At 66.6% G+C, this 115,343-nt stretch carries 80 protein-coding genes and 1 tRNA gene (2 of these 81 only partly in view); 47 read left to right on the top strand and 34 right to left on the bottom strand.

Translation table 11 applies throughout. From position 1 onward, the window contains the following. A protein-coding gene (locus tag IHV25_RS08725) for a M48 family metallopeptidase (protein ID WP_192534730.1) crosses the window boundary here: on the bottom strand, window positions 1-160 show its 5' end (the start). The gene continues 638 nt to the left of window position 1, outside the view; only the first 160 of its 798 coding nucleotides appear in the window; the start codon lies at window positions 158-160; its stop codon lies beyond the left edge, outside the window. Window positions 161-319: 159 nt separating this feature from the next. Beyond that, window positions 320-2,836, bottom strand: a complete 2,517-nt coding sequence (locus IHV25_RS08720) for a hybrid sensor histidine kinase/response regulator (protein ID WP_192534729.1) — start codon at window positions 2,834-2,836, stop codon at window positions 320-322. Window positions 2,837-3,487: 651 nt separating this feature from the next. On the opposite strand from IHV25_RS08720, the gene IHV25_RS08715 reads away from it, so the two are divergent. From IHV25_RS08715 to lpdA, 3 genes are read left to right on the top strand one after another with little or no spacing between them, the layout of a single operon-like run. Continuing rightward, on the top strand, window positions 3,488-6,493 hold the full coding sequence (locus tag IHV25_RS08715) for a 2-oxoglutarate dehydrogenase E1 component (RefSeq protein WP_192534728.1): 3,006 nt from the start codon (window positions 3,488-3,490) through the stop codon (window positions 6,491-6,493). Window positions 6,494-6,551: 58 nt separating this feature from the next. After that, window positions 6,552-7,802 (top strand): 2-oxoglutarate dehydrogenase complex dihydrolipoyllysine-residue succinyltransferase, encoded by a 1,251-nt coding sequence (gene odhB, locus IHV25_RS08710; protein ID WP_192534727.1) that lies wholly within the window; start codon window positions 6,552-6,554, stop codon window positions 7,800-7,802. A gap of 2 nt (window positions 7,803-7,804) precedes the next feature. Next, window positions 7,805-9,214, top strand: a complete 1,410-nt coding sequence (gene lpdA, locus IHV25_RS08705; RefSeq protein ID WP_192534726.1) for a dihydrolipoyl dehydrogenase — start codon at window positions 7,805-7,807, stop codon at window positions 9,212-9,214. A 376-nt stretch (window positions 9,215-9,590) separates the two neighbouring features. Here the strand turns inward: lpdA and IHV25_RS08700 are convergent, their stop codons facing one another. Beyond that, the gene (locus IHV25_RS08700; protein WP_192534725.1) at window positions 9,591-13,016 is read right to left on the bottom strand and encodes a DUF2339 domain-containing protein; all 3,426 of its coding nucleotides are present in this window, start codon (window positions 13,014-13,016) and stop codon (window positions 9,591-9,593) included. Window positions 13,017-13,137: 121 nt separating this feature from the next. Next, window positions 13,138-14,118 carry an arsenic resistance protein gene (locus IHV25_RS08695; protein ID WP_192534724.1) on the bottom strand — a complete coding sequence of 327 codons (981 nt, stop codon included), beginning with the start codon at window positions 14,116-14,118 and terminating at the stop codon, window positions 13,138-13,140. A 713-nt stretch (window positions 14,119-14,831) separates the two neighbouring features. On the opposite strand from IHV25_RS08695, the gene IHV25_RS08690 reads away from it, so the two are divergent. Beyond that, window positions 14,832-15,305 carry a hypothetical protein gene (locus tag IHV25_RS08690; RefSeq protein WP_192534723.1) on the top strand — a complete coding sequence of 158 codons (474 nt, stop codon included), beginning with the start codon at window positions 14,832-14,834 and terminating at the stop codon, window positions 15,303-15,305. Between the two features lie 382 nt (window positions 15,306-15,687). Here the strand turns inward: IHV25_RS08690 and IHV25_RS08685 are convergent, their stop codons facing one another. The 4 genes from IHV25_RS08685 to IHV25_RS08670 all read right to left on the bottom strand — a co-directional run bounded on the left by IHV25_RS08685 (window position 15,688) and on the right by IHV25_RS08670 (window position 19,815). After that, entirely contained in the window at window positions 15,688-16,407 is a 720-nt protein-coding gene (locus IHV25_RS08685; RefSeq protein WP_192534722.1) for a WG repeat-containing protein, read from the bottom strand. Between the two features lie 417 nt (window positions 16,408-16,824). After that, entirely contained in the window at window positions 16,825-17,832 is a 1,008-nt protein-coding gene (locus tag IHV25_RS08680) for a glycosyltransferase family 9 protein (protein ID WP_192534721.1), read from the bottom strand. Between the two features lie 48 nt (window positions 17,833-17,880). Continuing rightward, the gene (gene cutA / locus IHV25_RS08675; protein WP_338048617.1) at window positions 17,881-18,204 is read right to left on the bottom strand and encodes a divalent-cation tolerance protein CutA; all 324 of its coding nucleotides are present in this window, start codon (window positions 18,202-18,204) and stop codon (window positions 17,881-17,883) included. Window positions 18,205-18,648: 444 nt separating this feature from the next. Beyond that, window positions 18,649-19,815: a bifunctional 2-C-methyl-D-erythritol 4-phosphate cytidylyltransferase/2-C-methyl-D-erythritol 2,4-cyclodiphosphate synthase gene (locus IHV25_RS08670; RefSeq protein ID WP_192534719.1), complete on the bottom strand. Its 1,167-nt coding sequence runs from the start codon at window positions 19,813-19,815 to the stop codon at window positions 18,649-18,651. Window positions 19,816-20,285: 470 nt separating this feature from the next. Between IHV25_RS08670 and dusB the strand changes: the two genes are divergently transcribed. The 15 genes from dusB (at window position 20,286) to IHV25_RS08595 (ending at window position 40,613) form a co-directional block, all read left to right on the top strand. After that, window positions 20,286-21,290 carry a tRNA dihydrouridine synthase DusB gene (dusB, locus tag IHV25_RS08665; protein ID WP_192534718.1) on the top strand — a complete coding sequence of 335 codons (1,005 nt, stop codon included), beginning with the start codon at window positions 20,286-20,288 and terminating at the stop codon, window positions 21,288-21,290. Window positions 21,291-21,668: 378 nt separating this feature from the next. After that, window positions 21,669-23,960: a sensor histidine kinase NtrY-like gene (locus IHV25_RS08660; RefSeq protein WP_192534717.1), complete on the top strand. Its 2,292-nt coding sequence runs from the start codon at window positions 21,669-21,671 to the stop codon at window positions 23,958-23,960. 68 nt (window positions 23,961-24,028) lie between these two features. Next, window positions 24,029-25,426 carry a nitrogen assimilation response regulator NtrX gene (gene ntrX, locus IHV25_RS08655; RefSeq protein WP_192534716.1) on the top strand — a complete coding sequence of 466 codons (1,398 nt, stop codon included), beginning with the start codon at window positions 24,029-24,031 and terminating at the stop codon, window positions 25,424-25,426. Next, window positions 25,423-26,802, top strand: coding sequence for a Trk system potassium transporter TrkA (trkA, locus tag IHV25_RS08650; protein WP_192534715.1), 1,380 nt, complete (start codon window positions 25,423-25,425; stop codon window positions 26,800-26,802). Before ntrX ends, trkA begins: the two co-directional genes overlap by 4 nt. Before the next feature lie 22 nt (window positions 26,803-26,824). Then, window positions 26,825-27,703, top strand: coding sequence for a D-amino-acid transaminase (locus tag IHV25_RS08645; RefSeq protein ID WP_338048616.1), 879 nt, complete (start codon window positions 26,825-26,827; stop codon window positions 27,701-27,703). Window position 27,704: 1 nt separating this feature from the next. Next, window positions 27,705-28,373 (top strand): HAD family hydrolase, encoded by a 669-nt coding sequence (locus tag IHV25_RS08640; RefSeq protein WP_192534714.1) that lies wholly within the window; start codon window positions 27,705-27,707, stop codon window positions 28,371-28,373. A gap of 146 nt (window positions 28,374-28,519) precedes the next feature. After that, window positions 28,520-28,777, top strand: coding sequence for an RNA chaperone Hfq (gene hfq, locus IHV25_RS08635; protein ID WP_192534713.1), 258 nt, complete (start codon window positions 28,520-28,522; stop codon window positions 28,775-28,777). 6 nt (window positions 28,778-28,783) lie between these two features. Continuing rightward, on the top strand, window positions 28,784-30,091 hold the full coding sequence (gene hflX, locus IHV25_RS08630; RefSeq protein ID WP_338048615.1) for a GTPase HflX: 1,308 nt from the start codon (window positions 28,784-28,786) through the stop codon (window positions 30,089-30,091). Between the two features lie 221 nt (window positions 30,092-30,312). Beyond that, complete coding sequence (locus tag IHV25_RS08625; RefSeq protein WP_192534712.1) at window positions 30,313-30,795, top strand: rhodanese-like domain-containing protein; 483 nt, start codon at window positions 30,313-30,315, stop codon at window positions 30,793-30,795. A 253-nt stretch (window positions 30,796-31,048) separates the two neighbouring features. Further along, window positions 31,049-31,732, top strand: a complete 684-nt coding sequence (hisG, locus tag IHV25_RS08620) for an ATP phosphoribosyltransferase (protein WP_192534711.1) — start codon at window positions 31,049-31,051, stop codon at window positions 31,730-31,732. Continuing rightward, window positions 31,716-33,020 carry a histidinol dehydrogenase gene (gene hisD / locus IHV25_RS08615; protein WP_192534710.1) on the top strand — a complete coding sequence of 435 codons (1,305 nt, stop codon included), beginning with the start codon at window positions 31,716-31,718 and terminating at the stop codon, window positions 33,018-33,020. The genes hisG and hisD overlap by 17 nt, the downstream gene beginning before the upstream one ends. 519 nt (window positions 33,021-33,539) lie before the next feature. Beyond that, window positions 33,540-35,774, top strand: a complete 2,235-nt coding sequence (parC, locus tag IHV25_RS08610; protein WP_192534709.1) for a DNA topoisomerase IV subunit A — start codon at window positions 33,540-33,542, stop codon at window positions 35,772-35,774. 705 nt (window positions 35,775-36,479) lie between these two features. Further along, entirely contained in the window at window positions 36,480-38,123 is a 1,644-nt protein-coding gene (gene pgi, locus IHV25_RS08605) for a glucose-6-phosphate isomerase (protein ID WP_192534708.1), read from the top strand. Between the two features lie 4 nt (window positions 38,124-38,127). After that, the gene (mutL, locus tag IHV25_RS08600) at window positions 38,128-40,041 is read left to right on the top strand and encodes a DNA mismatch repair endonuclease MutL (RefSeq protein ID WP_192534707.1); all 1,914 of its coding nucleotides are present in this window, start codon (window positions 38,128-38,130) and stop codon (window positions 40,039-40,041) included. 83 nt (window positions 40,042-40,124) lie between these two features. After that, entirely contained in the window at window positions 40,125-40,613 is a 489-nt protein-coding gene (locus tag IHV25_RS08595; RefSeq protein ID WP_192534706.1) for a hypothetical protein, read from the top strand. Between the two features lie 768 nt (window positions 40,614-41,381). Here IHV25_RS08595 and IHV25_RS10480 read toward each other — a convergent pair. Then, window positions 41,382-41,876: a MarR family winged helix-turn-helix transcriptional regulator gene (locus tag IHV25_RS10480; RefSeq protein WP_242018888.1), complete on the bottom strand. Its 495-nt coding sequence runs from the start codon at window positions 41,874-41,876 to the stop codon at window positions 41,382-41,384. 377 nt (window positions 41,877-42,253) lie between these two features. On the opposite strand from IHV25_RS10480, the gene IHV25_RS08585 reads away from it, so the two are divergent. Beyond that, window positions 42,254-42,931 carry a LuxR C-terminal-related transcriptional regulator gene (locus tag IHV25_RS08585; RefSeq protein WP_192534704.1) on the top strand — a complete coding sequence of 226 codons (678 nt, stop codon included), beginning with the start codon at window positions 42,254-42,256 and terminating at the stop codon, window positions 42,929-42,931. 626 nt (window positions 42,932-43,557) lie between these two features. Here IHV25_RS08585 and cobU read toward each other — a convergent pair. From cobU to IHV25_RS08570, 3 genes are read right to left on the bottom strand one after another with little or no spacing between them, the layout of a single operon-like run. Next, complete coding sequence (cobU, locus tag IHV25_RS08580; protein ID WP_338048614.1) at window positions 43,558-44,196, bottom strand: bifunctional adenosylcobinamide kinase/adenosylcobinamide-phosphate guanylyltransferase; 639 nt, start codon at window positions 44,194-44,196, stop codon at window positions 43,558-43,560. After that, window positions 44,193-44,972: a histidine phosphatase family protein gene (locus IHV25_RS08575; protein WP_242018887.1), complete on the bottom strand. Its 780-nt coding sequence runs from the start codon at window positions 44,970-44,972 to the stop codon at window positions 44,193-44,195. Before IHV25_RS08575 ends, cobU begins: the two co-directional genes overlap by 4 nt. A gap of 13 nt (window positions 44,973-44,985) precedes the next feature. Further along, window positions 44,986-45,816 carry an adenosylcobinamide-GDP ribazoletransferase gene (locus tag IHV25_RS08570; RefSeq protein ID WP_197975010.1) on the bottom strand — a complete coding sequence of 277 codons (831 nt, stop codon included), beginning with the start codon at window positions 45,814-45,816 and terminating at the stop codon, window positions 44,986-44,988. A gap of 230 nt (window positions 45,817-46,046) precedes the next feature. Between IHV25_RS08570 and cobT the strand changes: the two genes are divergently transcribed. Continuing rightward, a complete protein-coding gene (gene cobT, locus IHV25_RS08565) occupies window positions 46,047-47,111 on the top strand; it encodes a nicotinate-nucleotide--dimethylbenzimidazole phosphoribosyltransferase (protein WP_192534703.1) in 1,065 nt (354 codons plus the stop codon). Between the two features lie 729 nt (window positions 47,112-47,840). After that, entirely contained in the window at window positions 47,841-51,380 is a 3,540-nt protein-coding gene (locus IHV25_RS08560; RefSeq protein WP_192534702.1) for a pyridine nucleotide-disulfide oxidoreductase, read from the top strand. Window positions 51,381-51,758: 378 nt separating this feature from the next. Here IHV25_RS08560 and IHV25_RS08555 read toward each other — a convergent pair whose 3' ends face one another. The 4 genes from IHV25_RS08555 to hisN form a co-directional block, all read right to left on the bottom strand. Then, on the bottom strand, window positions 51,759-52,487 hold the full coding sequence (locus IHV25_RS08555) for a VPLPA-CTERM sorting domain-containing protein (RefSeq protein ID WP_192534701.1): 729 nt from the start codon (window positions 52,485-52,487) through the stop codon (window positions 51,759-51,761). 484 nt (window positions 52,488-52,971) lie between these two features. Beyond that, window positions 52,972-53,046, bottom strand: a tRNA-Val gene (locus tag IHV25_RS08550). A gap of 120 nt (window positions 53,047-53,166) precedes the next feature. Then, on the bottom strand, window positions 53,167-55,005 hold the full coding sequence (locus tag IHV25_RS08545; RefSeq protein WP_192534700.1) for an extracellular solute-binding protein: 1,839 nt from the start codon (window positions 55,003-55,005) through the stop codon (window positions 53,167-53,169). Window positions 55,006-55,247: 242 nt separating this feature from the next. Further along, the gene (gene hisN, locus IHV25_RS08540) at window positions 55,248-56,069 is read right to left on the bottom strand and encodes a histidinol-phosphatase (RefSeq protein ID WP_192534699.1); all 822 of its coding nucleotides are present in this window, start codon (window positions 56,067-56,069) and stop codon (window positions 55,248-55,250) included. A 428-nt stretch (window positions 56,070-56,497) separates the two neighbouring features. Here hisN and IHV25_RS08535 point away from each other — a divergent pair, with 428 nt between their 5' ends. The 4 genes from IHV25_RS08535 to IHV25_RS08520 all read left to right on the top strand — a co-directional run bounded on the left by IHV25_RS08535 (window position 56,498) and on the right by IHV25_RS08520 (window position 60,073). Next, window positions 56,498-57,148 (top strand): TetR/AcrR family transcriptional regulator, encoded by a 651-nt coding sequence (locus IHV25_RS08535; protein WP_192534698.1) that lies wholly within the window; start codon window positions 56,498-56,500, stop codon window positions 57,146-57,148. Between the two features lie 213 nt (window positions 57,149-57,361). Continuing rightward, a complete protein-coding gene (purB, locus tag IHV25_RS08530) occupies window positions 57,362-58,672 on the top strand; it encodes an adenylosuccinate lyase (RefSeq protein ID WP_192534697.1) in 1,311 nt (436 codons plus the stop codon). 11 nt (window positions 58,673-58,683) lie between these two features. After that, entirely contained in the window at window positions 58,684-59,289 is a 606-nt protein-coding gene (locus IHV25_RS08525) for an RNA methyltransferase (protein ID WP_192534696.1), read from the top strand. Window positions 59,290-59,542: 253 nt separating this feature from the next. Beyond that, window positions 59,543-60,073, top strand: a complete 531-nt coding sequence (locus IHV25_RS08520) for an invasion associated locus B family protein (RefSeq protein ID WP_192534695.1) — start codon at window positions 59,543-59,545, stop codon at window positions 60,071-60,073. A 143-nt stretch (window positions 60,074-60,216) separates the two neighbouring features. On the opposite strand, the gene IHV25_RS08515 is transcribed toward IHV25_RS08520, so the two are convergent. The 7 genes from IHV25_RS08515 to sufB form a co-directional block, all read right to left on the bottom strand. Further along, a complete protein-coding gene (locus IHV25_RS08515) occupies window positions 60,217-61,221 on the bottom strand; it encodes a mitochondrial fission ELM1 family protein (protein ID WP_192534694.1) in 1,005 nt (334 codons plus the stop codon). 248 nt (window positions 61,222-61,469) lie between these two features. Further along, window positions 61,470-62,390, bottom strand: a complete 921-nt coding sequence (locus tag IHV25_RS08510) for a sugar phosphate isomerase/epimerase family protein (RefSeq protein ID WP_192534693.1) — start codon at window positions 62,388-62,390, stop codon at window positions 61,470-61,472. A gap of 256 nt (window positions 62,391-62,646) precedes the next feature. Further along, complete coding sequence (locus IHV25_RS08505; RefSeq protein ID WP_192534692.1) at window positions 62,647-63,048, bottom strand: DUF59 domain-containing protein; 402 nt, start codon at window positions 63,046-63,048, stop codon at window positions 62,647-62,649. A gap of 149 nt (window positions 63,049-63,197) precedes the next feature. Further along, the gene (locus IHV25_RS08500) at window positions 63,198-64,430 is read right to left on the bottom strand and encodes an aminotransferase class V-fold PLP-dependent enzyme (RefSeq protein ID WP_192534691.1); all 1,233 of its coding nucleotides are present in this window, start codon (window positions 64,428-64,430) and stop codon (window positions 63,198-63,200) included. Beyond that, entirely contained in the window at window positions 64,427-65,764 is a 1,338-nt protein-coding gene (sufD, locus tag IHV25_RS08495) for a Fe-S cluster assembly protein SufD (RefSeq protein ID WP_192534690.1), read from the bottom strand. Before sufD ends, IHV25_RS08500 begins: the two co-directional genes overlap by 4 nt. 7 nt (window positions 65,765-65,771) lie before the next feature. Next, window positions 65,772-66,533, bottom strand: coding sequence for a Fe-S cluster assembly ATPase SufC (gene sufC / locus IHV25_RS08490; RefSeq protein ID WP_192534689.1), 762 nt, complete (start codon window positions 66,531-66,533; stop codon window positions 65,772-65,774). A gap of 81 nt (window positions 66,534-66,614) precedes the next feature. Further along, window positions 66,615-68,063, bottom strand: coding sequence for a Fe-S cluster assembly protein SufB (gene sufB / locus IHV25_RS08485; protein ID WP_192534688.1), 1,449 nt, complete (start codon window positions 68,061-68,063; stop codon window positions 66,615-66,617). A gap of 331 nt (window positions 68,064-68,394) precedes the next feature. Between sufB and IHV25_RS08480 the strand changes: the two genes are divergently transcribed. Continuing rightward, window positions 68,395-68,760, top strand: coding sequence for a DUF2934 domain-containing protein (locus tag IHV25_RS08480; protein WP_192534687.1), 366 nt, complete (start codon window positions 68,395-68,397; stop codon window positions 68,758-68,760). 104 nt (window positions 68,761-68,864) lie between these two features. Then, complete coding sequence (gene glgB / locus IHV25_RS08475; protein ID WP_192534686.1) at window positions 68,865-71,102, top strand: 1,4-alpha-glucan branching protein GlgB; 2,238 nt, start codon at window positions 68,865-68,867, stop codon at window positions 71,100-71,102. 301 nt (window positions 71,103-71,403) lie between these two features. On the opposite strand, the gene IHV25_RS08470 is transcribed toward glgB, so the two are convergent. The 3 genes from IHV25_RS08470 to IHV25_RS08460 form a co-directional block, all read right to left on the bottom strand. Then, window positions 71,404-72,786 (bottom strand): ankyrin repeat domain-containing protein, encoded by a 1,383-nt coding sequence (locus IHV25_RS08470; protein ID WP_192534685.1) that lies wholly within the window; start codon window positions 72,784-72,786, stop codon window positions 71,404-71,406. A gap of 248 nt (window positions 72,787-73,034) precedes the next feature. After that, window positions 73,035-73,622 carry a YcxB family protein gene (locus IHV25_RS08465; protein ID WP_192534684.1) on the bottom strand — a complete coding sequence of 196 codons (588 nt, stop codon included), beginning with the start codon at window positions 73,620-73,622 and terminating at the stop codon, window positions 73,035-73,037. A gap of 223 nt (window positions 73,623-73,845) precedes the next feature. After that, complete coding sequence (locus IHV25_RS08460) at window positions 73,846-77,364, bottom strand: YhdP family protein (RefSeq protein WP_192534683.1); 3,519 nt, start codon at window positions 77,362-77,364, stop codon at window positions 73,846-73,848. A gap of 572 nt (window positions 77,365-77,936) precedes the next feature. On the opposite strand from IHV25_RS08460, the gene IHV25_RS08455 reads away from it, so the two are divergent. The 3 genes from IHV25_RS08455 to IHV25_RS08445 all read left to right on the top strand — a co-directional run bounded on the left by IHV25_RS08455 (window position 77,937) and on the right by IHV25_RS08445 (window position 83,672). Beyond that, window positions 77,937-80,906 carry a bifunctional [glutamine synthetase] adenylyltransferase/[glutamine synthetase]-adenylyl-L-tyrosine phosphorylase gene (locus tag IHV25_RS08455; RefSeq protein ID WP_338048613.1) on the top strand — a complete coding sequence of 990 codons (2,970 nt, stop codon included), beginning with the start codon at window positions 77,937-77,939 and terminating at the stop codon, window positions 80,904-80,906. A 3-nt stretch (window positions 80,907-80,909) separates the two neighbouring features. Beyond that, the gene (gene rfaD, locus IHV25_RS08450; protein ID WP_192534682.1) at window positions 80,910-81,935 is read left to right on the top strand and encodes an ADP-glyceromanno-heptose 6-epimerase; all 1,026 of its coding nucleotides are present in this window, start codon (window positions 80,910-80,912) and stop codon (window positions 81,933-81,935) included. A 708-nt stretch (window positions 81,936-82,643) separates the two neighbouring features. Next, the gene (locus tag IHV25_RS08445; RefSeq protein ID WP_192534681.1) at window positions 82,644-83,672 is read left to right on the top strand and encodes an MBL fold metallo-hydrolase; all 1,029 of its coding nucleotides are present in this window, start codon (window positions 82,644-82,646) and stop codon (window positions 83,670-83,672) included. Window positions 83,673-83,772: 100 nt separating this feature from the next. On the opposite strand, the gene IHV25_RS08440 is transcribed toward IHV25_RS08445, so the two are convergent. The 3 genes from IHV25_RS08440 to IHV25_RS08430 form a co-directional block, all read right to left on the bottom strand. After that, window positions 83,773-84,186: an Rrf2 family transcriptional regulator gene (locus IHV25_RS08440; RefSeq protein ID WP_192534680.1), complete on the bottom strand. Its 414-nt coding sequence runs from the start codon at window positions 84,184-84,186 to the stop codon at window positions 83,773-83,775. Beyond that, window positions 84,183-84,641 carry a GNAT family N-acetyltransferase gene (locus IHV25_RS08435; RefSeq protein WP_192534679.1) on the bottom strand — a complete coding sequence of 153 codons (459 nt, stop codon included), beginning with the start codon at window positions 84,639-84,641 and terminating at the stop codon, window positions 84,183-84,185. Before IHV25_RS08435 ends, IHV25_RS08440 begins: the two co-directional genes overlap by 4 nt. Window positions 84,642-85,132: 491 nt before the next feature. Continuing rightward, entirely contained in the window at window positions 85,133-85,960 is an 828-nt protein-coding gene (locus IHV25_RS08430) for a helix-turn-helix transcriptional regulator (RefSeq protein ID WP_192534678.1), read from the bottom strand. Window positions 85,961-87,093: 1,133 nt separating this feature from the next. Here IHV25_RS08430 and IHV25_RS08425 point away from each other — a divergent pair. Continuing rightward, on the top strand, window positions 87,094-89,175 hold the full coding sequence (locus IHV25_RS08425) for an autotransporter family protein (protein WP_192534677.1): 2,082 nt from the start codon (window positions 87,094-87,096) through the stop codon (window positions 89,173-89,175). Here the strand turns inward: IHV25_RS08425 and IHV25_RS08420 are convergent, their stop codons facing one another. After that, window positions 89,176-90,219 carry an RluA family pseudouridine synthase gene (locus IHV25_RS08420; RefSeq protein WP_192534676.1) on the bottom strand — a complete coding sequence of 348 codons (1,044 nt, stop codon included), beginning with the start codon at window positions 90,217-90,219 and terminating at the stop codon, window positions 89,176-89,178. A gap of 177 nt (window positions 90,220-90,396) precedes the next feature. Here IHV25_RS08420 and IHV25_RS08415 point away from each other — a divergent pair, with 177 nt between their 5' ends. The 3 genes from IHV25_RS08415 to IHV25_RS08405 all read left to right on the top strand — a co-directional run bounded on the left by IHV25_RS08415 (window position 90,397) and on the right by IHV25_RS08405 (window position 94,865). Beyond that, window positions 90,397-90,789 (top strand): hypothetical protein, encoded by a 393-nt coding sequence (locus tag IHV25_RS08415; RefSeq protein ID WP_192534675.1) that lies wholly within the window; start codon window positions 90,397-90,399, stop codon window positions 90,787-90,789. Between the two features lie 354 nt (window positions 90,790-91,143). After that, the gene (locus IHV25_RS08410) at window positions 91,144-92,190 is read left to right on the top strand and encodes an MORN repeat-containing protein (RefSeq protein WP_192534674.1); all 1,047 of its coding nucleotides are present in this window, start codon (window positions 91,144-91,146) and stop codon (window positions 92,188-92,190) included. Between the two features lie 290 nt (window positions 92,191-92,480). Beyond that, complete coding sequence (locus IHV25_RS08405; RefSeq protein ID WP_192534673.1) at window positions 92,481-94,865, top strand: DEAD/DEAH box helicase; 2,385 nt, start codon at window positions 92,481-92,483, stop codon at window positions 94,863-94,865. A gap of 496 nt (window positions 94,866-95,361) precedes the next feature. Here the strand turns inward: IHV25_RS08405 and IHV25_RS08400 are convergent, their stop codons facing one another. Next, window positions 95,362-96,021, bottom strand: a complete 660-nt coding sequence (locus IHV25_RS08400) for a protein-L-isoaspartate(D-aspartate) O-methyltransferase (RefSeq protein ID WP_420825422.1) — start codon at window positions 96,019-96,021, stop codon at window positions 95,362-95,364. A gap of 315 nt (window positions 96,022-96,336) precedes the next feature. Here IHV25_RS08400 and IHV25_RS08395 point away from each other — a divergent pair, with 315 nt between their 5' ends. Together IHV25_RS08395 and serA are read left to right on the top strand one after the other, a co-directional pair. Next, window positions 96,337-97,506, top strand: coding sequence for a phosphoserine transaminase (locus tag IHV25_RS08395; protein WP_192534672.1), 1,170 nt, complete (start codon window positions 96,337-96,339; stop codon window positions 97,504-97,506). A gap of 86 nt (window positions 97,507-97,592) precedes the next feature. Further along, window positions 97,593-99,170 (top strand): phosphoglycerate dehydrogenase, encoded by a 1,578-nt coding sequence (serA, locus tag IHV25_RS08390; protein WP_192534671.1) that lies wholly within the window; start codon window positions 97,593-97,595, stop codon window positions 99,168-99,170. A 167-nt stretch (window positions 99,171-99,337) separates the two neighbouring features. On the opposite strand, the gene IHV25_RS08385 is transcribed toward serA, so the two are convergent. Further along, the gene (locus IHV25_RS08385) at window positions 99,338-101,482 is read right to left on the bottom strand and encodes a tetratricopeptide repeat-containing sulfotransferase family protein (protein WP_192534670.1); all 2,145 of its coding nucleotides are present in this window, start codon (window positions 101,480-101,482) and stop codon (window positions 99,338-99,340) included. Window positions 101,483-101,614: 132 nt separating this feature from the next. Here IHV25_RS08385 and IHV25_RS08380 point away from each other — a divergent pair, with 132 nt between their 5' ends. The 9 genes from IHV25_RS08380 (at window position 101,615) to IHV25_RS08340 (ending at window position 111,250) form a co-directional block, all read left to right on the top strand. After that, on the top strand, window positions 101,615-102,367 hold the full coding sequence (locus IHV25_RS08380) for a hypothetical protein (RefSeq protein ID WP_192534669.1): 753 nt from the start codon (window positions 101,615-101,617) through the stop codon (window positions 102,365-102,367). A 267-nt stretch (window positions 102,368-102,634) separates the two neighbouring features. Then, the gene (locus IHV25_RS08375; protein ID WP_192534668.1) at window positions 102,635-103,897 is read left to right on the top strand and encodes a lytic murein transglycosylase; all 1,263 of its coding nucleotides are present in this window, start codon (window positions 102,635-102,637) and stop codon (window positions 103,895-103,897) included. Next, window positions 103,894-104,811, top strand: coding sequence for a septal ring lytic transglycosylase RlpA family protein (locus IHV25_RS08370; protein ID WP_192534667.1), 918 nt, complete (start codon window positions 103,894-103,896; stop codon window positions 104,809-104,811). The genes IHV25_RS08375 and IHV25_RS08370 overlap by 4 nt, the downstream gene beginning before the upstream one ends. A gap of 44 nt (window positions 104,812-104,855) precedes the next feature. Beyond that, on the top strand, window positions 104,856-106,088 hold the full coding sequence (locus IHV25_RS08365; protein WP_338048612.1) for a D-alanyl-D-alanine carboxypeptidase family protein: 1,233 nt from the start codon (window positions 104,856-104,858) through the stop codon (window positions 106,086-106,088). Window positions 106,089-106,128: 40 nt separating this feature from the next. Then, window positions 106,129-106,872 carry a dTMP kinase gene (gene tmk, locus IHV25_RS08360; RefSeq protein ID WP_242018885.1) on the top strand — a complete coding sequence of 248 codons (744 nt, stop codon included), beginning with the start codon at window positions 106,129-106,131 and terminating at the stop codon, window positions 106,870-106,872. Then, a complete protein-coding gene (locus IHV25_RS08355; protein ID WP_192534665.1) occupies window positions 106,869-107,954 on the top strand; it encodes a DNA polymerase III subunit delta' in 1,086 nt (361 codons plus the stop codon). The genes tmk and IHV25_RS08355 overlap by 4 nt, the downstream gene beginning before the upstream one ends. Window positions 107,955-108,020: 66 nt before the next feature. Further along, a complete protein-coding gene (gene metG / locus IHV25_RS08350) occupies window positions 108,021-109,583 on the top strand; it encodes a methionine--tRNA ligase (protein ID WP_192534664.1) in 1,563 nt (520 codons plus the stop codon). Between the two features lie 24 nt (window positions 109,584-109,607). Then, complete coding sequence (locus IHV25_RS08345) at window positions 109,608-110,402, top strand: TatD family hydrolase (RefSeq protein WP_192534663.1); 795 nt, start codon at window positions 109,608-109,610, stop codon at window positions 110,400-110,402. Between the two features lie 26 nt (window positions 110,403-110,428). Continuing rightward, window positions 110,429-111,250 (top strand): MBL fold metallo-hydrolase, encoded by an 822-nt coding sequence (locus tag IHV25_RS08340; protein WP_192534662.1) that lies wholly within the window; start codon window positions 110,429-110,431, stop codon window positions 111,248-111,250. 420 nt (window positions 111,251-111,670) lie between these two features. On the opposite strand, the gene IHV25_RS08335 is transcribed toward IHV25_RS08340, so the two are convergent. Next, window positions 111,671-112,483 carry a ZIP family metal transporter gene (locus IHV25_RS08335; RefSeq protein WP_192534661.1) on the bottom strand — a complete coding sequence of 271 codons (813 nt, stop codon included), beginning with the start codon at window positions 112,481-112,483 and terminating at the stop codon, window positions 111,671-111,673. A 1,013-nt stretch (window positions 112,484-113,496) separates the two neighbouring features. On the opposite strand from IHV25_RS08335, the gene IHV25_RS08330 reads away from it, so the two are divergent. Next, window positions 113,497-114,204: a hypothetical protein gene (locus IHV25_RS08330; RefSeq protein ID WP_197975008.1), complete on the top strand. Its 708-nt coding sequence runs from the start codon at window positions 113,497-113,499 to the stop codon at window positions 114,202-114,204. 143 nt (window positions 114,205-114,347) lie between these two features. Here the strand turns inward: IHV25_RS08330 and IHV25_RS08325 are convergent, their stop codons facing one another. Further along, on the bottom strand, window positions 114,348-115,343 hold the 3' portion of the coding sequence (locus IHV25_RS08325; protein ID WP_192534660.1) for a type III PLP-dependent enzyme. Its footprint extends 270 nt past the window's final position; 996 of the gene's 1,266 nt are visible here — the last part of the coding sequence; its start codon lies beyond the right edge, outside the window — the gene reads right to left on this strand; its stop codon occupies window positions 114,348-114,350.

The following is a 115,343-nucleotide window of genomic DNA, read 5'->3' as shown; positions in this document are numbered from 1 at the left end:
CGAGGGCCACGTCATTGGCCTCGCTTGTGAACACCATTTGGCTGCGCCCCGTGTACGGGGTGGTCTGGCAGGCGGCCAGGAAGACTCCCAGCGCGACAACCGGCACAAGCTTCAGGAGACGTGAGTACCCGGTCCCTGTCTGACAAACGTGAGAATGCATGGTCTCTCTCTTCCTTTTCAGAATCATCTGGCATCGCTGCGCAGATATTCCACCGCGAGAAAGACAAGTCTTGCATGTTTCCCGTGTGCGTCAAGACAAAAGTTAAATCTTTCTTAACAGCATCCTTTTGTGTTGAATTGAAAGCGCTTCCTGTTTTTGTCAGGCCAGCCACTTCTTAATGCAGGCGTAGAAGGCCTCCGCCTCGACGGGCTTGCTCATGTGGTCGTTCATTCCTGCGGCCAGGCTTTTCAGCCGGTCCTCGGCAGAGCCATGGGCCGTGAGGGCGACGATGGGCAAAGTGGCGTACTTCGGATCCTCCCGGATACAGCGCGTCGCGGTCAGGCCGTCCATCTCCGGCATCTGGATGTCCATCAGAACCAGATTGAAGTTCTGCTCCGAGAGCATCTGAAGCGCCTCGACCCCGTTGTTCGCCACCGACACCTCCACGCTGATCTGCTCGAGGAGGTTTGCGGTCACAAGCTGGTTCAGGGGGTTGTCCTCGACAACCAGAACCCGCTTCCCGCGGTAGCGGTCCGCGTCGTCCGATGTGGCGGCGGGGGGTGTGCACCGGGTGGCGGCGTCCGGCCCCTCAGGGGTCCGGTCCGACGATACCGCAGCGCGGGGTGCGCAGACACCCGGACACTCCGGCACGGGGACATCGGTCGTGTCCGGGGTGCTTCCCCCGGCGTCCTCCCGGGCACTCTCGCAGGTGTTTCCGCTGGCGGCCTCGGGTGCGCTCGAGCCGGTGCTGTCGCCGGTGGTGTCCGCCTCCGCTTCCGGCAGGCGGGCAGGCCGGGGCTCTGGCCGGGGGGCGAACACGAACGGCAGCACCACGTGGAAGGTGGACCCGGTCCCGGGCTCGCTTTCCGCCCACAGGCGCCCGCCCATGAGGGTTACGTACTTCTGCCCCAGGGCCAGGCCCAGGCCCGTGCCGCCGAAGCGACGGGTTGCGGAGCTGTCCGCCTGGACGAAGGGCGAGAACAGGGTCTTCATGAGATCATCATCAATCCCGATGCCGGTGTCCGTGACGCAGAAGTGCACGAGAACGTGGCGGTCCCCGGTGTTCTCCGGCGCCACGTCCAGGGTGATGGAGCCGCTGCGGGTGAATTTGACCGCGTTCGACAGGATGTTGACCAGAACCCGCTCCAGCTTCCGGCTGTCCCCAACCAGAAGGTCGGGCAGGGCCTCCCGGACTGTCCAGGTGTACTCCAGGTTCTTGGCGGCCGCGTCGTTGGCGCACCGTCCGGCGGCGGTTTTCACCACCTCGCGCAGGCTGAAGACGTGCTCATAGAGCCGGGCGTTGCCCGCTTCGGCCTTCGAGAAATCCAGCAGGTCGTTGATCAGGGTCAGAAGGGTCTTGGCGGAGGAGGCGATTTTCTCGGCGTAGCCTTTCTGGACCGAATCAAGGCACGAGTTCCGCAGGGCGTGGTTCAGCCCGATGACCGCGTTGAGCGGGGTGAACAGCTCGTGGCTCATATTGGCAAGAAACTCGCCCTTGGCGCGGTCGGCGGCCTCGGCCGCGTCCACCCGGTCCTGGAGCGTGATGATCATCGAGCGCAGGGCAGAGGACAGGCGCACGGTCTCGGGCGAGCCCTGAACCGCGAGCTTCTTGCGCAGGGCGTCGCGCATCTCGCGGGAGGTCTCGTAGCGGCCGTCCGAGATGATGGCGGAGGCATCCACCAGATCCTCCATGGGGCGGGTGATGGACCGCGCCAGCGCGATGGCAATGCTCAGGGTGAACAGGAAGACGGCAAGGGTGCTCCAGAGCATGATCCGAAGCAGGTCTCGGGAGGCCTTCAGGAGCTCATCCTGGTTGAACACCACCGCCAGCTTCCAGTCCAGGTCCGGGATGGTGCGCGTCACGATATATTTCATGACCCCCTTTGTGTTGGGGCCGGTGTACTCCCCGTCCGGACCGGTGAGAACCTGACGCCACAGGACCGAGTAGCTGGACACCGGGCGCGGGACCGCATCGGGCCGCTGGCCGTCCACCAGCACCTGCCCCCGGCGGTCCAGAATGACGAGATAGCCTGTGTCCATGATCCTGCGCGCGCCCAGGTCCGCGGTCAGGCTCTCCAGGCTGAAGTCGACGCCCACCATGCCCAGGGGCTTCCCCTCCATGTCGTTCACCCGGGTGATGATGGAGCAGACCAGCGCCCCACCGATATTCACGTAGGGCGCGCTGACGACCGTGCTTCCGGGAGGGGCTTCCATGGCGTCCCGGTACCAGGGGCGGTCCCTCGGATCGTAGCCGGGAGGGATCACGTTGCTGTCCGGTACGCGGACGAACTGCCCGTCCTCGTTGGACATGAAAACCACGCCGAAGTTTCCGTTGGACCGGTGCATGCGCAGGAGCTCGTCGTAGATCTGCCGCTCCTGGGAGCTGCCCATCCCCTTGCGCCGGGTCGTGGGGCGGGGGGCGTCCAGGTAGCTGGAGAGCTTGCCCCGGGAGTCCCGAAGCGCCGGAAGCTCCGCCAGGTAGCGGGTGCCCATCCAGCCCGGCTCCATAAAGGCTGTGATCCGCTCCTCCACCCCCTCCAGGTGGCTCATGGCCAGAGCCCGGAAGTTCCGCTCATCGACGTCGCGCACATAAAAAAAGACGATCGTGCTCGTCAGGCAGCACGCAAGGAGCAGGCACAGGGAAAACGCGAGGAGAAGGCGCAGACGGATTGTCATGTCGAGCAAAGCGCAAGGGAGCGGAAAAACAGTCGAAACCCGAGTCCATAAACTCAGGTCGGACAATACCATAAGCAGGTGTGAAATGATACGCGAGATGTGGGTTCCCAACATTACCGCTTCAGCATTTCTGCGGTTTTAATTTTTCAGGGGCCTCCGTCAGGCGTGCGGAAGGCCCCCGGAGTTCTTTGTTTGTCGGGGGCTTCCGTGGGGTCTCAGTGCAGGGGACCGGTCGCGCCGGCTGTCCGGTTTGGAGGGAACCGGGTTGGGGGCGCCCCTCCTGCCCCGGTTTCCTTTCTCATTGTAATCAACCAAGTCATGTGCGCTGGGGTTTTTCGCGCGTTTTGATTCTCGGGCGGACAGGGGGCCTGTTTCTCCTGCCGGAAATGGGTTTCCCGTGGTTTTCGCAGGTGCGTTTTCGCGTCCTTGCATGGCGCGCGTTTACCCTCGGTTATAGCTCGATCCGGGTGTTGTTGGGGCGGGCTTCCAGTGCCGGTTTTATTGCCATTTTTCCGGCTTTCAGCCTTTTTGACGCCTTCCAAAACCAATCCGGACATACTAGGTTATACCAGCCCCTTTCAGTCGGTCTTTTCGGGAAAACTCGCCGGGGACGCTCTCTGTGCGGATGCGTGTTCCCGTAAACTACATGGGATGTGGAACGTGGAGTCCTCTTTTCTGAGCGGCGCAAACGCCGTTTATATCGCCGAGATTTATGGACGCTATCTGGAAAACCCCGACGCGGTGGATCCGTCCTGGAAAGCCTTTTTCCGGGAGCTGACCAGCGGCGCGGTTGAAACCACACGGGATCTGGAGGCAGATCTCAAGGGGCCGGGCTGGAAGCCCAGAGGGAATCGGGTGATCGGCGCGCCGGACCCGGACCAGCAGAGCCCCAAAAAGGGTGCGCCCGCAAAGGGTGGTCCGGCCCCGGCTTCGGCCGCACCGGCGTCCGCAGCCCCGTCCGGCGATCCGTGCGAGTGCGCGGACGGACCCCGCCAGGAGACCCTCGATTCCATTCGGGCCCTGATGCTCATCCGGGCCTACCGGGCCACCGGGCATCTGAAGGCCCGCACGGATCCCCTGAACCTGTCGCGCCCGGAAGATCATCCCGAGCTTCTGTATACGACCTACGGGTTTACGGATGCGGATCTTGATCGCGAGATTTTCATCGACAACGTCCTTGGGCTCGAGCACGCGCCCCTGCGCCAGATCATCGACGTTCTGGAGGACACTTACTGCAATACGGTCGGCGTGGAGTTCCTGCACATCCAGGACCCGGCCCAGAAAAGCTGGATCCAGCGCCGTATTGAGGGCGAGCGCAATCACACCCTGTTCACCGCCGAGGGCAAGACCGCCATTCTGGAGCGTCTGACCCACGCCGAGGGCTTCGAGAAGTTCCTGCAGGTCAAGTACACGGGCACCAAGCGTTTCGGCCTGGAGGGAGGCGAGTCCCTGATCCCGGCCCTCGAGCAGATCCTCAAGCGCGGATCCCAGCTGGGTGTTCGGGACTTCAACGTCGGCATGGCGCACCGGGGACGCCTGAACGTCCTCACGACCATCATGCACAAGCCGTACCGGGCCATCTTCTCGGAGTTCCAGGGCAACAGCGCGACCCCGGACGAGATGCAGGGCTCGGGCGACGTGAAGTACCACCTGGGCACGTCCGCCATCCGCGAGTTCGATGGCATTTCGGTGGCCATGTCGCTCCAGTCCAACCCCTCCCACCTTGAGGCCGCGGACCCGGTGGTCCTGGGCAAGGTCCGGGCCAAGCAGACCCAGATCAGCGACACCGAGCGCCGCAAGGTCGTGGGCGTCCTGATCCATGGCGACGCGGCCTTTGCCGGCCAGGGTATCGTGGCCGAGTGTTTCGCCCTGTCGCGCCTGAAGGGCTACCGCACGGGCGGCACGGTTCACTTTGTGATCAACAACCAGATCGGCTTCACCACCAGCCCCCAGTACTCCCGTTCGGGCCAGTACTGTACGGACATCGCCAAGATGATCCAGGCGCCGATCTTCCATGTGAACGGGGATGACCCGGAGGCGGTTGTCCACGTCTCCCGCATTGCGATCGAGTTCCAGCAGGAGTTCGGCGTGGACGTGGTGGTGGACATGGTCTGCTACCGCCGTCAGGGCCACAACGAGTCGGACGAGCCGGCCTTCACCCAGCCCCTGATGTACAAGGCCATCCGCGAGCACGAGACCACCCGCACCCTTTACGCCAGCCAGCTTGTCCGCGAGGGGGTGATCACGCCCCTGGATGCGGACGCCATGGAGAAGGCCTTCTCCGACCATCTGGAGGAGGAGTTCAAGGCTTCCCAGACCTACCGTCCCAACAAGGCGGACTGGCTGATGGGGCGCTGGGAGGGGCTCGAGGCCCTGACCGGCGAGGAGGAGTTCCGCCAGGATCCCACCCGTGTGGGGGCCGATGTCCTGCGCACGGTCGGGCGCGCCATCTCCACGCCGCCGAAGGACTTTGACGTCAACCCCAAGATCCTCCGCCAGCTGAAGGCCAAGGGCCAGATGATGACGACCGGTGAGGGCATCGACTGGGCCACCGCCGAGGCGCTTGCCTTCGGCACCCTTCTGGTGGAGGGCACGCCGGTTCGCCTGTCCGGTCAGGACAGCGGGCGGGGGACGTTCTCCCAGCGTCACGCCGTCCTGGTGGACCAGACCAACGAGAACCGCTACATCCCGCTCGAGCACATCTCCGAGGGCCAGGCCCGGTTCGAGGTCATCGACAGCCCCCTGTCCGAGTTCTCGGTCCTGGGATTCGAGTACGGCTACTCGCTCGCCGAGCCCCGGGGGCTCGTCATGTGGGAGGCCCAGTTCGGCGACTTCGCCAACGGCGCCCAGGTGATCTTCGACCAGTTCGTCTCGTCGGCCGAGAGCAAGTGGCTGCGCATGTCGGGTCTCGTCATGCTCCTGCCCCACGGGTTCGAGGGCCAGGGCCCCGAGCACTCCTCCGCCCGGCCCGAGCGCTTCTTGCAGCTGTGTGCCGAGAACAACATGCAGGTCTGCAACATCACCACGCCGGCGAACTACTTCCACGCCCTGCGGCGCCAGATCCGGCGGAACTTCCGCAAGCCGCTGGTCGTGTTCTCGCCCAAGTCTTTGCTGCGCCACAAGCTGGCGGTCAGCCCCCTGAGCGAGTTCACCGAGTCCGGCTTCCACCGGGTGATCGGCGAGACCGATCCGGCGATTGCGGACAACGCGGACGCCCGTCGGGTGGTCCTGTGTTCCGGCAAGATCTATTACGATCTTCTGGCCGCCCGCGAGGAGCAGGGCATCAAGGACGTGGTGCTCATCCGCGTCGAGCAGCTCTATCCGTGGCCTAAGGACACCCTGATGACCCAGCTTCGCCGCTATCCGAAGGCGGAGATCGTCTGGGCCCAGGAGGAACCCGGAAACATGGGTGCCTGGCCGTTTGCGGTGCGTCGCATCGAGTACCTTCTCGACGAGCTGGGCTGCCGCCACCAGCGGCGTGCGCTGTACGCCGGGCGTGTTCCGGCTGCGTCTCCGGCGACGGGTCTGTTCAAGAAGCACCTTGTGGAGCAGGCCCAGGTCATTGACCAGGCTCTGAACTGGAACCGTGACCTTCTGCCCCAGCCGTTCCGTCGCCCGCCCACGAACCCCGGTCCCCAGACCGGCATTCCCCTTTGAACCTGCAACGTTCCAAAATGCGCTCTCGCCAAGAGCGGTCCTGACCGGGAGAGTTTTCATGGCCATAGAATTAACCGTTCCCCAGCTGGGTGAATCCGTGAGCGAAGCCACCGTTGCCAAATGGCTCAAGGCGGCGGGTGAGGCTGTCGTTGCTGACGAACCCCTCGTGGAACTGGAAACCGACAAGGTGACGGTGGAGGTTCCGTGCCCCGTCTCCGGTGTGCTTTCGGAAATTGTGGCGGCCGAGGGGGCCGAGGTCGAGGTCGGCGCGGTCCTCGCGCTGATCGAGGAGGGGGCGACGGCCACCGCCGCTCCGGCCGCGGCGAAGTCCGGCAAGGCGGCTTCGGGTGCGGCTGCGGCTGCGGGCAAGGCAGGCGCCGCCAAGGCTCCGGCTCCGGCGGCCGCGTCCGGGGACTCGTTCCCCGTTCCTCCGGGAGCCCGCAAGCTGATCGAGGAAAACCGCCTGGATCCGGCGAAGATCCCCGCCACCGGCAAGGACGGACGCCTGACCCGTGAGGATGTGGTCAACAGCATGGACGCCGCCGCTCGCGCGCCGGCAGCCGCGTCGGCCCCGTCTGCCACGGCAGCCCGTCCCGCGGGCGATCGCGAGGAGCGGGTGAAGATGACCCGCCTGCGCCGGGCCATTGCCCAGCGTCTGAAGGGGGCCCAGGACACGGCTGCGATCCTGACCACCTTCAACGAGGTGGACATGACGGCCATCCTCGAGACCCGCAAGCGCTACAAGGACGTCTTCGAGAAAAAGCACGGCGTGAAGCTCGGCTTCATGTCCTTCTTCGTGAAGGCGTGCGTCTCGGCGCTCAAGGACATCCCGGCCATCAACGCCGAGATCGACGGGGACGAGATCGTCTACAAGAACCACTACGATATCGGTATCGCGGTGGGCGGACCGACCGGGCTTGTGGTTCCCGTTGTACGGGACTGCGACCAACTGTCCTTCGCCGGGATCGAGGCCAAGATCATCGAGTACGGCAACCGGGCCCGGGACGGCAAGCTGACGCTCGAGGAAATGAGCGGCGGCACCTTCACCGTCTCCAACGGTGGCGTGTACGGCTCCTTGCTGTCGACCCCGATCCTGAACCCGCCCCAGTCCGGCATCCTGGGCATGCACAAGACCCAGATGCGTCCGGTGGTCCTGCCGGACGGCTCCATCGCCGCGCGTCCCATGATGTACCTTGCCCTGTCCTATGATCACCGCATCGTGGACGGCAAGGAGGCCGTGACCTTCCTTGTCCACGTGAAGGATTGCCTCGAGGATCCGGTGCGCCTCCTTCTTGAGGAGGGCATCTGACCATGGGGGCTCCGTCCTATGACGTGATTGTGATCGGTGGCGGTCCCGGCGGCTACGTCGGGGCGATCCGCGCCGCCCAGCTCGGCATGAGGGTCGCCTGCGTGGAGAAGCGGGACACTCTTGGCGGAACCTGCCTGAACGTGGGCTGCATTCCCTCGAAGGCTCTGCTCCAGTCGTCCCACCACTTCGATGACGCGAAAAATCACTTTGCGGACCACGGGATCCAGACCGGCACCCTGAAGGTCGACGTGGCAAAGATGATGGCCCGCAAGAACGAGGTCATTGCCTCCAATACGAAGGGGATCGATTTTCTCTTCAAGAAGAACAAGGTGGACCGGATCCACGGCCATGCGCGCCTTCTTGGCGGCGGCAAGGTGCACGTGGATCTGGCGGCCGGGGGCGAGCGGACCCTCGAGGCTCCGGCCATCGTGCTGGCGACCGGCTCGTTCTCGGCGCCGCTGGCCGGGCTCGAGGTGGACGAGAAGACCGTCCTGTCCTCCACCGGCGCGCTGGAGCTGGACCGCATTCCCGAGACCATGATTGTGATCGGAGCCGGGGTGATCGGTCTGGAGCTGGGGTCCGTGTGGAGCCGTCTGGGCACCCGGGTGCAGGTCATCGAGTATCTCGACCACGTTCTGCCGCCGCTGGACGGCGAGATCCGTACCGCCATGCAAAAGAGCCTGGCCGCGCAGGGGATCGAGTTCCACCTTGGCCGCTCGGTGGTGCGCTCGGAGCGGACCGCCAAGGGCGTGCGCGTGTTCGCCACCCCGTCTGCGGGCGGCGAGGAACAGGCGTTCGAGGCGCAGACCGTTCTGGTGGCGATCGGGCGCCGTCCCGTCACGGCGGACCTGGGGCTTGAGGCTGCCGGCGTGGCTCTGAACGCGCGCGGGTTCGTCCAGGTGGACGAGACCCTGGCGACCACGGCCAAGGGTGTCTACGCCATCGGTGACGTGATCGGCGGCATGATGCTCGCCCACAAGGCCGAGGAGGAGGGCGTCGCCCTGATGGAGCGTCTTGCCGGACAGGCCGGTCATGTGGACTACGCCACCATTCCCTCGGTGGTGTACACCACCCCCGAGGCCGCAAGCGTGGGCCAGACGGAAGAGCAGCTGAAGGCCGACGGCGTCGACTATCTTGTGGGCAAGTTCCCCTTCGCTGCCAACGGTCGCGCGAAAGCGAACGGCTTCACGGACGGCTTTGTGAAGGTTCTCGCGAACCGGCGCACCGGCCGGGTTCTGGGCTGCCACATCATTGGTCCCCAGGCCGGGGATCTGATCATGGAGGCGGTTACGGCCATGGTTTACGGTGGCTCGATCCAGGACATTGCCTATACCTGCCATCCCCACCCCCAGCTTGCCGAGGCGGTGAAGGAGGCGGCTCTGGCGGCAGAGAAGCGGGCCCTTCACATCTGACACGTACAGCGGTGTGCCGCGGCCACCCGGCTGCGGCAGCCCAGGCCTTCCCGGGATGCGGACCACGCTCCGGGGAAGGCTTTTTTTATGTCCGGTTCTGTCGGGTGAGGCTGCGCAGCAGGAGCACCGCTGTGGAGAGGAGCACGACCGGGTTCAGGATCAGGAGCGCCTGCAAGACGCCAGGCCCCGGTCCGTGGGGACTGCGGGCTCTATTGCGGGGGGATGCATGCGCCCGTCGGACGCCGCTCACCGCCGTCCCCCATAAAGGCGGGGACCGGGTGCTGTAACCCCGGGATCAGGGTGGACAGGAGCGGGCCCGCATCAGGCCCAGGTCAGGCCCACGTCAGGCCCACAGGGGCTGCAAGCCGGTGACGTGTCATGGAGCCTCCGTGGGAGGCTGTGGCATGGCCTCCGTGGGAGGCGGGGGCTGGGCCGCTGAAGGGTCTGCGTCCGGGGACCGGGGGCCGTCGTCTCCGTCGCTTTCTGCCGACGTGCGCGGCGGAAGGGGCGCGAAATACCCGACCACAAGCATCATGACCCCAACTCCCAGGAACGAGACAATCCGCTCCAGGCTGTTGGTGCCTCCCAGGTCCACCAGGAACAGCTTGGCAATGACCAGCCCCAGAAGCCCGGCACCCGCGATCCAGGCAGGCCGCCGGGCGCCCAGGTGGCCACCGATCATCAGCCCCAGGGCCACCAGGGTCCAGACGATGGACAGGGCCGCCTGGGTGGTCATGGATCCCGCCAGGGCCGCGAGCTCGAAGGGGATACCGCTCAGGTGATGCACCGCCCGGAAGACGGCGCACGATACGAACACCAGGGCCGCTCCCCCGGTCGTCCGAACAAGAGCGACCCGGTTGCGTTCGGCGAAGTCGACGCCAAATGTGGGCCCAAGATGAACCAGCCAGTAGAGAAGGGTCGTGGCGGCCAGGGCTGCAGCGATCTCCAGCGGGTTCAGCAGGGGAATGTAGGGAAGCGGGGCTGCCGCGCCATCGCTGAACAGCACGGCCAGCCCGAACCACAGGGCCAGGGCCCCGGCGACCGGCACGGCGGCCGTAACCCCCCAGGCCCTCGGGTTCAGGGAAAACGGAGGCAACCGGGTTCCAAACCGGGCCACAGCCGCCAGGTAGAGGGTGGGCGCCAGCCCCCACCCCAGCCACCGCCACGCGCTGGCGTCATCCGGAAGGTCCATCAGGAGTTCCCGAAGCCCGAACGCCGGAACAAGAACAAGCAGCCACGCGCCCAGGACATGGCCCCCGGTCACCAGACCGGCCGGAAGATGCGCACGAAAGCGCACGAGCAGCACGAGGTTGAGGGCAAACACCGCCGGCCACGCGACCCAGCCCCCGAAGGCGAACGGCTGGTAGACCTGGGGGGCAAGCGCCTCAGGTCTGGGAACCGGAATAAGGAACACCGCATCCAGGCCAAGCACGCACAGGAAAAGCACAAAGGCCACCGGCAGGGCAGACAGGCTGACGGCTCCCAGTTCGTTCCACCGGGCGCGAGCCGCCAGAAGGGCCAGCCCGCCCATGACAAGAGCGTACCCCAGGACAATTCCGTGGATGCGCCAGCCGGGAGGAAGCAGGCCGTTGGCCTCCACCACCAGCGCAAGAAACGCCCACAGCAGCCCCCAGCCAAGGAACGCAAGGCCCTTGGGAGACAGGGTGTCCTCCGATGCGGGGGACGGGGCGCCTCCGGTGGCGTGCCCGCTCCCGGGTGCGGTGTGCGTTCCCCGTGCGAACCAGGCAATGGCGAGAGCGGCGGCGAAGAGCGCGGCGCACGGCATCACGCCCGGAGCGGGAAAGGCAGAGGGTCCGGTGAACGGCGCGGGCAGCACATCCAGCCACAGCAGGCACACCAGGCCTGCCAGCCCCTGGAGGGCGAGCGCTCCATACAGCAGGGGTTTCGAGGGCAGGGACCGGGCCGCCAGGGCGGCAAGGACACCCGTCCCCGCCCAGGAGACGATGGTTGCTCCCACGCCCCACAGCATGAGGGGCGCAAGGGCCGCCAGGGCAAGAGCCAGAATCGCCGCCCCGGAAACACCCCGGGTCTCGACGGGCATCAGGCGCACACCCCGGCTGTTCCGGAGGTTCCACGAGGTGAGCGCGAAGGCGCCCGCCAGAAGCACGGCTCCGAAGGCATTGCCCTCAAGAACCGGGACAGCCCCCGGAACCATCCTCAGTGATGCGAGGTGAGAGACCAGCGCTCCGGCCAGCAAAAGCAGGGCGAAGGCCCTCGCAACCGGGCGGTGCTGACGCAGGCCCACCCAGTAGACTCCGGCAGCCTCCACCCCCCAGAGGGCCGATGTCCAGGTGGCGCCCAGGGCAAGGGGCACCGCAAGGGAGGCAAACACCACCCCAAGCGCCGCGCAGATCTCCAGGAGCATGGCGGGAACCGGGCGCCACACCCGCGGGACCGCCACGGCAAGGAGGCCGTACAGGGCTCCCAGGGCGATTGCCGAGGCCGCGGGCCCATACTCGAACGGCTGCACCAGGGTCCACTGGAGGGCAAAACCGGCCAGGGGCGGCCCGAAAAGCAGGGCGCCGTCCACCGGGTCACCTCCCGCGGCGCCGCGCCTCAGGTGCTCCAGAAAGCTTGCCCCGGGGGGCAGGGGGGGCAGGGGCTGTTCGTTCAGTCGCCTGCGGGCGTAAAGAAAACCGATCGTCAGGTATTGCAGGAAGAACAGGACCAGAAAGAACTCGGCGGTCGCAAACAGCTCCGGTGTGTAGGATGTCAGGCCCCAGAGGGTGCCGATGCCGAAGGTCGCCCCGAACCCGGCGAGGTTCAAAGACCGCCAGGCGCGGAACCAGGACACGGCAAACACGCCGGCGTTCAAGATCGCATAGTAGCTGAAAAGCGCGAGGACACTGCCCTCTCCGCTTGAGGTCAGAACCGGGGCGGCAAAGCCTCCCAGGGTGGCCGCCAGGGCGACCGCGCGCGAGTTCTGGAGGACCGCCAGCATGGCGGAGGCCACTGTCAGAAGCACCAGAACCACAAACGCGGTGTCGGCGGGCACCAGTTCATGCAGCCGGAGGGCCGCAAAGGTGGACAGGTACAAAACCGCAATCCCCAGCCCCTGAACCCCGAGGGCATAGGCCGGGCGCCGGGTTCTCAGGAACCAGCCGAAGACCGCGAGCCCAAGGCCCAGGGCCATGACCCCGGCATAGCGGACCCAGACGGGGGTCTGAACGTACTGGGCTGCATAGCTCAGGAAGAAGGCGAGCCCCAGGAACAGGACCAGCATCCCCAGGCGCAGAAGCGTGTTGCCCCCCAGAAGCCAGCGGCGGGCCGCCGCAAGCAGCCGGGCGGCCAGACCACCCGGCGGCGGGAAAGAGGAATCCGCCAAAGGCTGTTCCGTCATTGCCTCTGGTCGCGCGCTCTGACGGAGTGTGATCGGATCTTCAGGAGGGGCGGCGAGATCCTCGGAAGCAACGGCTGCAGGCGTGCGGTTGCGAAGGTCGTCGGGCGGGGGGGCGGACGCAGCCAGGGTTTGAGGCAGCCGTGGCCCCGGGCCCCGCGTTCCGGTGGCGGGGTTCCCGGTCACCATGGGGGAAGGCGGGCGATCGTCGCCACGGTTCCCGGACTGGGATGCCATCAGGTGGTCGAGCCGGTCCTGAAGGGCCGCAAGGCGGCTCATAAGCTCGTTCTGGGCGCGGGTCATGCGGATCAGGGAGAGGACGACATCAACGGCCAGCCCCGAAAACGCGATCACCACGGGGATCGCGTACTCCCATTCACCAATTCCGAAAGCGAGTGTGTAAAGGGCGACAAGTCCGAGAGCGAGTGTGAACGTCCATTGCATGGCAGCCTCCGGCGCCATTATGCCCCCGCGATCGGGCAGATCAACCCTGGATCCGTACGTGGCGGCAGAAATGCGCCGTCCGGAGCCGAAATCTCACGCCCCGGAACGCGCCAAGGTTGTTTCAGGGCGATCCAGCCCGGCCCGGAAAGGGCGGGTTTCCCAGCCGGGGAAGAACCCGGATATAGACCAGCTCGGACAGAAGCTCGACAAGGGTCTGGGTGACAATCACGGCCGGAACCACGGGGAGGGCTCCCGGAATGGCCAGCGCCAGGGGCAGAACCACCAGCGAGTTCCGGGTCGCCGCACTGAAAGCGACAGCGCGCGTGGCCCGGTCCCCAAGCCGGAAAGCCCGGCCCACGCCCCATCCCGCCAGCGGGGCCACGCAGGCAAACGCCGCGTAGAAGGGAACCACCGCCAGCGCTGCCTCCCGCGCCCGGTCCACATCAGGCATGACAGACGCGACAACAACAAACAGGACCGCCGCCGTGGCCGGGACGGGTAGCAGGCCCAGGCCCGCCATCACCCGTTCCCCCGCCGCGCGCCGGACCCGACCGGTCTGACAGGCGCCCGCGGCCAGAAGCGGGATCCCGATCAGCCAGACAAGGGCGTGAAGGAAGGGGGCCGGATCCAGAAGCCCCCGGGCCCCCACGCCGGGCATCACCTCGAGAAAGGGCCCGAGAAGAAGCATCTGGACCAGCAGAAGGACCGGCGTTGCCGCAAGGATCCGCCGGGAGTCCGCCTGCCCCAGATGGGCGAAGGCCACGACATAGTCGATACAGGGCGACAGAAGGACAAGGGCCACGCCAAGGCGGATCAGCGGGTCTTCGGGAAGAAGCCAGAAGCCCGACAGCACCACAAGCGGGATGACCACAAAGTTGGCTGCCAGAAGGGCGCCCAGGAAGCGGATATCCCGGAATGCCTCTCCGAGCTCGGTCATCGGAACCTGAAGGAATGTCGCAAAGAGCATGACCGCAATGGCCGGACTGACCGCAGACTGGAGCGCGCCGGTTCCGGACAGGCCCAGCCCGGTGGCGGCACCGAGTGCAATTGCGAGAACATAAACGGCGGCCTGGTTCTTTTCGAGACGTGCGGCGAGGCTCATGGGGAAGGGTTATCCTGATAGTGATACGCATTCGTGTCCGGTATCATAGGGAGCTTCCCGGTTCAGCGTTAGGAAAAACGAACCGCGCCGCGCGTTTTTTCCTGTCCCTGCTCCTGTTCTTCTTCCGGTCTCCGGCGGTCCGGTACCGCGGACTGTCTGGCCTTAATGTCCGGGGCCGAGGAGAACAGGGGGCGACCCCGTCCCGTGTCAGGCCATTGGCGATTGGAGAACAGGTCGGCGCGTAAGGGGGGGGCGGTATCCGCATCTCGGGACGCTACCGGGTGCCATGACGTCATTTGCGTGTTTTATTGATTAAAATCGCGCAATGGGCGTCGTGGCGGGTTGACGCCGCTCCCGCGGACAGGCACCCTGAACCCAATGTATTTTATGGGGATTTCCGCCGGGCTGGACCGCGTTCGGTCCTGTGGACAGCCGGGCCTGGCCGGAGTGTGGGGGTGCTGCAACCGGAAACGGTTCCCGGTCCGCGCTGGCGAGGCCGGCGTGCCGCCGTTGCGGCAGGCCCGGGGCACAGGTGTGCCATCCCGCATGGGAACCGGGAGCCCCTCCTGTCAGGGCGCAGGGTGCGGGTCAAACAGAACCACAAACAGGGGGTGTGCTTCATGCTCAGGAAAACAGGTCTTCGGTCTCTCCTGTGTGCTTGCGCGGTCTTTTCTTTCATTCCATCATCTTACGCGCTTTCCTTCACACGGGATGTGACGCCCGAGGACATCAACCGGGCCTGTCTGACCCGAAGTTCCGCCCAGGTGATGGAGGCGCTGGACCCGGACCGGGAGGGGTTCTGGGATCTGGTGATTGCGCGGATCGCATCGGGTAGCGAGCCCTGGCTTCAGACGGTGCCGTGCCTGCGCCTGGGTGCCGTGATGAGCGACAACCCTGAGTATGTCCGGGACATGGACCGGGCTCTGGCGGCCGCCCTGCCTGTGAATCCGGTGGGGGTTCTGGCTCTGGCCGGGCGTGGTGTGTCACTGAAAGCCGCCTGTTCGTATCCGTTTCCCGATATGGATGTGGCCCTTGCCCGGGCCCGGATCGGGGATGCGCGGACCGCGCTGGAACGGGTGCAGGAGGAGCGCTACCGGACAGACCGGCAGGTATGCGAGTTGCGCCTCGGGAAAGTGGCCGAGGGCTTCCGGTCCCCCGCCGATGGGACCGCCGGGACGCCGCGCTGAGCATGCCCCCGTTCCGCGCGCGCGGTCCCATCCCCTGGTCCGGCGTGCAGTGCTGTCGTACGGTCCCGCACTCTGCTCCAGCATGCCGTGCCTGTGCGCGTGAGGTTCCGGCGTTCGAGCTTGCCGGGGGGCGCTTCGACTGCGTGGGGCAGGCGTCCGTCTGCCCGCGCAGCGCAACGGATCCGGGATACCGGCACTCTCCGGTGAGGAAGCCCGCAGGCGGGTCGTGTGTTTGGTGGGGCCGTGACCCGGGCGCCGGTCCGAAACTGCGCACAGGGGGAGGTCGGGGTGATGCTGTCCCCCGATACGCGGGATGAAGCCGGGCTTCATTCCCGGGGGTCCGGCGCTGGCGCGTCCTGGTGCCGGGAGGGTGGCGCGGTGCTCAGCCCGGATCGGGGCGAAGGACGGGCCGCCAGTCCGGGCGGGCGCTGTCCTGGCGTCCTGCAGGTGCTCCGGGTCCCAGGTTCCGGTCCAGAACAGTCTCGCCTTTCCGGTTGATGTAGAAGGGTTTTCCGTCACAGTTCTCCACCAGGGCGAGCCCGTTGGGGTGAAACGGGGTGGCCAGGCAGAAGGTCGGTGCGAGAAGCCGTGTGCCGTCGGGATTGCGAAATCCGTAGAGCCGGCCGGCCCGCACGGGTGTGGCGGCGTTCTCGGGAGGGCACGTCTGCGGCGACGGTTCGACCGGGGTTCCGGTGCGGTCGACAAGGATGCTCTGCCCGTCCTCCAGGGTGACGCGCGCGCGGCCGGTGCAGTCGAAGCCCGAGGCCTCCAGGAACACGGGATTGATCAGGAAGCTGCCGTCCGGGGCGATGTAGCCCCACCGGCCCCGATAGCGGACAAGGGCGTAGCCCTCGCTGTCAAAAAAGCCTGCCTCGGCGAAAACCGGTGCGATGACCAGAGTCCCGTCCACGCGGGCGTAGCCGATGCCCCGGCTGTCCAGAAGATAGGCGCTGATGGGATCCTGGGTTGAAACCGGGAAGAGCACCGCTGAAAACACAGCTTTCGGGTCCGGCCGGGCAACCCGCAGACCGGCGTACACAAGCCCCGAGACAACCGCAAGCGTCGCGCTCAGGACAGCGAGGGTGACGACCATGCGGCTCATGTTTTTCTGTCTCCGTTGAATGGAGTCCAGTATAGCCCGTTTTGGTCCGAAGCTCCATCCGCAATGATGACCCCAGGGTGTGGATCGCGCTTTTGTTGCAAGGTGCCGCCCGGGAGCACCTCCGGGGTTCTCCTGTGACTGCGGCGCGCGCTGCCGTGGCGGGGCACACCTGTGCGCTGCCGTGGCGGGGCGCAGCTGTGCGGTGCCCCAGCGCGGTGCCGGGTGTCAGTGTCTTTCCGGAGCTTGAGGGAGACAAGCCACAGGGGCCCCGGTGCGGCATCCTGTGCCGTACACTGTGCGGGTTATGGTGCGTGGCGCGTGTCGGCGCATGGCAAGCGGGGGGCGATCTGCTTTTCACCCTGTTCCGGGGTTCCCCGAGAGGGCGAGCGCCGGCGGATGGCGGGCGGCGCAGGCCGGCTAGCAGGCCCGCAGGGGCCGCAGCAGGGAGTCCAGGGCCGCGTTGACGTTCTCCAGCCCCACGTCCGTCATGTCCCGTCCGCCGAAATCCTCGGGCGCCAGGGCGATCAGCGTGATGGAGGCCGGGGCATAGCGGTCCCGCACCTCGGCCCGGTCGAAAATCCAGATCATGGGAGCGCCCCCGGCGGCCAGAAGATGGGCGCCGCCGCTGTCATTCGCTACGGCGGCCCTCAGGTGCCGGGCGAGGGCGATGGTCAGGAACGGATCGCCGGCGGCTGAGGTCTGCAGGGGAAACCGGGCGTCGGGCAGAACGGCACGCAGGGGCTCGTACAGGTTCAGTTCGTCCGGTCCCAGAAAGATGACCGGGACATCTCCCATGGCGCTGCGCACGCCGATCAGCTCGACAAAGCGGTCCAGGGGCCAGCGCTTTTTCGGGTCTGCCGACCCCACCGCGTAGCCGATATAGTCCCGCCCCGGCGGCAGAAGGGCGCCGGCCTGATCGATGCTTTTCTGCGGAATCACAAGGGGGGGCGGGGACAGGGGCGCGCCGGCTGCAAGGGCGCCCAGAGCCAGAAGGCGGTCCAGGATCCGGCTGGAGCGGGAGGACCGCAGTGGCGAGAGCCGCCCGGAGAACAGCCCGGAAAACGCGCTGCAGAAAAAGCGCCGGTGGGGCAGGGCCCGTCGCAGCCACAACGAGGTGCGAAACCGGGTCTGGGTGTCGATGACCAGATCGGGTGGCTGGTCCACCAGCAGCTTTCGGGGAAACAGAACCGGGGTCACCCCGGCCGGAGCCTCGGGGATCTGCACAAACCGGTCGATCACGCCTGTGGTCAGGGGCCGCAAAAGCGTCCGGTAGGATGTGTCTCCGGCGGTGATCCAGACGATGTCCGTATCCGGAAACGCAGTCCTCAGTCCTGCCACAAAGGGCAGCTTGGCCATGCCCTCGCCTGTCGCCTCGCCATTGGAATAGACGGCAACAGTTCCGGGAGGTGCGGGAGATGCGGGCATGGCAGACGTTTTGTGTTCCATGGGGCTCGACGTGCCCTCAGACAGGGGTCAGGGGGACGTCACGGTTTCCGTGATCCAGTCCAGAAACGGGGGAGACCCCGCGCTGATGGGGAGAGCAACGATACAGGGATTTTCGTAACTGTGAAGGGCCTTTGCCCGCTCAAGCAGCGCGGGCAGGGTTGCCTCTGTTGTCTTTGCAATCAGGGCCACCTCAGGGTCGTCGTGGACCGCATCCTTCCAGAGGTAGAGCGAGCGGACCGGGCCCAGGATGTTGACACACGCGCAGAGCTTCTCGTTCACAAGAGCGCGGCCCATAAGCAGGGCCTCGTCGTTGTCCCGGACAGTCATGTAGACAAGACAGCACCGATTCACGCGTGGCTCCTGGGGTGTGTGTGCGGGCCCACAGTAAAAGGTCATCCTCCGGCAGTACCGGGGAGCATTCCACCATTTTGCCCTCGTGTTTTTGTAGTTTTGTCACCCGCGGCCCGGTTGTCAAGGGCCGCTCTCCCGGTGGCGGTTGTCCCCGGGCGGTCGGGCGGGTGGCCGAGGGGGTGCAAAACGCGGGCGACACAGGGGCACCTGCGGCGCTAGGCGCGCGGGAGATGGACGCGCGGCGTGGAGCCGTCTGATGATGGGGAGACGGGCCGTCAGGGCGGGAACATACATCGATGTCCGGGGAGGGTATTGCTGGAGGCAGCGGCCCGAGGTCTCACGGGGGGGGCGCCCCTCCCGGGCCTCGGGGAGGGAGGACGCGCGGCACAGCGTGCGCCGCTCCCCTGGCCCGGTCGTTGTGGTGGGCGGCGTGTGGTGGGGGCGTCAGGCCGGGGGCATCAGAACCAGAGCCGTCGCCTGGGCTGCAATGCCCTCCTCGCGTCCGACGAAGCCGATGGTCTCGCTGGTGGTGGCCTTGACCGAGACCCGCGAGGCCGGGATATCCAGGATCTCCGCAAGGCGCGCGGACATTCGGGCCCGGTGGGGGCCGATCTTCGGACGCTCGGCCATGATGGTCACATCGATGTTCATGATGCGCCCGCCCAGGGCCCGGATCAGCTGGCCCGCGTGGGCAAGGAAGATGGAGGAGTCCGCTCCCTTCCAGCGCATGTCCGAGGGCGGAAAATGGCGGCCGATGTCTCCGGCGTTGATGCAGCCCAAAAGGGCGTCGGTCAGGGCGTGCATGGGCACGTCCGCGTCCGAGTGTCCGGCAAGGGTGTGGTCGTGGGGGATCTCCAGCCCGCACAGGATCACCGACGATCCGGGACACAGGCGGTGTACGTCGAAGCCCGATCCGATCCGGGGCTCCATGGGCGCCTGGAAGCGTGCCCGGGCCCGGTCCAGGTCCGTGCGGGAGGTGATCTTGAAGTTGTCCTCGTCCCCCTCGACCAGGGTGACCGCGTCTGGCCGGTTTTCCAGCAGGGCGGCGTCATCGGTGAACACCTGTCCGGAGGCAGCGGCGCGGTGGGCCTCGAGAAGCTCGGTGTAGCGGAAGCCCTGGGGCGTCTGGGCGCGCCACAGGTGGCTGCGGTCAACGGTCTGGGAAATGGTTCCCCTTTCGGGCGAGCGTTTCAGCGTGTCCGCCACGGCCACCGCCGGAATGGCGCCGGTGTGGCTGTCCAGGGCGGCGATGACCCGGTCAATCTGGGCGCTGTCGATAAACGGCCGGGCGCTGTCATGGATCAGGACGCAGTCCGGAGCGTACTCCTGGAGGCTTTCCAGTCCCAGGCGCACGGAATCCTGACGCTCAGCGCCTCCGAAAACCGGCGGCAGAAGGGTGGAGAGCCCCTCGGCACAGGCCTCGTAGAGCTCCTGGTCGTCCGGATGGATGACCGCGCGCACGAGAGGGATGTCCGGATGGGCGCAAAACCGCGCGAGAACGTGACGCAGGATGGGGCGTCCCCCCAAGTCGTGGTACTGTTTGGGGAGAGCTTCTCCGAAGCGCCTTCCTCTGCCGGCGGCCACGATCAGGGCCGCAACTTTCCTGGACATCGTTCACCTCTGTTGCCGTTTTGTCTCCGGCCCGCGAGCCCGGGCGGGTCCGGGGAACTTAGCAGCGAATGGACGCTGATGCGACCCCTTCTTGCATGGAGGCGGGCGCGCTGCCGGCGTGAGGGGTTCGGCCTGTGACAGGGGAGGTTCCGTGATGCCCCGCTCCCTGCTATGCTGCGTTCCCCGTCGGCGGGGAGTCCCGGTGATGTGCCTCTGGCCCGGACCGGAGTGGATCTCTGTCCGCCCAGCCCGGGGGGCTGGCCCCGGAGGATTGCACTTGGGATCCGTTGCCCCGTCAGTCCGTTGCCCCGGCACTTCGGGGATTTATTGGTAAGGGAATTCGCGGGTGATCGGGGATGATCCGCGGCCGGCGCCAGACTTCGCGTCGCGGGTTCGCGCCCCGTGGGGTGTGGCAGGAGCAGGCTTCAGGACAGGATGACGGGGTTTGGGGATGGGGATGGACAGGACCGGTGACAGCGGTGTTTGACAATCAGGGCGGTTTCCCCCGGCTGATGCTCGCGCCCATGGCCGGTGTCACGGACAGCCCCTTCCGGCGGCTTGCCCTGCGCTATGGCTGTCCGCTTGTCTTTTGCGAGATGGTTCTTGTGAAGAACCTGCCGGGCGCCGCCGATCCCCCGTTTTTTGTCCCGGGTGCCGATGATCCGGCCCGCACGGGAGTGCAGCTTCTGGGAAACGATCCGCATCAGATGGCCGAGGCCGCGCGGCGGTTCGAGGGCCTGGGCATTCCGGTCATCGATATCAACATGGGCTGCCCGGCCCGCAAGGTGGTCTGTGCCGGAACCGGTGCCGCTCTGATGCGTGACGAGCGTCTTGCCGCCCGGATCATTGCTGCGGTGGTCGGTGCGGTCTCCACGCCGGTGAGCGTGAAGATGCGCCTGGGCTGGGACCGGGACAGCCTGAACGCGCCCGCGCTGGCCCGGATTGCGGAAGGCGAGGGTGCCGCCTTTGTCACGGTTCACGCCCGCACCCGCGAGCAGGCGTTCGAGGGTGTGGCGGACTGGGACCGGGTGGGGGAGACCTGCGCGGCCGTGTCCGTGCCTGTCATCATCAACGGCGATATTGTGGATGCCCCGAGCCTCGGCGAGGCCCTGAGGCGCAGCGGCGCGGCCGGAGCCATGGTGGGCCGGGCAGCCCTCGGGGCGCCTTGGGTTCCCGGGCAACTGGCCCGCGCCCTGCCGGGAGCGCAGCCGCCGGGCGCCTCCGGTGCGCCTTCCCTGAGCGAGCGCCTCTCCGTGATGCAAGAACACCTCGAGGGGCTGGTGGCCCTTTACGGTGAGGACACGGGGGTGCGGGTCTCGCGCAAGCACATGCTCTGGTATGCGCGCACCCTGCCCGCAGATCCGGACTGGGCGCGTCGCTATCTGGAGGCGCGCAGCCTGGGCGGGGCCCTGGAGGTTCTGGACCGTCTCGCCCGCGCCTGCGGGTGCCCGGGGGCGCTCGGTCTGGCCTCCTGACGCCGGCTGCTTTCCGCCAGGGGGAGCGTCGGGGGAGACTAGAGAACGGGGCAGGCGGGGTCGGACGGGAAATACGGCAGCCGCGGCGGGCTGAGGGAAGGGGCGGATGCCGCGGGCGGTGCGCAAGGAAGGGTTTGAAAACCGTGCCCGTTCCTCGTACAGCTTTTTCTGGGGTCGCGCCGGCGTGGTCGGCAAAACGCAAGCCGCTCTGTCCGCATCCGGTTGCGCTGGCCGGTCTCTGCTCCCCGGGCTGGCGTCCGCGGGGTCGGGGAGTGCTCCGGCCCCCGCCAGGCGCGGACCTTCGCAAGACGTCATGGCGGTGCGTTGCGGGATCTCGCATCCTGGGGACTTTCGGCTCAAGAGGAACGGCAGGCCACAATGAACACAGGCGATCAAAACGGCCCGACGGAAACGTTCGCGCGGGAAACCGGGGCAGTCCCGTCCTGGCACCGCAAGATCCTGCGTCTCGGGGTCTGGGGGCGCCGGGTGCATTTTTTTCGCTGGCTGGCCTACGTGATGGTGGTCAGCGCGGTGTTCGCCGCCGCCGCGACGTTCTATGTCCTGTCCAGTCCCGAGCTTCTGAACTCCCGCGCGTTCTGGCTTCTTCTGAACCTGGACCTGCTGATCATCCTTGTCCTGGGCGGTCTGGTGGCCCGGGCCGTTGTGCGCAACGTGTTCCGGCGCGGCGAGCGGCGCGCCAGTTCCCGGCTGCATCTGCGGCTCACGGTGCTGTTTGGCGTGATTGCCATTGCGCCCTCGATTGTCCTTGCGGTTTTTCTGGCGCTGTCCTTCTTTTTCGGCTTCGAGAGCTGGTTCGACCAGAAAGTGTCCACCGCCATCGAGGAATCCCAGGAGGTCGCCGAGGCCTATCTGAAAACCCACAAGAGCGCCATTGCCGGCGAGGCCGCCCTTCTGGCAAACGACCTGAACCGGGCGTTCTACCGCCTGCCCGACGAGGTGACCCGCACCGAATACCTGAGGGTCCAGCAGATCCGCAGGGGCCTGTCCCAGATCGTCCTTTTCCGGGCCAGCGAGGGTTATGGCGGCAAGGCCCGCGCCGAGATTCTGGCCCGGGTCGGCTGGGGCTTCTCGCCCGGCGAGACGGACCTGATCCCCGCCGACGTCTTCGAGTACGCCCGCGAGGGCGGCGTTGGCGTGCTTCCGGGGCAGGCAAACGACCAGGTGAGGGCCCTGGTGGAACTGGCGATCAACGGTGTGTTTCTCTATGTCGCCCGGCCGGTGGACCCCATGGTCAGCGACCACATCCGCAAGTCGGGGATCGCGGCCCGGGAGTACATGGCCTTCAAGGCCCACAGCGGGCAGCTTCAGCTGTTCTATTTCCTGACCTACGCCATCGTGTCCCTACTGATGCTGGTGGTGTCGGTCTGGGTGGGGCTGACCATCGCAAGCCGCCTGGTCAACCCCATCGTCCAGCTGATTGACGCGGCCGAGAAGGTGGGCGAGGGCAATCTGGCGGTTCGCGTCCCCGAGCTTGCGGCCGGGGACGAGGTGGCTCTTCTGGGGCGGGCCTTCAACCGCATGACGGCGCGGATCGACAGCCAGCACCGACGCCTGTCCGAGGCCAACCTGGAGCTCGACGAGCGGCGCCGCTTCACCGAGACCGTGCTCTCGGGGGTGTCGGCCGGCGTGATCGGTGTGGACGCGCTGGGCTGCATTCACCTGCCCAATCCGTCGGCGGAGAAGCTCCTGGACGTGGACATGGCCGCCTGGATCGGCCATCCCATCGGGCAGCTGGTTCCTGACTTCGAGACCCTTCTGAAGGAGGCCATGAGCCGCCCCATGGGCATTGCCGAGCGCGAGGTCGAGGTGACCACCCAAACCGGACGCCGGGTCAATCTCATGACCCGTGTCAGCGCCGAGTCCGGCCGCGACGGAAAGATCACGGGCTATGTGTTCACCTTCGATGACATGACCGAGCTCCAGGCCGCCCAGCGCACCGCCGCCTGGGCCGATGTGGCGCGCCGGATTGCCCACGAGATCAAGAACCCCCTGACCCCCATCCAGCTGTCTGCCGAGCGCCTGAAGCGCAAGTATCTGTCCCAGATCACGGATTCTCCTGAAGTTTTCGAGCGTTGCACGAACATCATCATCCGTCATGTGAGCGATATCGGCCAGATGGTGGACGAGTTCAGCGCCTTTGCCCGCATGCCGTCCCCGAAGATCGAGAAGGCCGATCTTGCGGACATCGTCTCCCAGGCGGTGTTCCTTCAGCAGACGGCCTACGGGGCCATCTCCTTCGGGCTCCACCTGCCGGACGGACCGGTGGTTCTTCCCCTGGATGCGGGGCAGATCACCCAGGCCCTGACCAACATGCTGAAGAACTCCATCGAGTCCATCGAGGGGCGTGACCGGCCCGGCGAGGGGGATCCTCCCCTTGAGCCCGGGCGCGTCGACGTCAGCCTGTCCCGGGAGGAGGACGGGATTGTCCTTCGGATTCAGGACAATGGCCGCGGTCTGCCCGAGGACACCGATGTGGCGCGGCTGACCGAGCCCTACGTGACCACCCGCTCGAAAGGCACGGGTCTTGGTCTTGCTATCGTGAAGAAAATCCTGGAAGATCACGGGGCCTCCCTGGACATGAGGACCGCCGGCCCCGCCGGTCCCTCGAGGGGCGTTCTTGTGACGGTGGTTTTGCCCCTTCCGGCGTAATATACTAATACTGACTTGCGAACCCAGTGCCGCCCCTCCGGGGGCCCAGGAGTCATTTCCACTCTGCCATGGCCCACGATATTCTGATCGTAGACGACGAGGAAGACATCCGCATGATGCTGGCCGGCCTTCTGGAAGATGAAGGCTACCAGACGCGCGAGGCCCATGATTCCGACAGCTGTTTCCAGGCCGTGACCGAGCGCATGCCCTCGGTCGTGGTTCTGGACATCTGGATGCAGGGATCGCGGCTGGACGGGCTCGAGGTTCTCGAGGCGCTGCACCGGGACTACCCCTTCCTGCCCGTGGTGATGATTTCCGGACACGGGACCATCGAGACCGCCGTACGCGCCATCCAGCACGGGGCCTATGACTTTATCGAGAAACCCTTCAAGGCGGACCGGCTTTTGCTGATCGTCCAAAGGGCGATCGAGAACGCCCGCCTCAAGCGCGAGAACGCCGAGCTGCGGCTCAGGGCCGGGCGGGAAACCCGGCTGGTGGGGGACTCCCCGGCCATCCAGCAGATCCTGCAGATGGTGGACAAGGTCGCCCCCACGGGCTCGCGTGTTCTGGTGTCAGGCGGTCCGGGCACGGGCAAGGAGATCGTGGCCCGCCTGGTGCACGAGCGCTCGCCCAGGGCGGTGGCGCCGTTCGTGGTGGTGAGCTGCGCCACCATGCATCCGGACCGCATGGAGCACGAGCTTCTGGGGGTCGAGGGCGGTGAGGGTTCCGGCGAGGCCCGCAAGATCGGACTTTTCGAGATGGCGGACGGCGGCACGCTCTTCCTGGACGAGGTCGCGGACATGCCCCTCGAGACCCAGGGCAAGATCGTTCGCGTTCTCCAGGACCAGGCCTTCGAGCGGGTGGGGGGCTCGACCCTGATCCGGGTGGACGTCCGCGTGGTGGCCGCCACCAGCCGGGTCCTGACCACCGAAATCGCCGAGGGCCGCTTCCGTGAGGATCTTTACTACCGCCTGAACGTGGTTCCGATCCGCGTGCCTCCGTTGCGGGAGCGCCGGGAGGATGTGGGCCCCCTGGTCCGCCACTTCATGGAGACCGCGGCCCGGTCTTCGGGGCTTATCCCGCGCGAGATCGGCGAGGATGCTCTTGCCGCGCTCCAGGCCTATGACTGGCCGGGGAACGTGCGCCAGCTCCGCAACGTGGTTGACTGGCTTCTGATCATGGCCCCGGGTGGACCCCAGGACGTGATCCGTACCGACATGCTGCCGGGCGAGATCGTGGGGCTTGCCCCGGACTCCCTGCGGCTTGACCGCTCCGGCGAGATCATGACCCTGCCCCTGCGGGAGGCGAGGGAAATGTTCGAGCGCGACTACCTGATTGCTCAGGTGACCCGCTTCGGCGGGAACGTTTCCAAAACTGCGGAGTTCGTCGGAATGGAGCGTTCGGCCCTTCACCGCAAGCTGAAGAGCCTCGGCGTTCTGTCCGTGCCGGAAAGATTGATTCGATGAAAGTGATAATTTGTGGTGCCGGTCAGGTCGGTGTCTCCATTGCGCGTTACCTTGCAACGGAGGACAACGAGGTGACCATCGTGGACCACCGCCCCGAGCCTATCCGGGCCGTGGTGGACACCCTGGACGTCCAGGCGGTGGTGGGGCATGCCTCCCTGCCGGGTGTGCTGGAACAGGCGGGGGCCGCCGATGCGGAGATTGTGATCGCCGCGACCCGGTCAGACGAGACCAACATGGTCGCCTGCCAGATCGCGCACGCCCTGTTCAACGTGCCGACCAAGATCGCCCGCATCCGGAACCAGGACTATCTGGCCCCGCACTGGGCGGACCTGTTCTCCCGCGAGAACATGCCCATTGACGTGACCATCAGCCCGGAAATCGAGGTGGCCGAGGCCATCGCCCGGCGCCTCAAGGTGCCCGGGGCCCTTGACGTGATCGAGCTGGCGGACGGTCTGGTGCGCCTGGTGGGCGTGCGCCTGACCGAGAGCACGCCGGTGGTCTTCACGCCGCTGCGCCAGCTGACCCAGCTGTTCCCGGACCTGTCCATCATTGTGGTTGCCATCGTGCGCAACGGCCGCGCCATGGTCCCGAGCGCGGACGACCAGATGCTGCCCGGGGACGAGGCGTACTTTGTTCTCGCCTCCTCTCACACCCGCCGGGCCCTGGCCCTGTTCGGTCACGAGGAACCCCAGGCGCGCCGCCTTCTCATTCTGGGCGCGGGCAACGTGGGGATGTTCCTCACCAAGTCCCTTGCCCGGGACTTTCCCCGTCTCAGCTGGAAGATGGTCGAGGTCAGCCCCGAGCGGGCGAAGATGGTCGCCCGGGAGCTTCACAACGCCTCGCCGCTGCTGGTGGGCGACGTTCTCGATCCCGACATCCTCCGGGAAGCGGGGGTGGAGCAGGCGGAAACCGTCATCGCCGTCACCAATGACGACGAGACCAACGTGCTCAGTTCCCTGCTGGCCAAGCACTGCGGCGCGACCCGGGCCATCACCCTTCTGAACAAGAGCACCTACAACGCCCTTGTGGGCTCCCTGAATGTGGACGTGGTGGTGAACCCCCGCTCCATCACGGTGTCCCGGATCCTCCAGCACGTGCGGCGCGGGCGGGTCCACTCGGTTCACCCCATCTACGACGGCTTCGGGGAGTTGATCGAGGCGGACGCCCTCGAAACATCGCCTCTTGTGGGAAAACCCCTTCGTGACATAAATCTTCCCGCGGGCGTCATCCTGGGCGCCCTTGTGCGCGAGGGCGAGACCATCACACCGTGCGGCACAACCGTGATTCAGCCGGGCGACCGGATCATCCTCTTTGCCAGTGCGGCGTCCATCCGCAAGGTGGAGAGGTTCTTCTCGGTCGGCGTGGATTTTTTCTAGTTCTTTCCGGAGTCATCTCAGCATGCTGCCGCGTCTTGCCTACGTTAACGGTCGCTACGTTCCGTATCGGAACGCCATGGTCCACTGCGAGGACCGGGGCTACCAGTTCGCCGATGCCGTTTACGAGGTTCTGGGGCTTTACCGGGGCTACCCTGTGGACCTCGAGGGCCACTGGGCGCGCCTGTTCCGCTCCTTGCGGGCCATCGGGATCGAGGCGCCCTTTTCCGCCGCGACCCTGAGCTTCATCGCGCGCGAGGTGGTGCGGCGCAACCGGATCTCCACCGGCACGCTTTACATCCAGGTGTCCCGCGGCGTGGCCCCGCGCAACCACCCCTTCCCCGATCCCGACACCCCGCCGGGGATCGTGATCGTGGCCCGTCCCGGGCTCGGGCCGACCGCCGATGTTGCCGCACGCGGTGTGTCCCTGCTGACCCAGCCGGACCTGCGCTGGAAGCGCTGCGACATCAAGAGCACCGGTCTCCTGGCCAACGTGCTGGCCAAGCAGGCCGCCCGGGAGCAGGGCGCCTACGAGGCCCTGCTGGTGGACAGCGAGGGCATGGTGACCGAGTGCAGTTCCTCGAACGTCTGGATCGTTGACGAGGCCGGAGCCTTCATCACCCGCCCCCTTGGCGACGCGATCCTTCCCGGGGTGACCCGGCAGGTGCTGGCCGGCCTGATCCGCGAGAACGGCCAGACCGTGGTGGAGCGGCCCTTCTCGCTCACGGAGGCGCTGGCGGCCCGGGAGGTCTTTGTGTCCTCCACCGGATCCTTCGCCCTTCCGGTGGTGAGCATCGACGGGCGCCCCGTGGGTGACGGAAAACCCGGTCCGATGGTGGCGGACCTGAGAGCCCGCTACGTTCGCCGTCTGGAGTCGCTCGACGGCGACCGCTGGGGGGTGTGACATGGTGATTGGCGAGGCGCTGCGGCCACCGAGGGGCGTCATTTTCGACTGGGACAACACCCTGGTTGATTCCTGGTCCACCATTCACAAGGCCATCAACGCCACCTTTCTGGCCATGGGCAAGCCCCTGTGGACCCTGGAGCAGACCCAGGAGCAGGTGGCCCTGTCCATGCGCGACACCTTCCCGGCCATGTTCGGCGACCGCTGGGAGGAGGCGCGGGAAGTGTTCTATTCCTCGTTCCGCTCGATCCATCTGGAGAACCTGCGGGAGATGCCCGGCGCCGGCGGTCTTCTCGAGAGCCTGTCGGCCTCGGGCGTGCGCCTGATGATCGTGTCCAACAAGTCCGGCCCGGACCTGCGCAAGGAGGCCGGGCATATCGGCTGGGCCCCCCGGTTTGACGCCATTATCGGCGCCGGTGACGCGGAGGCGGACAAGCCCGCACTCGCCCCCGGTGTACTGGCTCTGGAGGCGGCGGGGCTCGAGCCCGGCCCGGATATCTGGTTTGTCGGCGACGCGGCGGTGGACATGCAACTGGGCCGCGGCCTGGGGACCGGGTGTGTCCTGCTGCGGCCCTCGTCCTTCCAGCCGGACGCCTTCGCGCACGCCATGCCGGACGCCGTATTCCGGGACTGCCGGGCCCTGGAGCTTTTCTGGCGCGATCTCACCTGATTTTTTCCTGAAAACCGCTCGTTTTCCCGGAGACGTCTGTTTTCAAATCGCTCGAACGGTGGTACCAAGAGGGACTCAGAGGCGAGCCGCTCCGGGCCGTCTTTTCCCCCGCGGGACAAAAACGAGAACGTGAAAGGGCGCTCATTATGAACGCAGACAAAAATCAGAACGTGCAGGACGTTTTTCTTAACCATATTCGGAAAAACAAGGCACCGGTTACAATATTTCTCGTCAACGGTGTAAAGCTTCAGGGAATCGTCACCTGGTTTGACAACTTTTCGTTGCCTCTCCGCCGGGACGGCCACAGCCAGCTTGTCTACAAGCATGCCATCTCCACCATCATGCCGTCGGTGCCGGTGCAGCTGTTCGAGGGCAACGGCCAACCCCCGGAAAAGGCGCAGTAAGGTCCAGTGAGCCAATCCTTCGAGTACGAGGGCGTTCCGCAAACCCGGGCCCTGGTGATCCATCCGGCGCTGAAGCGCGCGCCGACCGGAAGCCGGGAGCCGGGGGACCGCCTCGAGGAGGCCACGGGACTCGCCCTGGCCATCAACCTGACCATCGTTTCCGCCGAAATCATCCCCGTTACAAAAGTGGTTCCCGCGACGTACATCTCGGGCGGCGCCGTGGCGCGGCTGACCGAGATCGTGGGCGAGGAGCGGATCGATCTTGTGGTGGTGGACACGCGGCTCTCGCCGATCCAGCAGCGCAACCTGGAGCGGGCCTTCCACTGCAAGGTCATTGACCGCACGGGCCTGATCCTGGAAATCTTCGGCGAGCGGGCCCGCACCGCCGAAGGCAAGCTTCAGGTCGAGCTGGCGCACCTGACCTACCAGCGCTCGCGGCTTGTGCGGTCCTGGACCCACCTGGAGCGCCAGAGGGGCGGTACCGCCTTTGTGGGCGGCCCGGGTGAAACCCAGATCGAGCTTGACCGGCGCATGATCGACGACCGGATTGTTCTTCTGAAGCGCCAGCTTGAGGAGGTGCGCCGCACCCGCGGCCTTCACCGCGCGGCTCGGGCCCGGGTTCCCTATCCCGTTGTGGCCCTGGTGGGCTACACGAACGCCGGCAAGTCTTCCCTGTTCAACCGGATGACCGCGGGCGGTGTGCTCGCAAAGGACATGCTGTTCGCCACGCTGGATCCCACCATGCGGGCCCTGGACCTGCCGGGCGGGCGGAAGGTTATCCTTTCGGACACGGTCGGTTTTGTCTCGGACCTGCCCCACGAGCTTGTGGCTGCCTTCCGGGCGACCCTCGAGGAGGTGCAGGGCGCGGACCTTCTGGTCCATGTGCGCGACATTGCCCGTCACGACACCGATGCGCAGAAGGCCGACGTCGAGGGGGTTCTTGCCTCCATGGAGGGCGGTCAGGCCCTTCTCGAGAAAGGCATGATCGAGGCCCTGAACAAGACCGACCTTCTGGAGCCGGAGGCTCTCGAGCAGGTGCGCGAGGGGGCGTCGGTGCGTCCGGATGTGGTTGTGGTCTCGGCCCTGACCGGGGACGGGGTCCGGGAACTGATGGACCGCATCGAGGAGCGTCTGGCCCGGGACCGTCTGGAGATGGTTCTGGAGATCCCCAACGAGGACGGGGGCACCCTGGCCTGGCTCTACCGGAAGGGTGACATTCTCGAGCGCCACGACGGCGATCACGTCGTGCGTGTGCGCGTTCGTCTTGACCCGGCGGATGCGGGCCGGATAAACGCAAAGTACCCGCCTCTCTGATCCCGGGATGCCCCGGGCCTGCGGTGGCGGGCAGGGCCTGTCCGCCCGTGTTCGGAACGGCGGCTGCCGGGCCCAGCCGGGCGCCGTGCCCGAACGGCGGCAATGGCCCTCATTCCGGCGGGCGGTACGCCCGTGATGCGACGGGGCGGGGATTGGGGCGGGACCGTCTGTGGTCCGCCCCGGCGTCCGTCCGGATGTTTGTGTATTCAGGAGACACGTCAATGGATTCCCTTACCCAGTTCTTTAACAACTACAGCTTTTCCTGGTCCCAGGCACTCATTGTGGGGGCCGTCATTGTTGGCGTTCTGCTGATCCGCGCCCTTCCCAAGGCCATGGCTGCGGGGGTTCCCTTCATCTCGGCCGAGTCCATCGCAAAGCGCCTTGCGAACGGGGAGGAGATCGTCATCATCGACGTGAACTCGCCCGCCAGCTTCGCCCAGGGGCACATCCCGGGCGCCATCAATATTCCCCTGGACCAGGTTCCGGGACGGCTGGGCAGCCTTCCGGCAGAGGAATTCGATGCCCTGTCCGACACCCAGGTGGTGCTGACCTGCGACTCCGGCTCCCGGGGCATGGCGGCGGCCCGGTTCTTCAAGGGCAAGGGCTTCCTGCGCACCTGCACCGTTGCGGGCGGGAACCGCATCTGGAGAAAAGCCGGCCTCCCCTGGGAGGGAACGGACACCGGGACGCAGGCGCAGGGCTGAGGCTCCGGCACCGTCGCCCGGCTCCGGCCTGCGGGCGCTCGTGGGGCCCCGGTCTCCGGGTGCCCTGCCGCCCGGGCTTTTCCGGGGAATACCCGCTTCCGCTTTGTTCGGAAACGCACTAGATTGACCGGAGTTTCCGGACGGGCCGGGGTTTTCGCCTCCCGCATCCGGGCTCAAGGACACTCGCTCCCGCTTTCCGGCGTCCGGCAGGACCGTACCGGGCGGGGTGACATCAGGAAGGGACAGACAGTCCATGGTTTCCAGTTCCGCACCCACAGCGGACAAGCTGATACTTGCCCTGCCCAAGGGCCGGATCCTCGAGGAGGCAATGCCTCTTGTGAACCGGGTCGGGATTGTCCCCGAACCCGCGTTCGATGATCCCCATTCCCGGCAGTTGCGCTTTGCCACGAACAATCCCGGCGTGGATGTGATCCGCGTGCGCTCCTTCGACGTGGCCACGTTCGTGGCCTTCGGGGCGGCCCATCTGGGCATTGCGGGCAACGACGTGTTGATGGAATTCGGCTACTCCGAGCTTCTGGCGCCCCTGGATCTGGGGATCGGGGCCTGTCGCCTGTCGGTGGCGGAACCCGCAGCCCTTCGGGCCGAGGAGGATCCGGCGTCCTGGTCTCACATCCGCGTGGCGACCAAGTACCCCGAGATCACCCGCCGACATTTTGCCGCCCGTGGGGTCCAGGCGGAGTGCATCAAGCTGAACGGGGCAATGGAGCTGGCTCCGGCTCTCGGGCTGTGCCGGCGCATCGTGGACCTGGTGTCCTCCGGCTCGACCCTCAAGGCCAACGGGCTTGTGGAGGTCGAGACCATTGCTCCGATCACCTCGCGCCTTGTGGCCAACCGCACGGCGATGAAGGTGCGCGCCCGCGAGATGAACGCGTGGATCGAGAAGTTTCAGGAGGTCTGCAATGGTTCTTCGGCTTGACACCCGCTCCGGTGATTTCGAGGCTGCCTTCCGTGAGTTTCTGGGCGGAAAGCGCGAGGCCTCCGCCGACGTGGGCGAGACCGTCTCCGCCATCCTCGAGGACGTGCGCAGCCGCGGTGACGAGGCGGTTATCGAGTACACACGGCGCTTCGACCGTCTTGAGCTGACGCCGGACACCCTGCGCGTCTCCGCAGCCGAGATCGACGAGGCCGTCTCGAAAATCGACCGCGACCTGTACGATGCCCTCGCTGTGGCTGCCGACCGGATCGGAGCCTTCCACGGCCGCCAGCTTCCCGAGGGGTTCTGCTACACGGACAACGCCGGGGTGCGCCTGGGCCAGCGCTGGACCCCGGTGTCCGCTGCCGGGCTCTATGTGCCGGGGGGTACTGCGTCCTATCCCTCGTCGGTCCTGATGAATGCCATTCCCGCCCGTGTGGCCGGGGTCGGCCGCGTGGTCATGGTGGTTCCGTCGCCGGACGGGGTCATCAATCCGCTGGTTCTCCTGGCGGCGCGCATGGCCGGCGTGGACGAGGTCTACCGCATTGGCGGGGCCCAGGCCGTCGGCGCGCTCGCCTACGGCACGCAGACCATCGCACCGGTGGACAAGATTGTCGGCCCCGGAAATGCCTGGGTCGCGGCGGCCAAGCGCCAGGTCTTCGGCACGGTGGGCATCGACATGATTGCCGGTCCCTCGGAAATCCTGATCGTGGCGGACCGCCTGAACAATCCGGACTGGATCGCCATTGACCTTCTGTCCCAGGCCGAGCATGACGAGGCGGCCCAGTCCATCCTGATCACCGATGATGCGGCCTTTGCCGCCGAGGTGGAAAAGGCTCTGGAGGCCCGTCTCGGACTTCTGACCCGTGGTGACATGGCCCGGCGTTCCTGGGAGCGTCATGGGGCGATCATCCTGGTGGAGGATCTGCTGCGGGACGCGCCGTCTCTGGTGGACCGGGTTGCCCCGGAGCATCTGGAGCTTGCGGTTGCCGAGCCGGATGCCCTGCTTGAGCGGGTTCACCACGCCGGTGCCATTTTCCTGGGCCGCTACACGCCCGAGGCCATCGGCGACTACATCGCCGGTCCGAACCACGTGCTGCCCACGTCGCGCACTGCCCGGTTCTCCTCCGGGCTCGGGGTGCTGGACTTCATGAAGCGGACCACCATTGTCGGCTGCTCGGCCGATGCCCTGAAGTGCATTGCCGCTCCGGCGGCGCGTCTTGCCCACGCCGAGGGGCTCCAGGCCCACGGCCTGTCCATCGAGACCCGTCTGGACGACAGCGCGCGCTGAACCTCCCGGGCACGCCTCGCACCCGGTTTTGGGCTGTCGGCGCGCCCGATTTTGTGCGGCGTCTGTTTTCGGGTGGCCCGGGAAGGCTGTCCGGCCCCGGATGCGGGTATGGTCGGCGTCACAGGCTGTTGGGGAGCTCCCTGCTGGTTGGGCGCTCGCCTGTGGAGCCGCTGCGCCGCAGTGCTGTCTGCTGGCCCCCCCGCACACGCCACGCCGTCAGCGGGCTGCGGACCGCGGGGAGCCATCGGCGGGAGCCCGGTTCCGGGTCGTGCGGGGCCCCACGGCGGTGATAATCCGCCGCCGGCATAGACTACATTGGGTACCTCCCGGCCCTGATGGGCCGCTTGGGACTTGCCGGGTGCCCGGGGGCTGAAACGGTTTTGACCGTTCCGTCCTGGGGCCGGGTCGCGGGCACCAGGCCGGGGCCCTGCTTGGGTCCATTCGGGACAACGCACCGCATCACTGTGGCTTTCGCGCCGGACTCGTGCCGGCTGTCTGAGATTTTGGGAAGGTAGGAACATGGCTAAAAACGCGGTTCAGGTTCGGACGGACGAGGTGCGGGATGTCACGCTGGGCAGCGCCCTGTCCGAACGCTATCTGGCCTATGCCCTGTCCACCATTGTCTCGCGCTCCCTTCCCGACGTGCGCGATGGCCTGAAGCCGGTCCACCGGCGCCTTTTGTGGGCCATGCGCCTTCTGAAGCTGGACCCGGGGGCGGGCTTCAAGAAGTGTGCCCGTGTTGTGGGTGACGTGATCGGCAAGTATCACCCCCACGGCGACACGGCGGTCTACGATGCCATGGTTCGTCTGGCCCAGGAGTTCTCGGTCCGCTATCCCCTTGTGGAGGGGCAGGGCAACTTCGGCAACATCGACGGCGACAACGCGGCCGCCATGCGTTACACCGAGGCCCGCCTGACCGAGGTCGCCCGCCTTCTGATGGACGGCCTGGACGAGGACGCGGTGGATTTCCGTGCCACCTATGACGGCGAGGAGGAGGAGCCCGTCGTCATGCCCGGGGCCTTCCCCAACCTTCTGGCCAACGGCTCCACGGGCATTGCGGTGGGTATGGCCACCAACATTCCCTCCCACAACGTGGCCGAGGTCTGCGATGCGGCCTTGCATCTGCTGGCCCATCCGGACGCGGACACCGACGCCCTGATGGCCTTCGTCCAGGGGCCGGACTTCCCCACCGGCGGCCTTCTTGCGGAGGATCCGGAAACCATCCGCGAGGTCTACCGCAAGGGCCGGGGCTCCATGCGTGTGCGGGCCCGCTGGCAGAAGGAAAACCTCTCCCACGGCCTCTACCAGATTGTGATCACTGAAATTCCCTACCAGGTGCAGAAGACCCGCCTGGTGGAGCGGATCGCCGAGATCATCAACACCCGGCGCCTTCCGATCCTTGCCGACGTGCGCGACGAGTCCACCGACGAGATCCGCCTTGTGCTGGAGCCCCGCTCCCGCTCGGTGGATGCGGAAACCCTGATGGAGCAGATCTACAAGCTCTCGGATCTTGAGGTGCGCTTCAATCTGAACATGAACCTGCTGGACGGGGACGGGGTGCCCAAGGTGCTCTCCCTGAAGGAGGTTCTGGCCGCCTACCTGTCCCACCGCATGGTGGTTCTGGAGCGCCGCTCCCGCCACCGGCTGGAGAAGATTGCCCGGCGGCTCGAGATCCTCGCGGGCCAGATGATCGTCTACCTCAACCTGGATGAGGTCATCCGCATCATCCGGGAGGAGGACGAGGCCAAGGCCGTGCTGATTTCCACCTTCGACCTGACGGATGTCCAGGCCGAGGCCATCTTGAACACCCGCCTGCGCTCGCTGCGCAAGCTCGAGGAGATGGAGCTCCGGCGCGAGGAGGCGGAACTGCAGAAGGAGCAGGGCCACCTCCAGTCGCTTCTGGCCGACGAGAAACTTCGCAACAAGGAACTCGCCCGGGAAATCCGCGAGGTGCGCAAGGTGTTCGGCCCCGAGACCCCCATGGGCCGGCGCCGCACCGAGCTGGTTGCCGCGCCCTCGGCGGTGGTGGTCCCCATCGAGGCCCTGATCGAGCGCGAGCCCATCACGGTCTATCTCTCGAAAATGGGCTGGCTGCGGGCGGTCAAGGGCCATCAGGATCCCAGGGAGGACGTGAAGGTCAAGGAGGGGGACGAGCCCCTGTACGCCCTGCAGGCCCAGACCACGGACAAGCTGATTGTCATGGACAGCGGCGGGCGCTTCTACACCATCGCGGCCGACAAGGTGTCCCGGGGACGGGGCTTCGGCGAGCCGATCCGCCTGAGCGTCGATATTCCCGCCGATGCGGACATCGTGGCCTTCATGGTTCACGAGCCGGCCCGGCGGCTTCTGGTGGCCGGGACGTCGGGCCGCGGCTTTGTGGTCGAGGAGAAGGACGTGCTCGCCCAGACCCGGAACGGCCGCCAGGTGCTGGCCGTCGGCGACGGGGAGCGCGCAATTGTGGCCCGGGGCGTGGACGGTGACCATGTGGCCTGTGCGGGCACGAACCGGAAAGTCCTGGTCTTCCCCGTGACCCAGGTTCCGGTCATGTCCCGGGGCAAGGGGGTCTTCCTGATGCGCTTCAAGGACGGCACCCTGACCGACGTGACCACGTTCACCCTGGAAAAGGGCCTGAGCTGGCCGTCCGGTGGACGGACCCGCACGGAAACGGACCTGTCCCCCTGGCGGGGAGACCGGGCCGGCCGGGGCCGGATGGCGCCCCAGGGCTTCCCGCGGAGCAACCGCTTCGACGGCTGAGCCGCCGTCGGGCCGGGCCCGGGATCGGACCGTCACCCGTTTTTGGGACGGTGCCCTGTCCGGCCTCGGGGGCTCCGGCTGTGATCCTTAATCGTGGCCTGTTCGCCCCCGCCGCACCGGAGCCGCGAGGTGGGGGTGGCCTTGGTCTGAACGGGGGTGCTTTCCGACAGCGGGAGCCCGGAACACCCCGGCCCCTCCCGGTGACATGGGGCATGGCCCGGAAGAGCAACACTCCGCCTTCCGGATCCGCACCCGGATCTTCCCCGAGTCCGTTCCCTTTACCGCGGTGCATGCTCGCGCCGGTATCGTGCGGGCGGTTTCTTTCGACCCGTGCCGGGCGCGCGTCGGCCTCGCGCGGGCTCTGCCCCTCTTCGGAGGCCGGGCCTGCGGGTCGGCACGGTGTTTCGCTTCGAAACAATTCACATTCGCTTTGGATATGATCTAGAATCGTGCGAGTTTTCATGCTCGGCGGTTGGGCCTCCCGGCGCCGGCGCGTTCCGGTGACCGCGACGGGGGCTGCCGCGCCCGCCTGCGCCCCGGTTTTTGGCGCGGGCCCGGGGGCGGTCGCACCGTCTCCCTGGGTCGCCTCCCGGGTGCTGCCGGTCCGAACCCGGCAAGCGGACCCGCACCGCAGGGCATGAAAACACCGCATCGGCCCTGCTCCCGTCGGAGCCCGGGGTCTGTCAGGCAATGAGAGGGTTTCGAATGACAACGTTGAGGACATTGAAGGCGTGGCGCACTTTGGAAACTCTTGCGGGGGACTTGCGGGGCGTCACCATGCGGGATCTGTTTCGCAGTGACCCCCGGCGGTTCGAGCGGATGCACGAGCGACTTGGGGATTTCGTGTTCGACTACTCCAAGAACCTGGTGACGCCCGCGGTTCTGGAAGCTCTCATGAGCCTGGCCCGGGAAGCGGGGGTGGAGAAGCGGCGCGACGCCATGTTCCGGGGCGAGAAGATCAACACCACGGAAAACCGGGCCGTTTTGCACACGGCCCTTCGCGATCCGACCCCGGATCCGGTCCTGGTGGATGGAAAGGATGTGAAACCCGAGATCCGCGAGGTCCAGGCGCGCATGGCCGGCTTTGTGGAGGCGGTGCATTCCGGCGACTGGCTCGGGGCCTCCGGCGGACGCATCACCGATGTGGTCAACATCGGGATCGGCGGCTCGGACCTGGGCCCCCGCATGGTGGTGGACGCCCTCGAGCCCTACCGGGTCCGGGATCTGCGGGTCCATTTTGTCTCGAACGTGGACGGCACAGACATTTCCCGGGTTCTGGCCCAGCTGACCCCGGACAACACCCTGTTTCTTGTGGCCTCCAAGACCTTCACGACCCAGGAGACCCTGGCCAACGCCCACACCGCCCGGGACTGGCTGGTGAAGGCTCTGGGGCGCCGGGCCGTCTCCAACCACTTCGTAGCTCTGTCCACCAACCTGGAGGCCGTGACCGAGTTTGGCATTGATCCCGAGGTCATGTTTGAGTTCTGGGACTGGGTGGGGGGGCGCTACTCCCTGTGGTCCGCGATTGGCCTGTCCATTGCGCTGGCGGTGGGCTGGGACACCTTCACCCGCCTTCTGGCGGGCGCCCACGAGATGGACGTCCACTTCCGCACCGCTCCCCTGGAGCAGAACATTCCGGTTCTGGCCGGTCTGATCGGCTTTTGGAACATCCAGTTCCTTGGGGCGCGGGCCACGGCGGTCCTGCCCTATGACCAGAGCCTTGCACGCCTTCCCGCCTATCTCCAGCAGGCGGACATGGAGAGCACGGGCAAGCGCACAACCCTGTCCGGCGAGACGGTGGACTACCCCACCGGTGCCGTTCTGTTCGGCGAGCCCGGGACCAACGGACAGCACTCGTTCTACCAGATGATCCACCAGGGCACGCACCTGATCCCCTGCGATTTTCTGGCGCCGGTCCGCTCCCACTATCCGGTCGGGCGTCATCAGGCGATCTTGCTTGCCAACATGTTCGCCCAGTCCGAGGCGCTCATGACCGGTCGCACCGAGGACGAGGCCTGGGCCGGTCTTGCGGACAGCGGCCTGAAAGGCGAGGCCCTGGACACTCTGCTGCCCCATGTGGTCTTCCCAGGGAACCGTCCGTCGAATACCATGCTGTTTCGTGTTCTGGACCCCGAGACTCTGGGCCGCATCATTGCCCTTTACGAGCACCGGATTCATGTCCAGGCTACCTTGTGGAACCTGAATGCCTATGATCAGTTCGGGGTGGAGCTGGGCAAGCGCCTGGCGGCCGTCGTCCTGCCCGAGCTGGAGAAGAAGCGGGGCGCCCTGGCGCACGACGCGTCCACCAACGGCCTGATCGAGTTCTTCCGTCTCTGGAGTGAGGACTAGCCCTGTGAGCATCCGCCGCCTTCCCTCAACCCTGGTCAACCGCATCGCTGCGGGCGAGGTCGTCGAGCGTCCTGCCTCCGTTCTCAAGGAACTGGTGGAAAACGCCATCGATGCCGGCGCCACCTCGATCGAGATCATGCTGGGGGAGGGCGGACGGGCGCGCCTGGTGGTGGTCGACGACGGCTGCGGCATGTCTCCCGACGACATGCTGCTCGCCGTGGAGCGCCATGCGACCTCCAAGCTGCCGGAGGATGACCTTGTCGATATCCGGACCCTGGGCTTCCGGGGGGAGGCTCTGCCCTCCATCGGCTCCGTGGCCCGGCTGACCCTGACCAGCCGGCCCCGGGGCTCGGACAGCGCCTGGTCTTTGAGCGTGGACGGCGGACACCGGGGCGAGCCGGAGCCCGCCAGCCATCCGGCCGGAACCCGGGTGGATGTCCGGGACCTGTTTTTCGCCACTCCCGCCCGGCTCAAGTTTCTGAAATCCATCCGGACCGAGCAGGGCCACGCGGTGGACGTGCTCCAGCGGCTGGCTCTGGCCCATCCGGGAATTTCGTTTCGCCTCTCGGACTCGGGGCGCGAGATTTTCCGGGTTCTTGCTGCGTCGTCGGATGATCTCCTGGATCCGGCCGAGCTGTCCCGCCAGCGGGTCGGGGCTGTCCTGGGGCGGGACGTGGCCGAGAATTCGGTCACCCTCGATGTGGAGCGCGAGGGCTATCACCTGTCCGGCATTGCCGGGCTCCCCACCTGCAACCGCGCCACCAGTGCCGCGCAGTACCTGTTTGTGAACGGACGTCCCGTGCGCGACCGGCTTCTGTACGGGGCCGTGCGGGCGGCCTACAGCGATGTTCTGGCCCACGACCGTCACGCGGTGGTGGTCCTGTATCTTCGCCTGCCCCCGGAAGAGGTGGACGTCAATGTGCACCCGGCCAAAACCGAGGTGCGGTTCCGGGATTCCGCCCGGGTCCGCTCGCTTATTGTCTCCGCACTGCGTCATGCGCTCGCGGAGGCGCGGGAGCGGGCCAGCTCCACCGTGACCACCGGCTATCTCGGCTCTGGTGGCGGGGACGCCGGGCCGGACGTTCGCGCTCCGGGAGGCAGCGGCGTCCCCGGTCAGCCGGGGGGGCTGCCCTGGCGGCCCGGCTCGCGGCCCCATTCGTTTCAACTCCCGCCCACCCAGGAGCGATTGCGCTTTGCCTACGAGACCGGATCCTTCGGAGTGTCGGAGGGCTGGAATGCTCCGGCCCCGGGCGAGTCTCCGTTCTCACGGGCGCCGGGCGCCCCTGCCGATCCCTTTGAGGCCGCGTCCACGGCTGCGCAGGGGGTACCCGACGAGGATCATCCCCTGGGCTACGCGGTCGGGCAGGTCCACAACACCTACATCCTTGCCCAGAGTTCGGGCGGGCTTGTGGTCGTTGACCAGCACGCCGCCCACGAGCGCATCGTCATGGAGCGCATGAAGGACCAGCGGGCCGCCGGTGCCGTTGCCCGCCAGGGCCTGCTTCTGCCCGAGGTCGTGGAACTGGGCCTGCGTGAGAAGGATGCCCTTCTGAACGCCGCCGCGGAGCTGGAAACCCTGGGCCTTGTGCTCGAGGGGTTTGGCCCCGGGGCCGTTGTGGTCCGGGAAATCCCCGCCCTTCTGGGGGACACGGACGTGCGCGGGCTGGTGCGGGACCTGGCCGAGTCTCTTCTGGAGTGGGGGACGGCGACGGTTCTGGAGGACCGCATCGGCCATATCTTTGCGACCATGGCCTGCCACGGGTCGGTTCGGGCCGGCCGGCGCCTGCGTCTCGAGGAAATGAATGCCCTCCTGCGCCAGATGGAGCAGACCCCCCGGGCCGGGCAATGTAACCATGGCAGACCCACCCATATTACGCTAAAGTTGGCCGATATCGAGCGCCTGTTCGGCCGCCGCTAGAACCCCCAAGATCCGGGGAGACAGGGGCAGCTGGCAGGCTTTTCAACGTTATCTCCGGGACTTTGATGGTGGAGGCTCATTTGATGCTTCGCGCTTTTGTGGTGGTCATTGCGCTCGCGTGCGCCCAGCCTGTGGCAAGCGCGGCCGCGTGGGCGGCCGAGCCTCCGTCGGCCGAGGCGTTCGCCCTGCTTGATTCTGTTCCGGATCGTCTGGAAGCCTGCAACACCGCCGGGATTCTGGATGAGGCCGGGGACCAGGCTGCCGTGCTGAAGGCCCTTCAGAAGGATATCGCCTGCCTTGTCGGCCTGGCCGGCGAGATTTCCCAGACGTTCTATCCGTCGGATGCCTTTGGCCGGGGGCGGGGCGGGTCCCTGTCCGCGGCCCTCGAGCGGGTCAACGCCGAGCTGCTTCCGGTCTATGTCGGAGTCCAGACGAAGCCTTTGGCCTGCGCTCCGAACTGTGATGCGTTCTATCTGCGGCAGGCGTACGACATGAACGTGCGGTTCCTCAACGTGTTCATTCTCGACATGATCGAGCGCCTGAAGGACGACAGTCCCATCCATACGGAATAGGCCCCGCCCGGATGATTGCCGAAGCCCTGCGCGCCCTGCTCATGCCCGCGGACCCGGTCGCCCGGAAGCTTGGGCTGGTGCGGGAAATGGTGGCGTTCGAGAGCCGGGCGCGCCGTTTGCGCCGGGCCTGGGCCCCCCACCGGGAGGCCGCGCACACGGCCATCCTTTCGGCCCTGTCCCACGTACCCGGGCGCGGTTCTATGGCCGTTCTGGGCTCGGGCCTGCTTCTGGAGATTCCCCTGGAAACGCTGGCCCGCGCCTTCGGCACCATCATCCTGGTGGATGCCGTGTTCCCCCGCGCGGTTCGGAAGCGTGCCCGGGCGGCCGGGTCTGTCCGCCTTGTGGAGGCGGACCTCACGGGCGTTCTGAGGGCGATTGCCGCTGCCCCCGGGGCTATTCCCCCGGTTCCCTGTCCTGCGCCCCTGCCGCCCGAGGCCCTGGCCGCAGACCTCGTGATTTCCGCCAACGTCCTGTCCCAGCTTCCGGTCCTGCCCCGCCTCCATCTGGAGCGGGCGGGACACGCCGATGCAAAGATCGGAGTCTTCTGCGAACGCCTGGTGGCCGCGCACCTGCACGCTCTGGAGGGCGCCAGAGGGGATGTGTTCTTTCTGGGAGATGTGGAAAGGGAGGAGACCCGGACGGGAGGGGCGTGCGAACGCTATGATCTGGTCTACGGAGTCTGTCCCGAACTGGAGGCCTGCAAAACCTGGTGGTGGGATCTGGCCCCGCCGGGAGAGGAGGGACGGGGACTGCGGGTGCGTCACAAGGTCAGGGCCGGATTTCTCCGGCGTGCGGGTCTGTCGGATGGGGCGGGGAAAACCGGGGATCGGGAAGATCCGGGGCCGGGCGGGTGTACAGGTAGAGGATCAGTTTCTCCAGAGCCTCTGTAAGGACCGACCGCTGCTCCGCCACAAGGGTGTCGATCCCTCCGATCAGCCCCTGGATCGGGTCGTCCGCGATCAGGGCCAGTCCGGCTTCCGTCAGCAGAAGGACATGGGAGCTTTTCTTGGACTTGCTGGGCGCCCGGGTGAGGTACCCCTTGCGGACCAGTGCGGAGATGGACTGGGAGGCCGTGCCCCGGGATGTGCCGTAGTGGTCGGCGAACTTCATGACCGTGGCAACGTTCTCGTTCGCCTGCGAAAAGTACCGCAAGGCCATCCATTGGGCCGGGTTGAGGCCGCCGGTGAAGCCCCGGCTGTGCGTCAGCCGACCTATCTGGGTCAGCAGTTCGGCTATGGCCTCGGAAGATGCGTTTCGCGTCATTGTGTCCCACCTGAGCGGCGCCCGGGCAAGGTTCCTCAAGGGAGGCGGAACCTCAAAACGGATATAGAATTCCCTAAAGGATGCCTTAACTGAAGGCGTTTAGCAAGAACGGACGGGGGCGGGAACCCCTCTTCTCCCTTCCGCGCCGGACGCTCCCGTGGCATGGGGTCCGGGATGCACGGAGAAGGATATCTTCCCAGGATCGCCGCTTCCTCTATGCTTAAGAATATGCTAGTCTGATTGCTACCCGGTAGAGAGGTTACCTCTTTTGGGATGGTTTCTGCAGGTGTCTCAGAAGTCGAGCAGCAAGCAGCGTTCGCGGCCGGGTTTCGGGCCGCGCGCTTTCTCGGAAAAACTGCGGCAGAGGTTTACCGACCATGCGTCTTCTTATTGTTGATGATCATGAACTCTTCCGGAACGGGTTGCGCTTCCAGATCAGCGCCATCGACCCCACAATCGAGATCGTGGAGGCCAGCACGTTCAGCCGGGCCCTGCGCATGGTCGAGGGGGGGAGCGAGTTTGATGTGGTGTTTCTGGATATCATGATCCCCGACTCGGTGGACTGGAAAGAGGCTCTCGTCACGCTGCGCAGTCAGGACAACCCACCGGATGCGGTGGTCATGTCCGGCCGCGAGGAGCCCCGGATCATCAGTTCCGCCATCGAGCTCGGGGCCGTGGCCTTCATCCCCAAAAGTCTTGAGGGGGACGTTCTGGAAAGTGCCCTTCGCCTTGTTCTTGTAGGCGGATTCACCATTGCGCCGCGGTCCTTGCAGCGCTCGCTGGCCGCGGCGACCCAGGAGGGCGCGCGGGTCGCCCGCCGGTTCGAGTACGAGGATGGGGACGGGGACGTCGAGGAGGATCCCTTCTCCCTCACACCCCGCCAGAGGGAGGTGCTCGAGCATATCAACTCCGGTCTGTCGAACCGGCGCATCGCCGAGGAGATGAACCTGTCGGAGGCCACCATCAAGATGCATATCGGGCGCCTCTTCAAGGTTCTCGGAGCCCAGAGCCGGACCGACGCCCTCGCCCTGGCCCGTCGCAAGAGAATTCTCTAGTTTCCGTGCGTTCGCCCGCGGCCTTCACCTGCTGTGTGAGGGCCGGCCGCACGGGGTTCTCACAATCAGCCGTGTTTCCAGACCCCGTCCCGCCTTTTCGCGGTGCGGGTTTTTTTGTCCGTGCGCCCTGTCAGCGCGGCCTGTCCATGCGCCGCACAAAGGAGCCGGGGATCCCTGTTCGGGGCCCGAATGCGGGGGGGCGGTGCCCGTCGGGGACGTCCCGACCTGTCCGGGCCGGGGCCGCTCATGATCCCCCGGGCGCGACCGCGGGCGGAGGGCAGCCTTGGCCTGGCGTGTGAGGCACCCTCACCGGGATCCCGGCTGATCATCTTAAGGGGCCGCTGACCCTCCCCGGCGCGTGGTCCAGAAGCACCGGCTTCCCCGCCAGCAGCTGTTTTTTGCAGGTCATCGGCGTTCCCGCTCCCGTGCCCGGGGGCGCTTCGGCCCGACTTCGGAGCAGGAGCTGGCGCTGGTGTGCTTTGCGGAGGGAAAAGGTGGGCCCGCCGAAACGTCCCGTCCCGTCGCCCGGAACGCTCAGGCGTTTCCGTGTGAGGAGTCCGCCCTGCCTGCCGCCCCGCCTGCGGCCCCGGTGGCGGCCGACGCTACAGTAGCCGTTTCTGGGGGCGTCAGGGGACGTCCTTCAGGACAACAGGAATTCCTGCCACGGTCAGCAAAACCCGGTCCGCTCGTGCGGCAAGGGCCTGGTTCATGCGTCCAAGAACATCCTGGAACGCCCGGCCCAGGGGTGTGGGCGGAACCACCCCCAAGCCCACCTCGCCCGAGACCAGGAACACCGGCGCCCGGGCCTGATCAAGGGCCGCAACCAACGCCTCCCGGGCGGAGGCCTCGATGGCGGTTGACTGGCGGGCCTTCTCGAACTCGTCACCGGGCGCATTCATGAACGCATCCATCATCAGGGTTCCCAGCCAGAGCACCACGCAGTCCACCAGGACCGGGCGCTCGGGGTTTGTGGCGTGCTCCAGCAGGGCGTCCGGCAGCGCGCGCCCGGCCTCGACGGTCTCCCAGTTCCCGGCGGCGCGCTGTTCCCGGTGGGCCGCGATGCGGGCTGTCATCTCGCTGTCGCTTCCGGCCTCGGGAAGGGGGGCGGTGGCGAGATAGAGCGGGCTCCCGCCGAGGGCACGGCACAGGCGTTCCGCAAGGGCGCTTTTGCCCGAACGGGCCCCTCCCAGGACCAGGGTCAGGCGTGCGTTTCCGGCTTCCAGAGCCTCCGGGGATGCGCCCATGGGGCCGGTGAAACGACTCACGGCGGAACCTCGTTCATGCTCTGGACGCTCCATCCGGCGCCCGCGTGGTGCTGGAGACAGGTGAGGGACAGGGGTGCCACCTCCAGTCTCAGGGCGACGGCAGGATCCAGGTCAAGGGCAACGGCCATCGCCGCGCGGATGGATCCCGCATGGGCGACGGCAACGATGTCTCCGGTTCCCACGATGTCGGTCCAGTGGCGGATGCCCGTGTCCACCCGCCGGACCAGGGTCTCGAAGCTCTCGCCCCCCGGAGGAATGCCGGTGGCCGGGTCTTTCCAGAAAAATGCGCCTTCCGTGTCGTCCGGGTGGTCGCCGGCGGTCAGGTCGTTCCAGGTCCGCCCCTCCCAGGTGCCGAAATTCTGCTCGAGGAGGGCGGGTTCCTCGTGGGCATTATGGAACACCGCGCCGGCGTTCTCGAGGGCCTGAAGGGTCTGGCGCGCCCGAAGAAGGGGGCTGAGAAGAACCGTGGGGGCGACCGGAAGCCGTTCGGCCAGGAGGATCATCATGTCGAGATCCGAGGTGTCGCACGGCAGGTCCATCTGCCCCAGGATCAGCCCCGGGGTGGCCGGAACGGGTGCATGGCGGATCCACCACCAGCGGACGGTCCCCGGGCTGAGAACCCGGTCACGGGACATGGATGTGCTGCGGCTGTCGTTGTGGGCGTGGCGCCCCTCGGCCGGCGTCTGTCCCACGCCCGGTGCCGGATGGAACGGAAAGGCCGGGAGGCTGCTTTTCCGTGCGGCATTGGCCACATATTTCAAACGTCCAGGTGTCATGGGACGCCTCCATTCAGAGCAGGGCGGCGAACGCAAGCAGCGCGGTGGTCTCACAGAGAACCGAGGCGGCTCCGACGATGTCCCCCGTCTGTCCGCCCAGACGCCGCCGGGCGCTGCGGATCAGCCAGAGAACCGGCACAAGCCCCGCCAGGATCCCGCACAGGGCAACCCCGACCGGCAGGAACACAAAGGCAAGCGCGGCGGAAAAACCGAACGCAACGGCCAGAGCGGCCGGTCCCGGACGTCCGCACTGGGCGCCCAGGCCATCCTTGCGTGCCGGATCCAGGGACGCCAGAACCAGCCCGCAGGACGCACGGCCCAGAGCGGCGGCCGCCACCAGGGCCCCGGCGATCGCAATCAGCCGGCCGGCTTCGGGCGCGCCGGACACACTGACAATGCCGGAGATGGCAGAGGCCCGCAGACCCGTCATCACAATCAGGGTCAGCGCCCCGTAGGTTCCGATCCGGGAGTCCCGCATGATCTCAAGGGCGCGCTCCCGGGTAAAGGCGCCCATTCCGTCGGCGGTGTCGGACAGGCCGTCCTCGTGCAGGGCGCCGGTTGCGATGATCATGCTTCCGACCGCAAGAAAACCCGTAGCAAGCGCGGGAAGGCCCAGAAGCACGCCCGCAAGGGCGACCAGCGCGCCAATCCCCCCCACCAGAGCCCCGGCGACGGGAAACGCCCAGACGCATCGGGCCAGGGGCGGGTGGCCAGCCCTCAGCGCCGGGGGAAGGCGGGTCAGGAACCCGATGGCGCAGGCCAGTTCGCTGAGGCGCGATGCCTTCTCAGAGGACTGTGATCTGCCGCTGGTGTCTGTGGTTTCGGCTTGCTTCTGTTCGTTCAACACACGGTGCCCCATCATTCCGGCCGAGCGTTCTTCCTCGAAACCCAACCCGTAACGGATTTCTGCCCGCTGTCAAGAACTCTCTCCCGGCGGGCGAATTTTTCTTGTGTCGGGCGGGCAGAGGCCTTAGCTCTGGGCAGGGCCGCCTGACGGGCGTGCCGCGCGCCCCAGCGCCTTTCTCCGGCAACGGGGCCCTGTCCAATGCCTCAACCTCCGGAGACAATCCTCCCATGTCGCCCAGCCTTGCATCTGCCCGACGTTCCGTGGCCTCAGTCGCCGAATTCGAGGCCCTTCTTCACTCCCTTCCCGGCCCCGACGAGGCGGCGCGGGCGGCGGCATCCGAGCGGGAGCCCTGCCTGATAAAGCCCCGTGGCTCCATGGGTGTCCTGGAACCCCTGGTAGCCACTCTCGCCGCGTGGCAGCACAGACACCCCCCCAAGGTCGAGACGGTGTTCGTGGACGTCTTTATAGGGGCCCACGGGATCGCGGAGTATGGGGTCTCGGCCTATCCGCCCGAGGTCACCGCCCAGATGGCCGCAAGCTACGAGATGGAGGGCGCGGCCATAAACCAGCTGGCCCGGTCCTGCGGGGCCCGGCTTCGGGTCACTCCCATCGAGCTGGACACGCCGACCCGCCCGTTCCACCGGGAACCGGCCATGAGCCCGGAGGAGTTCGTCCGGGCCCTGAATGTGGGCCTGTCCGTCGATCTGGAGGGGGCCGACCTTCTGTGTATCGGGGAAACGGGTATCGGCAACACAACCTGTGCCGCGGCCCTGGCGCTGGCCCTTTTCGGGGGCGAGGCAACGGACTGGACCGGTCCGGGCAGCGGCGTGCGCGGCGAGGCCCTGGCCAACAAGGCGCGCCTGGTGAGTGAGGCGGTGGCCCTTCACCGTCCGTCGATGGCCAGCGGTCTCGACATCCTTCGCTGTCTGGGCGGGCGGGAACTGGCCGCCATGGCGGGCGCGACGGTGGCAGCCCGTCTTGCCGGCGTTCCGGTGGTTCTGGACGGGTTTACCACCTGTGCGGCGGTCGCGTGCCTTCAGGCGGTGGAGCCGGGGGCTCTGGACCATTGCGTCCTCGGACACCTGTCACGGGAACCCGGGCACGGGGCTCTGGCCGCCGCCATGGGGTTCGAGCCCCTCTTGCGTCTGGGAATGGCCCTGGGCGAGGCCACCGGGGCCGTCATGGCCGTGCCCCTGCTGCGAGCCGCGTGCTTCTGTCACGCCAACATGGCCACCTTCGAGGAGGCTGGCGTGTCCGGGGAGGTGGAGGGCGCCCCGGCTCCGAAGGCGTGATCCGTCGCTCTGCCTGAGCGTAATCGTATTGGGGAAGGGCGGGCTGCGGTCGCGCCGTTCCTCCGGGCCCCGGGAGAGCACATCCCGGGGCTTTTTTGTGGCCGCCCGGTGCGGCCCCCGGCCCGGTTGGGGCCGCGTCCCCCAGCGGAGCATGTGACCCGCCACGACAGGTGTTGTGACCGGTCGGGGCCCGGACCGGTGCCTCCGGAAAAGGAGGGCTGCCGCCCGCCAAAACGGCCACTGTCTTCGGAACAGGGGCCCGGTCTGCGGAAAGGGCGGATCTGCGGGCTGGCTGCTGTACTTTATTTCTGGAATATGAGTCTTAACGGGCGGGTGTTGCGTTCGGGAGCGCAGACGTGGACGCGCGGCCCCTGACGGGCGGGCGCAGGACGCGGCGGCTGTCCCCGCGCCCGTCCCCCTGTTGTCCGTGGCTGTCGTGCCCGGTCCGGTGGTATATTCAATCAAACAATACTAAATCCACCTAATCGGATAACACATTGTATTAAAGATTAAATATTTTCCGGTTTTTCCCTTCCTGACTCGAGTTTTCGGCCGGGACCGGCTATCCTGACTCCCGCGTCCGAACGGGACGCCGCGCGACCGGACCGCAGGCCCCGGGAAAACGTCCCTTCCACAGCAGGGGGCGGGCCCGCCGCGCAGACAGGCGCTGACCTGCCGGCCTGAAACCCGGGACCGGCGGCGCACGCAGTGAGACCGTGAGGAGGCCCCATGACGTCCGAAAACAATCCGGTGCCCGGCGCTGATGCCGTGCCGCTTGGCCTTGGGTTTACTTTTGCCGACCTCTATTGTGATGAAGGGCTTGCCCGGCTTGATGCCGCGTTCTGCGACCACCTGTCGCGGCAGGATCGGGACCTGGGCCTCCACTATCGGGCGGTGCGGGCCAATCCGGCCTCCCTCGAGCCCCGCAAGCTGTCGGACCTGATGCTCGAGGCCGGTCCCCACCTCGAGAGCTTCCTGGCCGCACTCTTCGGGATCGAGAGGGAGGTGGGTCGCTCCCTCAGGGCGCATCAGGATCTTGATGCTCTCTACACGTGCAAGCGGAAGTTCGTCCAGAGGATCGCCGTAAAGAAGATTCGCGAGGCGGAAGCCCAGTTGGAAGATCCGGAGGCTCTGGAAATTGCGCTCTCGCCCCTGATCGGTGCGGATCTGGACGACGAGATGGCCTTCGCCCGGGCGGTTGTCCGGTGGATGGAGGATGAGGCCAGCCACGCCGAGGCTCTGGAGCTTGCCACCCACTTTGCCGCCTGGGCCGCCGAGACCCCGGCCGGTCAGGCCCGTTTCGGGCATGGCGTCCTGTTCCGCCTGCCGGAGAAGCTGGACTACGACAACCTGGTTGAGACCGTCCGCGAGACCGATGACGGCGTGGTGCACACGGGCTGTCCCCCGACCCACCTGCGCGAGCGGGACGGCTTCGACCTGACCGACAGCGGTTTCGACCTTCCCCACGCGCTTGACGCGGCCAACATGTGCATTTTCTGTTATCGCACGGGGGCGGATTCCTGCAAGAAGGGTCTGCAGGACCGCAAGACTGGCGAGATCCGGGTCAATCCTCTGGGCCGCGAGATGCTGGGCTGTCCCCTTGAGGAGCACATCTCCGAGATGAACGAGCTCAAGAGCCGGGGCATGTCCATTGCGGCTCTGGCGGCGGCCACCGTGGCCAACCCCATGGTGGCGGGGACCGGGCACCGGATCTGCAATGACTGCATGGTCTCGTGCATCTACCAGAACCAGTCCCGCGAGCCCGTCAACATCCCCCAGATCGAGACCCGCACGCTGAAGGATGTTCTTGACCTTCCCTGGGGCTTCGAGATCTACAGCCTCCTGACCCGCTGGAACCCCCTGAACGTCAGCCGTCCGCTGCCGCGCCCGGATACGGGGCGGGCGGTCCTGGTGGCGGGTCTCGGCCCGGCCGGGTACACCCTGGCCCACCATCTTCTGAACGAGGGGCACACGGTCGTGGGGATCGACGGCCTGAAGATCGAGCCCCTGGACCCGGCCCTGTCCGGTGTGAAAGCGGACGGTACCCGCGTTCCGTTCTCCCCCATCCGGGACTGGCGCGACCTCTACGAGCCCCTGGGAAGCCGGGTCATGGGCGGTTTCGGCGGCGTGGCCGAATACGGCATCACGGTGCGCTGGGACAAGAACTACCTGACCGTCATCCGCCTTCTGCTGGAGCGCCGGGCGCGCTTTTCCATGCTGGGTGGCGTTCGTATGGGCGGCACCCTCACCCTGGACGAGGCCTTCTCCATGGGCTTCGACCATGTGGCCCTGTGCCTGGGCGCGGGGCGTCCGACCATCGTGCCCATGGAAAACGGTCTGGCCCGGGGCGTCCGGCAGGCCAGCGACTTCCTGATGGGCCTGCAACTGACCGGGGCCTCCCGCAGCGATTCCATCGCCAACCTTCAGGTTCGCCTGCCGGTGGCCGTGATCGGCGGCGGGCTCACCGCCATTGATGCCTGCACCGAGGCCCTGGCCTACTACCCGGTCCAGGTGGAGAAGTTCCTCTCGCGTTATGAACAGCTTGTGAGCGAGCGGGGCGAGGCCGCCGTCCGGGCGGGCTGGAGCGCCGAGGAGCGCGAGGTCGCCGAGGAGTTCCTGGTCCATGGTCGCGCGATCCGCCGCGAGCGTGCCATTGCGCGCCGGCAGGGGCGGGCGCCGCGCCTGCGCGAGATGCTCAAGGCCTGGGGCGGGGCCGCCATCTTCTATCGCCGCCGTCTGGTGGACTCGCCCGCCTACCGCAACAACTACGAGGAGGTGATCAAGGCCTTCGAGGAGGGGATCACGTTCTGTGAGACCCTGTCCCCGGCCAAGATCGAGCTCGACGAATTTGGCCACGCGGCCGCCCTTCACCTGACCCAGAACAAGGCGGTGCAGGGCCGTCCGGAAAAGTGTCTGGTGGTGCCGGTGCGCACCGTGATTATCGCCGCCGGCACGGTGCCCAACACGGTTCTGGGCCGGGAGGACGAGACGGCCCGCATCCCCCTGGACGGGAAGTACTTCCAGGCCGTCGACATGGATGGCAACCCGGTGTCCCCCGAACACTCCACGAAGCCGGACCGAGCGGACGTCCTTTTGCGGGTGAATGCCGACGGCACGGCTGTGAGCTTTTTCGGTGACCAGCACCCGTCGTTCGCGGGGAACGTGGTCTCGGCCATGTCCTCGGCCCAGCGCGGCTATCCGGTGATCAGCAGAATGCTGGAAAAACTTCCGGAACCAAAGGGCAGGGGGGGCGATCTCATCCGGATTGTGAACGAGGAGTTCCGCGCCCGGGTGCACGAGGTCCGGCGGTTTACGGACAACATTGTCCAGTTGACCGTCCATGCCCCCGCCCAGGCCCGCCGCTTCGAGCCGGGACAGTTCTTCCGCCTTCAGAACTTCGAGCGCTTCTCCACGAGTGTGGACAACACCACCCTGGCCATGGAGGGGGTGGCGCTCACCGGTGCCTCCGTAGACCGGGAGCGGGGGCTTCTGTCCATGATCGTCCTGGAGATGGGAGGCTCCTCCGATCTGGTGGCCCACCTGAAGCCCGGAGATCCGGTGGTGGTGATGGGGCCGACGGGGGCGCCGACCTTCCTGCCCTCGGAGGAGACTGTCCTTCTGGTGGGCGGCGGACTGGGGAACGCGGTGCTGTTCTCCATCGGCCGGGCCCTGCGGGACCGGGGCAACAAGGTGCTCTATTTCGCGGGCTACAAGGGCCTGAACGACCGCTACCGGGTGGACGATATCCACGCAGCCGCTGACGTGGTCGTGTGGTGCTGTGACGAGGCCCCGGGCTTCACGCCCTCCCGCCCCCGGGACCTGTCGTTTGTGGGCAACATCGTCGAGGCCCTGAGGGCCTACGGTGCCGGGGAAATCGGGGAGGCCTCCCTTCCCCTTCCCTCGGTGGACCGGATGCTGGTCATCGGCTCGGACCGGATGATGTCCGCCGTCGGGGCGGCGCGTCACAGCATCCTCAAGCCCTATCTGAAGGCCAGCCATCATGCCCTTGGCTCGATCAACTCACCCATGCAGTGCATGATGAAGGAAATCTGCGGGCAGTGTCTCCAGCCGCAGCGCGATCCGGCCACGGGCGAGGTGCGCATCGTCTTCACCTGCTTCAACCAGGACCAGCCGCTGGATGCGGTGGATTTCACGGCTCTGGCGGAGCGGCTCGGACAAAACAGCCTGCCCGAGAAGCTCACCCGGCAGTGGCTTGACCGCTGTCTGGTCAAGCTCGGGAAACGGGAGACGCCGCGAACGGTGCGCTGAGGTCCCGGGACGGCGCGCCTGTGCGGCCGACGAGGGCACAGGCGCAGGCGCGGCGGTGCGGCTGCGATGATCATCCGGGGGGTGCCTGAGGGCGCCCCCCCCTTTTTTGTGCGCCCGGGTGTGGCCGGGTGGGATGCCGTTTCCGGTGTGGGATCCGGTCGGGGTCTTTTGCCGGCCGGGGCGGTCTTTCTGATTGGGGAGAGGCTCCACCCCGGTGCTGCCCCGCGCATTCAACACCGGGCACTCTGGCGCTGCCGTGGGGACACGGGATGGCGCTGCCGTGGGGACACGTGATCGCGTCCGTGGTGGTGCCACAAAAAAAGCCCGGCTTTCACCGGGCTTCGTCTGTCTTTTGGGGGTGAGCCCGCTTCCGTGCCGTCAGGCGGCCCGGGCAGCCGTGGCTTTTCTGCGCCCGTAGACGCCGGCGCCGGCCAGCGCGGTTCCAAGAAGAACCAGGGCAGCAGGCAGCGGGACATCGCCGGGCTGGGCCTCGCCCGCAAGGAAGGTGGCGCTGTATCCCTGGATGAAGCTCTCCGCTCCGCGGCCGTCCGCACCGTATTTGCCGGAAATGGACAGCGTGTAGTCCCCCGCCTCCAGGTTGCCCCAGATCTTCTCCCAGCTTGCCCCGGTGATGGTTCCATTCCAAGTGTAGCCGGTCTTGCTGGAAAGCGAGATGGCGAGCGGCCCCTCAAACGCAGCGATCACTGCGGTGTCGATCCCCAGACCAATGTTCAGGGCAAAGGAGGACGCCTTGTCGAGGGCGAAGGTATAGTTGTTCTGGAACAGGTTTGCGTTCGAGTAGCTGTAGCGTTCCGGGCTTTTGCGGGTGTAGTTCATGTAACCGGCCTGACCGAGGCCCGACGCGTTGAGAACTCCGATCTCGTTGTTCTTGAACACGAATGAGGCCCCGAAGGATCCTCCGGCTTTCGGATCCCATTTGTTGAACGTCGAGGAGGTCGCCGAGATGGTGCCCATGTTGAAGGTGTTGGTCCACGGGGCGTCGGCGGCGCTGGCGTGTGAGGGGAACATCAGCGTTGCGGCATAGAGCGCAACAGCTCCAAGTCCGGCCACAACGGGCCGGCTGAGGGTTTTCAGGATCGTGTTCATGGTCGCCTCACTCTCTTCGACGGCCCCCGTGCGGGGCCGCGTGTCCATCCACTGTTTTTGCCTGATGCATTTCACACCGAATATATGGATATATACTAGCACATCAAGAGTGGCGTCGCGCGAAAAATGCAGTTACGGCGTGCCTAAGGGGCTGGTGTACGCCATTTTTTTCGCGTGGGGGTGATGCGGGGAAATTTTATGTCCGAAGTCAGGTTGTGTTTTAGGCTTCGTTCACGCCTTGCGGTCCTGGGGCCAGACGCGAATGCCTCCGATCCGGGAGACTCGGCCGGTGTACCCGGCGGGAGCGAGAGCGCAGGGGGCCCGGGACGACCCGGGCGGGATACCGCAGGGCGGGCGAGGTCCGCATTTGCCTGGGGGGAGGGCCGGTGCCAGCCGCATGAAAATCCTCTTCCGGGGATCGTCCGGACGTGCCGGACCGCCAACGAAAAACGGGAGCCCGAGGCTCCCGTTTCCGTGTGCAAACTGGTGGGCGCGACAGGGATTGAACCTGTGACCCCTGCCGTGTGAAGGCAGTGCTCTCCCGCTGAGCTACGCGCCCGTCCGGACCCGGTGTGAGACGTTTCGTCGTCCGGGCCGTCCGTGTGTGGAGAGGGTTCTATGCCACATGGCGGGGGTCTGTCAAGCGGTGTTTCCCACGTCTGCCGACGATTTTTCATCCTTATTTTTCAGAGCCCCGCCGGCCGAGTGCCGCTGCCTTTGCGGGGTCGATCCACCAGGTGAAAAACTGCACGCCGTCCTCGGGCGTGATCTCCGGTCGGCCGAAGATATTCCAGTAGGCGACGCGGTCTGCGGGGACGTAGTACTGGGGAATCACCAGAAACGACCACTGCAGAACCCGGTCCAGGGCCCGGGTGCGGGCAACCAGATCCTCGCGGGTGGAGGCCCCGATCAGGCCCTCGATCAGGGTGTCCACCGCCGGCGAGCACAGGCCGGCCTCATTGCTGCTGCCCGGTGTGCTGGCCGCCTGGCAGGACCAGTAGTTCCGCTGCTCGTTGCCGGGGCTGTTGGACTGGCCCCAGCTGGTCACCATCATGTCGTAGTCGAACTTCTGGACCCGCTCCACGTACTGGGCCGAGTCCACCACCCGGATGGTGGCCTTGATTCCCAGGCGCTCCATGTTGCGGGTCATGGGGACCACGATCCGGTCGAACTCGGGCTGGACCAGGAGGATCTCGAACGTGAAGGGAGTGCCCTCCGAATTGCGCAGGGCGCCGTCACGCACGGTCCATCCCGCCGACTTCAGGAGCTCCATGGCCTTCCCGAGGTTTGCCCGCATGCCTCCGGCCTCGGGGTCAACCGAGGGCGGCTGGTAGCTCTCGGTGAACACGCGCTCGGGAATCTGTGTGCGAAGGGGGGCGAGAACCTCCATCTCCGCCGGGGAGGGCAGGCCGGTGGCCGCAAGCTCCGAGTTGTCAAAGTAGCTGCGCAGGCGCTTGTACTCGTTGAAGAAAAGGGTCTTGTTCGTCCACTCGAAATCGAAGGTGTAGGCCAGCGCCTCGCGCACGGCCGGATCCTTGAACAAAGGATTGCGCAGGTTGAACACGAAGCCCTGCATGCCGGACACCCGGTGGTTCGGGATGCGCTCGAGAATGATGCGCCCCTCGTTCAGGGCGGGGCTCTGGTAGCCGGTGGCCCACTGCCGGGCCACGTACTCCAGCCGGAAGTCGAAGGCTCCGGCCTTGAAGGCCTCCAGCATCACGGTGGCATCCCGGTAGGAGGTGAACTCGATGCGCTCGAAATTGTAGCGGCCCCGCATCACCGGCAGGCCGTTGCCCCAGTAGTCCGCACGGCGGCGGTAGGTGATGGAGCGCCCGGGCTCGAAGGTCTCGATGGCGTAGGGCCCGGAGTGGACGGGGATCTCCAGGGTCACGGCCTCGAAGTCCCGGCTTTCCCAGTAGTGTTTGGGGAGAATCGGCATCTGTCCGATAATCAGGGGCAGTTCCCGGTTGTTGCTGTGGCGAAAGACAAACCGCACCGTCCTGGGGCCCAGAACCTCCACTGAGGCCACATCGCCGTAGTAGGCGTTGTAGAACGGCAGGCCCTTTGTGCGCAGGGTCTCCAGCGAGAACGCCACGTCCTCGGCGCTCACGGGGGTGCCGTCGGACCAGGTGGCCTCGGGGCGGAGCGTGAACGTCACCTCCGATCGGTCCTCCGGAAGCTGGATGCTCTCGGCCAGCAGGCCGTAGCCCGTGAACGGCTCGTCTGCGGATTTCTCCAGAAGCGTGTCATAGGTCAGGGCCAGGGAGGCCGCTGCCAGTCCGCGAATGGTGTAGGGGTTCAGGGTGTCGAAGGCCCCGTTGGTTCCCAGGCGCACGGTGCCGCCTTGGGGAGCATCCGGATTGACGTAGTCAAAGCTGGTGAACCCGGGGGGATATTTGGGCGCGCCGTGCATGGAGATCGCATGGACCGGAGCCGGGCTGCCGGTGGCCGCAAGGCCGGGCGCCGCCGGAAGGAGAAGGAGAAGGACAAGCAGGCGGGACAGAAACGGAATGCGCATGGGACTGTCTTTCTGAGGATGTCTTCCGGTGGGCCGGGTGGAAAAGGGGGAACGGTGCAAGATGCGCGCGGGCACAGGGGCCCGGGAACAGGTCCGGGGGAGCAGGGCGATACCTGCCCCGGGTCACAGCGGGAAAACCGGGAGGAGCGAGCTCCCGGGTGTAACGGATGGAGGGCAGACGGACAGCAGGCCCGGCCCGGGGATGGGCCGGCAAGGCCCGCCTGGGCCCCGGGTCGTGCGGGTCACGATGGCGTGGCGCCTTTCGTCCCGGTCAGGATCTCCAGGGCTTCCCGATGGAGGGGCTCCCCGGTGCTGGCCAGAACCCGCCCGTCCGACGACAGGTCAAGGGGCCGGTTGTCCCAGCCGGTCATCCGCCCCCCGGCGCCGGTGATCACCGGAACCAGGGCCGTGAAATCGTGGACCTTCAGCCCGGTCTCGCACACCAGGTCGCACCAGCCCAGGGCCAGCAGACCATAGGCATAGCAGTCGCACCCGAACCGGCGCAGGCGTGTTTTTCCGGCCAGCCGCTCGAAGGCGCTCCGGTCGGAGTCGCTGGCAAAACAGTCGAGGGCCGTGGTGAAGATCGTGGCCTGGTCGAGGGAGCGCACAGCCCGGACCTTCGCCCGCTCGCCGTTGAACAGGGTCTGCTCCCCGGTCAGTCCGATCCAGCGCTCGTCGGAGATGGGCTGGTTGATGAGGCCAAGAACCGGCGTGCCCCGGTGGCACAGGCCGATCAGGGTTCCGAAGGTGGGCAGCCCCGAGACCAGCGCGCCGGTGCCGTCCACCGGATCCAGAACCCAGACGAATTCCGCATCCGGATTTTCGGCGGGGAACTCCTCGCCGATGACGCCGTGATCCGGAAAGACCTCCCGGATGCGCTCGCGCATGGCGGCCTCGGAATCCCGGTCTGCGGCGGTGACGGGGGTCAGGTCGGCCTTGTCGTCCACGTTCAGTGCGGGACTGCGAAAGAGGGGGCGGATAATGCCCGCCGAGATCTCGGCCAGTTCGTGGGCCAGCGCCACACACATCGAGAGATCGGGAAAAGCGGTTGACCGCAGGATCATGCAGGGCCTCCGGGGTGTTGGACAGAACAGTCGGGAGAGCGTAACCCGTCTGCGGCCGGCGCGACAAGCACGCCGCAGTGCGGACGACGGGTTGGGGACGGGGGCGACCGGTGCGCGGGCCCCGGTCCGGTCGGTGAGCACCTCACTTTGACACGCGCACAGGGTGTTTACTACGAAAATAAGTCGCAAAACGCTCCGGATCCCGGGCGTCTCCTGTCGCCAAAGGCGGTTTCCTGCCGGGCCCGGGCCGGTCCAGTCCGGAGCTCCGATGGCGCCCCCAGTGCCGGGGCCGAGGCCCCGGACAACCCGTGTGCCGCGCATTTTGGCGCGTGCGCCCTTTTTTTGCCAGATTTTCCGCGCTATATCTAAACCGAGAATCACCTTGAAGGGCGCGGGCCGATCGCGCCCAGTGTACGGGACGAACGACAATGGCTCATAAAGCTCACAGCAAAGAAACGACGGGAGATCACGTGATTTTGGAGGCGGCCCTGCGTGTTGCCGCCCTGTCCGGATGGAGACGGCTGACGTTTTCCGCCGTGGCCGAGGAGGCCGGCGTGTCTCTTGCATCGGTTCTGCGGCACTATCCGGCCCGGGCGAAGCTGATCACCACGTGGATGCGTCTGGTGGACAACGCCATGCTCACGGACGACATTGTCCTGGACCCCCGGGAGACCATCCGTGACCGCCTGTTTGATCTTCTGATGCGGCGCTTTGATGCCTTGGCCCCCAACAAGGAGGCCCTGAGGGCTCTCGTGCCGTCCTTTGGACGGGACCTGTCCCTGGCGGGGGCCTTTGGCCGCTCGCTGATGCGCTCCATGAACGTGACCCTGGAGGCCGCGGGCGTGGACGTGGTGGGTGCGCGCGGCCTGCTGCGCATCAAGGCGCTTGAGGCCGCCTACCTGCACGTGATGCGGATCTGGCTCAAGGACGACACACCCGACATGGCCACCACCATGGCGGCCCTGGACAAGACGCTCGACCGGCTGGATTCCATGGCCAGGGGGATGCCCTCCAAGGGCTTCGGTCCCTGCTCCCGGGAGAACGCCTGCGACACGGCGACCGGGGGCGCCGGTCTCTGATCCGGGCCCCGCTCGGGTTTTCAGTCCAAAAATGGCTCTCCGGCCCCGCGCCGGAGGGCCTTTTTCCTCTGGCGCCTTGCCTTTTTCGTCCCGGACGGTAAAGATGCAGCCGTATGGTCGGTCCGGTGCCCCCGGATGACGGCCCCTTGTGCCGTTCCGGCACCGGTTTTGTTTGTTCGTCCGCTTTTGTGACAGTCTGGAGTCTCCCCCACAATGATCCCCCGCTACTCCCGAGAGAAGATGGCCTCCATCTGGTCGCCCGAGAACCGCTTTCGCATCTGGTTCGAGATCGAGGCGCACGCCTGCGACGCCCAGGCGGAGCTTGGCGTCATTCCGGCGTCGGCGGCGCGGACCATCCGCGAGCGGGGCAACATTCCCTACACGGCGGAGCGGATCGCCCGCATCGACGAGATCGAGGCCGTGGTCAAGCACGACGTGATCGCGTTCCTGACCGAACTGGCCGAGCACATCGGCGAGGATGCCCGCTTCGTCCACCAGGGCATGACCAGCTCGGACGTCCTGGACACCTGCCTTGCCGTGCAGATGGTCCAGGCGGCGGATATCCTCCTCGAGGATCTGGATGCCCTGCTCGAGGCCCTGAAGGAGCGCGCGTTCGAGCACCGCATGACCGTTACGGTCGGTCGCTCCCACGGCATTCACGCGGAGCCCGTGACCCTGGGCCTGAAGTTTGCCGGCTTCTATGCGGAGTTCCGCCGGGCGCGCGAGCGTCTTCTGGCCGCCCGCCAGGACATCGGCACCTGCGCCATTTCCGGGGCGGTGGGCACCTTTGCCAACATTGATCCCTTCGTCGAGGCCTGGGTTGCCGACAAGATGGGCCTGCGGGTGGAGCCCCTCTCCACCCAGGTCATTCCCCGCGACCGGCATGCGTACTACTTCGCGGTTCTGGGTGTGATTGCCAGCTCCATCGAGCGGGCCGCCACCGAGGTCCGCCACATGCAGCGCACCGAGGTCGGCGAGGCGGAGGAAGCCTTCTCCAAGGGGCAGAAGGGCTCGTCGGCCATGCCGCACAAGCGCAACCCGGTGCTGACGGAAAACCTGACCGGCCTTGCGCGCATGGTCCGCGCCTACGCCTTCCCGGCCATGGAGAACGTGGCCCTGTGGCACGAGCGCGACATCTCCCACTCGTCGGTCGAGCGCATGATCGGCCCCGACGCCACCGTCACCCTGGACTTCGCGCTGGCCCGCCTGACCACGGTCATGAAAAACCTGGCGGTCAACACGAAGAACGTGGAGCGGAACCTGAACATGACCGGCGGCATGGTCTTCTCCCAGCGGGTGCTTCTGGCCCTGACCCAGGCCGGCGTGTCCCGCGAGGACGCCTACCGCCTTGTCCAGCGCAACGCCATGGAGGTGTTCGAGAACGGCGGCACCCTGCTTGAGCGCCTGAAGGGTGACGCGGAGGTCCGCGCGTTCCTGGATGATGCGGCTCTGGAATCCCTGTTCGACCTGAATGTCCACACCCGCAACGTCGACGTGATCTTCGAGCGCGTCTTTGCGGAGTGACGGGGACCGGGATGATATCGCGCGGCTACTTCGGCATTGGCATTGAGGGGGTCTCCAAGCCCTACAACATGGGGAACGTGTTCCGCACGGCGCACGCGTTCGGGGCCTCCTTTGTCTTCGCCATCCGCACCAGCTACGCCCGCGAGGAGGGAGGCAAGGTCGACACGTCGGACGCCATTGCCTCTCTTCCCTTCTACCGGTTTCCCGAGGTCAGCGACCTCGTGCTGCCGAAGGGCTGCCGGGTGGTGGGCATCGAGCTGACCGAGGACGCCATCGACCTTCCGTCCTTCCGCCATCCCCTCCAGGCGGCCTATGTCCTGGGGGCGGAGCGGGTGGGGCTCTCGGAGCCCATGCTGGAGCGCTGTGACTACGTGATCCGCATTCCGGTACGGTTTTCTCTCAATCTGGGAATGGCCGGGGCTCTGGTTCTGTATGACCGTCTTCTGACGCTGGGCCGCTTTGCCGACCGTCCGGTTCGCGAGGGCGGCCCCACGGAAGCCCTGAAGCCGCACGTCCACGGAAAGGCTGCATTCCGCACCACCGAGGCCCAGAGAATGGCCCAGTTCACTGCGCCGGCTCCTCTGGACGAGGTGGCGGAGGCCCGCTCCCGGGACTGAGCCGGACCCGGTCCACCCCCCGCCCGGGGGTACGGGTCTTCAGGGTCGTATCGGGGCGGCCCGGATCCGTGTCAGGGGACGCGCCGGACCGGAACTCGGCTGTCCGGGAGCTCCCGGGCCCCGGCCGGTCCTGTCCGGATTACCGGTTGCAAATAATTTTCTTTCGGAGGATTGACGAAACAGCCCCAACCCTGTTTCCTGACACTCTTCCGCAACGCCGACCATCCGCGAACTGAATGGAGATGCGATCATCATGAGGAGTCTGAAAACGGCCGCCTGTGTTCTGGCGGGTGTCCTGGCCGGAGGCGCGGGGCTGGCGCCGCACGAGGCGGGAGCCCAGCAGATTTCCACGCTGGGAGTCTACAACAACTGGACGGCCTTCCTGATGATGGAGAACAATCAGAAGGTCTGCTATATCGCCTCCTCTCCCACGAAGGACGAGGGCAACTACACCCGTCGCGGCGACATCTACGCCCTGGTGACCCACCGACCGGCGGACAAGCAGTACTACGTGGTCACGATCTACGCGGGCTATGCGTACCGGCCCGGCTCGCCGGTTCAGCTTTCGGTCGACCAGACCGGTTTCGAGCTGTTTACCGAGGGCGAGAGCGCCTGGGCGCCCAACGACATGGACAAGCGGATTGTCCAGGCCATGCGCAAGGGCAACGCCATGGTGGTGCGCGGAACGTCGTCCCGGGGCACGGCCACCAAGGACACCTACTCCCTGCGCGGGGTCTCGGCGGCGCTCTCGAAGATCAACGAGGCCTGCGGCGTCAGCAACTGACGCCCTGACGGTCCCTGATCCCGGCTGCGGGATCCCCGGGGTGTTCCGGGAATTCCGCCCTGCCGGAGCCGCCACGCTGTGGGGCCGGGACCGGTTTGGCCTCACACGACAGACACGACAGGTCGGGCGCTGCGGCGCCCGGATCAGCCGGGGGCAGTGTTGCCCCCGATCCCCAGCTTCTCCCGGATGACGCCGGCCAGACGCTGTGCCTCGTCCAGAGGCTTCGGCGGGGCCCAGAGCTTGAGGGCGCCCCGGAACGGGCGGGTATAGCCCTCCTCCTCCATGCGGGCGTGGAAGCGCGTGAAGCGGACCGAGCCCCCATTGAGGCCCAGGGTGTAGACGGGCTTTCCGGTGAAGCAGGCCTCGGAAATCATCGACACGCTTTCCTCGGTCACCATGACCGCGTCCGCAAGGCCCAGCATGCCCATATACGGGTTGGGGCCATCCCCTTTCCAGAACCAGACATTCGGCAGGTGACGCAGAGCCTTTTCCATGAGGTTGCGCTGGTCCTCCCCGGTCCTGCGGGACGTGGTCACCACCAGGCCCACGGTTCCGTCCCGGGCCACGTCCTCCAGCTGAAGGGCGACCCTGCGGGCGTCCTGGATGCCAAACCGGTACGCACCGCTCGTGCCCCCGATCAGGACCGCCACAAGGGGGCGGGGCAGGGCGGAGAAGGGCTCGCGGAATGCGGCGGCTCCCTCCTCAAGCGTGGCCCGGGTCAGGCGGTGCATGGCGCCAAGGGAGGTCAGCACGTTCGGGCCGCGGAGATTGTCGTGATCGGGCGCCAGAACAAGATCGAAGTTCGCCGGGCTGACCCCGGGGTTCAGGATCTGGACCAGGTACGGCGCGGCGCTACCGGTTCGCGTGGCCTCGCGGCGGATGGCAAGGGACAGCATGGCCGCGCGGCGACCGCAGGCAATGACCACATCCGGCCAGGGGGGCTCGAACGCATCGCTCCCCGGCGCGAGCAGCCGGGAGAGACCCGCCCTCCCGGCGATGCTGGCGGGCAGCCAGGACCAGGGGCGGGCGACGGTCCCGGTCCGGGACTGGAAGGGGATCCCCAACGCGTTGGCAAGGCCCAGGGCCTGGGAGATGTTTCCGGCTTCGCCGGTGGTGACAACCCAGAGGGTTTTCTTCGGATCGCTCATGACTGCAACGCCCTTGGTCTGAGGTGGGGGACCGGAACACGGACGAAAGCACAGGCCATGCATCCGGATCAAGGAAAGACCGGCGGCCGGGTGCTGTTTTCCGGAAAATGGGGTGCGTCCGGGTCCGGGCGGGTGTGGGGGGGACTGGTCCTGCACCATTCGCGGGCCGCGCAGGGGGGCGTTCGGCCGCCGCTTCCCGCCTCAACGGGGGGCACGGCGGATATGCCGCCCGTTCCGTTCACCGGTGGCTAGCGTGCGATGCGGGCCTGCTGCAGATATGCGCGGGCCCGGGACAGGGAGTCCCGCATGGCGCTGTCCTCGTGCCATCCCATGCCGATCTCGAGGGTCGCGCTCGGGGCCCCGGAAAAGGTCAGGCTTCCCATCACCGTCTCGAAGGGCAGATCCCCCCAGCCCAGGGGCAGGTGCAGGTCTCCCTCTCCGAAGATCACGTCATCGCCGGGAAAGAGGTTCTCCCAGTGGGTGGGAGGCCGCCCGAAGCTGTCATGAAGGTGAAGGTGGCGGGCGAGCGGCGCCAGGACGGACACGCGCTCCGCCAGATCCCAGCCGAAGTGGCGCGAGGCAAGGTAGGCGTGGGAGAAGTCAATCACCGCCCTGAGGTTCGGATGGTTCACTGCCTCGACCTGGGCTGCGACCGCGACCGGATCCAGGCCATAGGTGGTGATGTCCCCGGCGGTCACCTCCCGGGTCACCGGCATGTTCTCGAGGCACACCGTGACACCGCGGCTGGCGGCCTGACGGGCCAGCCACTCGAGGCCGTCGCGCTCGATAGCCATCAGGTCGCTGCGTTCCCTCTCGAAGCGGGCGGTGCTGATCCAGCCCGGGTGCACGACCAGGAGCTTTGCCCCCAGGGTGGCGCAGACGTCCAGGCAGGACAGGGCGGCGATGGACTGGGCCTCGATATGGTCGGGATCCATCATGGACAGGGACAGGGGGGCGTGCAGGGTCAACATCCCGGGAAACCCGCTGACAACCGGCACAAGGCTTTTCAGGCGCGGGGTGTTGACCCGCCCACCGATCACGGTGTTGAGCGGCGCCATGGAGAGTTCGGCCAGATCGGCACCAAACCCGGCGATTGTCTCGAGCCGGGCGGCAAGGGCGCTGTCCTGGCCCTCGTAGAGGGTGAAGCCGATTTTCAGCGGGCAGGACATTCTGAATTCCTTGGTTGTCTGTGGGAGCGGCCGGTGGCGCAAACGCCGTGCATCTTGTCGCCGTGCATCTTAACGCACCCGGTGTCGATGCGACACTCCCGACAGGCGGCCATCCCGGATCATCACGGGACGGGAATGCCGGCGCCAGCCGCGTGGTTTCCAGTTGATAGCCGTCTCCGTTTCCGGAGACGGGTGAAACGTCAGGGCAGCGGTCCGACCGGAAAAGCCGGGCCGGGCCGGTGGTGGTGTCCGGGCCTCAGAAGAAATCCAGGGCCGCGCGGGCGACGTCGCTCATGCGCTCCGGCGTCCAGGGCGGATCCCAGGTGAGGGTCACCACCACCTCGCCGATACCCTCCACCGAGGCGGCTCTCTGGGCGACCTCGTTGGGAAGGATTTCGGCCACGGGGCAGCCGGGAGCGGTGAGGGTCATGACAATGGCGCACGATCCGTGGTCGTCGATATCCACGCTGTAGATCAGGCCGAGGTCGTAGACGTTCACCGGGATTTCCGGGTCATAGACGTTGTGCAGGGCCTCGGCGACGGCGTCCACGCTGGCGGGCGTCTGTCCGTCCTCGAGGGGCTTCCCCGCCCGGGCGACCTCGGCGTCTTCGTGAGGCCCGGTAAGGGACATGGTCATGGAGGGATACGGCGGCATCATGGTCGGGAACTTCCCTTCAGACAGGAGAAATCGTTGCACGCGGGGGTGAGGGCGTGAGGTCGCCCCGGACCCGAGGGAGAGGGGCGGCCCCGAAGTGGGGCAGCAGGACCGGAGGTGGACCGGTGCCGTGAGCGGCGTCCGTCCGGATCCTAGAGCAGAAGCGACCGGGCCTTTTTCAGCGCCACAACAAGGGCGTCGATGTCGGCGGTGTTCGTGTAGCAGCCGAGGGACGCCCGGGTGGTGGCTGTCACGCCCAGACGCTTGAGAAGGGGCATGGCGCAGTGGTGTCCCACGCGGACACACACTCCGCTCTCGCCCAGCAGCATGCCCAGATCGTGGGCATGAATGCCGTCGATGGTGAAGGACAGCACCGCCGACTTCTCCGGGGCCCGGCCATACAGCACAAGCCCCTCGATCTCGCCCAGGGCCTCGGTGGCGTAGGCCAGAAGGGCGCTCTCGTGGGCCCGGATCGCGTCCGGTCCCAGGGCGTTGATGTACTCGATGGCGGCGGTCAGCCCGGCGGCCTCGACAATGGCCGGCGTTCCGGCCTCGAAGCGGGCAGGGGGGCGGGCCCAGGTGGTGTGCTCGAAGGTCACGGTCTCGATCATGTCGCCACCGCCCCGCCAGGGAGGCATGGCCTCCAGCAGCTCGGACTTGCCAAAGAGCACGCCGAGTCCCGTGGGGCCGTACAGCTTGTGGGCCGAGAACACGTAGAAATCCACGTCCAGAGCCTGGAGATCAACCGGGCCGTGGACAATGCCCTGGCACCCGTCCAGAAGAACCCGGGCACCGGCCTCGTGGGCCAGGCGGACGATCTCGGCCGCCGGGGTGACGGTTCCCAGCACATTCGAGGTCTGGGTGATGGCCACCAGGGCCACCGGGTTGTCCTGAAGCAGTCGGGCATAGGCCTCCATGTCGAGGCTGCCGTCGTCCAGGATCGGGCAGACCAGAAGGCGGGCCCCGGTCGCGTCCCGGAGCATCTGCCAGGGCACAATGTTGGCGTGATGCTCCATCTCGCTGATGAGGATCGCCCTGTCCGGACCCACGTTGGTGCGCCCCCAGGTGTTGGCCACCAGGTTGATGGCGTCGGTCCCGTTCAGGGTGAACACGATCTCGTCGCTGGAAGCCGCGTTCAGGAAGCGCGCGACCGTGTCCCGCGCCCCCTCGTAGACCGCGGTGGAACGCTCGGACAGCCAGTAGGAACCCCGGTGGACGTTGGCGTAGTCGTTTTCCATCATCCGGGTCATGGCATCAATGACGGCCCTCGGCTTCTGGGCCGAGGCGCCCGTATCCAGGAACACCAGGGGCCGGCCGTTCCAGCTTTGGGACAGGATGGGGAAGTCTGCGCGGACCGCGTCCACGTCATAGGCTGTCGGGCTCATGATGGGTGTTCCGCAGAAAGGACGTCCTGTTTCCAGGTGTTGATGGAGGACTCCAGGGCCTCCCGCAGGGGGGCGTGGGACACGACCTCGAGCATGTCCGAGAGGAACGCCTCCACCAGAAGGGAGCGCGCGACCTCGCGGGTCAGGCCCCGGCTCTGGAGGTAGAAGAGGGCATCCTCGTCCAGCTCGCCGACCGTGGCGCCGTGGGAGCAGGCCACATCGTCATTGTAGATGTAGAGCTCGGGCTTGATGTCCACCTCGGCCCCCCGGGACAGGAGCATGGCCTTGTGCAGCTGCTGCCCGTCGGTACCGGAGGCCCCCCGGCCCACGTTGATCCGTCCCTGGAAGACGGCCCGGCCCGTGCCCCCCAGAACCCCCTTGAACAGCTGTCCGGAGGTCGCTTGCGGGGCCACGTGATCGACAAAAATGGTGTTGTCCACATGCTCGCCGGTCCGGGCGCCGTAGATGCCGCGCACCTCGGCGTGGGCTCCCGCGCCGTTCAGCGTGGCGTAGACCTCGTTGCGGACCAGGCGTCCGCCGAACACCAGGGTCAGGTTGTCATAGCGGGCGTCCGGGCCCAGGTCCGCCAGGGTGGTCTCGATCCGGCTGCTGTCCGGACGCTCCCGCACAAGGCGGGTCGTGGACAGGTGCGCACCCTCGTCCAGAAGTACGCTGGTTACCGAGTTGGCGAAGGTGGGCTCGGCGCCCAGGCTTCCCAGGCTCTCCACCAGGGACAGGGAGGCGCCCTTCTGGAGATGGACCACAATGCGGGGCACGCTGAAGTGCGGGCCGTGGCTGCTGAGCGCGAGGGATACCACATGGATCGGGGTCCGGATGGCCACACCCGGCTCCACGGTGATGACAAGGCCGCTCTGGAACAGGGCGGTGTTGAGGGCCGCCATGGGGAACGTGTCCAGAGCCCGGGACAGGGATCCCCGTTCCAGGGCGGAGCGCACAGAGTCCGGCGGGCTGGCATCGAACCCCTGGATGCTGATGCCCAGCTCCAGAGCGCTCAGGTTCGACAGGTGCTCGCAGAAGTGCCCGTTCACAAGAACGATGCGCGGCGCGCTGAAGGACAGGATCTCCGCGCTCTCGAGGCCGTTCCGGTCCAGGGTCACGGAGGGCGAGGGCGTGAACGGGGTTTCGGCGAGGAAGGACAGGTCCGTGTAGCGCCAGGCCTCGTGACGGCGGGTGGGCAGGCCGTGCGCGTGGTAAATGTCAAAGGCACGGGCCCGCAGATCCTTCAGCCAGTCCGGCTCGGTATCGGCCGGAAGGGGATAGAGGAACGGTGGCAGCGCCTCGGCGGAACGGGAGGAATGAGCGGGACTGGTCATATCGGATTTACTGCCCTGCCTGAGCGGGAATGAAGTCCCCATAGCCCCTCTCCTCGAGCTCGAGGGCCAGGGAGGGATCACCGGTGCGCTGGATCCGGCCGTCGACAAGGATGTGGACCACGTCGGGCACGATCAGGTCCAGAAGGCGCTGGTAGTGGGTGATGCAGAGGAACCCGCGCTCGGGGGAGCGCAGGCGGTTCACACCCTCGGCCGCAATGCGCAGGGCGTCGATGTCCAGGCCGCTGTCGAGCTCGTCCAGGATCATCAGGGTCGGCTCGAGCACGGTCATCTGGAGAACCTCGGCGCGCTTCTTCTCGCCCCCCGAGAACCCGGTGTTGAGGGCGCGCTTGAGCATGGCATCGGGGATTTCCAGATCCCGGGCGGCCTGCTTGATCTTCTTCAGAAACTCGGTGATCTCGATCTCGCCCTCGCCGCGGGCCTTCCGCTGGGCGTTGATGGCGCTCTTCAGGAACGTGGTGAAGGCCACGCCGGGAATTTCCACCGGGTGCTGGAACGACAGGAAAATGCCGGCCTGGGCGCGCTTCTCCGGATCCATGCCGGTGATGTCCTCGCCCCGGTAGCGAATGGTCCCTTCCGTGATCCGGTACCCCGGGCGACCGGCGATCACCGCCGAGAGCGTGCTTTTTCCCGATCCGTTCGGCCCCATGATCGCGTGAACCTTTCCGGCCTCAACGGCAAGGGTCAGCCCCTTGAGAATGGGTTTGTCGTCAATGCTGGCGTGAAGGTTTTCGATTTCCAGAAGAGCCATGGTCGGTATCAATCCCTGTGTTTCGGTCCGGGCGCCTGCGCTGCCGGTGATTTCGTGTCGAGGCCGTCCGCCTCAATGGTGTCAGCCTACGGAACCCTCGAGGCTTACGCTGACGAGCTTCTGGGCCTCCACGGCAAATTCCATCGGCAGCGTCTGGAGGACTTCCTTGCAAAAGCCGTTGACGATCAGCGCGATGGCCTCCTCGGTCCCCAGGCCCCGCTGCAGACAGTAGAAGAGCTGGTCGTCGCTGATGCGGCTCGTGGTCGCCTCGTGCTCGATGGAGGCGGCCGGGTTCCGGTTCTCGATATAGGGCACCGTGTGCGCGCCGCACCGGTCGCCGATAAGAAGGCTGTCACACTGGGTGTAGTTGCGCGCACCGTCCGCTCCCGGAAGCATCTTGACCAGGCCCCGGTAGGTCTGGTTGGACTTGCCTGCGGAAATGCCTTTGGAAACAATGCGTGAGGTCGTGTTCTTGCCGATATGGATCATCTTCGTGCCCGTGTCGGCCTGCTGGGCGTTGTTGGTGATGGCCACCGAGTAGAATTCGCCCGAGGAGCCGTCCCCCTGGAGCACGCAGCTGGGGTACTTCCAGGTGATGGCCGATCCGGTCTCGACCTGGGACCAGGAGATGTGGGCGTTTTCCTTGCAGATCCCGCGCTTGGTGACAAAGTTGTAGATACCGCCCACGCCGTTCTCGTCGCCCGGGTACCAGTTCTGCACGGTGGAGTACTTGATGCGCGAGCCCTTGAGGGCCACCAGTTCCACCACCGCGGCGTGAAGCTGGTTCTCGTCGCGCTGGGGTGCGGTGCAGCCCTCGAGGTAGGACACCTCGGCGCCCTCGTCCGCGATGATCAGGGTACGCTCGAACTGGCCGGTGTTGCGCTCGTTGATGCGGAAGTAGGTGGACAGCTCCATCGGGCACTTCAGTCCCTTGGGGATGTACACGAACGAGCCGTCGGTGAAGACCGCACAGTTCAGGGCCGCGAAAAAGTTGTCCGTGTAGGGAACAACGGTGCCCAGGTACTTCTGGACCAGCTCCGGATGATTGCGGATGGCCTCCGAGATCGGACAGAAGATGATGCCCAGCTCGCCAAGCTGCTTCTTGTAGGTCGTGGCGACCGAGACGCTGTCGAACACCGCGTCAATGGCCACACCTGCGAGAATTTCCTGCTCTTTCAGGGGGATGCCAAGCTTGTTGTAGGTCTCGATCAGCTGGGGATCGACCTCGTCCAGGCTTTTGGGGCCGTCTGCCGGGTTTTTCGGCGCCGCATAATAATAGGAGTCCTGATAGTCAATGGGCGCGTGGGAAATGTTCGCCCACGTGGGCTCCGTCTGGCCCAGCCAGTAGCGGTAGGCCTTCAGGCGCCACGCCAGCATCCACTCCGGTTCCTCCTTTTTGGCGGAGATGAAGCGGATGGTGTCCTCGTTCAGTCCCTTGGGGGCCATGTCGGATTCAATGTCGGTGACAAATCCGTACTTGTACGCCTCCGTGGCCTCGCGAACGGTTTCGATGGTTTCCTGTTTGACCATTGGCTTCTTCTTTTTTCTCTGCCGAAGAGGGAAAACAAACCGGCTCTCGGGAGAGAGCCGGCGAACGTTCGGCGGCTGGGGATGTCTCTTACATTTCTTTCATAGGGTCAACCCCGGCCGTTGGCAAGCCGTGGGCCTGTCGAAATTCGTCGTTCAGCCGTAAAAAAACGTTCACGCCTGCGGGGTTTGGCCCCCGTTCGGATTTCGTGGAATTAGATTAAGTTCGCATGCGAAATTTTTTTTGTGCTATAGTCCCGTGGCTTCGAACACAGTGGCACGCGAGACGGTTTCGGGCTCCCGAAGTGCCCTTGCAGAAAGGAGTTTGATCCAGATGAAGGAAGAGCTTCGGAAAAGAATCGAGGTGTGCGCCTATCTTATGGCCGAGGCGGAAGGGTTCCCTCCGGGACGCGAGAACGACTTCTGGGTCATGGCCGAGGCCAAGGTCATGAGCGAGCTCGCCGCCGAGGCGAAAAAGGCCACGCGCTCCGCCCCCCGCGTGAAGGGGACCGAGCCCGCGTGCGCGGCTCCCGCCGATGCGCCGAAACCCAGGCGCACACTGAGGGCGAAAGTGGCGACGGCGGACGGCGGCAGCTCTGCGGCCGGCACCCCCGCGACCGCGACCACGACGAAAGCCCCGGCCGGCGGACGGGGAAGCCGTTCGACCAAACGCACGCCCTCCCGGGGATCCTCGACCTGAGACCCCGCACCCGGTCCCGGCATGTGCGGGGCCCTTTTCCCCAGTTGTTTTGATACGGCTGCGCCTCCCGATTGATCCAGCCATCCGTTTTTTTGGAAAATGTCATGAACCGTCAGTCCTATGAAGAGGCGGCCACGTCGCTTCTCGCTGCGACCAATAATAACCCGTTTGCTTTTCTCGGTCCTCATGAGGGCCCCGCCGAGGGGGGCGGAGCCGGCCGGCAGGACGCGTCCTCCCGTTGCATCCGTGTGTTTCGCCCCGGCGCCGAGACGGTCAGTGTGATCGACGTGCGAACCGGCACGGATCTGGGGGCCATGCGCCGGCTTCATGACGACGGCCTGTTCGGGTTTGATGTGCCGCGTGGACACGGAACATTGCACTACCGGCTTCGGGTGCGCGAGGACGGCCGGGTCTTCGATGTGGAGGACACCTACCGCTTCGGCTCCATCCTGTCCGATGTGGACCGCTACCTTTTGGGGGAGGGAACCCACCTCGAGATCTATCGCAAGCTGGGGGCCCACCCCATGGTGGTGGACGGCGTGTCCGGGACGGCCTTTGCGGTCTGGGCGCCCAACGCGCGCCGTGTGTCGGTTGTGGGCGACTTCAACCGCTGGGATGGGCGGGTCAACCCCATGCGCTTTCACCCGGGCTCCGGGGTGTGGGACATCTTCATTCCCGACGTCCAGCGCGGTGCCCGCTACAAGTACGAGATTTGCGCCAGCGACGGGACTCTCCTGCCCGAGAAATTCGACCCCTATGCCTTCTACAGCGAGGTTCCCCCCCTGTCCGCGTCGGTGGTCTGGGGTCTTGGCGACTACGCCTGGAACGACGACGCCTGGATGAGGCGGCGCGAGGACACGGCGGGCCGAGACCAGCCCATTTCGATTTACGAGGTCCACCTGGGATCCTGGATGCGCGGCGATGGCAACCGCCTTCTGACCTACGCCGAGCTGGCCGAGCGCCTTGTCCCCTACGTGAAGGAGATGGGCTTCACCCATATCGAGCTGCTTCCGGTCAGCGAGTTCCCCTTCGACGGCTCCTGGGGCTACCAGCCCATCGGGCTTTACGCGCCCACCAGCCGGTACGGCACCCCGGATGATTTCCGGGCCTTTGTGGACACGGTTCACCAGGCGGGCATCGGCGTGATCCTGGACTGGGTCGTGGGGCACTTCCCCGAGGACGCCCATGGCCTCGGCTGGTTTGACGGCACCCATCTCTACGAGCATGCGGATCCGCGCCAGGGACGCCACATGGACTGGGGCACCCTGATTTTCAACTACGGCCGCAACGAGGTCCGGAATTTCCTGATCGCCAACGCGCTCTACTGGCTCGAGCAGTTCCATATCGACGGCCTGCGCGTGGATGCGGTCGCCTCCATGCTGTACCTGGACTACTCGCGCAAGGAGGGGGAGTGGATCCCCAACCGCTATGGCGGGCGCGAGAACCTCGAGGCCATCAGCCTTCTGCAGCAGGTGAACACCCTCGTCTATGACCGGTTCCCGGGAGCGGTCACCATGGCCGAGGAAAGCACGGCCTGGCCCATGGTGTCCCGTCCGGTGCATCTGGGGGGGCTGGGCTTCGGCTACAAGTGGAACATGGGCTGGATGAACGACACCCTGCGCTACATCAGCCTGGAGCCGGTTCACCGTCGCTATCACCAGAACGAGCTCACGTTCGGCCTGCTGTACGCCTTCACCGAGAATTTCGTCCTGCCCCTGTCCCACGACGAGGTGGTCCACGGCAAGGGCTCGATCCTCGGGCGCATGCCGGGCGACGCCTGGCAGAAGTTTGCCAACCTCCGCGCCTACTACGCGTACATGTGGGCGCACCCGGGCAAGAAGCTCCTGTTCATGGGCTCGGAGTTCGGGCAGGGCCGGGAGTGGAACTATCAGGAAAGCCTGGACTGGCACCTGCTGGACTACGAGTGGCACCGGGGCGTGTCCACCCTTGTGAAGGATCTGAACCGCGCATACCGGGAGATCCCCGCCTTCCACGAGTGCGATGCGGAGGGCGACGGCTTCTCCTGGATCGACTGCACGGATGCGGAACAGTCGGTGATCGCCTTCCTGCGCTTCGGAAAGCGGAGCGAGGGGCAGGAGCCGTCCGTTGCCCTCGTGGTCTGCAACTTCACCCCTGTGCCCAGGACCGGCTACCGGCTGGGGGTTCCCAGGGCGGGCACGTGGCGCGAGGTTCTGAACTCGGACAGCGCCTACTACTGCGGCTCGAACCAGGGCAACGACCGGATCGAAACCCGGCCCGTGCCCTCCCACGGCCATATGCAGTCCCTGGAACTGACCCTTCCGCCCCTGTCCACCGTGTATCTGGTGCCGGACGGTCCCTGACCCGCGCAGGGCAGGGCTGCCCGCGTCCCGGCTCCGTGCCTGACTGCGTCGGGCGGGAGCGGGGCGGCCTGACAACGGCAGAACCGGAGCAGCGGCCGGGCCTGCGCCACAGAAGCCATGGAAAAAGCCGGAGCCGCCCTTCCAGTGGGCCGGGCTCCGGCTTTTGTGTTTACGGCCGCTGGTCCGGGACGGGGGAGCGGCGCTCCGACAATCCGGGCACGCACGCCCCGAAAACCGGGGCTACATGTGGGAAGCCCATGCTGCTGTAGCCCGGCGGTCCGGATACCCCGGTGGCGTGACCCTAGGGCGTCTCCTCCTTCCGGGGAACCGCCTCCATCAGGGCCTGGATCTCCGCGACCTTTCCGTTCTCCGCCATGCGCCGGGATGTATAGCCGGCCTCATCCCCCTGGTCGGGGCTCACACCGGCCTTCAGAAGCAGGCGCACGTTGGTCACGGCAGCGGCCCGGGCGCGGTTCAGGTCGGCCTGGGCGGCGTCGTGCAGCTTGCGGGCGGCCTCCACGTTGCCGCCCCGCTCGCGGGCCTCGGTGAAGCGCTCTTCCGCGAGCCGGGCGGTCTGGGTCGGGTTGTAGAGGGACCGCAACGCCATGTGCAGGCCGTTCACCCCGTTGCGGGCCGCCCGGGTGATATCGAACCCCTTGTCATGGAGGGCTTTCAGAAGCTCCGTGTTGCCCTGTCCGGCCGCCTCGGTGTGCTCGAAAATGTCCTGGTAGTTCCAGTCCCGGTCCACGGGCTTTGTCCCCGCGTCCAGAAGAAGAACGGCGCTGTCATAAATCCGCCCCGGCGCCTTTTTGTAGGGCTCCCGGTCCTCGGCGAGAACCCACAGGGCCGTGCGCTCGCCCTCGTCTTTTGCGTTGGGGTCCAGACCCGCTTTCAGCAGCCAGTCAATGGCCTCCACGTGGGCATGCTGCGCCGCGAGATGGAGGAACGTGCTGCCATTCCGGGTTCGCTCATCCAATGAGCCCACCCGCTTGTACAGCGCGAGGATCTCGCTTTCGGTCTTGTTCTCGTTGTAGGCTTTCCAGATGTCATCCCAGGTCCGGGGGCGGTTTTCCTCCGCGATGCGCTTTTGTTCCTGCTCGTCGAGATACGCCTGGTCCCGGCGGGCGATGGCATCCCGGTAGGCCGCGATGTGCTTGCGGAACTCATCCGAGGCAAAGATTTTCGCCTCTTTCAGGGACAGGGGCAGCGCGGACACTTTCCAGCCGTCGTCGGTTTTGAACAGCACGAGCCAGCTTCGGATGTCCTCCTCGCTGTCCACGGCGATGTAGGCGCTGTTCTCCTCGGTTTTGGTTATTTTCCCCGCCTCAAGGCCCTTGGGATACCAGGGGCAGCCCGAGGCCCGGGCGTCCTTGCAGAGGGCGGCCCGGGTTCCGGACGCGATGCTGTCCAGGAATTCCTCGCGGACCTCGGGATAGGCCCGGTTCTTGAGGACGCCGTTCTCCGTGCCGTCATAGTACGCGGCCCGTGAGGCATCCAGGACCGAGTCCAGATCCACAACCTTGAGAAAGGCGTCCGGATCCTTGTCCCGAAGGGATTCGACAAGAGCATGCACGGCGTCCTCGGGGGTGTCGAAGGCGAGGGCCGCGCCCGGCGTGCCGATGCACAGGGCGACAAGAACGGGGACGACAAGACTGGAAAAAAATCCGCAGACACGAAAACGCATGCGCTCACTCCGCAGTTTGGACCGGCCCGGGTTCCGGGGCGTCGGGCTCGGGACCGTCTGTCGCCGCGTCTGCGACGAACAGGAGCCGGGGGGGATCGGTCGGACGACCTCCCGTTATACGGGTCCATGGACTTCGGTGCAAGCTCAGGGGGGCGGGCGGGGCCCGCACTGCGGCAGCGTTGGGCCGCGCGCATGGGGCGGACGCCCGGGGTCATGGGCCTGCCGGGGAAGCCGGTCCGGCGCTGCGGTCAGGTTTCCGTGGCTGCCTTGCGGGGCTTCATCAGACGGGCCCGGCGGGCCGGTACGGCCGCCGCCACAAGCCCGCGGATCCTGTCCACCTCGGCCTCCGACCAGGGGCGCTTGGGCAGGAGGAAGTAGCGCGCGCCGTCATGGAGATAGAACGCGGTTTTTGTCTCCCGCGCGAAGGTGAAGAGCCTCCAGGAGACCCGCGCATCCGAAAGGGGCGAGCGGACATAGAGAAACTCATCCGTAAAGCCGTAGTACAGGACGCCCTTCATATACGAGGGGCCCGACGTGGCCTTGCTGGACGAATAGAAAACAAGGGCTACGATCACCAGGAAAACCGCCGTGATCTGGAGGACACTGGGCCCCCAGTCCCGGATGTATTCCTCTTGCATCAGAATGGAAAACGGCACCTTGCGAGAAAGGGAGACCGCAAGAAGGGTGAGGACCGCCAGATAGACCGATCCGGAAAACAGGAAGAACCCCCTGAGGCTCTCGAGGGTGTAATCGCGCATGTCACGTTTTGTGAACGTGATCTCGCGGGAGTTTTCCGGATAGTGGAATGTGAACGTCCGGATTGAAGTGTCGGCCATGTCTCTGTCTCCTGCCCCCGTATCCCGTATCCCGTATCCGGTGTCCCGTGACCGGTATCCCGTGTCCCCGTTCCGGGAGCCCCCTTCCGGGCTCCGGTCCGGCTCACCGTCCCTTCCGGGGGAAGCGCCCCGTGCGCGCTGAAAGGTCAGCAGGGTCCGGCCCGCTGCCACCGTGTGTTCGGCCGCGCCCGGATCCCGTCTTTGTCAGGCAGATGTGCCCCGCCTAGTTGTCGTTTGAGAATATATTGAATATACCTCGCAGGAAGCCCGGCGCAAGAACGGAAAGTGGATTGACCGACACCTTGGGGTCATCCAGGGATCCGCTCAGCGAATAGTTGGCGGCGAAAAGTCCCTCGTCCTTCCCCCCCTGGAGAAGGTCTCCGACCAGGGGGATGTAGCCCAGAAGGGAATTGACCGCATAGGCCGGCACAATGGCGCCGTGGATGGACAGGGTCCGGGCGGAGCGGTCAACCGTCCCGGAGGCGGTCAGCCCGATGGAGGATCCCTTTGCACTGGCGTCCTCAAGGGTCAGAACTCCGGCCTTGTAGCGGAACGGGGCGCGGGCGTTCGAGAAGCCCAGGCCCGGCCCCTTGAAGGCGTCAAGGATCCCCGTAAGCCCGGCCACCGAGACCAGCTTCGCAAGAACGGGAGCATTGGTGACCCGGAAATCCTTCATGCGGGCCAGCCCCTCAACCGTGTGATCCGCGCTGATGGTGCCCGACACACGGAACGTGCCCCCCTTGATGGTGTCCAGGGCGCCCAGGGCTTTCAGCAGGAGCCCCGCATCCTCCGCATCGAAGGTGAAGGGCTGGGGGCCGCCGGGCGCCTGCGGTGGCTTGACGGCAAGCTGGAAAGATCCTCCATCCCGGATCCGTCCTCTGGCCTCGGCCCGGAGCCATTCGGTGCCGCTGTGGGAGCCCTCCAGGGTGACCTGGTCCAGATACAGGGTCTCGTCCATGCGCACCGAGCTCAGGGATGCCGAGAGGGAAAACGGCGTTCCCGCCTTTTCGGGTGCGGCCCCGGGTTTGGTGTCGGGCCCCGGGGGCGAGGCAGGCTGGGAACCCGGTCCGCTCGTCTCGAACAGGGCGCGTGCGTCGATATGGCCGTCGGTCACAACGATGGCCGCAGAGCCATCAGAGCTCCAGGACACCTCCGCGGCCACCTGGCTGTCCAGAACCTGAAGCGTGCGGATCCGGAACTGTCGCGGGCGGACCTCGGGCTGGGTGGCAAGGCCCAGTGTGCCATCAAGGCGCGCTTCGGTGCCGGCCCTGGCCTTGATGGTCAGCTGGCCGGTCTTCGGACCCAGGCGCCCGGACAGGGTCAGGTTCGCCGTCTGTCCCGGGCTCTTTTTCCATCCCAGGGCGGGAACGGCCAGCTCGGTCTGCGCCAGATTGAGCTTGATGTCGAGGTCGGTTGTGGTCTTGTCAGGGCGGACAACAACAGCCTCCAGGTTCATGGGGCCCCGGGCGGAGAGGGGGCCGTCGTCCGGCAGCTCGAAGCCCATTGCCGCGCGACCCGCCTCGTCAACCACTCCTGTGATCTCGTAGCGCGAGCGGAAGGGGGCGTCGGAGGTGAAGTTCTCACGCCACTGAAGCGTGGTGCCGACCGGGCCCACAGAGGCGGTCCCTTTCACGTCCATGCCGTCTTCCGTCAGGTCGAGGGTCAGGACACCGCCGGTCAGGTCCTGGCCCCACAGCACGTCCGGAAGCCCGACGTCGGTCAGATCCGCTCTGGCCTCCACATGGATCTGGTCGAACTCCAGGTCCGCGAGCATGGGGAAGCGGAACACCAGACGCCCGGTGGCGTGGCCTTTCATGTCATCGGGCCGGATGCCCAGCTCGGTGGCGTAGCCGAACGGCTCCATATCCAGAACCGTGAGGGCCGAAACCAGGCCGCCCTCCACATCCACCTCGATGTCCGCGTCCTGGTCCTCCTCGTCGATTCCGCTGAACGTGAAGGCGCCGCCCCGGATGAGAAGGTCGTCAAAGCCCCGGACGCCCCCGGAGGAGACCCGGCCCGAGATGGTGTCGGTGCGAAATTCAAGAACGCCCTGTACCCGTTCCAGAGGGGGCAGCGGCTTGCGACACCACAGGGACGCATCCGTAACCCGGGCCTGACCCTCCATGTGAACCAGGTCCAGATCGCCCGCACCGTCGGCTGCCAGGTCGAGAGCGATGTGCCCGTCGTCCAGGTCTCCGCCGATCAGGTTTTCCTGGAGCCACAGGCGCGCGTTCTCTGCCGCTCCCACCGGCCAGAGCGCCACGATGTCCAGCGCTTTCACCGACTGGAAGCCCGTATCCAGATGAATCCTGGGCTCTGTCGCGAGATCCCGGATGTCTCCGCTCACGCTCACAGTCCCGCCGCCGGGCACCTGAAGCCGCAGGGAGCGCACGGAAATCTCCCGGGCGCCGGCGGTCACGAAGATCTGGGCACCCAGATCCCGCACGGTGAGCGGTGCCGGGAAGAGGGGCAGGGCCACGCTGACAGCCGGGCTCTCCAGACGCAGGGACGCCCCGCGCAGGCCGTTGCGAAGGCGTTCCGACAGTTCCAAGGGCTCCGCGAGGGGGGGCTGGTCCGGGCCCGGGGGCGGCTCGTTTTGCGCGGTCCCACGGGAACCGGTCGCGGGGCGCCCGAGAAGGGCCGGCACATCGACCTGAAGCAGCATGGACAGGTTGAGGCGGCCCCTGACGGCCTCGCTCCACCCGGTCAGATCCTTTGGCATGGGCCCGGGGGCGAGGTCCGGAGCGGGCAGGGATTCATCCCGGGTATCCGGGCCGCCGGAGGAGGTGTCGTCGGCCATGGGCTCCGGCCCTGCAGCCTCCGTGTGCCCGGTCCCGGGTGCGGCCGGGGCGGGGTCGCCCGGCCGGGCAGGGGGCATGCTGGCGCTCCCCGTGCCGGGGGACGGGGGCGTCTCTCCGGAGACGGTTGCAGCAATGCGAGCCACCTCCTCGAGGGAGAGGCTCTCCACATCCAGGCGCACCGATGCAAGGCCCGAGTGCCCGCGCATCAGGTTGACGGACAGACCCAGGCCGGTTCCCCGCGGTTCGGCCCCCCCGAGCGCGTCGCCTGTCGCGTCCCGGGGAACGGAGGGCGCGGGCAGCGCTCCGTGAACCTTCAGGCCGATGGTGGCCGGGCGCACGTCCACGGTCACGTTGATGTCCTGGATCTGGAAATCGGCGCCATTCTGCCTGTTTTCAAAGATAAAGACACCCTCGCGAAGGGACAGCAGGAGCGAGCGCAGGGGCGCAAGCTGGTCCAGGGCCGCCAGCAGGGCACCGGTGTCATCGCCGTCGCCACCGGACAGCCAGGTGCTCAGGTCACCGGAGGAGTCCGGGCTCCCGCTGTCCGGAGTGTCCTGCGCCCCCGAGTGATCCATGAGGTTCATGCGCATCCCGATGGAGCCATCAGCGCGGCGGACCAGATAAAGAACCGGCCGGCTGATCTCAAGGGACCGCACGGGGAGCTCACCACGCACCAGTTTCCCCGGCGAGAGGCGGAGTTTCACCTCGGGCACCATGCCCAGCGGGCGTCCGCCGGTTCCCAGGATGCTCAGATCCCGCAGGGTGACCGAGGGGGCCTCGCGCCAGGACGGCCAGTGGAACCGGGCGCCTCCCAGCGTCAGGTGAATGTCGGTGCCGGACAGGTAGTCCCGGGCCTGGGCCTCCAGAAAGCCAATGAACGGCTCCAGGGAGACCGGACCCTGGGACAGCCGCCAGAGAAACACGCTGGAGACAAGGAACACAAACAGGGCGCAGGCCAGGGAGAACCTTACCAGCCACAGGGCTCCGGCAAGGGCCCTCCGGCCGGTTCCGCGGGGTCCACCCCCGCCGCCCCGGGCCGCCGTCCGCGGCGCCGCAGGTGTGTGAGGGGGTGAACCCGGCTCCGCATCCGGCCCCCGGTTCCCGGACGCCAGCGTTGCCTCCGTTTCGATCCCCGGCTCCGCCTGCGTTTTGATCCCCGGCTCCGCCTCCATACCGAACCCCGGCTCTGCGTTCAGGCCGGACACGTGCGGCCCCTGGCCCGGACCGTCCCCGGCTTCGGGGCGGGCGGCGCCTTTGAGCGGCAGGGGGTCGCGGGTTGGGTCGTGCCTCCGGGTCACAAAACCTTCCTTTGCGGCAGTCAGCAGGGGCCTGAACACAGAAAGGCCCGCGGGCGCTCCCGCTCACGGGCCGCCTGCGGGTCAGGGGTATCCTTTCATATAAAGCCATGGCGAGCCTTTGCGAAGCCACGATCTTTTGCCCGGGTGAAATTGGCTTCTTCTTGACGCCGGATCCGGGGGCGCTCCATTCTTCCGGAAATGAAGAGGAGGCCTCAGTGCAGACATTCACGTTTCCGGCAACTCCGGCCGGCTTTCCCCGTCCTTTTGACCCCAAGCGCCTGGAAATAGGCCTGGGAAACTGGGAGGCGCTGGCCCGCAACGCCCCCGAGGACAGGGCCGCGTTTGTCCCGGCGTTTGCCCGTGATCCGGCCGGCCGGGCCCTGCTGGAGGCGGTCTTCGGAAACAGCCCGTACCTGACCCGCGTTCTTCTCATGGAGCCCGATTTCATGGCCCGCCTTGCCCACAGCGAGCCGGGGGAGGTCTTCGCGGCTCTGAGGGCGGAGCTGGCCGCAGCTCCGGAGGACTGCGACCGGGCGGAGATCATGCGGCGGCTTCGGGTGTTCAAGCGCCGGGGCGCCCTGCTCATTGCCCTGGCCGACCTCGCGGAGACCTGGACCATCGAGCAGGTCACCCGGGAGATCACCGTCCTGGCCGAGGATTGCCTGCGCCACGCCCTGCGCTGGCTGCTGCGCGACGCCCACAGGCGGGGCGAGCTTGTCCTGCCCCATCCCGAGGATCCGGAAAAGGACTGCGCCCTCTTCATTCTGGCCATGGGAAAAATGGGCGGCGGGGAACTGAACTACTCCTCCGATATCGACCTGATCGTCTTCTACGACCGGGACAAGGCGGACTACCGGGGAAAGAAGTCTCCGGGCGAGTGCTTTGTGGCCCTGACCCGGACCCTCGTCCAGCTGTTCGAGGACCGCACGGCGGACGGCTACGTGTTTCGCGTTGATCTTCGTCTCCGGCCCGACCCGGGGGCAACCCCTGTGGCCCTGTCCACGGAAAGTGCGGAAATCTACTATGAGACCCAGGGGCAGAACTGGGAGCGCGCGGCCATGATCAAGGCCCGCCCGGTGGCCGGGGACCAGGACGCCGCGTGCGCCTTTCTGGCCCACCTTCGCCCCTTCATCTGGCGGAAGTATCTGGACTTCAACGCGCTTCAGGACATCCACTCCATCAAGCGCCAGATCCACGCGGTGCGCGGCGGTGCCGCCATCGCCGTGGCCGGACACAACATCAAGCTGGGGCGCGGCGGCATCCGGGAGGTGGAGTTCTTCGCCCAGACCCAGCAACTGATCTGGGGCGGACGCGATCCGTCCTTGCGGCAGCGCTCCACCCGGGATGCCATGGCGGCTCTTGTGGCGGCAGGACTGGTGACCGAGGGGGAGGCGGATGCCCTGATGACCTCCTACTGGCGCCTGCGCCGGCTGGAGCACCGGCTCCAGATGCTCGACGACGAGCAGACCCAGACCCTGCCTGCCGATCCGCTCCGGCTGGAGCAGGTCGCCGTGTTCGACGGCTTCGACACCCTGGCGGCGTTCGAGACCCACGTCCGGGAGACTCTGGGAACGGTCGAAAGCCACTACGCGGGCCTGTTCGAGCATGCTCCCTCGCTTTCGGCCGGGGAGGGCAATCTGGTCTTCACGGGCCACGACGAGGATCCCGGCACCCTGGAGACCCTCCAGAACATGGGCTACAGGAACCCGCGGGCGGTTGCGGACATGGTTCGCGAGTGGCACCACGGGCGCTGTGCGGCCACCCGCTCGCCCAGGGCCCGGGAGTACCTGACGGAACTGGTCCCGGCCCTGCTGAGGGCCTTCTGCGAGACCGCCCAGCCCGACACGGCCCTTGTGCGGTTTGGCGAGTTTCTCACAAAGCTTCCGGCCGGGGTCCAGATCTTCAGCCTTCTCGAGCATAACCGGAGCCTCCTTACCCTTGTGGCGGAGATCATGGGCGATGCCCCCCGGCTGGCGGGGTATCTGGCCCGGAACCCGGACCTTCTGGACGCCATCCTCGCCCCCCACAACCCGGACCGCAAGGAACTGGCCCGGCTTCTGGACCTGCGGCTGAGGGAGACGGACAGCTACGAGGAGGTGCTGATCCTTCTGCGGCGCTGGGCCAACGACGCCCGTTTCCGGGTTGGCCTGATGACCCTTCAGGGCAACCTGGATGCGGACGCCGCCGGACGCAGCCTGTCGGACATCGCCGACGTGGCCCTGAGTGCGCTCCTGCCCCGGGTGAAGGCCGAGTTCGCCCGGGCGCACGGACGGGTTCCGGGGGGCGAGGTGGCCCTTCTGGCCTTCGGCAAGCTGGGCTCCCGGGAGATGACCGCCGGATCCGATCTGGACCTGATCGTGATCTACGACGTGCCCCCGGATAGCGAGGGCTCGGACGGGGAGCGGCCCCTGGATCCGGCCCGCTACTACACGCGCCTGACCCAGCGCCTGGTGAACGCGATAACGGCCATGACCGGAGACGGCCCCCTTTACGAGGTGGACCTGCGCCTGCGGCCCTCGGGCAACAAGGGGCCACTTGCCACCAGCCTGGACGCCTTCGTGCGCTACCAGTCCGAGGGCGCCTGGACCTGGGAGAACCTGGCCCTGACCCGCGCTCGGGTGGTCTGCGGGGCGCCGCGGCTGAAAAAGGATATCGAGGCGGCGATCCGCGCGACCCTGACCCGGGAGCGCGACCCCGTGGTTCTGGCCCGCGACGTGCTGGACATGCGGGCCCTGATGGACCGGGAGAAGCCGCCCGCCAGCCTGTGGGACGTCAAGCTGGCTCCCGGCGGGCTTGTGGATATCGAGTTCGTGGCCCAGTTCGTCCAGTTGCGCTTTGGTGCCGCCCATCCCGGGATCATGACCCCGGAGACCCGGGAGACCCTGGCACGCTGCGGCCGCCTGGGGCTGATCCCGCCGGCCGCCGCCGAGCGGCTTGTGACCCACTACGGGCGCTGCCTTGCGATCCAGTCGACCCTGCGCCACAGCCTGTCCGGCCCTCCGGGGGAGGACGACCTCTCGCCGGGCCTGAAGGCCAAGCTGTGCCGGGCGACGGGGGAACCCTCGTTTGCCACCCTCACCCATACCATGGAGCAGGACAGCCACGCGGTGCGGGAACTTTTTTATGGAATTGTCAGGGAAACTCCGGAATACTCCGCCCCCCGGACCCTGGATGGAAAAGGTTGAACCATGTTTATCATCACCGGTGCCGCCGGCATGATCGGCAGTGCGCTTCTCTGGGAACTGAACAACCGCGGGATCGACGAGATCATTGTCGTCGACCAGCTGGGAACCTCGGACCAGTGGAAGAATCTCGTCAAGCGCCAGTTTCTGGGATTTGTGGACAAGGACGTTTTTCTGGAACACGTGAACAGAAACGCGGTGGAGGATCTCATCATCGGAGAGTTCGGCCGCGGCGCTGTCCGGGCCCGGCTGGAGGGGATCGCCCACCTTGGGGCCTGTTCCAGCACCACCGAGCGGGACGCCGACTACCTGATCCGAAACAACCTGAACTACTCCAAGGCCCTTGCGACCTACGCGATGAAAAAGGGCGTCCGCTTTGTGAACGCCAGCTCCGCCGCCACCTACGGGGACGGGGAGGCGGGCTTCGACGACGACCGGGACCGGCTGGATGAACTCCGCCCCCTGAACATGTACGGCTACTCCAAGCATCTGTTCGATGTCTGGGCCCAGCGGACCGGGGCCTTTGCCCACCTTGCCTCGATCAAGTTCTTCAACGTCTTCGGGCCGAACGAGTACCACAAGGAGGACATGCGCTCCCTGGTCAACAAGGCGGTTCCCCAGATCCTGGAGGGCGGGCGCCTGAAGCTGTTCCGCTCCTACCGGGAGGATTTCCCCGACGGCGGGCAGAAGCGTGACTTCGTCTACGTCAAGGACTGCGCGCGGGTTCTGGCCGACCTGCTGCTCGAGGCCCGGGGGGTCAACGGTCTGTTCAACCTGGGTTCGGGTCAGGCCCGGTCCTGGAACGACCTTGCCGCCGCCGTGTTTGCGGCCATGGATCGCCCGGTGGCCATCGACTACATCGAGATGCCCGAGATCCTGCGCGGGAAGTACCAGTATTTCACCGAGGCCCCCATGGACCGGCTCCGCTCGGCCCTGGAGCGCTGCGGGAGCTCCTTCCAGCCCACCTCCCTTGAGGATGCGGTGTCGGACTATGTGCGCTCCCATCTCCTCCAGGACGACCCGTATCTCTAGGGGCGTCTGAGGGGGAGCGGGTGCGGCGGGTTGTCCTGCCGCACGTTGCGGCCCGCCGCGCAGGCGGGACGGCGGGCGTGTTCCGGACGCTTCCGGAACGGCCCCGGCCCCTGGGCCGCCTGATGCGGGGACGTCGTGTCCGGACGGGGCAGGCCGCTCGCCGGCTCCGGTCCCCACCGTCCTGGTCCCCACCGTCCGCCCGGGCCCTGCCCGAACGCCGGACACCCGCGAGACCGGGCGTGTTCCGGACGGATTTCGGCCTCCCCCGGTTCTGGCGTCGGACGGTTCCGGCTGACCCGGGTATCCGCGTCGGAGCGTGTGGTTTTCCCCCGCCTTTTCCTTGACGCTCCCCAATAGCCGCATTACGGTACATCTATACCGGCCCAGAGAGGCCGGATCAGAGGGCCGGTTGCCATGGGCGCCGCCCCAACAGGGAGAGCCGCGCATGCGACCCGTATGTCCCCCGCTGTGTCGGGAGTGTCCTCCTTTTGTCCTGCGCAGGGACGCAGCCGGAGGGGACGCAGGCTTCCCTGTTCCCGGGACAGGTCTTCAGCCGTCCGGCCCTGCCGGGCCCTCCTCGCCCGCCGGGCTCTCCGATCCCGAACGATTTTTCCCGTGCGTCCACTCCGCCCGGTCTGTTTTGCCGTGTCGATGCGAGGCTCCCCGAGCCGCGCGCACGGTGCCCTGATTCTACCGATGGAGACATCCATGACCCATGTGCCGTCAACACCGGACTACGGCGTTCTGAGCGAGGTTGCTCCCGGGATTTTCTGGCTCCGGCTTCCTCTGCCCTTTGCCCTCAACCACATCAACGTGTGGGTTCTGAGAAACGGGGACACCTGGTCCCTGGTGGATACGGGCGTCTGGGATGAGGCCACACTGGCCCTGTGGGAAGCCCTTCTGGACGGCCCCCTGGCCGGCCTCCCGCTGGACCGCCTCGTGTGCACCCACTATCACCCCGACCACATGGGGCTGGCGGGCTGGCTGTCGCGGCGGTTCGGGGTTCCGGTCACCACACCGTTCGGCGAGTGGGACATGGGGACGCGCTCCTGGGGCGAGGAGCGACACGACGACTACTACGCCGGTCTTCGGGGGCACTACCTGCGCTGCGGGTGCCCACAGGACATGGCCGACGGGGCCGAGCGCGGCAAAAGTGCCTACAGTCCGCTTGTGCATCCCCTGTCCGGCTCCTGGTCCCCCATTGCCGATGGAGACACCCTTGCGCTGGGGGGGAGGCTCTGGACCGTGATGACCTTCAGCGGTCACACACCGGAGCACGCCTGCCTGTGGTGCAAGGAGGACGGCGTTCTCATCAGTGGCGACCAGATCCTGCCCCGTATCAGCCCCACGGTGGGCGCCTGGTATCGGAACGCGGATGACGATCCCCTGGACGACTTCCTGGCCTCGCTCTCCCGGCTGGGTGAGCTTCCGGCGGACACACTGGTTCTTCCCTCCCATGACCGCCCGTTCTCCACCCTGCGCGCCCGGTGCCGGGAGCTGGAGGCCCATCACGGGGCGCGGCTCCAGGACGCCCTTGCCCTGTGCCAGTCACCCGCCAGCGTCTTCCAGGTCAGTCAGGGATTGTTTAACCGGCGCCTTGACGGCCACCAGCAGGCGTTCGCCATTGCCGAGACCCTTGCCCACCTGAACCATCTGGTGGCGAGGGGGCAGATGGCCAGAACCGTCGGAGAGTCGGGGGAATGGCTGTTCCAGGCGACCGGGAAGGCGGCGGCCTGACGGCCCCGTCCCGCGAACCGCTGTTGGGCCGGCGGCCTGACACGCCCGCAAAAGGCGCCCGGGGCCCGTGCCCCCTGTTGGCGCCCTTGGCGCGTGGGCGCTAGGGAGCGTCCATCCGCCCGGCGAGCTTGAGCATGGTCTCCACCGTGATCGAGGACAGGGTGGAGCGGGCAGTGTCCTCGATTTCCGTCATGACGAGACGCAGGGCCTGGCCCTGGGGCGTCCGGGCTCCGGGGGCGGTGCTGTGGTCCGGAGAGCCGATGGGCTCAAACAGGCTCACAATGTCCATGAGGGACAGGCGTTTGGCCTTACCAACAAAGCGGTAGCCGCCGCCGACACCCCGGACGGCCTCGACAATTCCGGCCCGTCCCAGAACACGCAGAACCTTGGCCAGGTGGTTCGCGGAAATATCATAGCGGTCCGCAATATCGAGGGCGGACAGTTGCTCGTCCGGCCGGGAGGCCAGCTCAAGAACCGCGAAAAGGGCATGGCGCGTTGCCATCTGGAGGTTCATGGCCGGATCTCCATCTCCAGTTCCACAAAGGGTCCGGCCATCATGCCCTGGCTTCGGAAGAAGGACAGGACCAGGTGCTCGTTGCGCCCGACCATGGTGCGGACGGTCGATGCCCCCTGACGGCGAAACCGGGCGCAGATGGCCTGGAACAGACGGGTGCCCACCGCTGTCTCCCGGGCGTCGGGATCGACGGCGACCGTATAGATCCAGCCGCAGGGTGGGGAGCCGAACTCCCAGACACGGATTTCACCGGCAATAAGACCCAGAAGGCGGTCGCCCCGGCGCGCCACCAGAAAGAACCGGCTTTCCGGAGAGGTGCGGCTTCCCTCGATCAGCAGGCGCCAGTGGTCCGGTTTCGGGTGGGCCGTGACCAGGGCATCAAGGCGCTGGACCTCGTCCAGATCCGAGATCAGGGCCTCCTCAATCAGCAGATCTGTGAGGTGTCCATCCGTCATCGTCCGTTGCCCTCGCTTTTTTCTCTCCGCGTTCCTCGTTCGGGGTGGGGCGTCTTGTCCCGGAGGGCCGCGTGCGCGCCCGCCCTGCCTCAACCCCATTGTGTAAGCCCACGGCGCCCGCTTCAACAGCATAATGCCCTGACGGGAACTGCTCCCCGGAGGACGGAGAGGAGGAGGCGCAAGGCCGGCGCGCGCCTTATGGCGCTGCACGCCTCTGTCAGCGCCCCGTTGGGGAAGGGCGGTCCGGCCATGCGAAGCGCCCGCGTGATGGCCCGTCGCCCGGGAAACACACAGGGCAGAGCAGGGTGTGGGGCGGAAAAACGCACCCGGCGCGCGGTACGGCGTCCTGCCGGCCCGAAGCTGGCTGTCTGGCCGTCCGGCATGGTTGCGATTGTGAGGCTGTGGCAGTGAGGCGGCGGACGCTGCTCGCTGTCGTCAGCCGGTGCCCGGAGGGCGAGGCGGATGCGGGCGCTCCGTCAACGGCCCCACCTTCACAGGGTGCGCCGGATGGTCAGCAGAGCCATGGAGACGGCAATCTCCGCATCGGCCGGGTCACGGGCGACCAGCGCCACGTCCTGGGCGATCTCGGCGGCGCGGCGTGCCAGAACACCGGCGGAACAGGGGAGGCCCTTCTCCCTGTAAAGGAGCTCAAGGTGATCGGTGATGACGGCAAGCCCCTCCGGATCGATCGGAGCCCCGGAGCCTCCCGGACGACCGGGATCCGAGATGAGGGACGGCCCTGCGGGGAGATCATCGGCCACGCGTGGCAGCCGTTCACCCGGCCGGACGTGCGCCGCGATCATCATCCCGAGCCCCGTTTCAATCCACGAGGACGACACACCGGCCGCGCGGACGAGGGCTTCGCGCTCCCTCCCGGTCGGGACGGTCTCCCTGCTGCGAAACGCGGTGATCCGGGTGCGGGACACCCTGGCCCGGGAGGCAATCCCCTCCAGATCCGGCCCCAAAAACTCGAGCATATCCAGAAATCGCTCCAGAACCGGATCAGGCGTGAGCGACGCGCCCCCGGGAGCGTGGGGGACAGGGGGACAGTCCTGACCGGGGTCCGCTGCCAGGTAATGTGCGCCGGCGGAGCCCGGGAACATGTCCCCGTCTCCCGTCACCAGCCAGGTGAGGGATACGCCCGCACCCCGGGCCAGCTTCTCGAGACTTTCGCGTGACGCCTCCGAGAGTCCCTTGCGCCATTTCTCAAGCGCGGACCGGGTCACGCCCGTATCCCGCGCCAGTTTCATGGCGTTGCCGTTATAAAGGGTAATCAGTGTCTCGATTCGCTCGCGAAACGAGGATCTGAGGTCAGACATCAGTCTTCTGACTCCGGTTGTCGCGGAGATGCCCGCAGGCACCGGAACGGACAACATACCCTGATTTGCACAAACGTCTAACTCCAGTACTCAGGTTTGCGGGCAACGGCTCGGATTTGAACTTTCATCCTTGACCGTTTTTCCCATAAGTGCAATTGTGTCGATGTCGCCGGTGGGGCGGACACAGACACCGTGGGGCGGTCACGAAAAGACTCCCGAGACCCAAGGACGGGGCCTTTTGAACGTGACCGGAAACGCGCCGCTCACAACCGGAAAAGCCCCGGGACGGAGCTGCCCCCGGGGTCCGGGAAGCGGCCTTGCGCGGTCCCGCGTGCCCTTCCAGCCAAAGCCCTGGCAAGGCATGCCCCGGAGTCTGCGATGTCCCGGTCCCGGCGGTTGAAATGTGGTATTCGGGTGCTGGGGTTTGTTTCCGTTATTCGGGGCGTGACACAGGAGGACGCGGTTGCGCGACTACAGTTTCAAACGTAACACGAAAGCGTCGTTTGAGCATGTCCAAAATACGCCGGTTTCTCCGAAACTTCCTGTTCGGAAGTGGTTTTTGTCTCGAATTCGTTTCTATTTTCAACGGGTTGGATTTATAAAATCACGGGTTGCAAGACATCCAATGATTGCGATAGGCTTCAATCCGTCCAACAGCCTTACCCCCCAGGCCAAGGGCCGGAAGGGGGCGGTCGGCGCCAGCGAAAAGCGGCAGGCGACCTCGTTTTTCACGGGGCAACTGGACGTTTCCGTCCGACGTTCCGTGACGTGCGGCGCATCTGAGTAACGACGGTTCCAAACGAACTGCCAACGACCGGATGCGCCGCACACCCCTCCACGCGGCAGGCCCCGTTCATTCCCTCCGTCCCGTATTCCTTCCCGCCGGACGCATCCGCATGCAGCCCGGCCCGCTCCCGTATCCGTTTACTCCTGCGGCTGAACGGGACGGGAATCATCGCACGACCCCGTCCGGTTCCGAGCGGCGCCTTGGTTTTACATCTCAAGTTTGTAAACTATTAAGGGTTCCCGCTTAGACTTCTGGCGTATGCCTGCTTGCCGGGCTCCTGTGCCGTCGGGTGCAGGCAGCCCCCTTTTCAGAGGCGGCCCGCTTCCGCGCACGCTCGGGTGTTGACATGGCACATGGAACAGCACGTTCAGCGCTCTGGACCCTTCCGGTTCTGCTCTGCCTTTTCGGGGCAGGGGAGGCCATGGCCGCCGAGGAGTGGATTGGGGTGACCCGACCGCTCGAGGATATCTGGACCCTGTCCTCCCGCAAGCCCTCGGCCGACAACGGTCGTGCGATCCTTCCTTCAGGCGCTCTGGTCTTTGAGAACACATCGTCCGGGACTGTGCGCCCGTTTGACGCGGACCTGGAGCTTCAGGCCGGGGTGTCTCTCAGCGCGTCCGGAAAGGGGGACAGCGGGGTTCTCCACGGCCTTTATGTCTCGCAGGATATCGGTGTCAGCGGAGCCCGTGTGGAGGCGAGGGGCTCGGGCGCACAGGCGTCCGGCCTTGTGTCCACCGGCGAGTTCTGGATCGCGGCCGGCGGGCAGGTTGAGGCGCACGGGGAGAAGGGCGGAACCGGGATCAGCGCCGAGCACCTTCGCCTGTACTCGGGCACCCTGACCCTGCTTCCGGATACGGGCGGCAACGCGAGAAGCAGGGCCTTTGTGTTAAGCGGTGCCCGGACGGATGACACGGGGCGGGAGCTGGGGCCGGATGTGCTGATCGGCGCCGGGGGCACGCTCTACCTGCCGGTCACCCGGAAGACGGACGGCTCCGGCTGGGCCGTCGGCCGCATGGTTCTGTCCCACGACGACGCGGCTGTGGCGAAAAGCGATGTCGTGATCGAGAAGGGGGCGACCCTGTCCCTCTACACATCGGGCGTCCTGGACCTTCCCACCGGCTCGGCGCAGGCGGCTGGGACCGTGATCGAGATTGCCACCGCCAATCTGGACGGGACCATTCAGGACAACGCGGGCTGGGTGGGTCGGCGGACAAGCGGTGTTCTCGGCTATGAGGTAACCCTGTCGGAAGACCGCCGCTCGGCCAGCGTGTCCGTGACGCGGCTGGCGCCCCTTTCGGACCTTCTGGAGGGGCCGGTCCGGAACGTGGCCCTCGCGGTCGAGACGTCTCCGAACGTGAGCGCGGAGAACAGCGCCCTCTACGACCGTCTCTCCAATACCTTCACCGCGGACGGGACGTCGGCGGCCCTGCGCACCCTCACCCCCCAGGCGGGGGCGCTCCTGCCCCGGGTCAGCATGGTGGTCATGGACGCGGGGTTCAACGCGGTTCGCCGCGAGACGCTGGTACGCACCCGGCCCCCGGCGGTCCAGCAGGTCGCGTCCCGGGAGTCGGTGTCCTACATCTCCGACCTTGTACGGCCGAAAGAGGATCTGTCCGTGTGGTTTACCCCGCTTGGCGGGTTCGACCATCTGCGGGAGGCAAGCGCCTCCTACGCGGACTCGACCTTCAACTGGGGAGGCGGCAGTGCCGGGCTGTCCACCCGGATGGGGCCCCTGACCCTCAGCGTTGCCGGCGTGGCGGCCCTGGGCCGGCTGGATCTCGGCTCGGACGGCCAGAGCCAGACCAAATCGTTCGGCGCTGTGGTCTCCGTGGTCACCGACCCCCTGAACACCGAAGGGACGCTCGCGCCCTGGCTGTCGGCCTCCGCGGGCTATCTTTACACCAATGCGGATCAGGACCGGCGGGAACTCGGGGGCACGACCGCAAGCGCCGACGTGGACAGCCACACCTTCCGGGTTGCCGGAGAAATGGGGCAGGACTTCGAGATTGCCACGTCCTGGCGCCTGAGCCCGTCCATCGGAGTGGATTACACATCCGTTTCCCAGGGAGCTTACCGGGAAACCAGCGGTGCCACTCCCATGGATGTACGGTCCACGGACCTCCAGTCTCTAAGGCCCCGGGTGGGGGTCGAGGTTGCCCACCAGGTCACACCGGGGTTCGAGCTGAGGGCGTCCGGCACCTATCTTTACGAGGCTCTCGACACGGCGGTGGACCTTGAGTACGGCCTGTCGGGTCTGTCGGGAATCCGCATGACGGGCCAGGACCGGGGGCGCCACTTCGGCCAGATCGGCCTGGGAGCCACCTACCATGCGGGGGACAGCTTCACTCTGAACGGGGGCTACGCCCTGATGGTTGGCGACCGGTATGACGCCCACACCCTGTGGCTTCGCGTGAAATACGAGTTCTAACTATCTGTTTGTGTTGCGTCTTATCGTTTCGATAAGAGCACCCATGTCCTCCGGGGGCTCGGCCCGGAAACGCAGCGTCTCGCCGGTGACCGGATGGGTGAACGCAACCTCCACCGCGTGCAGGGCCTGCCGCTCGAAGCCCCGCAGCCGCCCGGCCCAGGCCCTGGGCACCGACTTGCGCCCGTAGAGCGGATCCCCGACAAGGGGCAGGGCGCACGAGGACAGGTGAACCCGGACCTGGTGGGTGCGTCCGGTTTCCAGACGGCATTCCACAAGACTGATCTCCCCGCCGCAGAACACCTCGAGGGTGCGGTAGTGCGTGCAGGCGTATTTCCCCGCCCCCGGATCAAGAACCGCCATTTTCTGGCGGTTTTTCGGGTGACGGCCAATCTGCCCCTCGATGGTTCCGGCAGGGGGCATCGGGGTTCCCCACACCAGGGCCAGATAGGTTCTCCCGGGCAGGCGGGCGGCAAACTGCCCGGCAAGGGCTTCGTGGGCCGCATCTGTTTTTGCCGCGACCAGGACACCGCTTGTGTCCTTGTCCAGACGGTGGACGATGCCCGGACGCTGGGGGTCACTTCCGGTGGACAGACGGCCCCCGCAGTGGTGGAGAAGCCCGTTGACCAACGTCCGGTCCGGGTTTCCAGCGCCCGGGTGGACCACCAGCCCGGGGGGCTTGTTCACCACGATCAGGTGTTCGTCCTCGTGGAGGACGTCCAGAGGCATGGGAAGCGGCGCGGGGGCGTCCGGAACCGTAACGGGCTCGCGGACGCAGGCCGTCTGCCCGGGTTTGATCCGCAAGGCAGGATCGACTATCGTCCGTCCGTCGATCTCGACGAGCCCGGAGCGGACCAGCATCTGGAGGCGCGCGCGCGAAAGGTCGGGAAGCGAGGTGCTCAGCCATTTGTCCAGGCGAACCCCGGCGGCCCCGGCATCCGCCACGAGACGGTGACACCCGGCCCCGGCCCCGGCCCCGACTGCAGCGGCAGGCGGGGACAGGTCGTCGTCCTCAAAGGTGTCTTCGGTTTCACAATGGCTGCTCATGGCCCTATATAAGGCGCCAGCCCCTTTCCGGCGCAAGGGCTTATCGTTATCCGGTTCCCTGCAATGTTCGCGGGCCGGGTGGGTCGGCGCCCCGGGCCCCGTGTTTGGCCCTGGCCCTGTAACGGGGCGTACGGGTGTGGGATTTGGGGGCTGGCCCCGCAACAGGAAGGACGTGCCATGCTGAAGTTTGTCAAAACCCTGGTTTTTGTCATGCTGGCCCTGATTGTCGTGGGGCTCGGTGCCCTGGGCTACGGGCTGTATTCCCGATCCGGCACGTCCGGGGAGGCGGCTGAATCCGGCGCGCCCGGCCGCATTGTGCCGACTGAGGGCATCCCCGCCCCGCCCGCGGAACCGGGTGCGAGTGCCGCTCTGCACGATCCCGCTTTTTTCGGCATGCTGTTCCTGGACGAGCCCGCGGGCACCGAGATCCGCTCCATGGTGGTGTCCGGCAACACCCTGGTGGTCGAGCTTGTGGGCGGGCCCCAGGCACGGCCGAATCGTCTTGTCGTCCTTGACCTGGCAACCGGGCAGGTGCGCGGCCGGATCAATCTGGGCAGCGCGCTTCACTAGGTCCGTGCCCGCGCCCGGGCCAGCAGGAAGCACATCTGGGGACCGTGTTCCCCCGGTCGCAACGGTTTGGGACGGGATCTCGCCCCCGTGGCCGGATGTGACGGGGTCATGCTCCGGAGTCGGTGCCTGAAGGTGCGTTTTATTCCCGGATCCATGCCTGCGCGCCCGCACGGCGCCCGTTTGGTGGGCCAGGCGGGCCGGGCCGGGATGTCCGGGGGCTCTGTTCAAAGCTGTTGAAGCCCCGGGGCGCGGACGTGATAGACTGCGCCCTCTTGTGCACCCGGCCTGCCCCTTGTCGCATCGCAAGGGCCTGACCGAGTCCCGGCGCCGTTTCACAGGAGAATGGAAAACCCGATGTCCCGCATTGTTTTTCTCTGCCTTGTTGTGTCCATTCTCGCGACTGCGGGAACGGTGGTCTACGTGTACGGAAAGCCTCCGGCACCGGTGGCGGCTCAGGCCGGGGGCGCGGCCGTCACCGACGGGCGCCTTTCGGGAACGTATGACGGCGAACGGGGCCGCAACGGGCTTGCCCACGGGTACGGGACCGCGCAGGGGGACGCCCGCTACGAGGGAGAGTTCCAGGACGGCGAGATGAGCGGCGTCGGCCGCTGGACTGGCCCGAACGGCGAGATCATCGAGGGGGAGTTCCGCGACAACCGTCCCAACGGGCGGGTGTTTATCCGCAGGCCGTCCGGCGCCTCCTATGAGGGCGATGTGCGCGACGGCGTGCCGGAGGGGCAGGGGATTGACGTCTCGCAGGACGGCGATGTCCACCAGGGTCTGTTCTCCCGGGGCGTTCCGAACGGGGCCGGTGTCCTGACCGAGCATTCCGGTGCCCGCTACGAGGGGGACTGGACGGATGGACAGCGCTCGGGGCGCGGGCTCCAGGTGTGGCCCGACGGCCAGCGCTACGAGGGGGACTGGAAAAACGACCAGCGGGACGGGGAGGGCTTCGAGAGCCGCCCGTCGGGGGAGCGCTACCAGGGGGGCTGGCAGGCCAACGCCTATCACGGTCATGGCCTCTACACCTACTCGGGCGGGTCGACCATCGAGGGCGAGTGGGTGAACGGCGAGATCTCGGGCCCGGCCACCATCCGCACCGCCGGCGGAAACCGCTACGATGGCGAGGTTCGTGACCGGATGCCTCACGGATACGGGGTTCTCAGCGCGGCGGACGGATCCCGGTTCGAGGGCGAGTTCGCCCAGGGCCGGCGCAACGGTCTTGGAATTTTCGTGCGGGCCGACGGCGTCCGGGTCGAGGGGCGCTGGGTCGCCGGCCTGGCCGACGGACCGTGCGTGATCATCTGTCCCGACGGGGAGACCGTGAAGGGGCTCTGGAAAGACGGGGCCCTTGTCGAGGGCCAGTCCGCGAGTTGCCTGAAAGAGGCGCCCCTCAGGTAGTCAGGACGGCCCGGAGCGCGCACGGGGCAGCCTCCCGGCCCGGCTCCGGCAGACAGCCGTGTCCGGCCCGACAGAAACGGGGGCAAAAACCGGCCGTTGCGCCACTGTTCCCGCTTTAACAGGACGCAGACGTTGTCCTTCCACCTTTTTTCTTTTGTTTTGGCGGGCTAAACATTGACAGACCCCCGTGTGGGGATATAGTGGCGCGGGTTCTGTCGTCCGCGATCCTTTCGGGCGACCCCTTTTGCGCACCTTTTGCGCCCCCTGTGAACTTCCGGGAAAACTGACGCATGCTTTTTGCTGATCTCGGTCTCAGCCCCGATACCTTGAGAGCCCTTGAAGACGTTGGCTACGAGGAACCGACCCCCATTCAGAGAATGGCGATTCCCCACGTCATGGCTCGACGCGATGTGCTGGGTATTGCCCAGACGGGAACCGGAAAGACGGCCTCCTTCACGCTGCCCATGATCGAAATCCTGTCGAGCGGGCGGGCGAAGGCGCGCATGCCCCGCTCCCTTGTGCTGGCTCCGACCCGCGAGCTGGCCTCTCAGGTTGCGGACAACGCCCTCCTTTACAGCAAGTACCACAAGCTGTCCCTTGCCCTTCTGATCGGCGGGGAGTCCCTTGGCGACCAGCAGAAGATCCTGGACAAGGGCGTGGACATCCTGATTGCCACGCCGGGCCGCCTGCTGGACCTGTTCGAGCGCGGGGCGATCTTGCTGCGCGACGTGCGCCTGCTGGTGATCGACGAGGCGGACCGCATGCTGGACATGGGCTTCATTCCGGATGTGGAGCGGATTGTCTCGCTTCTGCCGGCCCGCCGCCAGACGCTGTTTTTCTCCGCCACCATGGACAAGGAAATCAAGCGGCTTGCCGATGCCTTCCTGACCGACCCGGTGGAGATCCGCATCGAGCCCACCCAGAAAGCCGCCGAGCTGGTGGACCAGTCGCTTGTGGTGGTCCCCTCCAATGACAAGCGCGAGGCGCTGCGCAACCTGCTGCGCCGCGAGGAAGTCACCAACGCGTTCATTTTCTGCAACCGCAAGCGCGATGTGGACATTCTGAACCGCTCCCTGTCGAAGCACGGTTTTGACGCCGTCGCCCTGCACGGTGACATGCCCCAGTATCTGCGCACCGAGCGCCTGGAGCGCTTCAAGAACGGCGAGGTCGCCCTGCTGGTGTGCTCGGACGTGGCCGCGCGGGGAATCGACATCAGCGACGTCAGTCACGTGTTCAACTTTGATGTGCCCATCCACTCGGAGGACTATGTCCACCGGATCGGCCGGACGGGCCGGGCGGGGCGCAAGGGCTCGGCTTTCACCATTGCCAGCCCGGCAGACCGCAAGCTTGTGGTCGCCATCGAGGAACTTCTGGGCAACCCGATTCCGCGGGTGAACCTGGAGGGGTTTGCGGCTCCGGATCTGGAGGGCAGCGGCACTGAGGATGAGGCCCCCGCAAAGGGTGGCCGCAACGGCAAGTCGCGCTCGCGAAACTCCCGCTCCCAGGGCGGACGGGAACGCGCGGCTCCGGCAGCTTCCGCAACAGCGGCGCCCGAGTCCTCGCAGCCGGCGGCCCGCGATGAGCGCCGCAGCTCCGAGCCTGCCGGTGGCCCGGGCCGCTCCCAGGGGCGCCATCAGAAACGCTGGCGGGACAACCCCCAGTCCGAAGTGATGGAAATGCCCATCGACGACAATGCGATCGGCTTCGGCGGCTTCACTCCCGCGTTCATCCTGGAGCCCGTTGTGGCTCCGGAGATTGACGAGGCGGAGGAGCTTCTGCTGGCCGCGGCCGAGGATGAGGACATCGTCCTGTCCGAGGATCCCAAAGCCGCCGCCGGATCGGACAGCGCGTCCGGACGCAAGGCCTCCAGCCGGAAGAAGGAGCCGCGCAGGCGCTCCCGCTCGCGCAAGGAGGATGCCGCCGGCAAAGAGGCGCTCACCGGTGAGGCCCAGGACGGGACGGAAGCTCCGGCGGGTGCGGACGGCGCTGCAGCAAACAGCGCTGACGCGGCGAGCGGCGACCAGCCGGACGCGGCACCGTCCGTGGTAGCTGCCGAAGCCTCGAATGACCGGGGTACCGAGGTCGCGGCACAGGATGCGTCCCAGCCGGCTCCGGCCTCCGGGGAAGCGGACACTGCGGCTGTATCGTCGGCCCCGGCGTCGGAAGGGGACAGTGCCCCGGTCTCCGGCGCACCGGAGGGTGATGCGCCGGCTGCCGGTGACGTGAGCACCGAAGCTGCCGCCGCCGACGGGACTGACGCGCCTGCGCCCAAGAAGGCGGCAACGCGCCGCAAGGCTCCGGCAAAGAAGGCCCCGGCCACGCCCCGGACAAAAAAGGCGGCAGCGGCAAAAACGGATGACACCGCGGCCGAGCCCGTGGCAACGGACGCGCCCGCGACCGATGCGGCGGCGACGGATGCTCCCTCGGATGAGGCCCCGGCCGAGCCGGTGAAAAAGCCAGCAACCCGCACGCGCCGCAAGGCCGCTCCGGCGGAAGAGGGTGCCGGGGAAGCCCCCCCGGCCAAGAAGCCCGCCACCCGGCGTGCCTCTCCCCGCCGCAAGAAGGCTGAAGAGGCGGAGGCCTCGGAAGCTCCCGCGCCGGGCGCGGATGCTTCTGCAGCCGGGACGCCTGCCACCGACGCGGCCCCGTCCGAGACACCGGACAGCGGCGCCTGAGCGCAGCACCTGCGGCCCCCGACCGGAGACGGGCAGGGCCGACGGGCACCCGGTAACTTCGCCTGACCCGCCGCGGGTCCGGCGTATTCAGGGAATACAGATCAGCAGGCCCCGCTCAAGCGGGGCCTGTTTCTGTTTTTCGGACACCCCGCAGCCGGACCGGAGGACCGCGCCACGGGGGTACCCGGGGGCGTGACACGGCCGGGGGGCTGAAGGACAACACGTGTATGGGGGGAGGCGAGCACTGCAGGGCGCCCTGTCACCCCGGATCCGGGCACCCTTCGAGAAAGCAGGGAGCACGTCAGGCCGTTCCGGGGCTTTCACACGCCATGCGGGCCACCGGGGGGCAATCCGATCAGTCGGCCCCGACCTTTTGCCTGCCAAGGGTACGGTTTTCGGAGCCGGTGGCGTCCGCGCCGTTCGCTGCAGGCGGCTCCGGGCAAATCAGCCCAGCCCGTCGCGGGCCGTCGTCGGCACTTTGCGGGACGGGGATGACCTAGGACTGGGGCCCCAGAGTGCAACGCGGAGGCAGGCCCTCCACCATGGGTACAAAGCGCACGGGGAAAAGGGTTTCCGTCTGGATGTGGGTCGAGAGCTTCCGGACGCGGACCACGTACTGGTCGTCCTCGTGGACTCCCACCGGCAGGATCATCAGGCCGCCCACCGCCAGGTGCTCCACAAGGGAGCGCGGGATATCGGGCGCGGCCGCGGTAACCATGATCCGCTCAAACGGGGCCTGCTCGGGCCAGCCCCGGTATCCGTCCCCCTCCATAGCCACGATGTTGCGCAGCTTCAGGGCATGGAAACGGTAGAGCGCCTCCTCAAGAAGGGGCGCGTGGCGCTCGATGGAGTACACCCGCCGGCACAGCCGTGACAGCACGGCCGTCTGGTAGCCGCACCCGGTGCCGATCTCCAGCACCTTGTGGCGGTCCGAAAGGTCGAGGGCCTGGGTCATGAGACCCACCACAAGCGGCTGGGAGATGGTCTGCCCGCAGCCGATGGGCAGGGCGGTGTTCTCAAAGGCCCGCTTTGCAAAGGGCTGGGCCACGAAGAGCTCCCGGGGAACCGAGTCCAGAGCCTCGAGCACCGCCTTGTCGAACACGCCGCGCTTCCTGAGCTCGGCCAGCATGCGCGCGCGCAGTTGCTCCGGCGTCAGCGGGATATCCTGGAGCGGGTCATGCCCCGGGGCGGCGGCTTCGGAGTCGTTTGTAGGAATGCCTTGCATGACAGCGATCACCCGGACAGTCAGATGGGAGAGGGAACGGCTGGGACCACTGTCCAACACAGAGCGTTTAAATTCCGTGAACCCGACCCGTCCTGAAAGGATAATACCCCAAATTGCGACAAAATTTAGATTTTTCCGGAGGGCCGCAAAATCCGGTTGACCGGGGCCGGCTCCCCGACGTATCACGGTGCCGGGCCACGATCCCCCAATGGATCGCTGCCCTTCTGTGAGGAAGGGAGTACACTCATGGCAGAGATTACGAAACCGGCCACCCGGCCGATGAATCCGAACTTTTCGTCCGGCCCTTGCGCAAAGCGCCCCGGCTGGACCCCCGCCGCTCTTGAGAGCGCGCTTGTCGGACGTTCCCACCGCGCAAAACCCGGAAAAGAAAGACTCGCTGAGGTCCTCGACCGCCAGCGCGCCCTTCTTGGACTGCCCGACGACTACCGTATCGGTGTCGTCGCCGCGTCCGACACGGGTGCTGTGGAGATGGCCCTGTGGTCCCTCCTGGGGCCCCGCGGTGTTGACGTGCTGGCCTGGGAGAGCTTCGGCTCCGGCTGGGTTACGGACATCGTCAAGCAGCTGAAGATCAAGGACGTCCGCACCATGGAGGCGCCCTACGGCCAGCTTCCGGACCTGTCCCAGGTCGATTTCGAGCGCGATGTCGTCTTCACCTGGAACGGCACCACCTCCGGCGTCTGCGTTCCTAACGCCGACTGGATCCCGGCCGACCGCAAGGGACTGACGATCTGTGACGCCACGTCCTCCGCCTTTGCGATGGACATGGACTGGTCCAAGCTCGACGCGGTGACCTACTCCTGGCAGAAGGTCTTGGGCGGCGAGGCCCAGCACGGCATCCTGATCCTGTCGCCCCGCGCGGTGGAGCGTCTCGAGAGCTACACCCCCTCTTGGCCCATGCCGAAGCTGTTCCGCATGACCAAGGGCGGGAAGCTGATCGAGGGCATCTTCAAGGGCGAGACCATCAACACCCCCTCGATGCTGGTCGTCGAGGACGCCATCGACGCCCTGAAGTGGGTCGAGACCATCGGTGGCGCGGCCGGCCTTCGCCGCCGCTGCGAGGCCAACCTGGCCGAGGTGGAAAAGTGGGTCGCGAAAACCGACTGGATCGACTTCCTCGCGGAAGACAAGGCCGTGCGTTCCTGCACCTCCATCTGCCTGAAAGTCGTGGCAGACTGGTTCACCGCCCTGTCCGCTGACGATCAGGCGAAGGCGGCGAAGAAAATCGCCTCGCTCCTGGACAAGGAAGGCGTGGCCTACGACATCGGGTCCTACCGTGACGCTCCTCCGGGCCTGCGCCTGTGGGGTGGTGGCACTGTCGAGGCCTCGGACATGGCAGCCCTGCTGCCCTGGATCGAGTGGGCCTACGAGACCGCCAAGGCGGAATTCGCCGGCTGACCGGTTTGTCCCCCTCTCCCCGCGGGGCGGGGGGGAATCCGCTTTTCAAAGCAGGACATATTTCCGATTTCCCAAGGAGAGGCGTTATGCCCAAGGTTCTGGTAAGCGACAAGCTTAGCCCGACGGCCGTTGAGATTTTCAAAAATCGCGGCCTTGAAGTTGACGTCAAGACCGGGATGACCCCGGAAGAGCTCATTTCCGTCATCGGCGAGTACGACGGCCTGGCCATCCGCTCGGCCACCAAGGTCACCGCTGCGGTTCTCGAGGCCGCCACCAACCTGAAGGTCGTCGGCCGGGCCGGTATCGGCGTCGACAACGTGGATATTCCCGTCGCCACCCAGAAGGGCGTCGTGGTGATGAACACGCCGTTCGGCAACGCGATCACCACCGCCGAGCACGCCATTGCCATGATGATGTCCCTCGCGCGTGACATCCCCACCGCATCCGAGTCCACCAAGGCCGGGAAGTGGGAGAAGAACCGCTTCATGGGCGTCGAGGTGACGAACAAGGTTCTGGGCGTGATCGGCTGCGGCAACATCGGCTCCATCGTGGCCAGCCGTGCCATTGGCCTGCAGATGCGCGTCATTGCCTTCGACCCGTTCCTTTCCCCCGAGCGGGCTGTCAGCCTGGGTGTGGAGAAGGTCGAGCTTGAGGATCTTCTGAAGCGCGCGGACTTCATCACGCTTCACACGCCGCTGACCGAGAAGACGAAAAACATCATCGACGCCCGGGCCATGTCCGTCATGAAGAAGGGCGTGCGCATCATCAACTGCGCCCGTGGCGGTCTGGTGGACGAGGCGGCCCTGAAGGCGGCTCTCGAAAGCGGACATGTGGCCGGCGCCGCCCTGGACGTGTTCGAGGTCGAGCCCGCCCGTGACAACCCGCTGTTCCAGTTCGACAACGTGATCTGCACCCCGCACCTGGGGGCCTCCACCACCGAGGCGCAGGAGAACGTGGCCCTTCAGGTCGCCGAGCAGATTGCCGACTTCCTGATGACCGGCGCGGTGACCAACGCCCTGAACACCCCGGCGGTCTCCGCCGAGGAGGCGCCCCGCCTGCGTCCGTACATGGGCCTGTGCCGCCAGCTGGGCGGGTTCACCGGCCAGATCACCCAGACCTCTTTGAAGTCCATCCACATCGAGTACTCCGGTGACGTGGCCCGCCTGAACACCAAGCCCCTGACGGCGGTGCTCATCCAGGGCATCCTGTCCCCGATCACGGACTCAGTGAACATGGTCAACGCGCCCGTCATTGCCCGCGAGCGCAACATCGAGGTCAAGGAAACCGTCAGCGATCGTGCCGGGAACTACTCGAACATGATCCGCGTTCAGGTGGTCAGCGAGAACCAGACCCGCTCCATCGCCGGAGCCCTTCTGGGCGGCGACCTGCCGCGCGTCGTGGACATCAACGGCATCGCCGTCGAGGCCGAGCTTGGCCCGAACATGCTGTTCGTGATCAACGAGGACAAGCCGGGCTTCATCGGACGTCTGGGCACGGTCCTGGGCGAGGCCAACATCAACATTGCCTCGTTCAACCTGGGCCGGGAAGCCGTTGGTGGCCGCTCCCTCAGCCTGGTGCAGGTCGACGGCCCCGTCGGTGCCGAAGTCCTCGAGCAGGTTGCGAAGATCCCCAACGTGGTGCAGGTCAAGGCGCTCGCGTTCTGATCAGGGGCTGTCCCCCTGTCGCCTCTCTCGTGTCCCGGTCCGGATCCCCTTCGGACCGGGGCTTTTTTTGCTCCCGGTATTACGTGCGCGCCCTGGGGAACCGGTGTCCCGGCCCCGCCCTGCCGCTTGTGCCACCGCTCCGGTGGCGTTCTCTGCCAGCGGGTGGACTAGAGCGGAATTCCCTCTTTTTCCAGGACGTTCAGAAGCGGATCTAAAGCAGATCCGTAACGGCGCCAGCGCTCCACCGAGCGGGTGTTGATGGGCTGGCGCACCTGCCAGCGGCTGGCCGTGGCCACCTGTCCGTCCCGCCGGGTGTGGAACGACAGAACCTGCGGATCCCACTCAAGGCCCAGATAGTCCAGCAGGGCCCGGACATTGGGCTCCGGATCCGCCACCAGGGCGGCATAGTCCAGATCGAACACAGGGACCGGCAGAGCCTCGCGCCAGTGGTCCATCATGGCCCGGAACCGGACCGCATAGCGGCCCAGGACCTCCAGATCATGACGATAGCCGTGGCCGTGGGTGAAGTTCTGGAAGTAGATCGACAGGCACGTGTCCGGCAGGGAGCGGCGCAGGCAGACAATCCGGGCCTTCGGAAAGACCGCGTGCACCAGCCCCAGACGCAGGGCGTTGTGGGGCAGCTTGTCCACCACACGCTTTGCCCCGCCCGAGACCCGGTCCATGGTGGCCAGGACCGAGCGGGCAAATGCCTCCACCGTCCCGGCGTTGAGGGCACCGACACAGTCCGGGTACGGATCCCGCCCGCCGGACACCCGCCAGGTCAGCGAGTTTTCAAAGCGCGTGAAGTGGGACAGTTCCCCGGCTCCGGCGGCGTCCGGGTGACTGGCGATGATCTGCTCCACAAGGGTGGTTCCCGAGCGGGGCAGCCCCACCACGAAAACCGGGGTCTCGGAGTCGGATCCGATATCCCGGAGGCGCTCGAACAGTTTCGGCGTGAAGACCTCGCGAACCCGCTCCGAACGGGACTCGAATGCCTTGAAATCAAACGGATTGTCCTGGCCCCGCAGGGTGTTGGCGATCCGGTAGGCGCTGAACGCCCGCTCGAACTCGCCCCGGTCATCGAGGATTTTCCCTGCCGCGTAGGCCAGATCCGCTGTGGCTGCCGGCTCTGCGGGTGTTCCGTCAAGCTCGGGAAACGCCTGCCGGGCCCGCTCCAGAATGGCATCGGCGGTCGCGTCCGCCTCCGAGAACCGGGATGTGGCCGAATAGGCGACCGCCAGCGTGTCATCGTGCGGGTGCCGTTCCAGCGCCTCCGAAAGACGCGTACGCGCGTCCCGGAACTCGCCCCGGCGCACCAGGAGATCCCCGAGCGTGCGCACTGCCGCGACGGAATCCGGGGCCTGCCGCAGCCAGTCCCGGGTTTCCTGCTCGGCCTCGTCCAGGCGGTTGTCCGCCATCAGCTGGGCGACCAGGTTCTCACGAAAGGCAAGGTGATCCGGCGCCAGCTCAAGGGCCCGGCGCACGAGGGGCAGGGCGGCCTGCGGATCGTTGTCGTAGTGAAGGAATGTGCCCGCATCATTGAGGATCGAGGGCACGTCGGGCGACGCGTTCAGCGCGCGCTCCCAGGCAAGGCGGGCGTCCCCGAAATTCTCCAGCCGGTCGAACGCGAGGGCCTGAAGCACATGGGCTCCGGCCAGACCGGGCGCCAGGGCCACCGCCCGGGCGGAGGCAGCCAGGGAGCGCTGCGGCTGTCCCGCGTCAAGGAAGGCCTGGGCCTGGTTCAGGTGCACCCCCGGATCCTCGGGGGCCAGCTGGCAGGCGCGCTTGAAGTGGGGCAGGGCCTCGTCATACAGGCCGGAGCGGGCAAGGGCGATCCCCAACTGGAGGTGCAGGGACGGATCATCCTTGCGCGAGCGCAGGGCCGCGCGCAGATCCTGCACCGCACCGGAGAGGTCGCCGGCCCCAAGGCGCAGCGAGGCCCGAAACGCCAGAGCCCGCGCATCGCCGGAGCGGCGGGCCAAAATCCCGTCCACCTCGGCCAGGGCCTCCCGGGGCCGGTTCGCAGCCAGTGCACACTGGGCCAGAACCAGGGCTGCCCGGGGGTTGTCGGGCTCGGCCCCGCGGACCTGAAGCGCCAGATCCCGGGCCAGAGGCACCTCCCGGCGTGCAAGGGCCAGCTCCGCAAGGCAGACCCGGGCCTCCAGCGACTGCGGATCCTCCGCCAGCACCGCCTGCCAGGCCTGCCAGGCACGGGCACCGGCCCCGGACGCCTGGGCTGCACGGGCCTGGGCCACTCGGGATCCACGGGGCTCCCGGGTGCCTCTCGCCGCTCGGGAAGAACAGGTCTTCATTGTGAATTTTTCCTCCGGGATCAGTATCTTCAACGTTAAGGCTTCTGAAAGGATAACCCGCATACACTTTGCGAAGTGGCGGGCCCGAGGGCAACCGTCAATCTTGATAATTTTGTTTTCGTTGAGGTTCCCATGACCGAGTCTTCGTCAACGTCCCTTACCCGTCTCGAGGAGCGATTCGTCAAGGTCCTCACTGCAGGCACAAACCTGGGCTGCCTTGAGGCTCCTCTTACCCTGCGTATCTGGAAGGACGTGTGCGAGGGTCTGACGGAGTCGGAAATCGCCTGCTGCCTTCCGCCGATTCTCGGGCGGCTCTACCGCTCGGAATGCGGCCTCGAGGCCCTGAAAAAGTGCGGGCTTCTTCCCGAAGCCGGATCGCGGGCCCTGTACTGGCAGGCTCTCGCCGTTCGGGTCGGTGCGTTCGCGGGAACGACGGCGCTCGCGCCTGTTCCCGCGCCGGAGGCCGGGCAGGGCGAGGGGACACCCCTCGATCCGGACGCGGTTGATCTGCTGCAGCAGGAACTCATGATGCTGATGGATGCGGCGCGGGCCTGGGAAGAGGAGCGCAAGGCCCTGAGCGATGCGAACGCACGCCTGGAAGCCGCCCTCCAGACCCTTCGGGAGGCCGCGTCCCGTGCGGTGGAGAGCGTCCTCGAGAACCGGGCCGACGCCATCCGCGGGCTGGCCGCCCTGGCGGAGACCAGCGGTCTCGGGGACAAGGCCTCCAGCCTGCGTCGCCTGCCGCGCCTGCCGTTCAACTCGGTGGCGGCACCGGCGTCGCCCCGCCGGCCGGGAGCCGTTCGCAGCGAGGGACTGTCCCTCATGCCGGCCCACCAGCTTTCGGACCCCCGCCACCAGCCCCTTGGCGGACTGTCCCGACACTAGACGGCGCACAGCGCCAGCCTCAGGAGGGCCCCCGGATCAGGGGGCCCTTTCGCATTCCGGCGGCGGTTGGAGCGACGCACGTGCGTCCCGGCCTCTGGCTCCGCCGCACTGTCCCGGGGAAAGGGAGCGGAGCCGGTTCAGCCGCATTCGGGCACTCCGGGGGCCTTGCGCGGGAGGGGAGGGACTCCCCCTCGGTTGCCCCCTGGACAGGGGCTCCCGTTTGGTGTAATTCTCAAAACTCCGCACAGACAAAGGTCGGCAAGAAAGATGCTTCGTCCCGGATTTCTGGTTCCCTCGATTCTCGTTGCCTCCGCGCTGCTGGTGTTTCCGGCCTGCTCCCAGTCTCCGCGGGCGAACACCGGCGCTCCCTTGGGCGCGGAGCCGAACATCGCCGGCTCAGAACAGGGCTTCCGCACCTGGCTTCGGGCCGTGAAAGCCGAGGCCCTTCAGGCGGGGATTTCCCCTGCCACGGTGGAGACTGTTCTGGCCAGGGCGGAGTATCTGCCCTCGTCCGTCGAAAAGGACACCCGCCAGCCCGAGTTCTCGCGCACCACCGGCGACTATTTCCGCCTCATTGTGCCGGAAAGCCGTGTTGTGAAGGCCCTTGAGAAGATTTCCGAGCACCAGTCCCTGCTGAACCGCCTCCAGCGCGAGTATGGCGTTCCCGCAGGCATTCTTGTTGCCCTGTGGGGGCTCGAAAGCAATTTCGGCGAGAACATCGGCTCCACCCCCATTATCGATACCCTGGCCACCCTGGCCTATGACGGGCGGCGGGGGGCCTTTTTCAAGAGCCAGCTGTTTGACGCCCTGCGCATCCTGGACGGCGGACACGTTCAGGCCTCGAACATGATCGGATCCTGGGCCGGCGCCATGGGGCAGACCCAGTTCATGCCCTCGACGTTCCTTGCGTATGCGGTGGACGGAGACGGGGACGGCTGGCTGGACCCCTGGAACAGCGTTTCCGATGCCCTTGCCTCCGGCGCCAACTACCTGGGCGCACTGGGCTGGAACCGCTCCCTCCCCTGGGGACGGGAGGTGGTCCTGCCGCCAAGCTTCGACTACAGCCGCACCGATCTGGGCGGTCGGGCCACGGTGGCCGAGTGGTCCGCCCTTGGCGTCCGCCTGGCGTCCGGCGGCGCGATCCCCGAGAACCCGTCCACGCCGGCTGCGATCCTGGTTCCCTCGGGCTACAGGGGGCCGGCGTTTCTTGTGTACGAGAATTTCGATATCCTCCTGAAGTGGAACCGCTCCATTAACTACGCCCTCGCCGCCGGATATCTGAGCGACCGGGTGAGCGGTGTCTCCACGGCGCTGCATCAGCCGTTTCCCGACACGGACCGGTCCCTGAGGCTGACGGAAATCATGGAAATTCAGGAGCTTCTCAACGCACGTGGCTTTGATGCGGGACAGCCGGATGGCCTGATCGGCGCCCGGACCCGTCTGGCCATCCGCCACTACCAGGCGTCCCGGGGTCTTGTGGCCGACGGCTACCCGGATGAAAGCCTGCTTCTGGCCCTGAGAGTGAGATGACGGCAGCGCGCGCCTGTCCGACCCGGGGTGCCGGCCTGTCCGTAACGGACGGAGCCTCCGGACCGTGCGCGCCGCGCGCCGGGAGTGTCCGCGCATTCGCCGCGGTGTGCCTTGCCGTCGCAGCCCTGTGTGCGGGGTGCGCCCCCAAGGTCTCCAAACCCTCGGGTGCGGGGGCCTACAAGGTCGGGCGCCCCTACCAGATCAACGGCCGCTGGTACCATCCCCGGGAGGACTACACCTATGACCGGACCGGGATCGCAAGCTGGTACGGCCCTGGTTTTCATGGAAAAACAACCGCCAACGGCGAGATCTTCAACCAGCACGACATATCCGCGGCCCACCCCACGCTGCCCATGCCCTCCATCGCGCGGGTAACCAACCTGGACAACGGGCGCTCCATCACAGTGCGGATCAATGACCGGGGCCCCTTCGCCAACGATCGGGTGATCGATCTGTCCAAAGGTGCCGCCCACTCCCTGGGGTTTGTGAACAAGGGGACCACCCGGGTCCGGGTCCGCATCCTGGCGGCCGAGAGCCGGGCGGCCAAGGTTCAGGCCATGGGGGGGCGCAGCGGCCCTGTAACGGGCCCGGTCACAGTGTCGTCGCCCTGGCCTTCGCAGGCAGACCGTCCGCGCGCCGTCGAGACCGCGGCCCGCACGGTGGCCAACGCCGTCCTCGAGCGTGCGGGGCTCTCCTGGATTCAGGTCGGTGCGTTCGCCAGCCGGGAAAACGCGGAAAGATTGAGCCGGAGCCTGGGAAGCCTTGGAAACTCTCTTGTGAGCGAGGGGCGTTTCGGGGATCATAGCCTTTACCGCGTCCGTCTGGGCCCCTTCGAGAGCACCGCCGACGCGCAGAGGGTTCTCTCGCACGTTCGCGTCGCGGGCTACCCGGATGCGCGGATCATGACAGACTGACGCCCTTCCGGTTTCGTTTCGCATCCAGCATCAAGGATATCACCGTGAGTTTCGCACCTGAAACCTCCCCCGCCCGCCGCCGTTCCCTTTTTCCGTCCCTGGCGTTGCTTGTCGGGGTGCTGGCCTCTGCTGTGGCAGTGGCACCCCCGGCCCGGGCCCAGACGTTCGAGACCAAGGCACCCTTCGCCATTTTGCTGGACGCCCAGACCGGATCGGTGATGTTCGAGAAAAACGCCGACGAGCAGATGGCCCCCTCGTCCATGAGCAAGCTCATGACCGCCTACATGGTGTTCGAGCGGCTCAAGGACGGCTCCCTGTCGCTCACCGACCAGTTGCCCGTCAGCGAGAACGCCTGGCGAACCGGCGGATCCGCAAGCGGCGGCTCCACCATGTTCCTGCCGCTCAACTCCACGGCCAGCGTCGAGGATCTTCTGCGGGGCATCATCATCCAGTCCGGAAATGACGCCTGTATCGTGATCGCGGAAGGGCTTGCCGGCGACGAGGATGCCTTCTCCCGGGCCATGACCCGCAAGAGCCGCGAGATCGGCCTCACCGCCTCGAACTTTGTGAACTCCACCGGCCTGCCGAACCCGGAGCACTACACCACGGCCCGTGATCTGGCCACGCTGGCGCGGGCGATCATCAACAATTTCCCCGAGTACTATCACTACTACTCGGAGACCGAGTTCACCCACAACGGCATCACCCAGCACAACCGCAACCCGCTCCTTTACCGGAACATCGGTGCGGACGGCCTGAAGACCGGCCACACGGCGGCCGCCGGGTACGGCCTGACCGCCTCGGCCAAACAGGGCAACCGCCGGGTGATCATGGTGGTCAACGGCCTTGCCTCCATCAAGGAGCGCTCGGAAGAGGCGGAGCGCCTCATGAGCTGGGCCTTCCGGAACTTCGAGAACGTCGAGCTGTTTGACGCCGGTGTCCCCCTGTCGCAGGCCGAGGTCTGGATGGGCGACCGCAAAACCGTTCCCCTGGTGCTGAACCAGCGCCTGCAGATCACCCTGCCGCGCAACGCCACCCGCGAGATGACCATGAAGGTCGTCTACGACGGGCCCCTCAGCGCGCCTGTGGAAAAGGGCACGCCGGTCGCAACCCTCTATCTGGAAAGCCCGGAGATGGTGACCATGAGCTTCCCCCTGCTGGCCGGGGAAAGCGTGGACAAGCTGGGCTGGGCGGGCCGTTTCGGACGCACGCTCACCATGATGTTCGACCGGATGATCGGGAAAGTCTTCTCCGAGCCGGCACCGGAAGCGTCCTGAGCGGATGGACACCCCACAGACAGCACGGCCCCGTTCGGTGATGCGGGGCCGTTTTATCACTCTGGAAGGCGGGGAGGGCGCCGGGAAAACGACCCAGCGCGCCCGTCTGGTCAACGCCCTCCAGACCCGTTTCCGGATCGCGGGGCAACCTGTGCAGGCCCTGGCAACGCGGGAGCCGGGCGGATCTCCGGGTGCGGAAACCATCCGGTCCCTTCTGGTCTGCGGCCCCGGGGAACGCTGGGATGACCGCACGGAGGCCCTGCTCCACACCGCCGCACGCCGCGACCACGTCCTGCGCACGATCGAGCCCGCCCTTGCGGCCGGGATCTGGGTCGTGTGCGACCGTTTTGTGGATTCCACGCTGGCCTATCAGGGCTGGGGGCATGGCCTGGACACCGGTGACCTCCGGGCCCTGCATCAGTTTGCCTGCAACGGGCTCATGCCGGACCTGACCCTTCTTTTGGACCTTCCGATCCGGGACGGCCTGGCCCGCACCCGAACCCGGGAGCAGGGGGACCAGGCCGCGCAACGCCCCGAAACCGGACAGCCGGGCGGGCAGGGCAGGGAGACTGCGTCCCCCTCCGCCCGGGAGAACCGCTACGAGCAGATGGATCTGACCTTCCACGAGCGGGTCCGCGACGGTTTTCTGGCGATCGCCCGCTCGGACCCGGACCGTGTCCGCATCGAGGACGCGCGGTGTGGTGAGGACGAGCTCCTGTGCCGTCTCCTGGGCCACGTGAGGGCGGCCTTTCCCGAGCTGGAGGAAGGGGAGCCCGGCTCGTGAGCACCGGATTTCCCCAGCCCTTCGAGACCACGGACCTTCTGGGCCACGCCGACGCGGAAGCCACGTTTCTGGCCGCCCTGGCCAGCGGCCGGATGGCTCACGGCTGGCTGCTGGCCGGTCCCGCCGGCGTGGGCAAGGCCACGCTGGCCTACCGCATGGCGCGGGCCCTTCTGGCCCACGGCGAGCGGGCCACCACCCTTGATATCCCCGAAACGGATCCCGTCTTCGTGCGGGTGCGCGGCCGGACCCACGGGAACCTCCTGGTGGTGGAGCGCGGCGCGATGAAAAGCGACCCGTCCCGGCGCAGCGAGACCATCGACGTTGAGTCTGTTCGGGCGGTCGGCGAATTCCTGTCCCTGTCGTCGGCCGAGGGAGGCTGGCGGGTGGTGATCGTGGACGAGGCCGAGACCATGAACACCTCCAGCGCCAACGCTCTGCTGAAAGTCCTGGAAGAGCCGCCGCCCCGGTGCGCCCTTCTGCTGGTGTCGCACAACGCGGGGCGTCTTCTGCCCACGATTCGCTCCCGGGTCCGGACCCTGACCCTGAAGCCCCTGCCTCCCCAGGCCATGGAGAGCCTGTTTGCCCGCCACCTTCCGGGGCTCGATCCCCGCAAGCGTGCGGTTCTGGCGGGCCTGGCCGAGGGGAGCATCGGTCGCGCTCTCGCCCTGTCGGCCCACCTGGACGACTGGGAAAAGGTTCTCGAGCTTCTTCGCTCCGCGCCCGCCTTTCCGACCGCGGCCCTCCACGAGCTCGGCGAGGCGGTTGCGAAAAAGCAGGAGCTTTTCGATGCCCTGTCCGATCTTCTGCCCTGGTGGCTGGCCCGCCTGGCCCGCAGTGGGGCAGGCGACGCGTCTGGCGCCAGCGCCCGGGCCGGTGACGAAGACCGCATCTGGCAACACTTCCTTGAGGCCGCCCCCCTTGATCAGTGGGTCGATGTGTGGGAAAACACCGGCACCCTTTTCAGGAAGGCCCGCGCCCTTCACCTCGACCGGAAGCAGACGGTGCTTTCGGTGTTCCACCTGATCGGACGGACCCTGGCGTCGGGCCCTGCCGGGGCCGGTGCTCCGGACCTTCGGAGATAGGCGGCGCGCGGCCCCTCATGTTTTCACCGGCCTGGCCGGTCCTGTTCTTTTAGGAGTGACACCCCGATGTCCGTTTCCCGGCCCCCTTTCTATGTCACCACCCCCATTTATTACGTGAACGACAAGCCGCATATCGGCCACGCCTACACGACCCTGGCCTGTGATGTCCTTGCGCGTTTCAAGCGCCTGGACGGCTTCGACGTGCGCTTCCTCACGGGAACCGACGAGCACGGGCAGAAGATCGAGGCCGCCGCCCGGGCGGCAGATATGGAGCCGCAGGCGTTCACGGACCGGGTGTCCGAGAGCTTCCGCTCCCTTCTGGGCATCATGAACTACACGCCCGACGACTTTATCCGCACGACCGAGCCGCGTCACAAGACGGCGTGTCAGGATCTGTGGAACCGGCTTGTGGAGCGCGGGGACATCTATCTCGGATCCTACGCGGGCTGGTACTCCACCCCGGACGAGGCCTTCGTGACGGAAACCGAGCTGGTGACCGGACCGGACGGTGTGAAGCGGGCCCCCTCGGGCGCCGTGGTGGAGTGGGTCGAGGAGCCCAGCTACTTTTTCCGCCTGTCCCGCTGGCAGGAGCCCTTGTTGGAGTTCTACCGGACGCACCCGGATTTCATCGCCCCGGAAAGCCGCCGCAACGAGATCATCCGCTTTGTCGAGGGCGGTCTGACGGATCTGTCCGTATCGCGCACGACCTTCTCCTGGGGCGTTCCCGTCCCCGGTGACGAGCGTCATGTCATGTACGTCTGGATGGATGCGCTGACGAACTACATCACCGCTCTCGGCTACCCGGAGCAGGACGGTGACTATGCCCGCTACTGGCCCGCCGACATCCACATGGTGGGCAAGGATATCGTCCGTTTCCATGCGGTCTACTGGCCTGCCTTCCTTCTGGCCGCCGACCTGGAGCCCCCGAAGCGGGTCTTCGCCCACGGCTGGTGGACCAACGAGGGGGAGAAGATCTCCAAGCGCCTGGGCAACATCATCGACCCGGTGGACCTGGTCAACACCTACGGGCTGGACGCGGTGCGCTACTTCCTCATGCGGGAGGTGCCCTTCGGAAACGACGGGGATTTCTCCCACCGGGCCATGGTGGGACGCGTGAACAGCGAGCTGGCCAACGACCTGGGCAACCTCGCCCAGCGGTCCCTGTCCATGATTGCCAAGAATTGCGGGGGACAGGTTCCCCAGCCTCTGGAGTTCACGCCGGATGACGAGGTCATGCTGGGCGCGGCCCAGGCCATGCTCTCCGCGGTCCGTGCGGCGCTGGACCGTCAGGCCTTCGGCGAGGCCCTCGAGACCATCTGGGTTGTCGTGCGCCAGGCCAATGCCTATATCGACCGGCAGGCCCCCTGGGTTCTGCGCAAGACCGACACCGGGCGCATGGGAACGGTTCTCTATGTGCTGGCGGAGACGGTCCGCCGGATCGCGATCCTGATGCAGCCGTTCACGCCAAACGCGGCGGCCCGGCTTCTTGACCAGCTTGCCTGCAAGGACGATGCCCGGGCATTCGGGGCCCTGGAGCCCTCGGTGCGCCTGGTGCCGGGGACCGAGCTTCCGGCCCCGGCCGGGGTGTTCCCCCGCTACGTGGATCCGGAAAGCGCGGAAACGAAGTGAACCGAAGCCGGAAAGGGCGACAACGTGCTGGTGGATACCCATTGCCATCTTGATTTCCCTCCCTTTGTGGAGGATCTGGACTCGGTCATCTCCCGCGCCGCCGCGGTTGGCGTGCGCAGCATGGTCACCATCGGTGTGACCCTGGACCGCCATCCCGGGAACCTGGCCGTTGCCGAGCGGTTCGACGATGTCTGGTGCACCGTCGGCATTCACCCCAACGAGGCGGACACGGCTCCCGAGGTGACGGTGGACACGCTGATCCGCCTTGCCGACCACCCCAAGGTGATCGGCTTCGGTGAGACCGGCCTCGACTATTTCCACAAGCGGGCCCCGAAAGAGGTGCAGGAGCATCTGTTTCGGGTCCATATTGCCGCAGCGCGGGAAACGGGCCTGCCTCTTTCCATTCATTCGCGTGATGCCATTCAGGACACGGCGGACATCCTGCGCGAGGAGTACGAGAAAGGCCCCTTCAAGGCCGTTCTCCACTGTTTCGGCGGCTCGCCCCTTCTGGCCGAGGTCGGCATGGAGCTGGGGCTTCTGTTCTCCATCGCCGGGGTGGTGACCTTCCCCAATGCCCGCTCCCTGCACGAGATCATCCCCTCTGTGCCTCTTGACCGGCTTGTGGTGGAAACGGACGCGCCCTACCTGACGCCGGTACCTCACCGGGGCGAGAGGAACGAGCCGGCCTACGCGGCCTTTACCGCAGCCCGGGTCGCCACGCTGAAGGGTGTGGACATGGAGGAGTTCCGCAGGGCCTCGACGGACAACTTCTTCCGTCTGTTCACGAAGGCGCGCCGTCCCCGGACCGCAGGCCACTAGTCTGCCAGCAGGAAACCGGTGAAAGAATGTCTCTTCGGATCACAGTACTGGGATGCGGTGCGGCGGGGGGAGTTCCGTCCCTGAGTGCCGGCTGGGGCGCCTGTGATCCCTCCCGCCCCGAGAACCGGCGCCTGCGCTCCTCGATCCTGATCGAGGATCTGGACGGGCAGGGCGAGGTCCGCACCTGTGTTCTGGTGGACCTGTCTCCGGACATTCGCCAGCAGCTTCTGTCCAGACCCCTGGAGCGCCTGGACGGCATCATCGTCACCCACGGGCATGCGGACCATATCGGCGGCCTTGACGAGGTGCGGGAGCTGAACCGGATCTTTCGCTGTCCCCTGTCGCTGTGGGCCATGGACGACACTCTGGACGAGCTTCTCTCCCGCTTTGCCTACTGTTTCCCGCCGTTCCCGAAGACCGGGCGTTGGGGCTTCTGGCGCCCTCTGGTCAGTCCGGTCCGGGTCATCCCGCCCGAGCCCTTCCAGATCGGCTCGCTTGAATTCCGGCCGTTTGTCCAGGATCACGGTGTGTGCACCAGCATGGGATTTCGGGTGGGGGATTTTGCCTACTCTACGGACCTGGTGCGCCTTGAGGAGTCCACCTTCCCGATTCTGGAGGGCGTGGACACATGGGTTGTGGCCGCCTGTGTGCCCTACGAGGGGCATCCGACCCACGCTGGACTGAAAACGGTGCTGGGATGGCTGGAGCGGGTGTCGCCCCGGCAGGGCTGGCTCACCCATATGACCCCGGAAATGGACTACGCCACAGTGCTGGAGCAATGCCCGGACACGGTGGCCCCGGCGCATGACGGGCTCACATTCCGGGTCGGCGGGACGGACCGGGGCTGATCGGAGAAAGCCCCCGGCGCCCACAGGCTTCGGGCACGCCGGACGGATCCGCGGGCCGGAGCCCAACGAACCCCCGGACGGCTCCACACGCCGGGAAGGCGCGGAAATGCCCCGCGCACCCCAGAGATTATCCTTTCAAATCAATATGTTGGAATCTGGCGGGTCTTGTCTTGCGGGGATCGCCGCCCGTCTTCTGCCGCCCCCGGTTCGGCCCCCGGTTTCCGAGCAACAGGCCGTCTCCGCCCGCAGGCCCAGGAGCGCCGAAAAAACTGGCGGGATACGACCCAAACCCGGTCCATCCGGCGTAAAAACAGTTATTTTGTAAGGGGTTGGAGGAGCTGAGGGCCCGGATTCCGCTGGCCGTCCCGCGCGGGCAGGGCAGGGCGCGCCCGGGTTCCTCACCCGAACGCCCCGGGTGCTTTACCCGAACGCGACGTCCAGGACCATCATCACCGCAAATCCGGCCACAAGCGCCAGGGTGCCAAGGTCACCGTGCTTTCCGGTCTGGGACTCAGGGATGACCTCCTCCACCACCACGTAGATCATGGCACCGGCCGCAAAGCCGAGGGTATAGGGCAGGATGGGCGTCATGAAGGCCACCGCCGCCGCGCCCACGACACCGGCCAGAGGCTCCACCAGGGCCGAGCCCTGACCCCAGAGAAAGGCCCGGCGCCGGGACATGCCCTCCGCATGAAGGGGCAGGGAGATCACGGCCCCCTCGGGGATGTTCTGTATGGCGATACCCAGTGCGAGAGCGGCGGCGCCCGCCTCCGGTGCCCCGGCGGCGACCGCGCCAAAGGCCACACCCACCGCAAGCCCCTCGGGAATGTTGTGAAGGGTCATGGCAAAGACCAGAAGCGTCGTGCGCTTCAGCTTTGACGGGGGACCGTCACTCACATTCGCAAAATAATGAAGGTGCGGAACCAGGGCGTGGGCGTATCGCAAAAACGCGGCCCCCAGGAGAAAGCCCGCCACCGCGGGGATAAAGCCAAAGGTCTCTCCCCAGTCTCCGTTTGCCCCGAGCTCGAGGGCCGGGGAGAGCAGGGACCAGAAGCTGGCCGCCAGCATCACACCCGCCGCGAAGCCCAGGAGAACATTGGCACCCGCCTCCGCCATGGTCCTGCGGGTGAAGAACACGCTCGATGCCCCGGCCGCGGTCATGGCCCAGGTAAACGTTGTTGCAAGGAGAGCCGCAAGCACCGGGTGCTCCACCGCCATACCGGTCAGCGTCATGGCAGAGCCCTTTCCCGGCTTGTGGAGGTTAAACTGACACGCATCATGGTTGCACCCGTTTCCCGCAGTTCACAGTGGGCCTGACTGATATATCATCTCACAGTTCCACAGGAAAAAGAGCCTTTCCAGATTTTCATGAACCCCGTGACGGGCACAGCCCCCATGGGCCGGACGGATGCAGGGCCGGGGGACGCGGTATACGCATTGTCGCATAATGTATATTATGATGTTAAAGGTCGCCGGAAAGCCCGCACGGGGCAGGGACCGAGAAATCCACCCCAGGCTGTGGAATGGACCGGCTGCCGGATGTCCCGGGATCAGCCCGCAGACATGCGGGACCGGATCTCCACCGGGCGAACCCGGCCTAGCGGTTTCCAGTCCACAGGCCCGGCATTTCAGACCGTGCCGGGCCAGAGGCGGGACGGGCGATCCGTGGACAGGGACAGGTTCACCGCAAGCCCGCTTCGGAACCGGAACAGTCCACTGCCCGGGTCCGCCCCCCAAGTCACCCACTACACATCACCCCATACACGTCACCCATTCCGGGTTGGGAGCATCCGGGTCGGAAGCCAGGCAGCGTCGCACAGATAACCCGGGCCCACCCATCGTGCCGCCGGACCCTCTCCTGCGCATCAGCCGCCCCTGCGCGCTGGGGACAGTCCTCCACCAAAGGCCCGGTTGTGCCGGGGCCCGAATTTCGGACCCGGCCTGCCCTGCCCCGACCCCGCCCGTTCGGATCCACAGAAGCCCCCGGACGCCCGCACCCGCCATTCCCGGACCCTCTCCCGGGAGACTGACGCCACCGCACGCCCGCAGGCCCTCTTTTGACCCGCTGGCTCTCAAACGGCCCGAAGACCCGGACCCATTCCCGCGCAGGGGTCATGATCCGATTGCGGTCTTGCGCGGTCTATGCAATCTCTCTTGTGTTCGGTGGCGGATACAGGCCCCCCGGGTCCACCCCGCCGCCGGACCCAACCCGACACCAGCGCCAGACACAGCAGGAGAACAGCGCAATGGCAAAAACCTCCATGGGACGGGCAGACGCCCTTGTCGTGGGCATCGTGATTGCGGTCATTACCGCGTGCGCCCTGACCCCCAATTTCCTTGATCACTTTATTACGATTTCCAAAGAGTACCCTTACCTTTCGAGTTTCGTAAAGTTTGCCGTTCTGTGTACCTTCGGTGAGATGATCGGCCTGAGAATCACCAACGGCGTCTACAACCGCTCTGGCTTCGGCATCCTTCCCCGCGCTCTGGTCTGGGGCTTCCTGGGCATGGGCATCAAGGCCGCCTTTGTGGTCTACGCGGGCGGTGTGCCGGCGTTCCTGGGCAGCCTGGGGTGGACGGTGACCAACCCGGCCGAGCTGGCCTTCGGTAGCCGCCTGCTGATGGCGTTCTGCATTTCGGTGACGATCAACCTGACCTTCGCGCCGGTGTTCATGACGTTCCACCGGGTCACGGACAACCACATCCTGGCGACGGGCGGAACGATCCCCGGTTTCTTCAGCCGGCCGATCGCGGTGGGCAAGATCCTTCAGGACACGAACTGGCAGTCCCTGTGGGGCTTTGTCTTCAAGAAGACCATTCCCCTGTTCTGGATTCCCGCCCACACCGTCACGTTCATGCTTCCGCCCTATTTCCAGGCGGTCTTTGCGGCCTTCCTGGGCGTGATCCTGGGGGTCTTCCTGGCCTTCGCCGCGCTGAAAAAGAGCGCAGCCTGAACCCGCTGACCGGGGCAGGGCAGCCTTCGACAGGCGCCCTCCCCCAACAGAAACGGCGGCCCCGATCCTGTCAGGGCCGCCGTTTTTTTGTCTGTACCCGAAGGATCGGGAGGCTGTCCGCCGGACAGACGCCCGGCGCCCGATCAGACGCAGTGAGCGGTGATGGGGGCGAAGCCGTTGAAGCCGACAGCGGCGTAGGTCGTCGTGTAGGCGCCCGTTGCCATGAAGCGAAGACGGTCTCCGGATCGGAGATCCAGCGGCAGCTGGTAGCCCGCCTTGTCATAGAGGATGTCCACGCTGTCACAGGTGGGGCCCGCCAGAATGACAGGTCCGCTTTCCGCGAGCGCGTCGCCCTCCCCTGCCCGGGACACCACGGCGACCGGGTAGCGGATGGCCTCACCCTCGGTCTCGGCAAGACCGTTGAAGCGGCCCGCATCCACGTAGACCCAACGCTTCTCGGCGTCCGCGTCCTTGCGGGAGACCAGAACGACCTCGGCCTCGAGAACCCCGGCATTTCCCGTCATGTAGCGACCGGGCTCCACGAGAAGACGCGGACGGCCGTTGGGGAACAGGGCATCGATCTGGCCCAGGATGCGCTCGCCGTAGGGCTTCGCGTCCAGCTCGGTCAGATCATAGGACGCAGGCAGGCCGCCCCCGAGGTTGATCATGCCGAGGGACACGCCGTCGGACTCCAGGGCCACAAACAGCTCGGCCACCCGGCGAAGGGCCACGTCCCACTGCTCCGGATTGGTCTGCTGGGAGCCCACATGGAACGAGATCCCGTGGGCCTGGAGGCCCAGGCGATCCGCCTCGATAAGAAGCTCGCGCACCATGGCCGACGAGCAGCCGAACTTGCGCGACAGGGGCCACTGGGCGCCCTCGTTTTCCACGAACAGGCGGCAGAACACCTTCGAGCCCGGGGCGTTCTGCGCGATTTTCTGGAGCTCCTCGGCGGAATCAAAGGCAAAGAGACCGATGCCACGCTCATGGGCGGCAGCGATATCCCGGGCCTTCTTGATGGTGTTGCCATAGGAGATGCGCGACGGATCCACGCCCAGCTCGAGGCAGGAATCGATTTCCGGCAGGCTCGCGGTGTCAAAGCTCGACCCCAGACCGGCAAGGCGCTCCAGCACCGGGCG

This window comes from Phaeovibrio sulfidiphilus (genome assembly GCF_014861485.1).
GTDB lineage: Bacteria > Pseudomonadota > Alphaproteobacteria > Rhodospirillales > Rhodospirillaceae > Phaeovibrio > Phaeovibrio sulfidiphilus.
The sequence above is the reverse complement of the archived record's forward strand: the minus strand, read 5'-3'. Positions and strand labels throughout refer to the sequence as shown.

What these genes read in the sequence shown, in the direction of transcription:
- IHV25_RS08720 (WP_192534729.1), bottom strand. Translation starts at nt 2,836, where the DNA reads ATGACAATCCGTCTGCGCCTTCTCCTCGCGTTTTCCCTGTGCCTGCTC.
- IHV25_RS08715 (WP_192534728.1), top strand. Translation starts at nt 3,488, where the DNA reads ATGTGGAACGTGGAGTCCTCTTTTCTGAGCGGCGCAAACGCCGTTTAT.
- odhB (WP_192534727.1), top strand. Translation starts at nt 6,552, where the DNA reads ATGGCCATAGAATTAACCGTTCCCCAGCTGGGTGAATCCGTGAGCGAA.
- lpdA (WP_192534726.1), top strand. Translation starts at nt 7,805, where the DNA reads ATGGGGGCTCCGTCCTATGACGTGATTGTGATCGGTGGCGGTCCCGGC.
- IHV25_RS08700 (WP_192534725.1), bottom strand. Translation starts at nt 13,016, where the DNA reads ATGCAATGGACGTTCACACTCGCTCTCGGACTTGTCGCCCTTTACACA.
- IHV25_RS08695 (WP_192534724.1), bottom strand. Translation starts at nt 14,118, where the DNA reads ATGAGCCTCGCCGCACGTCTCGAAAAGAACCAGGCCGCCGTTTATGTT.
- IHV25_RS08685 (WP_192534722.1), bottom strand. Translation starts at nt 16,407, where the DNA reads ATGAGCCGCATGGTCGTCACCCTCGCTGTCCTGAGCGCGACGCTTGCG.
- IHV25_RS08680 (WP_192534721.1), bottom strand. Translation starts at nt 17,832, where the DNA reads ATGCCCGCATCTCCCGCACCTCCCGGAACTGTTGCCGTCTATTCCAAT.
- IHV25_RS08670 (WP_192534719.1), bottom strand. Translation starts at nt 19,815, where the DNA reads ATGTCCAGGAAAGTTGCGGCCCTGATCGTGGCCGCCGGCAGAGGAAGG.
- IHV25_RS08660 (WP_192534717.1), top strand. Translation starts at nt 21,669, where the DNA reads ATGAACACAGGCGATCAAAACGGCCCGACGGAAACGTTCGCGCGGGAA.
- ntrX (WP_192534716.1), top strand. Translation starts at nt 24,029, where the DNA reads ATGGCCCACGATATTCTGATCGTAGACGACGAGGAAGACATCCGCATG.
- trkA (WP_192534715.1), top strand. Translation starts at nt 25,423, where the DNA reads ATGAAAGTGATAATTTGTGGTGCCGGTCAGGTCGGTGTCTCCATTGCG.
- IHV25_RS08645 (WP_338048616.1), top strand. Translation starts at nt 26,825, where the DNA reads ATGCTGCCGCGTCTTGCCTACGTTAACGGTCGCTACGTTCCGTATCGG.
- IHV25_RS08640 (WP_192534714.1), top strand. Translation starts at nt 27,705, where the DNA reads ATGGTGATTGGCGAGGCGCTGCGGCCACCGAGGGGCGTCATTTTCGAC.
- hfq (WP_192534713.1), top strand. Translation starts at nt 28,520, where the DNA reads ATGAACGCAGACAAAAATCAGAACGTGCAGGACGTTTTTCTTAACCAT.
- IHV25_RS08625 (WP_192534712.1), top strand. Translation starts at nt 30,313, where the DNA reads ATGGATTCCCTTACCCAGTTCTTTAACAACTACAGCTTTTCCTGGTCC.
- hisG (WP_192534711.1), top strand. Translation starts at nt 31,049, where the DNA reads ATGGTTTCCAGTTCCGCACCCACAGCGGACAAGCTGATACTTGCCCTG.
- hisD (WP_192534710.1), top strand. Translation starts at nt 31,716, where the DNA reads ATGGTTCTTCGGCTTGACACCCGCTCCGGTGATTTCGAGGCTGCCTTC.
- parC (WP_192534709.1), top strand. Translation starts at nt 33,540, where the DNA reads ATGGCTAAAAACGCGGTTCAGGTTCGGACGGACGAGGTGCGGGATGTC.
- pgi (WP_192534708.1), top strand. Translation starts at nt 36,480, where the DNA reads ATGACAACGTTGAGGACATTGAAGGCGTGGCGCACTTTGGAAACTCTT.
- IHV25_RS08595 (WP_192534706.1), top strand. Translation starts at nt 40,125, where the DNA reads ATGCTTCGCGCTTTTGTGGTGGTCATTGCGCTCGCGTGCGCCCAGCCT.
- IHV25_RS10480 (WP_242018888.1), bottom strand. Translation starts at nt 41,876, where the DNA reads ATGACGCGAAACGCATCTTCCGAGGCCATAGCCGAACTGCTGACCCAG.
- IHV25_RS08585 (WP_192534704.1), top strand. Translation starts at nt 42,254, where the DNA reads ATGCGTCTTCTTATTGTTGATGATCATGAACTCTTCCGGAACGGGTTG.
- IHV25_RS08575 (WP_242018887.1), bottom strand. Translation starts at nt 44,972, where the DNA reads ATGACACCTGGACGTTTGAAATATGTGGCCAATGCCGCACGGAAAAGC.
- cobT (WP_192534703.1), top strand. Translation starts at nt 46,047, where the DNA reads ATGTCGCCCAGCCTTGCATCTGCCCGACGTTCCGTGGCCTCAGTCGCC.
- IHV25_RS08560 (WP_192534702.1), top strand. Translation starts at nt 47,841, where the DNA reads ATGACGTCCGAAAACAATCCGGTGCCCGGCGCTGATGCCGTGCCGCTT.
- IHV25_RS08555 (WP_192534701.1), bottom strand. Translation starts at nt 52,487, where the DNA reads ATGAACACGATCCTGAAAACCCTCAGCCGGCCCGTTGTGGCCGGACTT.
- IHV25_RS08545 (WP_192534700.1), bottom strand. Translation starts at nt 55,005, where the DNA reads ATGCGCATTCCGTTTCTGTCCCGCCTGCTTGTCCTTCTCCTTCTCCTT.
- hisN (WP_192534699.1), bottom strand. Translation starts at nt 56,069, where the DNA reads ATGATCCTGCGGTCAACCGCTTTTCCCGATCTCTCGATGTGTGTGGCG.
- IHV25_RS08535 (WP_192534698.1), top strand. Translation starts at nt 56,498, where the DNA reads ATGGCTCATAAAGCTCACAGCAAAGAAACGACGGGAGATCACGTGATT.
- purB (WP_192534697.1), top strand. Translation starts at nt 57,362, where the DNA reads ATGATCCCCCGCTACTCCCGAGAGAAGATGGCCTCCATCTGGTCGCCC.
- IHV25_RS08525 (WP_192534696.1), top strand. Translation starts at nt 58,684, where the DNA reads ATGATATCGCGCGGCTACTTCGGCATTGGCATTGAGGGGGTCTCCAAG.
- IHV25_RS08520 (WP_192534695.1), top strand. Translation starts at nt 59,543, where the DNA reads ATGAGGAGTCTGAAAACGGCCGCCTGTGTTCTGGCGGGTGTCCTGGCC.
- IHV25_RS08515 (WP_192534694.1), bottom strand. Translation starts at nt 61,221, where the DNA reads ATGAGCGATCCGAAGAAAACCCTCTGGGTTGTCACCACCGGCGAAGCC.
- IHV25_RS08510 (WP_192534693.1), bottom strand. Translation starts at nt 62,390, where the DNA reads ATGTCCTGCCCGCTGAAAATCGGCTTCACCCTCTACGAGGGCCAGGAC.
- IHV25_RS08505 (WP_192534692.1), bottom strand. Translation starts at nt 63,048, where the DNA reads ATGATGCCGCCGTATCCCTCCATGACCATGTCCCTTACCGGGCCTCAC.
- IHV25_RS08500 (WP_192534691.1), bottom strand. Translation starts at nt 64,430, where the DNA reads ATGAGCCCGACAGCCTATGACGTGGACGCGGTCCGCGCAGACTTCCCC.
- sufD (WP_192534690.1), bottom strand. Translation starts at nt 65,764, where the DNA reads ATGACCAGTCCCGCTCATTCCTCCCGTTCCGCCGAGGCGCTGCCACCG.
- sufC (WP_192534689.1), bottom strand. Translation starts at nt 66,533, where the DNA reads ATGGCTCTTCTGGAAATCGAAAACCTTCACGCCAGCATTGACGACAAA.
- sufB (WP_192534688.1), bottom strand. Translation starts at nt 68,063, where the DNA reads ATGGTCAAACAGGAAACCATCGAAACCGTTCGCGAGGCCACGGAGGCG.
- IHV25_RS08480 (WP_192534687.1), top strand. Translation starts at nt 68,395, where the DNA reads ATGAAGGAAGAGCTTCGGAAAAGAATCGAGGTGTGCGCCTATCTTATG.
- glgB (WP_192534686.1), top strand. Translation starts at nt 68,865, where the DNA reads ATGAACCGTCAGTCCTATGAAGAGGCGGCCACGTCGCTTCTCGCTGCG.
- IHV25_RS08470 (WP_192534685.1), bottom strand. Translation starts at nt 72,786, where the DNA reads ATGCGTTTTCGTGTCTGCGGATTTTTTTCCAGTCTTGTCGTCCCCGTT.
- IHV25_RS08465 (WP_192534684.1), bottom strand. Translation starts at nt 73,622, where the DNA reads ATGGCCGACACTTCAATCCGGACGTTCACATTCCACTATCCGGAAAAC.
- rfaD (WP_192534682.1), top strand. Translation starts at nt 80,910, where the DNA reads ATGTTTATCATCACCGGTGCCGCCGGCATGATCGGCAGTGCGCTTCTC.
- IHV25_RS08445 (WP_192534681.1), top strand. Translation starts at nt 82,644, where the DNA reads ATGACCCATGTGCCGTCAACACCGGACTACGGCGTTCTGAGCGAGGTT.
- IHV25_RS08440 (WP_192534680.1), bottom strand. Translation starts at nt 84,186, where the DNA reads ATGAACCTCCAGATGGCAACGCGCCATGCCCTTTTCGCGGTTCTTGAG.
- IHV25_RS08435 (WP_192534679.1), bottom strand. Translation starts at nt 84,641, where the DNA reads ATGACGGATGGACACCTCACAGATCTGCTGATTGAGGAGGCCCTGATC.
- IHV25_RS08430 (WP_192534678.1), bottom strand. Translation starts at nt 85,960, where the DNA reads ATGTCTGACCTCAGATCCTCGTTTCGCGAGCGAATCGAGACACTGATT.
- IHV25_RS08425 (WP_192534677.1), top strand. Translation starts at nt 87,094, where the DNA reads ATGGCACATGGAACAGCACGTTCAGCGCTCTGGACCCTTCCGGTTCTG.
- IHV25_RS08420 (WP_192534676.1), bottom strand. Translation starts at nt 90,219, where the DNA reads ATGAGCAGCCATTGTGAAACCGAAGACACCTTTGAGGACGACGACCTG.
- IHV25_RS08415 (WP_192534675.1), top strand. Translation starts at nt 90,397, where the DNA reads ATGCTGAAGTTTGTCAAAACCCTGGTTTTTGTCATGCTGGCCCTGATT.
- IHV25_RS08410 (WP_192534674.1), top strand. Translation starts at nt 91,144, where the DNA reads ATGTCCCGCATTGTTTTTCTCTGCCTTGTTGTGTCCATTCTCGCGACT.
- IHV25_RS08405 (WP_192534673.1), top strand. Translation starts at nt 92,481, where the DNA reads ATGCTTTTTGCTGATCTCGGTCTCAGCCCCGATACCTTGAGAGCCCTT.
- IHV25_RS08395 (WP_192534672.1), top strand. Translation starts at nt 96,337, where the DNA reads ATGGCAGAGATTACGAAACCGGCCACCCGGCCGATGAATCCGAACTTT.
- serA (WP_192534671.1), top strand. Translation starts at nt 97,593, where the DNA reads ATGCCCAAGGTTCTGGTAAGCGACAAGCTTAGCCCGACGGCCGTTGAG.
- IHV25_RS08385 (WP_192534670.1), bottom strand. Translation starts at nt 101,482, where the DNA reads ATGAAGACCTGTTCTTCCCGAGCGGCGAGAGGCACCCGGGAGCCCCGT.
- IHV25_RS08380 (WP_192534669.1), top strand. Translation starts at nt 101,615, where the DNA reads ATGACCGAGTCTTCGTCAACGTCCCTTACCCGTCTCGAGGAGCGATTC.
- IHV25_RS08375 (WP_192534668.1), top strand. Translation starts at nt 102,635, where the DNA reads ATGCTTCGTCCCGGATTTCTGGTTCCCTCGATTCTCGTTGCCTCCGCG.
- IHV25_RS08370 (WP_192534667.1), top strand. Translation starts at nt 103,894, where the DNA reads ATGACGGCAGCGCGCGCCTGTCCGACCCGGGGTGCCGGCCTGTCCGTA.
- tmk (WP_242018885.1), top strand. Translation starts at nt 106,129, where the DNA reads ATGCGGGGCCGTTTTATCACTCTGGAAGGCGGGGAGGGCGCCGGGAAA.
- metG (WP_192534664.1), top strand. Translation starts at nt 108,021, where the DNA reads ATGTCCGTTTCCCGGCCCCCTTTCTATGTCACCACCCCCATTTATTAC.
- IHV25_RS08340 (WP_192534662.1), top strand. Translation starts at nt 110,429, where the DNA reads ATGTCTCTTCGGATCACAGTACTGGGATGCGGTGCGGCGGGGGGAGTT.
- IHV25_RS08335 (WP_192534661.1), bottom strand. Translation starts at nt 112,483, where the DNA reads ATGACGCTGACCGGTATGGCGGTGGAGCACCCGGTGCTTGCGGCTCTC.
- IHV25_RS08330 (WP_197975008.1), top strand. Translation starts at nt 113,497, where the DNA reads ATGGCAAAAACCTCCATGGGACGGGCAGACGCCCTTGTCGTGGGCATC.